We start from the raw sequence: 114,637 nt of genomic DNA, 5'->3' as shown, positions 1-114,637 counted from the left end.
CTCCTCCTGGTCGTGGGTGACGTGCAGGAACGTCAGGCCCACCTCGGTCTGGATGGTCTTGAGCTCGAGCTGCATCTGGCGGCGCAGCTTGAGGTCGAGGGCACCGAGCGGCTCGTCGAGGAGGAGCAGGGCCGGCCGGTTCACGATGGCCCTGGCCAGGGCGACCCGCTGCTGTTGGCCGCCCGAGAGCTGCGCGGGCCGGCGGGAGGCGAGGTGGTCGAGCTCGACGAGCTTCAGCGCCTCGTGCGCCTTGGCCACGGCGTCGCCGATCTTGCGGCGCTTCAGCCCGAAGGCCACGTTCTCGAGGATGGTCATGTGCGGGAACAGGGCGTACGACTGGAACACCGTGTTGACCGGGCGCTGGTACGGCTTGGTGTCAGTCACGTCGCGACCGCCGATCAGGATGCGGCCTTCCGTGGGCTCCTCGAGGCCGGCGACGAGCCGCAGGGTCGTGGTCTTGCCGCAGCCCGAGGGGCCGAGCAGAGCGAAGAACGAGCCCGCCGGGATGGTGAGGTCGAGGTCTTCGATGGCGGTGAAGCCCGGGAAGCGCTTGGTGATGCCCGAGAGCTGCAGGTCGGCGCCGCTCTCGGCGAAGGCGGATGCGTCGGCCATCAGCTGCCCAGCAGCACCTTCTGGAACTGGGCCTGGTAGTCGTTCTCCTCCTGCGGGGTGAGCGTGCGGAAGACGTGCACGGTGCTCAACGTCTCGTCGTCGGGGAAGATCAGCTGGTTCGACGCGAGTTCGGGGTCGATGGCGTCCATCGCCTCCTTGGCGCCCACCACGGGCGTCACGTAGTTCACCCAGGCGGCGAGCTCGGCCGCGACCTCGGGCTCGTAGTAGTAGTTCATCACCGCCTCGGCGTTGGCCTTGTGGGTGGCGCCCATGGGCACGACGAAGGTGTCGTTCCAGAGCGTGCCGCCGGCATCCGGAATCGCGAACTCCCACTTGTCGCCGGCCTGGGCGTTCAGCGAGGTGATGTCGCCCGACCAGCAGATGGCGGCGTAGGTGTCTTCGCTCTGCAAGTCGTTGAGGTAGGCGTTTCCCTTGATGTTGCGGATCTGGCCGTTCTCGACCTGCTCGGTGAAGGCGTCCATCGCGTTCGCGAACTGGTCGTCTCCCCACTCGCCGGTGATGTCGGTGCCCTGGCTGAGCATGATGAGGCCCATGGTGTCGCGCATCTCGGAGAGCACGCCCACGCGGCCCTTGAGGTCGGCGGCCCAGAGGTCGTCGACGCTCTTCAGGCCGCCAGGCACCTTCTCCTTGTTCCAGCAGATGCCGGCGAAGCCGCCCTGCCAGGGCAGCGAGAGGTTGCGGCCCTTGTCGAAGTCGGGGTTGGCGAAGGAGGGGCTGAGGTTGGCGATGTTCGGGATGTTCGCGTGGTCGAGCTCCTGCAGGTAGCCGTTGCGCACGAGGCGGGCCACCATCCAGTCGGTGAGGCAGACGGTGTCGGCACCGATGGCCTGGCCGAGGGCGAGCTGGTCTTTGACCTTCGCGTAGTAGCTGTTGTTGTCGTCGACCGCCACGTTGTAGGTGACGGTGATGCCGGTCTCGTCTTCGAAGCCGACCAGGGTGGGGTAGTTGCCCGCGTCGTCCTCGTCCATGTAGGCGGGCCAGTTGTCCCACGTGAGGGTCTTCTCGGTGGCGCTCTTGTCGTCGGCCGGAGTCAGATCCTTCTTGTCGGCCGGGGCGCAGGCCGCGAGGGCGAGGGCGGTGGCCCCGACACCGGTGGCGCCGAGGAAGCCGCGGCGCGAGAGCTGCAGGGTGCGGGCCCGGCGCAGAGCCTGGGAATGGCGGATGGCCTGCACGAGCTGAGGGTCGTTCGGAATTCTCACGGTGTCGTCCTCCCGGGAATGAGTAGCTCCGATAGTGACACAACCGCCGTTGCGAACGACAGCATCGACGACGAAAAACACACGCGCGAAACATACTCGTTACGAAATCAGTGTCGATTTGGGGAGACGACGTAGGTTTTCGGCGGTCAGTGCACGCGACAGTGCACGTCTCAGTGCACGTCTCGGCGCACGTCTCAGTGCACGTCGAACCATTCGTCGCCCATGCCCACGCGGGTGCCACGCGGCACCGTCGTGCGAACGCCGGGGGCGAGTTCGACAGCGCCGGGTTCGCCCGGGTCGAGCCGGGTTCCGTTGGAGGAGTGGTGATCGGCCACCCAGAGCTCGCCGCCCTCGACGCCGAATGCGAGGTGCGTCTTGGACACGCTGCGCTGCGGGTCGATCAGCTGCACGAGGTAGTCGACGTGCTCACCGGGTGCCGGAGTGGGATTGCGGCCGACGAGGCCGGGGCCCGCCACGCGGATGCTCTCGCCGGTGCTGAAGACGAGGCTGAAGGTGGGGCGGGCGGCCGGCGCGGGCGCCGGTGGCGTGGGGGCGGGGGCCTGCAGGGTCGGGTTCGCGGCGCGGGCCGGGGCGGATGTCGCTGCGGGCGGGGTCGGGGCGACGGTGCGCTCGGGTTCCGGGCGCGAGTGCGGCTGCCCGTGGCGCGACGGGGTAGGGAGGGAGTGGTCGGGGCGTGACGGGGTAGGGAGGGAGTGGTCGGGGCGCGACGGAACGGAGACGGGGCGGTCGCGGCGCGGCTCGACGTGGCGGGAGGGGGCTGGGCGGGAGTCGCCCGCCCCGCGCGCGCCGGCCGCGCGGGCCGACTCCGCCGAGATGGCCTTCCGGAGCGCCGTGCGGTCGTAACGGGCCGTATCGCCGAGGGTGGGCCGCGGTGCGATGGCCGAGGTGCCGCATTCTCCGCAGAGGAGTGCGCCGGAGCTCAGGGTCGTGCCACAGGTTCTGCACTTCACTGCTTCTACCGCCTTCTGGTCTCGCTGCCATGGTACCGGCGGAGCGACCGCAGCGAGACCCGGGCACGGAGCCGCGCGAGCCACCCCAGGCCCGCCAGCAGTTCCCGGCGCTGGGCATCGGATGCCGCCCAGAGTGCGTCGAGCTCGGCGTCCGAGGGCGGCTGCGGCGCGTAGAGAGCGGCATCCACGCGGACTGCCAAGGCGGTCGCGGCGGCCGCGGTGGGGGCGGTGGCCGAAGTGGGTGCGGCGGGGGCGGTGGGTGCGGCGGCGGCGACCGCTGCCGGGGCCGCGACTGCGGCGGGGGCGGCGGCGGCGGCGCTCAGCTCGGTCGCGGCCTCGCGGCGGGTGGCGTTCGGCCGCGGCGGCGAACCGCGGTCGCGGGCGGCGTCGACGACCTCGGCCCAGCTGCCGGCGGCGCGACTGCGCGCACTCCCCCGCTCACGACGACGGGTGCGCCGACGCGATTTCAACGCGATGACCGTGAGGAACGGGGCGAGCACGATCGCGACCGCCGCGAGCGAGATCCCGACGATCGCGGCCACCCGCAGGATGACGGCGAGCGTGTCGTCGCGGGGGGCGGGGTCGTCGTCGTTCTGCTCGAGCGGTGCCGACGCGGCCGGGTCGTCGAGCTCGTCGGAGGCCGGCGGCACCACCTCGGGCGGCTGCACCGCCGACGACGTGTCGTCGAGCTCGCTCTCGGGGATGGGACGCGGCTCGGGCGTGACGTCGATGGCCACCCAGCCCTGCCCGGCCGTGTACACCTCCAGCCACGCGGTGGCGTCGCGGCCACGGACGGCGGTGCCGTCCTGCCCGGCCGCAGCGGCGTCGGTCTCCGCTGCCCCGTCCGCGGGGACGACGAAGCCCACGGCCACGCGGGAGGGGAACCCGGCCGACCGTGCCAGCAGGGCCGCCGCCGCCGCATACTGCTCCGCGTCGCCCACCATGGGGGTGGCGGAGAGGAGCTCCTCGAGGCGGTCGGAGCCGTGACCGGAACGGCTGAACACCTCTCCGGGCAGGGCGCTCGAGACGTAGCCGCCGTCGAGGCCGGCCACGATTCCGGCCAGGCGCTCACCGGGTGGGCGGGAGTCGGGTGCCCACTCCGTGAGGCGTCGGGACGCGGCATCCGGAATCGTCTCGGGTGGCGTGGTGCCGGCCCCCGGCTCGAGGGCGGCGAGGGCACCCGCCTCCGAGACCTCGGCGGGAACCGTGGCCGTGATGTCGTACTCGTCGCCGCGCCTGAGCTCGTGGGTGTCGGCCACGGTGGCGAGCAACGGACTCGCGAAGAGGGAGTTCTGCAGCAGATCGGCGTCGGCTCCGGCGAACTCGACCAGGCTGGGCGGACCGGGCGTGGGAACCCAGACGCCGGAATAGTCGCCGACCACCACGTGCAGGTCGAGTTCGGTGCCGTCGCGGGCCTCCGGACCATCTGAGGGGCCGCCGGTCGCCGCCGAGATCCGTCCGGTGACGCGCTGGAACAGGTCGCTCGACGACTGCTGCACGCCGGCCCCCGAGAGACCGGCGACCCCTCGTGAGGTGACGCCGCCCGCGGTGAAGACCACGCCGTCGTAGTCGTCGAGCCGGGCGACGGCGAGGCGCGTGCCGGGCGTGGCACCGCTCACCGTGAGCTGCGTGGCGTCGGCGTCGGGCTCCTTGAGGTAGGCGCGGAGCGACGACAGCGGGCTCGCGTGGTCGACGGCGTCGAACGGCTGCACCACCGTCGCTCGGGCCACGAACCGGTCGGGAGCCGGGAGCGCCACCGCGCCGGCCAGCGCCAGCCCGAGCGCGGCCGCGACGACCGGTACTGCCAGCGCGGTGCGCCGCCCGGAGCGTCGGGCGGGTGCCACGAGCGCGAGCCAGATGACCAGCAGCCCTGCGAACCCTCCCCCCACCAGCACGGGCGCGAACCCCGACCCGCTGCCGAGGAGCACACCGGCCACGAGAACCGCGGCCGGCGGCAGCACGGCGAGTGCCGGCCGCGCGGTTCGGGTGGCGATCGACGTGGCCAGCACCGAGGCCACGAGGGTGATCACGAAGACGGGCACGAGCAGTGCCTGGTAGTCGCCCACCGGAAGCTCGATGGTGACGAGCTGCCGCCAACCGGTGGCCGTGGTGACCACGAGGTCGGCGAGGCCGCGCGGGGTGGGCAGCACGTGCCCGTAGGTCTCCGACGGGATGGCGAGCGGGACTCCCAGCAGCAGCCAGGCGGCCGCCGTCACGAGCAGCACGACGGGGGCCGGCCAGCGGAACGAGGCGCCGAGGGCCGCGATCACCGTGCCCGCCACGATCGCCCCACCGGCCGCCAGCACGAACGACGGCGAGGCGTACACCGGCCACCAGCTCGCCGCGGCGACGCCGGTGAGCAGCGCCATCGTCACCGCGCCCAGCACGATGCGGCCGCGGTGCCGGTCCCGGCCCTGGTTGTGGCCCCGGCCCTGACCCCGCCCGGCGCGGCGATCGCGGCCGCGCACGCCGCTCGTCGCGCTCACGCGCCCGCCGCCCGCACGAGACCGCGCACGAGATCGTCGAGGTACCCGATGCGCATGATCCGCAGCGCCTCGATGCGCACGAGGGTCGATGGTGCCTCCGGTTCGATCAGCACCGCCACCACCTCCACCCCCGCGGGGAAGTGCGAGGCGGCCGCCCGGAGCTGGCGAGCCGTCACGGTCGACCCGCAGGCGACGAACACAAGCGACGCATCCGGTGCCTGCTCGGCCACCACCCGCGCCACCGCCGCCACGCCTGAGGCACCACGCCGCTCCTGGATGCCACTGAGGTCGTCGAGCAGTTCTCGCCGGCCGCGGGTGCGGAGCCGCCCGGCCTCGCCACGGGTGCGCGGCGCTCCGGCGAACACCGACAGGCTCGTGCCGTCGGCCAGCGCCCGGGCACCGATCGACCCCACCACGCTCACGGCCAGCTCGAACTCCTCGGGCGAGGCGTAGTCGGCCTCGGCGAGCGACTGCAGCACGATGAGATGGCTACGCCGGGTCTGCTCGAACTGGCGCACGAGGAAGTCGCCGGTCTTGGCCGTGCTCTTCCAGTGGATGTGCCGCCGGTCGTCGCCCGCCACGTAGGGCCTCAGCGCGTGGAAGGAGATGTCGCTGTCGGTGAGGTCGTTGGTGGCGATGCCCTCGAGGTCGCGGAGCAGCCCGCTCGTGGCGACCGTGAGCGCCACCGTGGGCGGATGCACGTAGAGCTGGGCCGTGGCCGACTTCGCCGACTCCCACCGGGCGAGGCCCAGCGGGTCGTGCCGCACCAGCGTGACGGGGCCGAGCTGCACCACGCCCCGGCGTTCGGTGGCCACCGTCAGCTGCACCTCGCGGCGGCCCCACGGCGCGAGCGGGGGCAGGCGCACCGCCTCGATACGCTCCCCCACCGGCAGCTCGGCCTCCTGCGCCCGCAGCCGTCGGCCCGAGTCGTTGCGCGCCCGCACGACGACGGTGGCCGTGCTGCCCGCCACCACCTGGCGCTCCAGCACCGCGATCTCGATGCCACCGGATGCGCGCCCGACGAGAGACACCGCCGCGGCCAGAGCGACGAGCGCCGCCGTGCCCCCCACCACCACGAGCTCCGTCCAGCCCAGCATGAGCCCGGCCGGCAGGCCGATCACGGCTGCCGCCAGCACCACCCACCCGCTCGTCGAGACGACGACCGGCCGTCGCCCGCCCGTCATGCGGCCGGAGCGTCACCGGGCGGCGGGACGTCGAGCAGGATGCGGGAGACGACACCGAGCGCGGTGACGCCGTCGAACTCCGCCTCGGGGTCGAGCACGAGACGATGGGCGAGCACCGGGCCGGCCAGCGCCTTCACGTCGTCGGGCACCACGTAATGCCGCGCATCCGACGCCGCGTAGGTCTTGGCCGCCCGGATCAGCGCCAACGCGGCACGCACGCTGGCCCCCAGTCTCGTCTCGTCGGCGTCGCGGGTGGCCTGCACGAGCCGTGACACGTAGTCGTTGATGGTGGCGTCGACATGCACCGTGCGGGCCTCCGAGGCCAGCAGGGTGACACCCTCGGCCGTGATGACCGGTGGCAGTGAATCGCCGTGAGCGCGCTCGGTGGCGCCCTCGAGGATGCGCAGGGTGGTGGCGTGGTCGGGGTAGCCGATCGAGGTCTTGATCAGGAACCGGTCGAGCTGCGCCTCCGGCAGCCGGTAGGTGCCCGCCTGCTCGATCGGGTTCTGGGTGGCGATCACCATGAACGGCTGCCCCACCGGATGCGGGGTGCCGTCGACGGTGACGCGCCCCTCCTCCATCACCTCGAGCAGGGCCGCCTGCGTCTTCGGGCTGGCGCGGTTGATCTCGTCGGCGAGCACGACGTTGGCGAAGACGGGCCCCGCGTGGAAGGAGAACGCCCCCGTGCGCTGGTCGTACACGCTCACCCCGGTGATGTCGCCGGGCAGCAGGTCGGGCGTGAACTGGATGCGGCTCGAGCTTCCGCGCACGCTGTCGGCCATCGCGCGGGCCAGCGAGGTCTTGCCCGTGCCCGGGGCGTCTTCGAGCAGCAGATGCCCCTCGCTGAACAGCGCCACCAGCGCCAGCCGGATGACGTGCGACTTGCCGTGCAGCGTCTGCTCGACGTTCGCCGTCAGCCGGTCGAACACGTCGGCGAACCGGGTCGCCTGCTCGCTCGTCATCGTCATCGCGTGAATGCCTTTCCGTCAGCCAGGGTAAACATAGTGGTGGTCTCCGACCTGCACCGAGAGGCCGGCGGAGCCCGTGGGCACCGGCACCACCGGGGTGCACGATCCGCCGGTGACGACCTGGCCGCCCGGCTCGCCGGCGGGCGTGATCTCGCGGCTGCCGCAGGCGTAGGCCGGCGTCAGGCCGCCGTTCTCCGGCTCGCCCTCCCAGCTCCACGACGTGCCGTCGTAGGTGGGGCCGGAGGCGAACGCGAACGTCAACGAGGCCTCGGGTGCCGACACCGTGTCCGACCACGCACCGCACAGCTCCACCCCCGCGAAAACGTTGCAGGCCCGCAGCTGGAAGCGGTACACCTCGCCTAACCGGCCTGCGGTGAGCGACAGCGGGTAGCCGCCGAGTGTGAACGGCTGGGCGTCGCCCACTGGCGAACCGGAGGCGTCGATCCGGCGCACGCTGTAGCGGCCTCCGGCCTGGACGGGCGACGGCGTGGGCGCCGAGAGCACCTGGGGCTCATACGTCGTCCCTCGCTGCACCATCACCACCTGCACCCCGGAGGCCTGCACCTGGCCGGGAGTCGGATACGCCACCGCGGTCGCCACGGCCGACACCGCGCATCCGGCCGCGTTGTAGCCCCACACCACGAAGCCGTAGGCGGCATCGACATCGGTGAGACCGGTGAAGACGGCCGAGCGCGAATCTCCGCCAAGCGCCTGCTGGGCGATGACGTCTCCCCCGGCCCGAGGAGCGGTCGGGCGACCGGGGGCCGGGCTCGACACGGTGCACGCCTGGGCCCCGGAAGGCACTCCGGCGCCCGGCCGGAGTACCTGGGCGTAGTAGCCCGCCACGGCGTTGCCGTTGCCCTCGAACCCGGGCCAGGAGACGGTCACGGAGCCGGGTCCGGCCTCGGGGGTCGACACCGCGTCGACGGCGGATGCGGCGGGCGGCCCGTAGGGGGTCGCGCCGGCCGAGGCCGACGGCCACACCGCGAGTGGCGGGTAGGCGCCGTTGCGCGCGGTGACCACGATCTGCACGTCGGAGCCGTTCGTGAGCCCGCCGACGGTGACGGAGCATCCCGACCCGTCGCAGCCCGCGGCGTCGACGGTGGCGACCGGTCGGCCGTTCGCCGTGACGTCGTACTGACGCACCGGAGAGCCGCCGGCCGGCACGCTCGCGGGCGACCACCGGGCCTGGAGCGCGCCGTCCAGCGGACTCAGCTGGGGCGTACCCGGGGCGGAGGGCAGCAGGTCGGACCAGACCGGAACGGAGTACGTCGACTCGTCGGAGGAGCCGACCGCATTGCGAGCGGAGACGCTGATGCTCACGGCGTTGCCCTCCCCGTTGCCGGGCGTGGCCACCTGGCAGCTGGTGCTGGAGCACGAGCTGGTGACCTGAGACCCGGAGGTGGTGCGCGCCACCAGGTCGAAGCCCGAGATGGGCGAGTTGTTGGCGGGCCCTGGCGAGAACGAGACGGTGACGCTGCGGTCGCCGAAGCCGGTGACGGCGAGCCCGGTCACCGGAGCGGGCCGGTCGATCACCGCGATGCGCACGGTTCCCCAGGCGGCGCGCTCGAGCTCGCCGGTACCGTCGAGCACCTGGTACTGCACCGAGACGTCGGCCGGCGGCGCATCCGGGGCGACGGCGACCTGCAGCACGGAGCCGTCGGCGCTCGGGGTGATCACGACCCCGGCGGGCAGTGCACCGGCGTCGATGCCGCGCACGGCGATCACCCGCAGCGGTGTCTCGGGGAACGGGTTCGTGGCCGCGTCGTTCGCCAGCACGTCGACCCGGGTGGTCTGACCGCGCGGAGCGATCACGGAGTCGGTGGCGGGAGCCGCCGGCGGACGGGTGGAGGGGACGACCGTCATCGAGATGCGGCCTGCCGTGCCCGGCACGCCGTTCGCCGCGACCTGGATTCCGAGGTCGCCCGTGGTGCCCTTCACGGCCCCGACGCCCGCGGTGACGGTGAGCGTGCTGCCGATCAGCACCGAGTCGAATCCGGCGGGCCGCGGGTCGACGAGCGCGAAGGACAGCTGGCCGGTCGAGCCCGAGGGCGAGGTGGTGAGGCGGGTGAGGTCGATGGTCTTCTGCTGGCCCGGCTCGAACTCCAGCACCGCTCCGGCGAAGGCGGGCGGCTGGTTCTCCCGCGGGGTCACGGTGATGGGCAGCACGAGGGTGGCCGTGCGGGCCGACGGCCCGTCGCCGTCGGCCACCGCGAACGAGATGCTGGCGGGCCCGAAGTAGCGGTCGGCGCTCTGGAACACCAGGGTGTCGTCGTCGATCACGGAGCCGCTGCCATCGGTGTGCGTCGCCCGCACCGAGTTCGGGTCGGCGATGCGCACCGGGCGACCGCCGACGGCCACGACGTAGTCGTTCACGTCGATCTCGAGCCGGCTGCCCGAGACGACGCTCAGCCGTGGCGCGCCGGAACGCAGCTGCGGGAGCGCATCGTCGGTGCCCGGCACCCAGATGAAGCCCGACGACCGCACGTTCGGGTCGTCGGGATGGGCGACGGTGAACGGGATGACCTGCGCCCGCGAGGCGACCTGCACCCGGATGCGCCCGTCGACCACCCGGGCGGCCTCCGACCAGCCGCTCTCCACCGACACCCCGAGTGAACTCGACGAGCCTTCGGCGAAGAACACGTTCTTCAGCACGTCGACGTCGACCGTGGGCCGGTCGAGGATGTCGGTGAGCGTGAGCACCGTGTCGTCGACGACGGGGCGGGCGAGCGGCGCCGCCGGGTCGACGTCGATCGTGGCGAAGCTCGAGCTGGTGCCGCCGCGCTCGTTCTCGACGGTGTAGATGAAGCCGTACCGGCCGGGTGCCTCCGGTGCCTCGATCCGCAGCACGCCGCCCTCCTCGGCCGAAGCCGAGGCCACCTCCTCGGCCTGCGCTCCGTCGGCAGCCCCGGAGAGCGGGGTGACGTCGGCGATGCGCAGCGGACTGCCGTCGGGGTCGGAGTCGTTCTCGAGCACCCGTACCAGCACCGTGCGCCCCGGCCGTACCCGCACCTCGTCGGGGGTGGCCACCGGATTGCGCGCGCCGTCGAGCCTCGGACTGATGCCGACCCGCACCGTGCCGGTGGCCCGGGCACCGAGGCGATCGATCACGGAGTAGGAGAACGAATCGGTGCCCGAGGAGTAGTCGCCCGCCTCGAATTCGATCCAGTCGCTGCCGATCTGCACCACGGTGCCCTTCTCGGGCACCGAGTCGATGCCGAGGAACTGCACCGAGTCGCCGTCGGGGTCGATGCCGGTCACCGGCACCGGGATGCGCACGGTCTCTCCGGCGATCACCCGGGCTGTGAGCTGCGGGGGCACCGGTGCCGCATTGGCGGTGGCGTCGGCCTCGCGCACGCTGATGGTGACCTGGGCGGTGGCCCACTGCCCGTCGGGAGCGTCGACGCGGTACACCGCCGTGACGTCGCCCGGGGTGTCGGGGGCGAGGTAACGCAGACGTGAGCCGGAGGCGAAGAGCATTCCGCCGCCGCCGGCCGGCTGCGACACGAGGACCGGGTCGAGAGTGAGGGCGTCGCCATCCGGATGCACGTCGTTCGCCAGCACAGGGATGTCGACGACGTCACCCACCCGCACCGCCGCCGAATCGGGCACGGCGATCGGCGGCTGCCGAGAGGTCGGCTCCGGGATCTCCACCACGGTCACCGATCCGCTCGCCTCGGCGAGGCCGTTGGTGATGGTGTAGCCGAAGGTCACCCGGCCCGAGTCCAGCGGCCGGGTGAGGGTGACGCGGATGAGCCGCTGCTCGATGGTCTCGACCCGGAGCCCCGTGACTGCCGCGCCCGAGTCGTCGGCCCCGCTCACGATCAGCACCCCGCCCGCCGGATCGAAGTCGCCGGCGAGCACGTCGACCACCACGCTCGTGTTCTGCCGCGCGAAGGCGCTGTGCGGCACGGTCACGGGCCGAGAGTTCGCGTCGGGCGGCACCGTGGCGATCACGCGGATGACCCCGGATGCCGTGCGGCCCCCGTCGCTCACGGCGTAGTCGAGGGTGGAGCTGCCGGCCGCGCGTGCGGTGATGCGCACGGTGCCCCCGGCGTAGTCGGGCGCGATCTCGAGGCCGTCACGGCTCGGCACGTTCGACAGGCGGAGCGCCGGGCTCGCACCGGTCACGTGCGGGAGCGTGTCGACCTCCGCCGTCTGGCCCACCCTGGCCAGCACCACGAAACCCTCGGCCGTCAGCGGCGCCTGGTCGGGCTGGTGCACCTCGACGGTGAACGACCCGGTGGTGCTGCCCACGCCGTCACTCACGGTGACCGCGACCTCCTTCGGCCCCGTGGTCTGGCCCGCATCGGTGACGGTCACCACGCCCTGCGGCGTCCAGGAGACCGTATCGGGGGCGGCCACGGTCGCCGACTGCACGAAGATCGCATCGCCATCCGGATCGAACCAGTCGGCGCGCTGATCGGCCTCGGTGCGGCCCCCGAGCGCGACATCGAGCGCGGCCCGGCGGCTCTGCACGGGGGGCGAGTTCTCTTCCGGCGAGCGCACGGTGACCGTGACCGTCGCCTGGTCGCTGCCGCCCTGCCCGTCGGAGACCGTGTAGCCGAACACCAGCTCGCCCGCGGCCGTGTCGGGCAGGGTGAGCTGCAGCTGCTGATCGTCGGAGATGAGATCGACGGTGAACGGCGCACCGTCGGGCAGGGTGACCGAGTCGATCACGATCACGTCGTCGTTGGGGTCGAAGTCGTTCAGCAGCACCGGCAGCACCGTGGAACGACCGGGGCGGGCTCCGAACTGGTCGTCGGTGGCGACCGGCGGCGACTGCGCCGGATCGGGCGCACGGGTCTGGTCGGCGGAGGCCTCGGTGGACTGCTGATCGGTCGGGGTGTCGGGAAGCAGCTCGTCCCAGTCGTCGATCGGGGTGTTGCCCCGGGTCACGTCCCACGAACGGCCGCTCGCCGCGTCGCTGAGCAGCAACCCGTCGGTTCCGTTCGACCGGAACTCGAGGCGGTCTCCGGATGCGGCGCCGTCGAGCTCGCCCTCCGTCACCCCACCGCCTCCCGCGACACGGTCTCCGGTTGCGTTGGCGCCCACGATCGAGGCGCGCTCGGAAGTGGTGCCGGCGGCGCAGCGGGAGTACGTGCGACCGTCGGTCCACGCCGCGTACCAGCACCCGTCGGCCTCGGCGGGCCGCGTCGAGGTGCCCGAGTGACCGTCGGAGAGCACCTCGATCGCGCCGTCGGCGAGCGCCACCGACAGCAGCTGGGTGGTGGTGGCGACGAGCGCGGTGTCAGACGGCGTGGAGGGCGACTGGAGCCACAGCGCGGCCGGAGCCTGCTGCGCCGGGTTCGCGCCGTCGCCGGTACCATCGCCGCTCCCGCTACCGCTACCGCCTCCGCCGCTGCCGTCGCCGGTGGTCGGGTCGGTGGTCGCTCCGTTCTCCGCGGTGTCGCCGCTGTCCCCGGGCGCGACGGCTGAGCCGGGCGTGTCCGGAGCGATCGGGAACTCCCCCGAGGCGGTGAGCAGCGTGCGGCTGGTGCGATCGAGCACCACCCAGCGTTCGCCCACCGCGGTGATGCTCACGTCGTCTCCGGGAGCGACCGGCACCGATTCGGCGTCGGGCTCGTCGTCGCGCCCCGCGACCGTTCCGGCGTCGACGGTGACGACCGATCCGGTGGCTGCGGAGACGGCGAACACCGTCCCCCCGGTGGAGAGAGCGGTGTCTCCGCCTGCCCCGAGGGTGAGGTCGGGGGTGCTCTCCGGGTCGAAGGCGGCCAAGGAGGAGACCGGCACGATCCAGACGTCGCCCGAGGTGCGCGCGGTGATCACGGCCGCGTCGCCGTCGAGCGCGAGATCGACGTCGCCCGCCGGGAGGGAGAAGGTGTCGGTGACGGCGGCCGTCGCGGTGTCGACGATGCGCCCCTCACCGGCGCCCTGGTCGATCACCACCACGGTCTGGCCCGACTGGCTCACCGAGAGAGCGGCCGAATCGAGTCGGATGGCGGTGTTGAGCTCACCGATGCGGGGGTTGGCCCGGCCGGCCGCCTGATGCAGGTCGCTCGTCACCCACACCGTGGCGTCGTCGAGCTCGACCTTCTGAGCCGTGTACCCCGGCGAGACGACGGCCACGACCGCCACCACGGCGGCGATGACGCCCGCTGCGGCGACGGTGGCCACGAGCGGGCGGCGCGCGTTCAGCCAGCCGAAGACATCCGTTCGCCCCGTCATGGCAGGTCTGCGCACTTCTCGGAGCTCGCGGCGCCCGACCGGCCGGAGCGCACCACCGCCACCGAGATGCACACCGACGACCGGTCGGTCGGCGAGGCCGCGAACTCCGTGCTCTTCTGCACCGAACTGCCCCCGGTCGAGGTGTCGACCCGGTAGCTGTCCTCCGCGCCGAGCCCTGGGTCGTCCCAGGTGAACAGGATGCGCCCTCCGTCGACCTCGGCCCGGATCTCGCCGACCGTGGGGATGGCATCGGCGCGCTGGGTGATGAGCAACCCGGCCGTCAGAGATCCGGCCACCGCGAGAACGGCGGCCGAGGCCAGAACGGCGACGACCCTGCCCGAAAGACGTCGCCCGGGTCGATGCCGCGGATCGGCTGCCCTCGTGCGGGAGGTGCCACGGCCCGAGTGGCCGGCCGTGAGCGCCGAGTGACCGCCGACCGCCGAGCGGCTACCGCTGGCGTCGCCACTGCGCAGGCCCTCGGCCGCTCGACGGCGCCGGCGGGGCGCCTCGGCCGGCGAGTGCAGCACGGTTCGATCGTCGGACTGCTGCGGGTAGTCGAGGGCCCACTCCGCCATCGCGATCTCGACGCCGGTCTGGGCGAGCCCCAGTTCCGTCTCGACGGTCTGGAGCTCGCGGAGGAGTTCGAGTGCCGACGCCGGCCGGTCGGCGGGCTTGCGGGACAGGCCGCGCGCGAGGATGCGCTCGAGCGAAGTCGGCACATCCGTTCGCCCGATGGGGGCCGGTCGCGCCTTCACGATGCGGGCGGCGAGCTCGGCCGACGAGGTCGAGACCGCCCCGGGCTGCTCGAACGGAGATCGCCCGGCGAGCAACGACCAGAGGGTCGCGGAGAGCGACCAGACCTCCGAGGCCACCGTGCCCTGCGTGCTCTCGCTGACCACCTCGGGCGCCGACCAGGGGATGGAGAGACCGACCGCTTCGACGCTCGCCACCCCTCGCGTGGACTGGGCGATACCGAAGTCGGACAGCACCGGGCTGCCGTACGCGGTGACGAGGATGTTGGAGGGCTTGATGTCGCGGTGCAGGATGCCCTGTTCATGGGCGGTGTGCAGGGCACCGGCGATCTTCACCCCGATGCGCAGCACCTCGGCCACCGGGATGGGCTCACGGCGATAACGCTGGCCGAGCGACGACGAGCACAGCTCCATGACGAGGTACGGCCGGCCGTCGGAGGAGACCCCGGCCTCGTAGACGGTGAGGATGGAGGGGTGGGCGCTGAGCCGGGCCATCAGATCGGCTTCGAGCTGGAACATGCGCCGTACCTGCTCGTTCACGACCTCGGGCAGCATGACCTTCACCGCCACCTGGCGGCGGGGCATGTTCTGCTCGAACAGGAACACGTCGGCGAAGCCGCCCGAACCGAGCACGCGCACGGGCGTGAAGCCCGGAAGCGTGGGCGGTGGTGACGGAAGCCGGCGCGGCACGACGCGGCCTACGGGTGCTTCGTGTCGCGACCGCGGTCGTCGTGCTGCGTGCGGGAATCGCCGACGGGCTCGCCGTCGACCTCGTCGTGCTCCACGTCGACCACCACCACCGTGACATTGTCGCGGCCCCCGTTCGCCAGCGAGGCCGCGACGAGCTCGGCGGCGGCGCGCTCGGCCGTCGGCGAGATGGACAGGTAGTGGCGGATGCCGACGTCGGTGAGCTCTTTGGTGAGGCCGTCGGAGCACACCAGGATGCGCTGGCCGGCGACCACGGGGAGGATCGAGTAGTCGGGCACCGGCTTCTCGTGAAAGCCGACGGCGCGCGTGATGACGTTGCTGTCGGGGTGCCGCTCGGCCTGTTCGGGCGTGATCAGCCCCGCGTCGATGAGCTCCTGCACCACGGAATGATCGACCGTCAGCTGCTGCAGCGCGCCGTTCTCGAGCAGGTACACCCGCGAGTCGCCGATGTTGAAGACCATCCAGGCGAGGTCGTCGTCGATCTCGGCGAGAGCCACGCCGGTGACGGTGGTTCCGGTGCCGAGCGCGGACTCGTCGCCCACGCGATCGATGTCGGCGAGAGCCACGGCGAGCGCCGACTCGATGCGCTCGGCGGTGGTGACGGCGTCACCGATCTCGCTGAGCCGGTCGACCACGGCAGCGCTGGCGACGTCGCCCGCGGAGTGGCCTCCCATGCCGTCGGCCACGGCGAAGATCGGGATGTCGGAGATGGAGCTGTCTTCGTTACCGGCGCGCTTGTTGCCCTTGTCGCTGAGCGCAGCCCAGGAGAGGGTGACCTGGCGCGGCACTGCGCCCTCGCGCGTCACGCTGACGCGCGCGCTGGTTCGACCGATCTGGGTCACGGTGACAACTCCTGACAGCTTTCCGGAATCCTATGGGGTGATCCCGGAGTCGCCCTGGTCTCGCAACGAGATGTGGATGACGTTCCGGTCGCCGATTTCGACGATAGCCGACCGGCTGGCGACCACCGAATCCCCTTGCCGGAGGCGGACACGATGGATCCCGTCGACGACCACGGTGGTGCCGTTGCTGGAGTGCAGGTCGGTGACCACCACGGTGCGGCCGCTGGGTGCGATCTCGACATGATCGGCTGACACCTTCTTCTGGGGGGACGGGACTGTGACGAGGGTCTGAGGTGGGGATGCGACGGTGCGGTGGCGAGGGTGGCGCCCGAACACGACGGGGCCGTCGAGGAGCGAGGAGGGTGCATCGTTCAGCCGGAATTCGAACCGTGGGCCCCTGGGCTCACTGCGTTCGGGTTCGGGTTCGGGTTCGGGTTCGGGTTCGGCAGTCTCGTCGGGCGCAACGGGTGCCTGCGGGACGGGTGCCGGGCGGAGGACTGTGGTGTCGTCGGCGCCCGCCCCGCCGGCGGTCGAGGTGTCGGACGAGTCATGGGCCGCGTCGCGGGCCGAGGACACCCAGAGCAGCAGGTCGACCCGATGCTCGTCGTGCGCCCGGGTGAGAGCGACCGCCTCTGCCGGCACGGAGAGCTCCGATTCGGGAACCGGCGGCAGGTCGCCCAGCACCAACCCCGAGACCTCGCCGAACTCGGCCAGCGCCCAGGGCTGCGCTCCCCGCGAACCGAACCGCCTCGAACCGCCCGGCGAGACCAGGTCGACCGCGCCTCGGCCTCGAGCGACCGCCACCACGCTGTCCAGGCCGACGGATGCGTGGTCGCTCGGGGATTCGCCGGCGACTCTGAGTACGACGAAGGAGTCGACGCACGTCGCGCCACGCACGGGGATGCTCGACACCACGCTCTCGAGGGTGGTGCTCCCGGCGGCGAGCGCCGCCCGCACCGCCGACACGACCTCGCCTTCGCCCTCGCCCTCGCCGGAACGCTCGAGCGCCACCAGATACGGCCAGGCCACCAGCACGGTCCATCGCCCTCGACCGGGAATCGCGAACAGTCTCCCCATGCGCACACGGTAGCCCTCGGGCCGACGGTCGCCGCGGCACGACGCGAACCCAGCCCTCGGACGAGGTCGCACGCCGAGCACGCTCGACGACGGTTTCAGTGGTCGTGATGGCTTATCACCTACGGATTCGCTTGCCGCTCCCCCACGATCCTGACAGTATCGATGCATGAGCACGAAGCCCAAGCCCTCTCAGTTGGATGACACGTCGAAGGCGATCATCGAACAGCTGCAAGACGACGGCCGGCGCTCCTACGCCGAGATCGGGAAGGCCGTCGGCCTCTCCGAGGCGGCAGTGCGGCAACGCGTGCAGAAGCTCACCGAGTCGGGGGTGATGCAGATCGTGGCCGTGACCGACCCACTGCAGCTCGGCTTCTACCGTCAGGCCATGATCGGCCTGAAGGTGTCGGGCGACACCCGCGAGGTGGCCGACGCCCTCGCGCAGATGCCCTCCGTCGACTACGTGGTGCTCACCGCGGGAACGTTCGACATCCTGGCCGAAGTCGTCTGCGAGGACGACGACGACCTCATCGCCCTGTTGAACTCCGAGATCCGGAAGCTCGACGGGGTGCTCTCCACCGAAACATTCGTCTATTTGAAGCTGCACAAGCAGCTCTACAACTGGGGTACACGATGACCACCACCGAACAGCCCGTCTCCTCCTCCGCGTCCGACGCCTCTCTCGGCGGGCGGTCCGCGCGCTCCGAGGCCGAACTGCAGCAGATGGCGAAAGACCATCTCTGGCTGCACTTCTCCCGGCAGTCGGTGATGGAGTCCGGTGAGGGAGTGCCGATCATCCAGAAGGGCGAGGGCCACCACATCTGGGACTCCCGTGGCAAGAAGTACATCGACGGCCTGTCGGGGCTGTTCGTGGTGAACGCGGGCCACGGCCGCCGCCGGCTCGCCGAGGTGGCCGCCAAGCAGGCCGAGGAGCTCGCCTTCTTTCCGATCTGGTCGTACGCCCACCCGTCGGCCATCGAGCTCGCCGACCGGTTGGCCGATCTCGCTCCGGGAGATCTGAACCGGGTGTTCTTCTCGACCGGCGGCGGCGAGGCCGTCGAGACCGCCTTCAAGCTCGCGAAGTACTACTGGAAGCTGCAGGGCCGGCCCACCAAGCACAAGGTCATCTCGCGCTCGGTGGCGTATCACGGCACCCCCCAGGGCGCGCTCGCGATCACCGGCATCCCGGCGATGAAGGAGATGTTCGAACCGGTGACGCCGGGTGGCTTCCGGGTGCCGAACACGAACTACTACCGCGCGAAGGAGATGGGGTTCGACGGCACCGAGGAAGCATTCGGCCTGTGGGCCGCGAACCGCATCGAGGAGATGATCCAGTTCGAGGGCCCGGAGACCGTGGCCGCCGTGTTCCTCGAGCCGGTGCAGAACTCGGGCGGCTGCTTCCCGCCCCCTCCGGGCTACTTCCAGCGGGTGCGCGAGATCTGCGACCAGTACGACGTGCTGCTCGTGAGCGACGAGGTGATCTGCGCGTTCGGCCGGATCGGCAACTACTTCGCCTGCGACACCTACGGGTTCGAGCCCGACATGATCACCTGCGCGAAGGCGATGACCAGCGGGTACTCCCCCATCGGCGCCACCATCGTGAACGAGAAGGTCTACGAGCCCTTCAAGCACGGCCAGACGGCGTTCTACCACGGCTACACCTTCGCCGGGCATCCGGTGTCGGCGGCGGTGGCTCTGGAGAACCTCGACATCTTCGAGGAGGAGGGCCTGAACGCGCACGTTCGCGAGAACTCGCCGCTCTTCCGGCAGACGCTGGAGAAGCTCACCGATCTGCCCATCGTGGGTGACGTGCGCGGCGACGGATACTTCTTCGGAATCGAGCTGGTGAAGGACAAGTCCACCCGGGAGACCTTCGACGACGACGAGTCGGAGCGGCTGCTGCGAGGGTTCCTCTCGAAGGCCCTGTTCGACGCGGGACTGTACTGCCGTGCCGACGACCGGGGCGACCCTGTCATCCAGCTGGCTCCGCCGCTCACCATCGGGCGGAACGAGTTCGACGAGATCGAGCAGATCCTGCGCGGCGTGCTCTCCGAGGCGTGGACCAGGCTCTGAGCCCGGCCTGACCCGATGACGGCCGACTACCGAGACCTCTCGTTCTGGTTCGACTCCCTCGCCGCCGACGGCTCGGCCCCTCTCGAGCCCAGGTCGGGCCTTCGCGGCGACGTGACGACCGACGTCTGCATCGTGGGCGGCGGCCTCACCGGCCTGTGGACCGCCTATTACCTCAAGCGCGCTCATCCGGCTCTCTCGATCACCGTGGTGGAGAAGCACGTGGCCGGCTACGGCGCCTCCGGCCGCAACGGCGGCTGGTGCTCGGCGCTGTTCCCGACCTCCACGGCCGGACTCCGACGCGCCTACGGCGACGCCGCGGCCGCGGTCATGCGCCGGGCCATGATCGACACGGTCGACGAGGTGGGCCGCGTGATCGAGGCCGAGGGCATCGACTGCGACTTCGTGAAAGGCGGAACCCTCACCTTCGCGCGGAGCGCGGTTCAGCGCACGGCAGCCGCCGCCGAGGTGGCCGGCGCCCAGAGCTTCGGGATCGACCCGCTGGAATTGGTGACCGACGGCTCGGCCGGGGTCGGCTCCGCTCACGCGCGAGCTCTCGCCGCGACCTCCTCTCTGGCTGCCGCCTTCGACCCGAACTGCGCCCGTCTGCACCCGGCGAAACTCGTTCGCGGGCTCGCGGCCGTGGTCGAGCGCCTCGGCGTCGTGATCGCCGAGCAGACCGAAGCGGTGGAGTGGGCACCGCACCGGGTTCTCTACTCGAGCGTCGACGGGACGGGCGGCGCGGACGGAAAGGGGCTCATCCACTGCGACACCCTGGTTCTCGCTACCGAGGGCTACGGCGCGGCACTCCCCGGAATCGGCCGACGGATCCTGCCCCTGTACTCGCTGATGATCGCCACCGAACCACTGCCGACGAGCTTCTGGGACGAGGTGGGGATCGAGCACGGCACCACGTTCTCGGATTACCGTCACCTGCTCATCTACGGTCAGCGCACCGCCGACGACCGCTTCGCCTTCGGTGGCCGCGGTGCCCGTTACCACTGGGGAAGCAGCATCCGCCCGGAGTACGACCGCGTGCAGCGGGTGTTCGACCACCTCGAGCAGGCTCTGGTGGAACTCTTTCCCGCGGCCGGCGGCGTCGGGGTGACCCATCGCTGGGGCGGGCCGCTCGGAGTCGCCCGGGACTGGCACGCCTCCGCGTCGTACAACCCGCGCACCGGCGTGGCATTCGCGGGCGGTTACGTCGGCGACGGCCTGAGCACGACGAACCTCGCCGGGCGCACCCTGGCCGAGCTGATCGGCGGAGACGGCGGCGACCTGACCGGCCTGCCGTGGGTGAACCACCTCTCGCCGCGATGGGAACCGGAGCCGTTGCGCTTCATCGGCGCCAACCTGGGACTCGTGGGCACGACCCTCGCCGACGCGGAGGAGCGTGTGACCGGCCGGCCCTCGCTTGCCAGCCGGATGCTCGGCCCGCTCACCGGCCACTGACGTCACGCACCGCGCCATCGAGCTCAGTCGAGCCATTCGGGCACCCACCCCTGATCGATCACGTCGCGGACGAGGCGGCCCAGCGTGTAGTCGGGTTCGGCCCGGAGGCACTCGTCGAGATAGGCCGACGCCACCGTGCCGCGGCCCCGACTCCACTCGAGCCAGGCGAGCATGACCAGGGGGGCCGGAGCGAGCGAGGCAGGAGAGCACTCGGCCACGCGCCGGAGCACCTCGACCGCCCGACGGAGTCGCCCCTCGGAGGGTGCCTCCGACCCTGAGCCGAGGAAGCGGGCCAGGACGGAGCGCAACTCCTCGCTCTCGGGATGGGCCGACTCCTCAGCGGCGTCCATCGCCGAACGGGTGCCCCAGGCGCAGAGCAGCAGCACGAGATCACGGAGCTCTGAACGGCGCAACGGCCAGGCGAGCGCGAGCGCCCTGGTGTCGCCGGGCAGGCCGTCGGCGTCCAGCGTCGCCGCCCAGTCGGCGATCGCGCGCAGAGGGTCGTGATCGGAGAGCTCGCCGCGGGCTCCCTCACGACCGCCTCCGGCGGACGCCAGGCCAAGCACGGCGAGCGCAGCCGTACGGCGCTCCTCGGAAATCGGGTGCAGCGGCCGGAACGGGCCGTGGTGCACGTCGCCGTGGTCGGCGAGGTCGTGCGTGGGCGAGGAGGGGTGCGCCGGACGGTGGGCTGGGAACGCGGAGGTCTCGGGAGCGAGCGGGCGCGGTTCTGCGAGCATGCCGGTCGCCCCCACCCGGCACACCGAGCCGTCGGAGACCTGCAGGAGGAGGCCGACGGCGAAGCCGGCGGCGGACAACCGGGCGGCGAGCCCCACCAGCAGGTCGCCGGGGGGCGCGACCGGCTCGAACGCGATCAGGTCGACTCCCGACGCTCCGGTGAGTCGGGACACGAGGCCCGTGAGCTGCGCGGAGAAGCCGGCGATCGACGACTCTCCGTCGGTGGGCGGGAGATCGACCCGCAGCACGGCGAAAGGACGCCGTCGCCGGCGGATGCGCAGCCCAAGACTGCCCTCGGGCCGGAAGCCGAGCGTGGCAACCACGTCGGCGACGGCTTCCGCCTCGAGGCCGCCGGACCGAGGGACGGGGGCCCGGGAGGGCGGAGGCGGGACGGAGACGGGACGGGATGCGGGGCGGGCGGTGAGCGAGGGTGACGATGCGGTTGTCATGCCCACAGTGTCGGTGGGGGGCGGGCGGGCGAGCCGCGGGGAAGCGGATCTGTGGAGAGCTGGGCGCATCCGTCGCCTGTGGAGGAACGGACGGAACGGGACGCGAGCCCGCCCGGAAACACGGATCGCCGGCCCCCGAGGATCTCGGGAGCCGGCGATCGTCCTGCGCCGGCGCGAAGCCGGCCGTCAGGATCAGGCCTGGAGGACGGCCTGCACGTCGAGGGTGATGGTGACCTTGTCGCCGACGAGCACGCCTCCGGTCTCCAGGGCCGCGTTCCAGTTCACACCGAACTCGTTGCGGTCGATCTCGGTCTTCGCCTCGAAGCCGGCCTTGTAGTTGCCGTAGGCGTCGGTGCCGAAGCCGCCGAACTCGAAGTCGAAGGTGACCGGCTTGGTGACGCCCTTGATGGTGAGGTCGCCGTCGATCTTGTAGTCGCCCTTCTCGACGCGGACGCCCGTGGACACGAAGGTCAGTTCGGGGTGCGTGGGAGCGTCGAAGAAGTCGTTGGTGGCCAGGTGGCCGTCGCGGTTCTTGTCGTTGGTGTTGATGGAGGCCACATCTGCGGTGGCGGTGACCTTCGTCTCGAGCGGGTTGTCGGTGGTGACGAAGGTGGCGTCGAACTTCTCGAACGTTCCCTTGACCTTGCTGATCAGCATGTGACGCACGCTGAAGCCGACCTCGGAGTGCGAGGGGTCGATGGTCCAGGTGCCGGCGCGGTAACCCGGGATCTCGATGGTGTCGGTCATGATTTCTCTTTTCGTGAGTGACGGAGCTGAAGCGAGGAAAGTGACATGTCACGCCCCCGGACTATTCAAATGCATGAAATCACGGAAATATTCCGAAAGGCTCGGAGCGGGCGTAAAGTCCGCCGGATACCGACGCCGGTCACGATGCCGGGCACCGACGCCAGACGCGCACGCGCACGCCGTCGCGGACGCGCCCGCGCCGAACCGGGACCCTCACACGTTCGTCGCTTACCCTGGAGCCCATGTGGAAGCCCTCGGTACGTGGCTGGGGCACGCTCGCGGTGGTGACCGCGCTCGTGCTCGGATCCGGTGTGCCCGCCGGCGCAGCCCCTCAGATGTCCCCCGCCACCGCTCCCGGAACCACGGTTCCCGCTGACGACGACTTCCCCACGTGGGACGAGGTGAACGCCGCGAAGGCCAATGAACAGGCCGCGGCGGCGAAGGTCACCGAGATCCAGGCCGACCTCGACAGCCTCGACACCGTGCTCGCCGAGCGAACCGACGCCGCCCTGAAGAGCGGCCAGGAGTACCTCAAGGCCAAGAGCTCGGCCGAAGCGGCGGCCACCTACGCCGCGACGCTGCAGCAGCAGGCCGACGACGCCACCTCGACCGCCGACCGGGCGACCGCCCAGGCGGGACTCATCGCCGCTCAGCTGTACCGCTCGGGCGGCGACCCCACGATGAACCTCGTGCTCAACCAGAACAACTCCTCGTCGCTGCTCTATCAGCTGGGCGCGATGGCGAAGCTCACCGAACAGACCTCGCGCATCAAGGATGCGGCCGAAGCGGCCAAGAACACGGCGTCGGCCCTCGAGGAGCAGGCCCAGATCGCGAAGACCGAGCGCGACACGCTCGAGCAGACCGCCCAGGACGAGCTCCAGGCCGCGAAAGACGCCAAAGCCGAGACCGACGCGGAGATCGCGTCCCAGACGGCGATCAGATCCCAGATGGTCGACCAGCTGGCGTCACTCAAGAACACCACCGCCCAGGTCGAGAAGGCCTACCAGGATGGCCAGGCGCAACTGGCCGCCCAGCGAGCGGCCGAAGCGGCAGCAGCAGCGGCCGCCGCCGGTTCGGGCGACTACGACGACACCCCCGGCAGCGCCTGGGTGCCCGGCAGCGGCGAGGTCGCCTCCCCGGCCGTGGCGCAGGCCTTCGCACAGAGCATCCTCGGCGACTACGGCTGGGGCGGCGACCAGTTCTCGTGCCTGGTGCGGCTCTGGACCGGCGAATCCGGATGGCGCGCGAACGCCTACAACGACTCCAGCGGCGCCTACGGCATCCCCCAGTCGCTGCCCGCGTCGAAGATGGCCTCGGTGGGCTCCGACTACGTCACCAACCACCAGACCCAGATCATCTGGGGCATGAACTACATCTCAGGCCGCTACGGCACCCCGTGCGAGGCGCTCTCGCAGTGGACGGCCCGCAACCCGCACTGGTACTGATCCCGAAGGCCTGAGCGGTTGCCGACGCGCCTCAGTGCCATCGGTGGTCTTGGATAGTCATCCGCGCACCGTGCCGCGGGGGCATGAACCCGCTCGCCAGCACCAACCGCACCACCCGCTGACGCTGCCCCCGCCACGGTTCGAGCACCTCGGCGAGCGCGTCGTCGTCGATCGGCTCGCCGAAGAGAGCCCACCCCATGGTGGCCGCGAGATGGTAGTCGCCGAAGCTCACCGCATCCGGATCGCCGTGGGCCCGCTGGGCGGTCTCCGCCGCCGTCCACGGCCCCACCCCGTTCACCGTGCGCAGCCGTCGCCATACCTCGTCGCCGGCGCCCAGCGCCGCCGTGCGCTCCAGCCCAGGGGCCACCTGGGCGGCGAGCAGCACGGTGCGCGACCGGCTCGGGTCGACCCCCGCCCGGTGCCACTCCCACGACGGGATGCGCCGCCACTGCTCCGCTGTCGGTGCCAGCCGCAGCGGCACCGGTCCGCGCGCCGGGTGCCCCTGAACCGCGGGCCCAGGAGCCACGTCGCCGTGAGCGGAGACGAGCACCCGCCAGGCCCGGAAGGCCTCGGTGGAGGTGATCTTCTGCTCGATCACCGCGGGCGCGAGGGCGTCGAGCACCCGGCCGGTGCGGGTGAGGCGCAGCCCGCGGTTGCGCCGAGCCGAATCGGCCAGCAGGGCGAAGGCCGAGGGGTCGAAGTCGCTCCAGTCGTCGTCGGCGCCGAGCAGCGCCGGCACCGAGGCGAGAGCGACGGATGCGCCACTCCCCCAGGCACTCACCCTCACCTCGCCCGACACGGCCCGGAGATACAGGGTCGCGACCCCGCCGGGCGCATCCTGGTCGTCGACCGGGGTTCGCAGCGCCAGCCAGACCCCACCCACCTCGTCGAACCGCAGGCACGGGTCGAAGGCTCCGCGCCGGAGGGGGCCCAGCGTGGCCCGGAGATCGACCTCGCCGCGTGGGCGATAGACCGTCTCGACGGGCGCATCCGACGCCGCCGGGTCGGCCGCCGTGGAGCGCGGAACGGATCGCGCGGTGGAGGAGCTCATCGTGGCAGGAAGACTACGTCACCCTGCCGACAGCCAGGGCGGACGACACCGGGATCGGGCGACACCGGGATCGGACGAGCCAGCGCGGTCAGTCGAGCTCGTCGAGCAGCCCGAGCAGCCACCCCGGGCCGCGCACGGTCGCCCCGAGCTGCTCCACCCGGCCGGTGAGCTCGCGATCGGCCGTCACCACGACGGTCGCACCCGCCCACGGCCGCCCGACGACCTCGACGATCGCGTCGTCGCCGGAGCCCTCGGCCGACGACACACTCAGCAGCCCTCCCGACCCGGAAGCGCCCGGTTCGACCTCGGCAGAGCCTGCCGCCCGGGCCGCACCCTCGAGCACCACCTCGAACAGCGGCCAGCTGCGCCCCGCCCCGGTCCGGGGGCCGGCCTCCGTGACGAACTCGCTCGACTCCACGCCGCTCTCGCTCAAGCGGCCCAGCCGCTCGATCAGCTTCGCGGCCGCCCCCGCACGATCGCGCCACCATCCGTCGGGGCGTGAGCCCACCACGTTGGCGGCATCCACCACCACCCGGATGCGCTCGTCGAGCCGGTCGCGCAACGCCGGCCACGACGACGCGAACCCCGGATGCAGGGGCAGCGCCTCGACCTCGTGACGGGGAACCCAGCGCAGCTCGAGACTCTCGGCATCGCCGATGCGCGCCTCGAACGGCCGGGCCGTGCGGGTGACGACCGTCACGTACGACCAGTACCCCAGGTCGAGCACCGAGGTGAAGGCGAGCTGGAGGGCGTCGGCCGGTACTCCGGCCTCCTCTCCGGCCTCGCGGATGGCGCCGTCGACCGCGGACTCCCCCTCGTGCAGCGCGCCGCCCGGCAAGCCCCAGGTGCCGCCGAAGTGGCTCCACTCGGCACGGTGCTGCAGCAGGATGCCCGCCCGCTCGTCGTGCACCAGGAGTCCGGCCGCGCCGTAGCGCCCCCAGAACCGGCGGCCGTCGGCCGCTTCCACCCAGGCGTCGCCGCTGTCGCGCGGATGCGAGGGAGGAAGAGCCGTCATGCTTCCACCTTCTCACGACGTCGTCGCCCGCACCTCCGCGAGCGACGATGATGGACACATGATCGCTGTGCCCGTCATCCGTCACCCCCTTCGGCACTTCGCGGGCCGCTCCGGCGAACGGGTGATCGACTTCGATCGGCGCATCGCCGTGATGGCCATCGTGAACCGCACGCCAGACTCGTTCTACGACCGGGGCGCCACGTTCGCGCTCGACCGCGCGGTGCAGGCGGCCGTCGACGCCGCCGAGGCGGGAGCCGACTGGGTCGACATCGGAGGCGCGAAGTTCGCTCCCGGCCCCGAGATCGCGGCCGCCGACGAGCTCGACCGGGTGCTGCCGGTGGTGGCCGCTCTCGCCGAACGCAGCGACGTGGTGATCTCGGTCGACACCTTCCGCGCATCCGTCGCCGCCGCCTGCCTCGAAGCCGGCGCCCACGTGGTGAACGACACCACGGGGCTGAGCGACCCGGAGATGGCCCCGGTGGTGGCCGAGCACGGCGGCTCCCTGGTGATCACGCACTCCCTCGCGGCGCCGCGCACGCCGTATCCCCATCCTCGGTACGACGACGTGGTCGACGAGGTGCGTGCCTTCCTTCTCGACCGGGTCGAGCGCGCCGTGGGCGCCGGAGTGGGTGAGGACCACCTCTACATCGACCCCGGCCACGATCTCAACAAGAACACCCGGCACAGCCTCGAAATCACCCGGCGCTTCGACGAGATCGCGTCGATCGGCCTGCCCGCCCTCGCCGCGGTGTCGAACAAGGACTTCGTGGGCGAATCCCTCGACGCCGAGAAGGCCGACCGGCTCGAAGGCTCGCTCGTGGCCGCCACCGCCTGTGCGATGCTCGGCGCACGACTCGTGCGCATGCACGACGTGCGCGCCTCGGTTGCGGCGATGCGCATGCTCGAGACCATCCTGGGCTTTCGCGAGCCGGCCGTGCTGCGGCACAACGTCTGACCAGCTGAAGGAGAACGGATGCCAGGCCCCACCATCCCCGAGATCGTCGAACTGTTCCCGGTACCGTCGCGGCCCCTCGGCCGGGAGGAGCTCGTCGCCGCGTACTCGCCCGACCGGTCGGAGCCGCGGCTGCGCGTGAACTTCATCCAGAGCGTCGACGGATCGTCGTCGCTCGCGGGCCTCTCCGGAGGGCTGGGCGCTCCGGCCGACAAGACGGTGTTCGACATCCTGCGCGGGGTCGCCGACGTGGTGCTCGTGGGGGCGGGCACCGCCAGGGCCGAGGGGTACGGTGCGCTCACCGTGGGCCCGGATTTCGTGGCGTGGCGGCGGGCTCAGGGCCTCAGCGATCATCCGTCGATGGCGCTCGTGAGCGGTCGGCTGGACCTCGATCCGGCGAGCGATCTGTTCGCGAAAGCACCCACGCGGCCCTTGGTGTTCACCGCGCGATCGGCACCCGACGAGGCGCGGCAGCGGCTCGCATCCGTCGCCGAGGTGATCGACGCGGGAGATCAGCGGGTCGACGCCGCCGCCGTGGTGCACGAGTTGCGCGAGCGCGGACTCGGGCAGACGCTCTGCGAGGGCGGCCCGACCTTCTTCGGCGACCTCATCGCGGCCGACCTGGTCGACGAACTCTGCCTCACCATCAGCCCCGTGCTCGAGGGCGGCGCGGGCGCTCGCATCGCGCACGCGACGGGCGGCCCGACCGTGCCACGCCACCTCGAGCTGGCCCACCTGCTGCGCGCCGGCAGCTTGCTGCTCACCCGCTGGACCCGCGCCGCCGCCTGACCCCGCCGCCGCCTGACCGCGCCGCCGCCCGACCCCGCCACCGCCTGACCCCGCCGGGCCACAGACCTACAGCTGGTCGACCGCCCGGATGCGCACCACCGCGGTGCCCGCCTCGTTCGAGGCCGCCAGGTCGACCTCGGCCGAGATGCCCCAGTCGTGGTCGCCCGCCGGGTCGTCGAAGATCTGGCGGGCCCGCCACACCTCGGCGCCCTCGTCGAGGATGAGCAGGGCGGCGCTGCGCGCATGAGGACCGATGCCCACCGAGTCGTGCACGTCGTAGTAGTTATCCATCGCCGACGCCCAGGCCTCCGCCCCGAAGCCGGATGCCGCGTCGAGCTCGCCGAGCTCCTCCCAGGCCTCACGCGCCGCCAGCGTCACCCGGCGGAACAGCTCGTTGCGCACCAGGATGCGGAACGCCCTCGGGTTCGAGGTGAGCAGCCTCGGCGCCGGCGGCACCACGGCCTCCTCGGAGTCCTCGCGACGTGCGGCGGCCTCCACCGCGGCCGGATCGATCAGCGCCTCCCACTCGTCGAGCACGCTCGAGTCGGTCTGCCGCACCAGCTCGCCGAGCCACTCGATCAGGTCGAGCAGGTCGTCGTTCTTGAGGTCGTCGGGCACCGTGGAACGCAGGGTGCGATACGCGTCGGACAGGTAGCGCAGCACCAGCCCCTCGGAGCGCGCCAACCGGTAGAACGCGATGTACTCGCCGAACGACATCGCCCGCTCGTACATGTCGCGGATGACCGACTTCGGCGAGATGTCGAAGTCGCCGATCCAGGGCTGCGACGCGCGGTACGTGTCGAACGCCTCGGTGAGGAGCCCCAGCAGGGGCTTGGGGTACGTGACCTCCTCGAGCAGGTCCATCCGCTGCTCGTACTCGATGCCCTCAGCCTTCATCGCCTGCACGGCCTCGCCGCGCGCCACGAACTGCTGCGCCGAGAGCACCGGCCGGGGGTCGTCGAGGATGGCCTCGGTCACCGACACCACGTCGAGCGCGAAGGAGGGCGAGTCCTCGTCGAGGAGGTCGTAGACGGCGAGCGCGAACGGCGAGAGGGGCTGGTTCAGCGCGAAGTTCGGCTGCAGGTCGACGGTGGGGCGGATGATCGTGATGCCGGTGTCCGCATCCGTCACCTGCTCCACCACCCCCGCGGTGCGCAGCGTGCGGTAGATGGCGAGGGCCTGGCGGATGAGCTCCCGCTGCCGGGCGCGCGGCTCGTGGTTGTCCTCGAGCAGGGCGCGCATGTTGCCCACCACGTCTCCGCCGCGGGCGATCGTGTTCAGCACGAGCGAGTGCGTGACGGTCATGCGCGAGGTGAGCGTCTCGGGCGAGGCGGCGATCAGCTTCTCGAAGCTCGGCTCGCCCCACGACACGAAGCCCTCCGGCGCCTTCTTGCGGATGAGCTTGCGCCGCTTCTTCGGGTCGTCGCCGATCTTCGCCAGGGCCTTGAGGTTCTCGGTCTCATGCTCGGGCGCCTGCACCACCACGGTGCCGGCGGTGTCGTAGCCGGCACGACCGGCGCGACCCGCGATCTGGTGGAACTCGCGCGCGGTGAGCTGGCGCATCCGGATGCCGTCGTATTTCGTCAGGGCCGACAGCAGCACGGTGCGGATGGGCACGTTGATGCCCACGCCGAGCGTGTCGGTGCCGCAGATCACGCGCAGCAGCCCGCGCTGCGCGAGCCGTTCGACGAGCCGCCGGTACTTCGGCAGCATGCCCGCGTGGTGCACCCCGATGCCCATCCGGATCAGGCGCGACAGGGTCTTGCCGAACGCCGTGGTGAACCGGAAGGGCCCGATCAGTTCGGCGATCTCGTCGCGGAGCTCCCGGCTCGCCACCTTGATGCTCGACAGCGCCTGCGCCCGCTCCACGGCGGCCAGCTGGGAGAAATGCACGATGTAGACGGGAGCGCGTTGCGTCTGCAGAAGCTCCTCCACCGTCTCCTGGATGGGCGTGGTGGCGTAGGTGTAGCTCAGGGGAACCGGCCGCTCGACGCCCGTGACCACCGTGGTCTCGCGCCCGGTGCGCCGCGACAGGTCGGTGGCCAGCCAGTCGACCTCGCCGAGCGTGGCCGACATCAGCACGAACTGCGCGCGCGGCAGCGTGAGGATGGGCACCTGCCAGGCCCAGCCGCGGTCGGGCTCGGCGTAGAAGTGGAACTCGTCCATCACCACCTGGCCCACCTCGGTGTCGGCGCCGTGGCGGAGGGCGAGGTTCGCCAGGATCTCGGCGGTCGCGCAGATGATGGGCGCATCCGGATTCACCGACGAGTCGCCCGTCACCATGCCGACGTTCGAGGCGCCGAAGATCTCGACCAGGTCGAAGAACTTCTCGCTCACCAGAGCCTTGATCGGCGCCGTGTAATAGCTCCGGATGCCCTGCGCCAACGCCGTGGCGTGCGCCCCGACCGCCACCAGCGACTTGCCCGTGCCGGTGGGCGTGGAGAGGATGACGTTCTCGCCCGAGACGATCGCCAGGATCGACTCGTCCTGCGCCGGGTAGAGCGGCGTTCCACGGTCGGCGGCCCACTCGGCGAACGCGTCGTAGGCGGCGTCGGCGTCGAAGGGCTGCGGCATCGCCGGGCGGGAAGGGGTGGGGGTCACCCGTTCAGCCTAGGCTGGGCGGATGAGCGAGGGCGTGCGCATCGACAGCTGGTTGTGGGCTGCGCGCGTCTACAAGACCCGCTCGATGGCCACCACCGCCTGCCGGGCGGGGCACGTCCGGGTGAACGGCGAGCGGGCGAAGGCCGCGCAGAACGTGAAGCCGGGCGACGAGGTTCGGGCACGGATCAGCGGGTTCGACCGCATCCTGAAGGTGGTGGCCCTCTCCACCAAGCGGGGTTCGGCCACCGCCGCCGCGGAGTACTTCCTCGACCTCACTCCCCCGCCGCCGCCCCGCGAGGAGATCGCCTTCGTGCCGATCCGCGACCGGGGAGCGGGCCGGCCCACCAAGCGCGACCGGCGCGAGATCGAACGGCTGCGCGGACTCAGGGACGAACAGTAACCTTGACGCTAGACGAGCCGTACCGACGAGCGGCAGCCTTCACCACCACACCGCGAGGCCAGTAGGAGCATCATGTCCGACGCCACCCCGACCGACACCGACGCCACCCAGAGCCTGAACCCGCTCGAGCCCGCCGCGGAGGGGCAGCCGGGCCAGGCTGGCCAGACCTCGCCGGGGGCTCAGCCCGCACCCGGCTACGAGCTCAAGGGCCGCGACCGCACCGCCCTCAGCTTCGTGGGCGCCTCGCTCAAGATCGGCACGCCGGAGTTCCGCGCGCGGTACGAGGCCATCGTCGACGAGCTGTACCGCCACCACTTCATCGACCCCACGGCCCACCCCGCCTACGAGCCGCCGCCGGTGCCGCCGATCGACGACGTCGAGGGCGAGAACGATCCGCTGGAGATCATCCGTTCGCAGCTCGGCCTCGTGTTCGACGACCGCCGCGTGCGCGACGACGCGCGATCGGATGCGGAACGCCGGCTCGCCGAGACCAGCGCCCGGCTGGCAGACATGACGTCCCGCTACGAAGACACCCAGGCGCGGCTCGACTCGACCTCGGCCGATCTCGCCGAGCGCGAGCAGCAGCTGCTCGCGCTGCAGCAGCGGCTGGCGTCGGAGACCTCGTCGCTGCAGGCGCAGCTGGCCGACGAGACGGCGCGGTTGCAGGCCCAGCTCGCCGACGAGACCGGCCGGCTGCAGGCGGAGCTCGCCTCCACCACCGCCCGTCTCACCGACGAGCACCAGGCGGCCGCCTCGGGCTACGAGACCCAGATCGGCGGCCTGCACGCCGCGCACGCCGCGCAGCTCGAGGAGGTGCGGGGCGGCCACGTGGCGCAGCTCGAGCAGCTGAGCTCGTCGCACGCCGCGCAGATCGAACAGCTCACGGCGGCCCACGCCGCCCAGGTCGACGAGCTGCGCCGCTCCCACGCCGCCGAGACCGAGCAGCTCCGCGCCGGTCACGCCTCCGAGAGCGACCAGCTGCGCGTGCACGACGAGCAGCTCAGGGCCGCCCACGCGGCGGAGCTCGAGCAGATCACCGCGGCCCACGCGGCCGAGCTGGAGCAGCTGCGCACCGCCCACGCGGCGGAGCTCGAGCAGGAGCGTGCCGCCGCGGCCGCCGAGGCCGAGCAGCTGCGGGCCGAGAACACGGCGCTCACCGAGCGCTTCGGCAGCGAGATCGAGCAGCTCCGCACCGACCACGCCACCACGGTCGCCGCGCTGTCCGCCGACGGGGAGGGCTCGGCGGCCGCCGTGGCGCAGACCGCGGCCGAACTCGAGCGCAGCCGGGCCCGCGTGTCGGAGCTCGAGGCCGAGCTCGCCACGGCCCGCGCGGAGAGCGATGCGGCCACGGCTGCGGCGTTCGCCGACGAGACTCCGGAGTCGGATGAGGGGCTCCGTCACGAGGCGGCACTCGCCGAGGCCCGGGCCCGTGTCGCCGAGCTGGAGGGCGAGCTGAAGGAGGCGCGCACTCAGACCCGCATCCTGCCCGTGCAGTCGGCCGCCACGTCGAGCCCGGAGGCCGTCGAGGAACCCGAGGGCTTCGAGGCCCTCGGCCTCGTGGGAGAGGACGATCTCGGCGACGCCCGCGACCGCGTCGCCCGCCTCGAGCACGAGCTCGCCACGGCCCGCACCGAGATCGGCATCCTCGCCGACGAGCGCGATCGGGCGCTCTCCGATGCCGCCATCTCGTTGGAGGACCGCGAGAAGCTCAGCGACGCCCTGATGGCGGCACAGTCGGGCCGGGGGGCCCAGGCGGCCTCGATCGAGATCGAGCTCACCCGGGCCCGCGCTCTGGTGACCGAGATCGAGGAGATCGCCACCGGCCAGCTCTGCGACGAGGACGAGACGAACGAGTACGCCATCGGCGCGAACGACTCCGCCGTGCTCGTGCTCAATGCGATCGCGGGAGCCGACGACGTCGCGTGACCTGCCGTTCCACCGAGCGCCCATCCGTCGCAAACCGCCCCTCATGGCGCCCCGAAGGGCGGTTTGCGACGGGTGGATGCGGAGGTGTCGGGTGAGGACCGCGCGGGTGGGATGTGTACGCTGTCCACAAGGGCGTTCGACGATCATCGCCCGCCCGGAGGCGCAGCGTGAGCGGTGACACCCGGCCGGCCGGCCGCGACACCTATCGGCACGGCGACCTCCGCGACGCTCTCCGCGACGCCGGCATCGAGATGGCCCGCGAGGGCGGCCCAGACGCCGTGGTGCTGCGCGAGGCCACCCGTCGCGCCGGCGTCTCACCGAACGCCGCCTACCGGCACTTCTCCGATCGCGACGCCCTGCTCAAGGCGGTCTCCGACGCGTGCCTGGGGCTCGCGGCCGATCGCATCGAGGCGGAGCTCGACGCGCATCCGCCGACCGGTGCCGACGGGTCGCTCACCGAGGCCGACGCCCGCGCCATGCTCCGGGCCGTTGGCGTGGGCTATCTCGCCTTCGCCCGGGAGGAGCCAGGACTCTTCCGCACCGCCTACTCGGTGGCCGACGACCTGCGCCGCGCGAACGAGCCCGCCAAGGCCGGGCACCGGGGCCGCACCCCGTTCCAGCTCGTGGGTGTCGCGCTCGACGCGCTCGTCGAGACCGGCGCGATGCCGGCCGAGCGGCGCCAGAACGCCGAGTTCCTCGCCTGGGCGGCGGTGCACGGGCTCGGCATGCTCGTGATCGACGGCCCCTTGCGCGGGCTCGACGACCGGATGGTCGACTTCGCCACCGCGCGACTGCTCGACATGGTCGATCGCGGGCTCTGAACCGGGCGGCCCCGCGCGCTCGTCGACGGAATCTCGCGGCGATTTCCCACGGGCCGGACTGGCATGATTGCAGCATGAGCGGCTCCGACGGAACGGGTGACATCACGGATGCCGCCGCCGAACGTCCGAGCCCCGACGGCCGTATCGTCGCGGCCACCCTGCAACTGCTCCGCGACCGGGGGCCGGCCGGAGTCACCGTGGAGGCGGTCGCGGCGAGATCCGGAGTGGCGAAGACCACCATCTACCGCCGCTACGAAGACCGCGAGGCGCTGCTCTCCGCCGCCATCGACGTGGCCACCACCGAGGTGACGCTGCCCACCGGCATGAGCACCTACGACACGCTGCACTGGCTGCTCGGAGCGGCCCGCGTGCGCGTGCAGGACATCGTGGGGCGCGGCACGGTCGCCGCCATCCTGATCGACGACGACGCACCCTTCACCGACGAGCTCCGCGACATGATCCGGATGCGCAGCCACCAGCTGGTGTCGTTCCTCGACGAGGCGGTCGCGCGCGGCGACCTGCGGCCAGGACTCGACGTGAAGCTCGTGGTGAGCGTGCTGCTCGGCTCGGCGGTCGGCCACGTCATCCGCGGCGGCGAGCCCGACGAGGAGTGGGCCGACCGGCTGCTCTCGCTGCTCTGGCCGGCCCTCACCCCGCCCGAATAGCCTCCCGAGAGCCCGCCCGCGCCATCGCATCCGTCGATTTCGGCCCCATAACGCCCTGGGAAGGGCCGAAATCGACGGATCTGGTGTTCAGGTGAGATCTGGTGTTCAGGTGACGGGTTGGGAGGCGCGGGGGGCGTTGGCGACGCGGGCCGCCACCTCCTCCGGGGTGATGGGGGTGGTGAGCACCTTGCCCGGGTTGAACTGCTGGCCCGGGTCGGCCGCGTCGAACAGGCCCTGCATGAGGGCCACGCCGCCGGCCGAGATGTCCTGCTCCATCCACGGGGAGTGCTCGACACCCACACCGTGGTGGTGCGACAGGGTGCCGCCCGCATCGATGAAGGCCTGCTGGATGCTGGACTTCACGACCTCGTACTGCGGGATCGGGTCGTCGCCGTGCACGAACGCGAACGTGAAGTACAGGCACGCGCCCGAGTGGTACGAGTGCGAGAGGTGGCACATGATCCAGCCGTGCACACCGAGCGCGTCGTACGCCTTGTTCGCCGCGGCGATCGTGTCGTCGTAGACCTTCTGCAGCTTCGACCACGGGGCCGCGGTCTCGGAGACGTCGGCCGCGGCACCGCGGTCGAGCAGGAAGTCACGCAGGTAGGGCGTGTCGAACTTCTTCTGGTCGTAGAGGGCGCCGGGGCCCTTGCCCACGCCGAGGCCGCCGTGCTTGCGCACGATCTTCGACACGAGCTTCTTCTCGTACGCCACGTGCGAGGCGCTGCCCTCGTAGCCGATGAACGACAGGCACATGTCCTCCAGCACCCAGCCGCGCTGCTTCAGCACGGCCATCAGGCCCTTGGTGACCGCACCCGAGACCCCCTTGGACTCCTTGCGGGTGGCCAGCGAGAATCCGCTCTCGCGCGCATCCGACACCCGGGTGATCGACGGCGAGGCGTCGGACTCGGCGATGGCCTGCATGGCTGCGAGCCCGGCCTTCCAGTTCGGGAAGAAGTAGGCCTGCACCTCGCGCACCTTCGGCACGCGGTGCACCTGCACGGTCACTTCCGTGATCACGCCGAGGCGCCCCTCGGAGCCGAGGATCATCTCGCGCACCGACGGGCCGGTGGAGGTCGAGGGCAGGGGCCGCAGCTCCACGACCGTGCCGGGCCGCACCATCCGGAGCCCACGGGCGATGTCGGCGATGTCGCCGTACTTGTCGGACTGCATGCCCGAGGAGCGGGTGGCGACCCAGCCGCCCACCGTCGAGTGGGTGAAGCTGTCGGGGAAGTGCCCGATGGTCCAGCCGCGGGCGCCCAGCGCCGCCTCCAGGTCGGGGCCCTGAGCTCCGGCCTGGATGCGGGCGAGTCCCGAGCCCTCGTCGATGTCGATCACCCGGTTCAGGCGCCCGAGGTCGAGCGAGACGATGGTGCGCTTCTCGTCGGCCAGCGGCTCGAGGCTGCCGGCGATGTTGCTGCCGCCGCCGAACGGGATGATGACGGCACCCTCGGAGACCGCCGCGTCGACCACGCGCTGAACCTCGGCCTCGTCGGCCGGGTAGACGACCACGTCGGGCAGGCGGGCGATCTCGTTACGACGGATGCGCAGCAGGTCGCGGATGCTCTTGCCGTACGTGTGCACCACGCGCGGCTCGTCACCCGTGGTGGCGTACTGCTCCCCCACGATCGACACCAGCTCGGCCTCGAAGGCCGGCGTGATGCGCGACGGCTCGATGGTGAGCTGGTCGAACGCCAGCGGTTCGACGGGCGGCAGGCTGAGATCCAGCGCCACCGCCTTCTTCACGAACGGCGCGAAGTCGGGCTTGTCCTCGAAGTGGAACCCGACGCCCTCGAGGCCCCAGCCCCACCACTTCATGTGCTTCACATCGGTCATGCGATTCCTTTCGGGGTGGTGCGCGCGGGAGCCTCGGCCGCCGCGCTGGAGTGCAGTCGGCGCACTTCGGCGGCGATTCGCTTGGAGAACTGGTCGGGAGTCTCGCCGGGTAGACCGATCATAGGCTCACCGAACACCACGGCGACCGGGGGCCGACCGGGAATCGGCCAGTTACGGCCGCGCGGCATCGCGGCGCTGGCACCCACGATGGCGACGGGCACGAGCGGCACGTCGCAGGAGAGCGACAGTGCGGCGGCCCCGGCCTTGAACTCGGCCATCTCGCCGGTCTTCGACCGCGTGCCCTCCGGGAACACCAGCAGTGGCACCCCCCGGTTGAGCAGCTTCTTCGACACGCCCTGCTTCTGGGCGGTGCCGGTGCGGTCGATCGGGAACGCGTTGAAGAACAGGGCGGTCAGGATGCGCCGCCACCAGATGTCGAAGAAGTAGTCCGCAGCGGCTCCCGCGGCGAGATAACGACCCATCCGCCTGGGCAGTGCGCACATGATCAGCGGGGCATCCAGGTGGCTGGAGTGGTTCGCCACGGCGATGAAGGCACCCTGCACGCCCTTCACGGCGTCGTGACCGCGCACGCTCACCCGGGTGATCGACCAGACCACGGGCTTCAGCAGCATCCGCTGGGCCACGAAGCGCATGTTCGCCCACCCGCCGCTGGTGAAGCGGTCTTTCGGGGCCCGGATGAGATGGGGGTGCTTGTCTGTCATCACTGTGCCTTCGTCTCCGCAGGGTCGAGCGGTTTGCTGCGGCTCGACGAGATCCGGCCCGAGATGTACCGGATGACGCTCCGCGGCAGGTGCCGGGTGAACAGCATCAGGAAGCGGAAGCGCTTCGACGGCACCGAGAGCACCTTGCCCCGCGCCACGTCGTGCAGGCATTCCTCGACCAGCGCGTCGGCGTCGAGCCAGAGGAAGTCGGGGATCGACTTCGTGCGGATGCCGGCCCGCTGGTGGAACTCGGTGCGCACCCAGCCCGGCAGCACCGCCGTGACCTGCACCCCGGTGCCCTTGAGCTCCACGGCGAGCGCCTCGGTGTAGGCCGTCGTCCAGGCCTTGACGGCGGAGTAGTTGCCGGTGGCGATGGTGCCGGCCACGCTCGACACGGTGAGGATGGTGCCCCGGTGCCGCGCCTTCATGGCCCGGCCGGCTGCGCCGCCGAGCACGAGCACCGCGAGCGCCATCACGGCGAGGGCGCGCTCGTGCACCGAGACGTCGCGTTCGAGCAGCGAGCCGTGGATGCCGAAGCCGGCGTTGTTGACGAGGAAGTCGATGGGCTCGGTGGTCGACTCGAGCCGTTCGGCCACGCGGTCGACATCGGCCCGCACCGCGAGGTCGGCCTGCAGGATGTCGACCCTCACGCCGCTCTCGCGCGCCAGTTCCTCGGCGCTTCGCCGCAGTCGCTCCTCGTCGCGGGCGACGAGGACGAGGTCGTATCCTCGGAGCGAGAGGGCACGGGCGAATGCTGCACCGATCCCCGACGTTCCACCGGTCACCAGAGCCGTCGCCATGGTGCTTAGGATACGCTACGGAGTGCGTAGCGTTAGACGAGCGCATCCCGTCACCCCCTCCTCGCCGACCTCGCCGGGGAATGCAGTCGCCCTCCGGAGAGTCCATGATGTCCGTCGAAGAACAAGTGCCCCCGCGGTTCGATGTGCGCGATTTCGCACGCACCGCCGTCGGCAGCCACCGCTCGGAGATCGACCTCGAGGCGTTCGCCGCGCATCCGCTCGCCCCCTCGACCGTGCGCCTGCTGGCCTACCTGCGTGAGCTCGAGCGCTCCACCATGACCTACCTGCGCAACGTGCTCGTGACGCCCACCCACAAAGACGCGCGGGTCACCGCCTTCCTCACCACGTGGGCGTTCGAGAAGTACTGGATCGCGGACGCCTTCGAGGTGATCGTGCGCGCCCACGGCGTCGACCCCACCGAGATCGAGAAGCTGCCGCGCCTGAAGGCGCTCGCCCTCGAGATCGCCGAGCGGGCCACACCGATCGTGGAGTCGTTCCGCGCGAACGCGATCGGCCCCGACGTGATCGGCGTGCACCTGTCCACCGTCACCGTCGACGAATGGATGACCGAGGCCGCGTACACGCGCCTGAAAGAGGTCGATCCGCACCCGGTGCTCGTCTCGCTGCTCGACCGGGTGCTCGAGGTGAAGTCGCGGCACCGCGCCTTCGTCGAGCCCGACACGCTCGCCCGACTGGAGTCGTCGGCCCGTGCCAGGGGACTCGCCCGGCGGGCACTCCCCCGCACGCCGTGGCCGATCGGCGCCGCGAGCGTGCAGCAGACCGAGTCGGCCTTCTTCTACGAAGAACTGCTGACGGCCGACCTGGCCGACCGGGTCGACCAGGCTGTGCGGGCACTGCCTGGCCTGGGCGGCCTGCACGTCGTCGCCTCGGCGCGAACCGCGACCATCTCCCCGTCGGGCGGCCTCGGCCGCACCGTCGGACGCGCCCTGGCCGGCGCACGCCATGCTCTCTCGCCCTCGAAAACGACCTCCAGGAAAGGCGGAGCGAACGGATGACCGACTCCACCCCGATCGAATCGACACCCACCGATCCCGGCTCCTCGCACGTGCTGCTCACGGGCGCCACCGGTTTCGTGGGCCAGGCGGTGCTGGAGCGGCTGCTTTCCGCGCACCCCGACACCCGGGTGTCGTTGCTGATCCGCCCCAAGTCGCGCACGACGGGTGAGACCCGGCTGCAGACGCTGCTGAAGAAGCCGGTGTTCCGCACCTGGCGCGCATCCGTCGGCGAGGACGAGGTGGAGCGCACCATCCGGGAGCGGCTGAGCGTCATCCAGGGAGACCTCGCCAACCCGGGCGAACTCCCCGGCGACATCGACGTGGTGCTGCACGGCGCCTCGACGGTGTCGTTCGACCCGCCCATCGACGACGCCTTCCAGACCAACGTCGACGGCGCCACGGGCCTCTACGGCGCCCTGCTCGCCTCGGGCAGTGACCCGCACGTGGTGCACGTGTCGACGGCCTATGTGGGCGGCATGCGCAAGGGCGTCTCGCCCGAGGCGCCGCTGGAGCACGAGATCGACTGGCGCGCCGAGAACGCCGCCGCCAAGTCGGCGCGCCGCCGCGTGGAGATGGCGTCGCGTCAGCCCGAGGTGCTGCGGAAGCTGCTCGCCGCCTCGCGCGCGAAGCTCGGCAAGGTGGGGCCCCAGGCGGTCGCCGCCGACGCCGAGGCCGCCCGCATCGAGTGGGTCACCAAGCGTCTGATCGACCACGGCCGCATCCGTGCCGAATCGCTCGGCTGGACCGACGTGTACACGCTCACCAAGGCCTTCGCCGAGCGCGCCGCCGAAGAGCTCTGGGGCACGGCCGGCCACCGGTTGTCGATCGTGCGCCCGTCGATCATCGAGAGCGCGCTGCGCCATCCGTTCCCCGGCTGGCTCGACGGCTTCAAGGTGGCCGACCCGCTGATCATGGCCTACGGCCGCGGCCAGCTGCCCGAGTTCCCGGGCGTGCCCGACTCGATCCTCGACGTCATCCCGGTCGACTTCGTGGTGAACGCCATCCTCGCCGCCGCCGTCACCCCCGCGCCGGTCGACGAGCCCGCGTACTACCAGGTGGTCTCGGGGGCGCGTAATCCGCTGCCCTTCCACACCATGTACGAGAACGTGAAGGAGTTCTTCACCGAGAACCCGATGCCGAGCGACGACGGCGGCATCGCCGTTCCGTCGTGGCGCTTCCCGGGCGGCCGCTCGGTGGAGCGCACGCTGCGGCTGCAGGAGCGGCTCGCCTCGGCGGCCGACAAGACGGTGGCCAGGCTCCCCTCCAACCCCCGCACGCGGCAGTGGACGGAGACGCTCCGTCAGCGCCAACAGGGCCTGGACCAGCTGCGCTACTTCGCCGAGCTCTACCGCGCCTACGTGCAGACCGAGCTGATCTTCGACGACCGCAACACGCGCGCCCTGCACGAATCCATCCCCGACGAGCTGAAGGCCGACCGCGGCTTCGACGTGGCCGAGATCGACTGGCACGAGTACTTCCAGGCCATCCACTTCCCCTCCATCACGGGGCTCACGAAAGCCTTCGCGAAGCGTCCCGCCGGCCGTGCCAGGGCCAAGCGCGCCCTTCCGGTGCGCAGCGACGTGCTCGCCGTGTTCGACTTCGAGGGCACCGTGGTGGAGTCGAACCTGGTGGAGCAGTACCTCTGGATGCGCCTCGGCACCATTCCGAAGGCCCAGTGGCCGCAGGAGTTCGCGAGCCTGCTGATGTCGGTCCCGTCCTATCTCCGGGCCGAGCGACGCGACCGCGGCGAGTTCATCCGCACGCTGGTGCGGCGCTACAAGGGCATCCGGGTCGACGAGCTGCATGGGCTGGTCGAGGGCAGCTTCGGCGCCGCGATGCTGAGCCGGGCGATTCCGGATGCGCTGGACCGCGTGGCCCAGCACCGCGCGGCGGGTCACCGCACCGTGCTGGTGACGGGCGCGATGAGTTCGGCCGCCGAGCCGTTCGCGGCGTTCTTCGACGAGGTGGTCGCCGGCGAGATGCACGCCTCGAAGGGCGTGCTCACCGGCTACCTCGCGTCGCCCCCGCTCGTCGACGAGGCGCGCGGCGCGTGGCTGCGCGAGTACGCCGCGGCCCACGGCGCCAACCTCACGCAGTCGTACGGCTACGGGGACAGCCTGGCCGACGTGGCGTGGCTGAAACTCCTGGGAAACGCCACCGTGGTCAATCCCGACACCGAACTGTATCGACACGCGCAACGAACCAGATGGACGGTGGAGGACTGGACCAGACGTTCATCCGATCGTCACATCGAACCGGCTACTCTGGCCCTGCGGCCCGACGCACCGGTTGCCGCACCCGAGGAAGGAGACCGGTCGAGCGCCAGCTGACGCTCCGCCGACACGCCATGGCATTCGACATCGACAAATACACCGAGACCTCCACCAAGGTCGCGTGGCAAGACCTCGACTTCTCCGATTTCCGCACGAACCCGCTGCCGGAGGGCACCCTCCGGAGCCTCCGTTACATGTGCGACATCGAGTACCACACGGTCTGCTACCTGCGCGACATGCTGGTCACCCCCTCGCACAAAGACGAGGACGTCACCGCATTCATGACCATGTGGAACCGCGAGGAGTTCTGGCACGGTGAGGCCCTCGCGGCCGTGCTCGCCGAGCACGACGTGATCGTCGACTTCGACGAGCTGAAGGCCACCCGCCTCAAGCTCGGCTGGAAGGACCGCCTCGACCCCGTGAAGCAGTCGCTGCTCGGCAACATCGTCGGTTCGGGCTTCATCGCCGTGCACATGGTGTGGGGCGCCGCCAACGAGTGGTCGGCCGTAGCCGCGTACAACCGCCTCGCCGACATGGAGAAGCACCCCGTGCTCGCCGAGCTGCTGCGCCGGATCGCGAAGCAGGAGGCCCGCCACGTGGCCTTCTACGCCACGCAAGCCCGGGAGCGACTCGGCAAGAGCAAGAAGGCCCAGGTGCTCGCGCGCTTCGCCCTGAAGAACTTCTGGGGCCCCGTGGGCTCGGGCGTGATGAGCGACGACGAGGTGAAGCACGTGATGGGCCACCTCATGGGCGGGCCGGAGGGCCGCCGGGAGGCAGCCAAGATCGACGCCCACATCGCCCGCATGCCGGGGCTGGACGGTCTGACGATCGTGCAGGACGCGCTCGATGCCCGGGGCGTCGCCGCCTGACGCGGACCAACGCCATGAAGTTCACCACCACGATCCTCGCCAGCGGAACGAACAACACCGGCATCCCGGTGCCGGAGAGCGTGGTGGAGGCGCTCGATCACGGCAGGCGCATCCCCGTGGTGGTGACGCTCGGCGGGCACAGCTACCGCAGCAGCATCGTGTTCTACACGGGCCGGTTCCTGATCGCGCTGAGCGCCGAGAACCGGGCCGCGTCGGGCGTGGGGGCGGGTGACACCGTCGAGGTCGAGGTGGAGCTCGACGAGGCTCCGCGCGAGGTCGAGATCCCCGAGGCCCTGGCCGCCGCGCTGGCGACGGAGTCGGATGCCGCGTCGGCGTTCGCGGCGCTGTCGTACTCGAACAAACGTCGCATCGTGCTGTCGATCACGGATGCGAAGACCGACGCCACCCGCGATCGTCGCGTCGCGAAGGCGGTCGACGAGCTGCTGGCCTGAGCCCGGTCGCCGCAGGATCAGCGGGCCGGCGTCAGCGGGCCAGGGTCAGCGGGCCGGCGTCAGCGCGCCCGGGTCAGCGGCGCTGCGTCGAGAGCAGCGAGAAGGCGATGAACAGCGACCCCGACACGCAGAGGATGCCGGCGAAGAAGACCCAGGCGTTGGCGAGGGTGCCGAACAGGAACATGCCCAGGAGGAAGAGCAGAATGGCTCCGATGGCTGCGAGCACGTTCATCCGGGGTGTCCTCCTCTTTCCGTTTGCTCCTCAATACTAGAGGGTGTGATGACGACGGACGGATCGGTGCGGGGCTCCGACGGCCTCGCCCGGCCCGTGTGGGCCTCGGTCGACCCGCTGCTCCAGCAGTACTACGACACCGAGTGGGGCATGCCGGTGCGCGACGAGCGCGGGTTGTTCGAGCGCCTCAGTCTCGAGGCCTTCCAGTCGGGTCTGTCGTGGGCCACGATCCTGCGGAAGCGGCCCGCGTTCCGCCAGGCCTTCGACGACTTCGATCCGGATGCCGTGGCCGGGTTCGGCGACGACGACATCGCGCGCCTGCTTCTGGACGCCGGCATCATCCGCAACCGGGCCAAGATCGTGGCGACCATCGGCAACGCCCGCGCCACCCTGCGACTGCGCGACGACCCGGAGGTGAGCGGCGGCCTCGCGGGCCTGATCTGGTCGTTCCGGCCGGCGGAGACACCGCGTCCGCGCACGATGGCCGAGGTTCCGACGGTGAGCCCGGAGTCGACCGCCCTGGCGACCGCGCTGCGGGCCAAGGGCTTCCGCTTCGTGGGCCCCACCACGATGCACGCGCTGATGGAGGCCGTGGGGATCATCGACACGCACCTGATGGACAGCCACCGGCGGGGGTCGTCCGGGGTGTGGCCGAACTGAGGGTGCGGGAGCGGCGACGCTGTTCTCGACCGGGCCACCCTGGGACCTCGCGCATCCGCCGGTCTTCTGCTTCGCTGGGGTGATGAGCGAGAACGAGACCACCGAGGTCGTCCCCCAGCCCGAGCAGAACCGCTATGCCCTCGTGGTCGACGGCCGGGAGGTGGGTTTCACCGAGTACCTCGACCGCGGCGATCACCGCGTGTTCGTGCACACCGAGGTCGACCCGGCCGAGGAGGGGCACGGCTACGGCAGCACCCTCATCTCGGGCGCGCTCGAGCAGGTGCGCGCCGCGAGCCTGCGGGCGGCGGCCACCTGCCCGTTCGTGGTGCGGTACCTCGAGAAGCACCGGGAGTTCGACGACATCGTCGACCCGGTGTCGATCGAGCTGCGCGCGTCGCTCTAGACGCTCAGCACCGACAGGATGTTGCCCGACGGGTCGCGGAACCAGGCGATGTCGGGCCCGCGCCCGGCCGCCTGGCCCCGCATCACACCGCGGTCGTCCTGCGGCATCCCGTCGTAGCGCTCGATCGCCACGCCGGCGGCCTCGAGCTCGTCGACCGCGGCATCGATGTCGGCGACCTCGAGGTTCAGCACGGTGAACGCCGCCGGCTCGTGATCGGGCTTGGGGTAGGCGATGACGTGGGCGCCGCCCGGCAGCTCCAGATCCAGGATGCCCATGGCGTTGATCGTGGCGACGAGACCCAGGGCGGTGCCGTAGAAGGCCCTCGCCTCCTCGACGTCGCGCACGCTGAATCCGCTGTAGCCGCGGGAGATGGTGAGCATCGGAGCCGCCCTTCGTTCGGTGATTTCCATGATGCTCGCGCGCGGCGCCCTAGGCCAGCACCTCGTCGAGGAACGATCGCAGGGCCTGCCAGCTCCGCGCATCCGCCACCGGCCGGTAGTTCGGGATCTCGGGGAGCGTGAACGCGTGCGGGGCGCCGCTGTAGGTCACCACCTGCCAGTCGAGGTCGGGCGACTGCCGGAGCTCGTTCTCGAACGCCAGCACCGCCTCGTCGGGCACCACCGGGTCGGCGCCGCCCGTGAGCACCAGGATCGGTGCCTGGATGCGGTCGACGTCGGCGGGCTCGTGGGCGATCAGGGCGCCGTGGAAGCTCACCACCCCGGCGATCGGGGCACCGGTGCGCACGAACTCGAGCGCGGCCGAGCCGCCGAAGCAGTAGCCGATCACGACGACACGGCCCGGGTCGACACGCTCGTCGGCGAGCAGCACCTCGTACGCCGCCTGCACGCGGCGCCGCAGCAGGGCCAGGTCGCCGTAGTATTTTCCGGCTTCGACGGGGGCGTCGTCGCCAAGGGGGCGCACGCCCGCGCCGTAGAGGTCGGCGGCGAAGGCCACGAAGCCCAGCCGTGCGAGCATCTCGGCGCGCACGCGGGTGTACTCCTGCTCCCCCGTCCAGTCGTGCAGCACGAGCACGGCCGGGAGGGGCCCCTCCAGTGCCGCGTTCCAGACCAGGTGGCCGTCCATCGGCGCACCCGACTCGTCGTAGGCGACGCGCTGCGACTCGATGCGCGCGTCCTCGGGCAGCGGAACGGAGTCGAGCAGGGCCTGATGCAGGGGGCTGTAGGTCGTCATGCGTCTGGTCTAGCAGACCTGGATGCGGTGGAGCCCGAATCCCCCGGATCGGGCTGTCGCCCCTCAGGTGAGCGCGTGGCGGCCCACCCGCGCGCGGAGGTCTTTGCGCAGGATCTTGCCCGAGGTCGACTTCGGGATCGCCTCGATGAACTCCACCAGCCGCACCTTCTCGTGCGGGGCGACGCGCTCCTGCACCCAGCTCATCACCACCGCCTCGTCGAGCCCGGAGTCGGGCCGGCGCACCACGAACGCCTTCGGAACCTCCTGGCCGTCGTCGTCGGGCACCCCCACCACTGCGGCGTCGACGACGAGCGGATGCGCGAGCAGCACCGCCTCGAGCACCGCCGGCGCCACCTGGTAGCCCTTGTACTTGATCAGCTCCTTCAGGCGGTCGACGATCATGTACACCCCCGCCGAGTCGACCGTGGCGATGTCTCCGGTGTGCAGCCAGCCGTCGGGCTCGATCGTGCGCGCGGTGGCCTCGTCGTCGTGCAGGTAGCCGCGCATCACCTGGGGGCCCCGGATGAGGAGCTCCCCGGGAGCGCTGCGCCCGGCATCCGGAACCGCGATCTCGGCGCCGGTTTCGGGATCGACCAGGCGGCACTCGGTGTTCGGCACCGCGAGGCCGATCGACGACAGATCGATCTCGGGGCCCTCGAGCGGGATCACGTGGGTGACGGGGCTCGTCTCGGTCATGCCGTAGCCCTGCCGCACCTGGCAGCCGATGCGGTCGGCCACCGCCCGGGCGAGCTCGCGATCCAGCGGCGCCGCCCCCGAGAACACCACCTTCACGCCCGACAGGTCGAACTCGTCGACGAGCGGATGCTTGGCCAGCGCCACCGCGATCGGCGGCGCGATGAACACCCAGGTGCAGGCGTGCTGACTGACCGTGCGGAGGAACTCGGCCAGGTCGAACTTGGGCATCGTGACCAGCGACGCGCGCTGCAGCAGTGCATAGTCCAGCAGCACCGACATGCCGTAGATGTGGAAGAACGGCAGAACCGCGAGCGCCCGGTCGTCGCGGTGCAGCGGGATGACCTCCCGGCACTGCAGGATGTTCGCCACGAGATTGCGGTGGGTGAGCATGACGCCCTTGGGGTGACCGGTGGTGCCCGAGGAGTACGGCAGCACCGCGAGGTGGGTGGCGGGGTCGAACGACACCTCGGGCGGGGCGGCGCGCTCGAACAGCAGGTCGCGGAGCGACGGATGGCCGGGGGCGCCGTCGATCACCACGAGGTGCTCGGCGTCGATGCCGACCGCCTCGGCCGCCGTCGAGGCCTGTGCATACAGCGGCGAGACGGTGAACAGCCAGGTCGCGTCGGCGCTCCGCAGCTGGTTCTCGATCTCGGCCGGGGTGTAGAGGGAGTTGATGGTGGTCGCCGTGCCGCCGGCCCGCAGCACCCCGTGGAACACGGTGGCGAAGGCGGGCACATTCGGGCACAGGATGCCGACCCGGTCGCCGACGGCGAGCCCTCGGGCGGCGAGCGCTCCGGCCACGGCGTCGATCTGGGCGATGAGCGCCCGGTAGCTGGTCTCGTCGCCCGACGGGCCGTCGATCAGCGCGACCCGGTCGAGGTCGGCGTCGTCGAGGTCGTGGAACAGGGCGTCGTAGACGCTCAGGTCGGGGATCTCGACGTCGGGGTAGGACGAACGGGTCATCAGCTATCTCCTTCGATAGTCGTTGGCCTATTTGACTACCGGAGGCGAGGTTCTGGCAAGCAGGCGGCGTAGCGTGGTTCGGATGAAGGCTGTACTGATCGACCGTCCGGGCGACGCCTCGGTGCTCTCCCTCTCCACCGTCGATGCTCCTCGGCCCGGGCCGGGCCAGGTGCTGATCGATGTGGTGGCGGCGGGGGTGAACCGCGCCGACGTCGCCCAGCGGCAGGGGTACTACCCGCCGCCGCCCGGGGCGCCGGAGTGGCCGGGGCTCGAGGTGTCGGGCGTGGTGGCGGGGTTCGGCCCCGTCGGCGGGCCGGATGCGCACGACCGGCCGGATGCGCATGGCGGGCCGGATGCGCACGACCGGTTCGGCGGGTTCTCCGTCGGCGACCGGGTGTGCGCGCTGCTCGGGGGCGGCGGCTACGCCGAGCAGGTCGCGGTCGACGTGGGGCACGTGCTGCCGGTGCCCGACTCCGTCGACCTGGTCGACGCCGCCGGCCTGCCCGAGGTCGTGGCGACCGTGTGGTCGAACGTGTTCGAGCTGGCGGGACTGCGTGCGGGCGAGACGCTGCTCGTGCACGGCGGATCGAGCGGCATCGGCACGATGGCCATCCAGTTGGGGCGGGCCTTCGGTGCGCGGGTGGCCGCGACCGCGCGGTCGGCCGAGAAGCTCGAGGCGTGCCGTGAGCTCGGCGCCGACATCCTGATCGACTACACGCGCGAGGACTTCGTCGAGCGCATCCGGGCCGAGACCGGCGGCGCCGACGTGGTGCTCGACGTGGTGGGCGGCGACTACCTCGACCGCAACGTGGCCGCCCTGGCGGTGGGCGGGCGCATCGCCAACATCTCGAGCTCTGGCGGGCCGGCGCAGCTCGACCTCGGCGCGTTGATGGCGAAGCGCGGCACCATCCGTTCCACCAGCCTGCGGGCGCGGCCGAGCACCGAGAAGTCGGCGCTCATCGCGGGCGTGCGCGAACACGTCTGGCCGCTCGTGGCCGACGGCCGGGTGGTGCCCGTGATCGGCGCCCGTTTCGCGCTGGGCGATGCCGGGCAGGCGCACCGGCTGATGGAGTCGTCGGCCCACGTGGGCAAGATCCTGCTGGTCGTCTGAGGCGAGCGGCCGGCCACTCGTGCCGGTGCTCTCGCGGCGCGGCGACCGGCCGCACACCACGGGCTGCTCAGGCCAGACGGATGCCGTTCTGCAGGCGGGTGCGCAGCTCGAACACGCGGTCGATGCTCTGCCGCTCGGCACCGCCCGACCAGCCGCCCCGGCCGCCACCGCCCGGCAGGCCGTTGCGCAGCAGCTGCGGCAGCAGCGACCGGCGCACCACCACCGTCCCGGCGAGCCGGCCGCGCTCGACCGTCTCGACCGGCTCGGCGAGTGCCGCATCCGGAACCACCATCACCAGCGCGGTGAACTTCACGCCGATCGAGCGCCCGAGCGACTTGGCGGCCCGGTACAGCTCGTGCAGCGGCTCGTCGTCGGGGTGCACCGTCTCTCCGACGAGGTCGTCTTTGCGCAGCCGCACCTCGGCACCCCAGTCTTCGGACTGGATGGCGTAGAGGCCGCTGGGCCCGAGCACCACGTGGTCGATGGTCTCGGGCACGCTGCCGGCGGAGCGGCCCGAGAGCACGTTGTTCCAGATGGTGTAGCCGATGCCCAAGGTCGACACGAGGCCGGCCGTCGACTCCTCGGCGATGGCCTTGGCCAGCCAGCCGCGGATCTCGCGCGGGGCGCTGCGCACGAGCGCCGGGTCGTACGGATCGTCGATGGTGACGCCGCGGCCCACCCACTCGCGCAGGAGGCTCAGGTAGCGCTCGCGCTCCTGACCGCCCGGATGTCCGTAGCTGCGGGCCTTGACGCTCGAACCCGCAGAACGGCCGGTCGCCCGGCCACCCGTCGCCGGGCCGAAGCCAGCACCGGGGGTCGACGCCGAACCCGTGGTGCCCGCCGCGTGCGCACTGCTGCCTGAGGCGCCGTGCGAGGAACCCCGGTCGTAGGCGGAGCGGTCGTCGGGCGTGCCCACCAGTTCCCAGGCGCGCTGCACGGCCACGAAGCGGGCGGAGTCGCCGCCGGTGTCGGGATGCGTCTCCCGCAGCAGGCGACGGTAGGCCTTCTTCAGCTCGTCGTGCGCGGCACCGGGGTCGACGCCCAGCACCTCGTAGGGGCTACGAGCGAGAGGACTGTCGGACACCCGTTCACGATACCGGGCGTTCGCAGGGTGTTCGCCGAGTGCCGGCCGAGCGGCGCCCGGATTCAGCCCTTGTCGGTCACGCGCAGCACGAGCACCGGGCAGGGCGCCGAGAGCAGCACGTCGTGGCTCACCGAGCCGAGCAGGAACCGGCCGATGCCGTGCCGGCCGTGGCTGCCCACCACGAGCAGGGCGGCGTCGGCCGCCGCGGTGACGAGCGCGGCCGCGGGCGCGGCGAGCACCACGTCGGTGGCGACGGCGACGGATGCGGCCGGTGCGTCGACGCCGGTCGCATCCGGGCCGGTCGCCCCGGTTCCGGCCACGTCCGCCGCCACCTGGCGCGCGACGTCCTGTGCGCGCTCCTCCAGGGCGTCGTACAGGTCGGAGCCGTCGGTGAAGTCGGGTTGCACGAGGGGCGGCAGCGTCCACGCGGTGAGGATGCGCAGGGGTTCGCCGAGGCGCTCGGCCTCCACCAGCGCGGTGCGGGCCAGGCGCACCGACGAGGGGCCGCCGTCGACGCCCACCACGACGCCATGGCGGCGCCCGGCGGGCAGATCGGGGATGACGGCCACCGGAACCGTGGCCGAGGCCGCGACCCGCAGGCTCACCGCGCTCGTGGTGAGCCGCTCGTAGAGGTCTTTGCGGTAGCTGCCCACCACCAGCAGGCTCGCGCCGATGGCCTCGGCCTCGGCCACGAGCACCGAGACGGGGTTGCCTGACAGCACCTTCGACGACACGGTCACGTGCGGAGCCTTCGAGTCGGCGTGGAACGCCGCCCCCGCCAGCACCACCTCGCCCTTGGCGTGCAGCAGCGGCGCGGCGGTGAACGCCTCGGAGTCCCACGAGGTGTCGGCCACGAAGAGCACCTCCACGTCGCAGCCGGTCGCCTCGGCGCGGCGGAGCGCCCAGTCGAGGGCGGTCTGAGCGGCGGGCGACCCGTCGAATCCGACGAGGATGGATGCGGTCATGAGCGGCTCCTTCGATGCGGGCCCGCCCCGCGGGCCGTGGGCCCAGTCTGGCAGCCCGGTCGTGCGCCCGTCAGCCCGTGATGTCGACGCGCGAGATCAGGTCACCGTCGAGTACGAAAGCCATCGTGCCGCGGCCGTTGTAGCCGCCGCCGGTCACCTGCACCGACACGGCGTGCACGCCGTTGTGCTCGGTGACGCCCTCGACGGTGAACCGGCTGCCCACCCCCATGTTGTCGCTCTCGTTCCAGGCGGCGACACCCTCTCGCCCGGTGAAGGTGTGACCCCAGTCGTCGAGCACGGCATCCGGGGCGAAGGCGGCCAGGAAGCGGTCGCGGTCGTCGGCGTTGCTCGCGTCGAAGAAGGCGGCGATGGCGGGCGGGAGGCGGTCGGCATCGGTCATGCGGCCAGTGTCGCGCGCGAACCCTGGTGTCGGATGAGAGCTGGAGGGGTGTCGCTGCGGAATACCTCCGCCGCGCATCCGGTTGACTAGGTTCATACATTCGCATGCAAAAGGACAGGATGGGCGACCGGATGGCTCAGCTTCAACTCGGACTCGACACCTTCGGAGACGTGACCGCGACCGCTGACGGAACGCTGCTGCCCGCGGCGCAGGTGCTGCGCAACCTCGTGGACCAGGCGGTGCTCGCCGACGAGGTGGGCGTGGACTTCATCGGTTTCGGGGAGCACCACCGCGACGACTTCGCGGTGTCGGCGCCCGAGGTCGCTCTGGCCGCCGTGGCGGCGCGCACCTCGCGCATCCACCTCGGGTCGGCGGTGACGGTGCTCTCGTCGGACGACCCCGTGCGCGTGTTCCAGCGGTTCTCGACCCTCGACGCCCTCTCGAACGGGCGCGCCGAGGTGATCCTCGGGCGCGGCTCGTTCACGGAGTCGTTCCCGCTGTTCGGCTTCGAGCTGGCCGACTACGAGCGGCTGTTCGAGGAGAAGCTCGACCTGTTCGCCGCCGTGCGCTCGGGGCAGCCGGTGACCTGGGAGGGCACGACGCGGGCGCCGCTGAAGGGCCAGCAGGTCTACCCGCAGCTGGAGAGCGGACTGCTGAAGACGTGGGTGGGCGTGGGCGGCAGCCCGGAGTCGGTGGTGCGCGCGGCGCGGTACGGATTCGGGCTGATGCTCGCCGTGATCGGCGGCGACCCGGCCCGGTTCGCGCCCTTCGTCGACCTCTACCACCGGGCGCTCGACCAGTTCGAGCTCGAGCAGCAGCCCGTGGGCGTGCACTCCCCCGGGCACATCGCCGCCACCGACGAGGAAGCCCGCGAACAGCTCTGGCCGCACTACCAGTCGCAGATGAACCGCATCGGCCGCGAGCGCGGCTGGTCGCCGATGGGGCGGGCGCACTTCGAGCAGGAGGCGGGGCCCAACGGGTCGCTCTACGTGGGGTCGCCGGAGACGGTGGCACAGAAGATCGCCGCGGCCGTGCGCGTGATGGGGGTCGACCGCTTCGACCTCAAGTACGGCAACGGGCCGCTATCGCACGAGAACCTCATGACGAGCATCGAGCTCTACGGCACGCAGGTCATCCCGCGCGTGCGCGAGCTGCTCGCCTGAGGCGCTTCCGGCCCTCTCGGCCGTGAGTCGCGCCCTGATGTTGCTCTGCGGGCTGAGTCGCGCCTTGTAGTCGCAGGATGGCGCGACTCAGCCGAGGTCGGCGGGAGTTACGCGAGCTGCTCGCGGGCGAGGAGGGAGCGCTTGACGGGCACGCCCCAGGCGAAGCCACCGAGGCTGCCGTCGCTGCGGAGCACCCGGTGGCACGGCACGAACAGCGCCACGGCATTTCGGGCGCAGGCGCTGGCGGCGGCACGCACGGCGGTGGGCCGGCCGAGGTGGGCGGCGAACTGCTGGTAGCTCAGCGGATGGCCCGGCTCGATCGTGCGCAGCGCCCGCCAGCCGGCGTGGTGGAAGTCTCCCCCCGTCTGCACGACCTCGACGGTGTCGATCGCGGCGAGGTCGCCTTCGTAGTACGCGTGTGCCGCCTCGGCTGCAGCGGTGCGGCCACCGGCGAGGTCGGATGCTGCCGGGCGGATGCGCGGGGCGAGTCGGGCGAGCAGGGCGTCGGGGCTGTCGGTCCAGCCCGAGGCGAGCACGCGGCCGTCGTCGTCGGCGATCAGGCCGAAGGGGCCGTCGGGGGTGTCGATGAACTGGATGACGGCGGTCATGGGGTCTCCTGGTGGGTGTCTGACGGGGCGGGTGAGTCGGGGGCCGGCGTCGGCGCGGCAACGACGGAAGAACCACCCGCATCCGGGGAACGACGGAGTCTGCGCGGCGTGTCGGCCCGGATCTCCGTCGTTCGCGACGCGGACGCGCGGGGACGGCGGCCGGGCGGGGAGGGACGGGAGGGACGGGAGGGACGGGACGGCGGGGCCGCCGCCGACCAGAGGTGGAGGCTGAGGTAGGTGCGCCAGGGGGCGAAGGGGGCCGCCCAGGCCGCCAGGTCGCGCGGGGTGTCGGGTAGGCCGAGGCGGCGGGCACCCGTGCGCAGGGCGACGTCGCCGGTGGGGAGCACGTCGGGGTTCTTGAGCACGCGCATGGCCACGTATGAGGCCGTCCAGTCGCCGATTCCCGGCAGGGCGACCAGCCGGCGGCGTTGCTCGGCCGCGTCGTCGCCGAACGAGAGCTCGAGCTCACCCGACGCCAGCAGGTCGGCGACCCTGACGACGGTGGCGGTCTTCGCCCTCGGGCCGGTGAGCACGCCGTCGGCGTGGGCCGCGATCTGCGCCGGGGTCGGGAACAGCAGCGTGGGCGCCTGGGGCGCGATGGGGCCGCCGGGGTGCTGGGCGGCGCGCCCGGCGGGCGACGCGGGGTCGGCGTCGGCGGGGTCGGCGTCGGCGGGTTCGGCGGCGGCGGGGGCGGCGGGGTCGGCGGCGGCATCCGGGGTCGAGGGGGCCGTGGGGGTGTGGGCGGGCGGGAACGGGGAGCCCGCCGCCAGGGTGAGGCGGTGCAGCAGGGTACGCGCGGCCACCACGGTGATCTGCTGGCCCACGATGGCGCGGAACAGCATCTCCGCAGGGTCGACCGCACCCGGCATCCGGATTCCGGGCGTCGCCCGCACCCTCGACGCGAGCGGCTCCCCCGCGGCGGCCAGGGCCTCGTCGACGGCCACCGGGTCGGCGTCGAGGTCGAACAGACGACGGATGCGCGAGACCAGCGCGGGCAGGTCGCTCAGCACGGCGAGGTGCGCGTCGAGGAGCACCCGCCCGGTGCCGCCGGGCGGGGCGGACGGGGCGCCGGCGGGGCGGCGCACCGTGAACCAGGCCGGGCCGCCCGGCAGTGCGATCGAGCGGGTGTACGAGTCGTGGCGGCCGGCGGCGTCGACGCCGAGGTGCTCCACTCCGGGGATGGCCCGGAGCGCCAGCCACGTGAACACTCCGTCGAGGTCGAGGGGCTCCCGGTACGGCAGCGCCAGCGTGATCGAGCCCGGAGCCGCCGACCCGTGCCGCGACTGGCGGTCTCGGATGGCGGTGGGGGTGAGCTGGAACACCTCCGCCACCGTGTCGTTGAACTGCCGCACGCTCGAGAACCCCGCCGCGAAGGCGATGTCGCTCATCGGCAGATCGGTCGACGTCAGCAGCGTGCGCGCCGTCTGGGCCCGGTGCGCCCGCGACAGCGCGAGCGGACCGGCACCGAGCTCTTCGGTGAGTACCCGGGTGAGGTGCCGCGGTGAGTAGCCGAGGCGGCGGGCGAGCCCCTCGACCCCTTCGCGCTCGACCAGCCCGTCGGCGATCAGGCGCATGGCCCGGCCGGCTAAGTCGTCGCGCAGGTTCCAGGCGGGGGTGCCTGGCACCGCTTCGGGTAGGCATCGTTTGCAGGCCCGGTAGCCGGCCTCGTGCGCCGCCGCGCTGGTCTCGTAGAAGGTGACGTTCGACGGTTTCGGGGTGCGCGCGGGGCAGCTCGGGCGGCAGTAGATGCCGGTGGAACTCACGGCGGTGATGAACTGGCCGTCGAAACGGCGGTCGCGGGACTGGATGATGCGGTACCGCTCGTCGAAGTCCATGGCACTGAGTCTGACACGGGCATCCGGGGTCTTCTAGCGGAAATCGGACACGGGAGTGGCGGCGGCGAACGGATGCGCCGAGCAGTCGCGCCCGGCTTCGCCCGAGCGGCCCCGCTCGCCCTGTGCGGTGTCGGCCGTGCGTCGTAGGGTCGGCTCATGGCGCACTCGATCGTTCCCCCGTACCTGCTCTCGCGCATCGCCCAGACCGAGGCGGAGGGCCTGCAGAACGCGGCACGGGCAGCGCGCCGTTCGCTGCTCGCCGATCCTCCGCTGCGCGCGGAGCGACGCCGCGAAGCCCTGGTGCCGCCGGTGCCTGGCCTGCCCGTGGCGGCCGCCGATGCCGCCCCCGACCGCACAGTCTTCGACGCGAAGGGCACCGAGACCCTGCCGGGTGCGCGCGTGCGCGGCGAGACGGATGCGCCGACCGGCGACGTGGCCGTGAACGAGGCGTTCGACGGGCTCGGCGCCACGCACGCCCTGCTCGCGGACGCCTTCGGGCGCGACTCGATCGACGGGCGCGGGCTGCCCCTCCTGGCCACCGTGCACTACGGCGTCGACTACGACAACGCCTTCTGGGACGGGGAGCGCATGGTGTTCGGCGACGGAGACGGCGAGGTGTTCGGCCGCTTCACGGCGTCGCTGTCGGTGATCGGGCACGAGCTGGCCCACGGGGTGACGCAGTACACCGCCGCGCTGGAGTACGAGGGGCAGTCGGGGGCGTTGAACGAGTCGTTCAGCGACGTGGTCGGCGCGCTCGTGGAGCAGCACCAGCGCGGGCAGACGGCGGGCGAGGCGAGCTGGCTGATCGGCGAGGGGCTATTCACGTCGGCGGTGGAGGGCCGGGCGCTGCGGTCGATGATCGAACCCGGCACCGCGTACGACGACGACGTGCTCGGCACAGACCCGCAGCCGGCGTCGATGGCCGACTACGTCGACACCGCCGACGACAACGGCGGAGTGCACCTGAACTCGGGCATCCCGAACCGGGCGTTCGCGCTGGCGGCGATCGAGCTGGGCGGGTTCGCCTGGGAGCGGGCCGGGCAGGTGTGGTTCGATGCGATCACCGGCGGGCTGTCGCCGCGGGCCGACTTCGCGGCCTTCGCCGACGCGACCGTGGAGGCGGCCCGCTCGCGCTTCGGAGACGACTCGGCGGAGGCCGCCGCGATCGCCTCGGCATGGGTTACCGTGGGCGTGAGGAGTGATGAGCGAGCGGCCTGACGACGACACGATGCCCCCGGCGGACGCCCGGGGAGGCGCCCTCGAGGGTGCACCGGCGGTGGCCGGAGGCGCTCCGGACAACGGCACCGGGGGCGCGCCCACGACGCCGCGGGAGCTGCGCATCACGGTGGCCCGCTCCGGCGGAGTAGGTGGGCTGGCGCCGCGCTGGAGCGTGGAGGCCTCCGAGGCGAGCGACGTCGACTCGTGGTGGTCGCTCGTGGAGTCGTGCCCGTGGGACGCACCCGACGAGGGCGACGAGCCCGCGGCATCCGGAGCGGACCGCTTCGTCTACACGATCCGCGTGCTCGTGGACTCCCCCGCCGACACCCCGCCGCTCGAACGCGACGCCCGCCTTCCCGAGCAGCACCTCACGCCCCCCTGGCGCACCCTCATCGACCGCGTCAAGCACTCCTCCCGCCCTTGACCGCAGCCTCCCGCCCCGCGAGCCGAAGGCAAAGCGGGAGCCGAAGGCGAGGCGCCCTCCCCGAGGCGTGCTGATCGCCGCTCGGCACTGCGAGCCGCAAGGCGGAGGGCAAAGGTCGCACTCCCGTGCGGCCGCCGCCCGACAACGCCGCGGATCGCAGCGCCGAGGGGCGATCAGCGATCAGCCGAAGACGCCGTTGACATAGTCGTAGGTGCGGGGATCGATCGGGCTCGAGAACATGGCGTCGGTGGCGCCGTGCTCGACGATGTGCCCGGGCTGCCCCTGCGAGGCGAGGAAGAACGCGCACTGCGTCGAGACCCGCTGCGCCTGCTGCATGTTGTGCGTGACGATCACGATGGTGACGTCGTTCACGAGCTCCAGCATGGTCTCTTCGATCACGCGGGTGGAGGTGGGGTCCAGGGCCGAGCAGGGCTCGTCCATCAGCAGCACCTTGGGGGTCACCGCGAGGGAACGTGCGATGCACAGGCGCTGCTGCTGGCCGCCGGAGAGTCCGCCGCCGGGAGCACGCAGACGGTCGCGCACCTCTTTCCAGAGCCCGGCCTTCATCAGGCACGACTCCACGAGGTAGTCCTTGCGGTCGCGGTCGGCCTTGGCGCCGGTGAGCTTGAGGCCGGCCAGCACGTTGTCGTAGATCGACATCGCCGGGAACGGGTTGGGCTTCTGGAACACCATGCCGATGCTCTTGCGGGCGTCGACGAGCTTGCGGGCGGGGTCGTAGATGTCTTCGCCGTCGATCAGCACCTCACCGGCGAGACTGGCCGAGGGAATGAGCTCGTGCATCCGGTTCAGGATGCGCAGGAAGGTCGACTTGCCGCATCCCGACGGCCCGATCAGCGAGGTGATCACCCCGGCCGGCATGGTGAGCGACACCCGGTCGAGCACCTGGTGGTCGCCGAACCAGGCGGTGATGTTGCGCGCGTCGAGCTCGGCCAGGGGCGGGCGTTCGTCATGCAGCTGCTGTTCGAAGCTGAGGGCGGAGCCGGCACCCGACACCACGTGCTGCACGGCAGGGGGCGCGTAGCGGGTCGACGGCTGCAGGGCGAGGGGCATGCCGGAGTCGGGGTGCGTGGCCACCGCGGGCGGCGCGACAGCGGCGGCTCCCGCGGCGGGCGGCGACCAGTCGCGGGGGCCGGGGGCCTTGCCCTTCATGATCTGCCGCTGCTCCTTGCGGCTGAGCGGCGGGAGGACCGTGGTGATGTCGTCGGTGGGTGCGGTGGTGTCGTTGTCAGACATGGCGTCTCATTCCAGCGTTCAGAGCAGATTCGGGAGCAGCAGGTCGATCTGGTCGGCGACGACCAGCCCCGCCAGGAACATCACGGGCACGAAGACGACCCACATCTTCTGCGCCCCCACCCGCCGATAGGCCCAGACGGCCGCGATCTCGGCGAGCACGAAGAACTGCAGCGCGAACACCAGCGCCCACACCTGGGTGGTGTCGGTGGCGAGCTCGCGGTCCTGCGGCGGGAGCAGCGTGTAGGTCGACTGGCGCTGGCCGGCGGGCTGGGTGGTGGAGGTGAGCTCGGCGTCGACCCAGACCGTGCCGGTGGGCATGAACGCCGGCCCGCGGGCGGTCACCAGGATGAGCCGGCTTTCCCCCGCCTTCGGGCTCGGCGGGGCCAGGTCGCCGGCGTAACGCACGCCGATGACGGAGAACTCCTGAACGCCCTGCCCGGTGAGCACCGAGAACGTCTGGCCCGGTGCCAGCTCCTGGACGCGGCTGAACGGCCCGCCGTACGACGCCGCCCGGGCCATCACCACGCTGACCCCGGACTGCCCGGGCAGCACGGTGTCGCGGCGGTGGCCGGGCCCGGTCTTCGTGTCGCCCGACGACGTGCCCTCGACCACGACCTCGTTCACCCCGATGGACGGGATCTGGATGATGGCGACCGGAGACCCGTCGGGGAGCAGGGTGTCGTCATACGCACCCTCGCTGACGGGTGCGGTGCCCGCGGCGAGCTGGGCCCGGTAGGTGTCGGTGAGCTGCTGCTGCGACACCGCGTGCTGCAGGTGACTGAGCACCATGAGGTTCACGACGAACGCGAACAGCAACGCGGCCACGAGCATCAGGGCGCTGCGCGCGAGGATCTGCTGCGCGGTCATCGGCGCGAGGGGTTGCATCGAGCGCGGCATCCGCTTGGGCATGCGGGGAGGCTTCGAGGGCCGCGGAGGTCGGGCCGAGGACGGGGGCATCAGCGGTGCGGGCGGGATGCCGACACCGGGCTGCTCGACCGGGGCCGTGGGAGCCTCGGGCGCGGCTTCGACCACGGGCGCGGTCACGCGGTCGACCCCGAGAGCGCCTCGGCGGGCACGGTCTCCCGAGCGGCGGAGCCGGAGCGCACGAGCCGCACCACCGCGTAGGCCAGCCCGCCGAGAGCCCCGAGCGCGAGCAGGAACCACGGCGGCAGCACCACGAACACATCGCGGGTGAGCGGTGTGAGCGCCACCCCGTCGACCGTCTCGGGCGGCGTGAGGGTCATGTGCGCGGTGGCGAAGGTCCACTGCCCCACTCCGCTGATCGTGGCGTCGACCACCCGCGACTCGTCGGGCTTCAGTCCCGCCACGTCGACCGTCTCGCCCGAGCCGATCTCGCCGCCGAACGCGTTCGACACCCAGAACCGCGCCGAGCTGTCCACCGCGGCACTGGAGACGTTGCGCACCGTGAAGTGCACGTGCAGATCACCGCTCAGCGGATCGATCGAGGGCGAGTACCCCGTGCCCAGCCCGCTGATGTACAGGATGCCGCCGAGGCTCTGCTCGTCGTCTCCCACGGGCGGGGTCGACACCGGCCCGGTGACGACCACGTCGCCGTTGATCGACGTGGTGGTGGTGGTCTTCGTGGTCGTCGCGGAGCCGGCGGCCGGCGGCGCGGTGGTCGCGGCCCCGGTGCCGGCGCCCACCTGCACGGTGAGGTTGGTGTCGTCGGACGAGGGTCCGTCGGCGGCGACGGCGGCACCTCCCCCGGCCAGGGCGCCGAGGAACGCGAGCGCAGCGCCGGAGGCGATCATCCGGGACAGGGCCGCCCTCACTGCGCGGCGTCCGAACCCACGGGCACCGACTCGTCGCGGGCCTTCCGGCGCGCCTCGGCCTCGGTGTAGGCGATCCAGTCGCGGGCGGTCTTCTCGTCGCGCGCCCGCCGGATGCGGAGGAACCCGAACACGGCGGCGGCGATCACGACCAGTACGAGGAGCACCCACGGAACAGCGAGCGTGACGGTGTCGCGCTTCACCTCGACGAGCGCACCGGGGTCGAGGGCGTCCGCGCCCACGGTCGGCTGCATGGCGATGGAGGGGTTGAGGTAGCCCCACTGGCCCACCCCGTCGACGGTCATCGTGATGGTGCGGGTGCTGCCGGGCAGCATCTCGCCGAGCTCCTGCCGGCTCTGCTCGCCCGCACCGATGCCGAAGTAGGTGTTCACCCCGGCCACCATGTTCGCGCCCAGAGCCACGTTGCCGCTGTTTTTCACCGTGAAGGTGATGGTGGCGCGGCCGTCGAGCGGGTTGAAGTCGCTGTCGTAGTCGGCGGCGATGCTGGAGATCGTGAGCGCCGGCTGGAGGTCTCCGGGAACGCGCACGTAGAGCCGGGTGGCCACCCGGCGGTCGACGAGGATCTGGCCCTCGGGGGTCGTGACCGAGATGACGAGGCCGGCCGCGTGGTCGCCGGGGGCGGCATCCGCGGGCACCGAGATGCTGAACGGGATGACCTGCGAGGCCCCGGGGTCGAGCGGGATGTCGAGCACGGTCGCGCCCTGGTCGAAGCTGACCCAGCCGCCCGCGCCGGAGGGGGTGGCGCCGGTGTCGAGGAGGCCGTACGACCCGTCGTCGGTGTTGTAGGCATCGGTGGCGAAGACCTTCATCACCTGGGGGGTGCTGCCGGTGTTCTTCACGACGTAGTAATCCTGGAGCTGCTGGCCAGGACCGACCTGGTAACTGAACCGGCTGCGGCCATCCGGACCGGTGTCGCTCGAGGGCGAGCCCGAGATGCCGTCGGTGTCGTCGGCGCGAGCGGGCAGCGCGGCAGAGGCCGCGGCGAGGCCGGCGGCCAGGAGGACCCCCAGCAGCACGGTGGTGACGAGACGGCGCACGGGGTGGGCGGCGCTGTTCGGATTCGGGATGACGAGCACAGTTGATTTATCCAGAGGGAGTTGTCGCCGGTACGGCCTCGCGGTGACCGGGATATGAACGGGGGGCGTCACGCGGGAAGGGGGCCGCGATCGCTCGCGACCCCCACCCCGCATGCGGGGGTGCCGGTGTTACTTCGAAGCCAGCGTGAGCGTGAGCTTCGAGGTGTACGTGCCGGCCGGGTAGTTCGCCGGGGAGACGAACTTCAGGTCGGCGTTGAGCTTCACGGTGCCGGAGGCCGCCGCGTTGCCGGTCTGCGCGAACACCGACGGGTAGGTCGCCGAACCGGCGGTCTGGGCGTTGGCGAGCGTCACCGCGGAGTTCGGCTCCACCAGCTTGGGTGCGACACCCAGCTGCTTGGGGTCGATGATCTTCGAGGCGTCGGCCGCGTTCGTGAAGGGCGTGACCGTGGTGGTCAGCGTCCAGCCCGGGTGGGTCTGGTAGCGCTCGTCGACGATCGAGAAGGCACCGAGGGTACCGGTCGAGGTCGACAGGCCGTCGACCAGGGTCGGGTTCGCGATCACGGCGGTGTTGCTCGCCGGGGCGACCAGGCTGAGCGTTCCGTCGGGAGCCGAGGTGGTGGTGGCCTGGAGGTTCACGTCGAACGAGTTCGCCGTGGCCGGAGGAGGCGTCGTTCCACCGTCGGGCGTCGCGAACTTCCACTTGCCGTTGGGGAGCACCGTGATGTTGGCGTAGTACACGTCACCGGTGGCGATGGTGAGGTTGTTGTTCTTCATGAAGGCGAAGCCGACGCTGAAGTTGCCACCGGCGCGGACCGTCGACTGGTTGCCGAGAACCTGAGCACCGAGCGTCGCCGCCGGGTAGATCATGTCCTTGGTGCCGGCCTTGAAGCCGCTGTCGGCCCAGGCCGTCCACTGCGACGGGGTGCGCTCGGAACCGCGGGGCGAGATGAACGTGCGGACGGTCTCGGCGTCGGAGGAGCCGGGGAACACGGCTTCGATGTCGGCCGGGTCGGCGCTCGGCATGCCGATCAGGGCGTAGTCGAAGTCGAGCTCGGTGCCCGCGGGGATGATGGATCCGTCACCGGCGTCGCCGATGTAGTACGGGCCCTTGGAGCCGGTCGTGGGGACGGGCTCGTCTGCTGCGTGCGCCGCGACGGCGCTGCCCGCGACGAGCGCGGCGGCGATGACGCCGACGGCCGACACGCGGACGATGTTCTTACGGAACATGATTCAGGTTGCCTTTCGAGAGGTTAGAGCGTTGCGTAGGCGCGGATGATGGTGGTGCTGGAGGGCGCGAGGAAGCCGAACTTGCGCTTGGCTGCTCCCGTGGTGCTGGCGAAGGTTCCCGTGTTCGTGAGGCTCTGGGTCTTCGTGGGGTCGAGCAGGTTGAACAGGTTCGCGTCGTACTTGGTCGACGTCGAGTCGATCCGGGCGTACTCGACGACCAGGTAGGTGTCGCGACCGAAGGGCGCGGCGTTGTAGAACGTGCCGTTCGGAACCAGCGAGGTGCCGGTGCCGGTGAACGGCGCGACGCCGTTCGGGTTGCCCAGCTTCACGTTGGCGGCGCTGGCGGCGGCGGTCGTGTTGACGCCGGTGGCGCCGTTGGACTGGGCGACCCAGCTGGCGGCCGAGAACGGGATGATCTCGTCGGCACCGAGGATCGACGCGTCGTTCTCGGGGGTGGTGTTGTTCGTGTCGGGAACGGTCGTGCCGAGGGTGGTGACACCGATCGCGCTGAGGAAGAACGAGCGGGTGCCCGAACCGTTCTGCGGGATGCGGGGCTTGACCACGGTGGTGCCGATCGTGACCGGGGTGCTGGCCTCGTAGATCTGCTTGAGCTGGGCCGTGGTGAGGTTCGCCAGGTCGGAGTTGGTGCCGTTGTACGCGTACGCCACGGCGTCGCGGCCGTAGGGCACGTAGGCCAGCAGTCCGTTGGAGTTGGCGTTGGAGCCCGCACCGCTGGAGGAACGGGCGATGTCGACCTGGCCGGTGATCACGCGGGCCGGCACGGCCGCGTTGCCCGTATAGGCGTTTCCGGTGATCGAGGCGCGGAGCGCGTTGACGCCCGCTCCCGAGCCGGCCGGACGGCCGAAGTACTGGCCGCCGCTCTTGGTCTGGATGGCGGTGGAACCGAAGGCGTCGAACGAGCCCAGGGTGCTGCCGGCCGAGGTGACCCGCACGGGCGCTCCACCGAGGGAGGTTCCGTTGATCAGGGCGTTCGTGGAGTCCTGGAGGGTGTCGGAGCCGACGAGGACGTATCCGTTGGAGACGGGCTCCGCGTTCGCGGGGAGGGCGAGGCCGAGGCCCGCGAGTGCGACGCCGACCGCTGCGCCGAGCGCAACGACTTTCTTCATCTTCACGAGGTGAGGTTCCTTTCGGGATGGGTTTTCGAGCATCCGCGACGCGAAGGCTTCGACTTGGTGTCCGCACGGCCGTCATGGCCGTACGGACGTTCTCCAAGAACTGGGGGCATCACAGACGTCTCCGGATGCGGGTGAGGACCGGCACCGCGAAGGCGGCGAGCAGTCCGGCGAGGAGGGCGATGGGTACGGCCGCGGAGAGCGCGCCGAGCTGCTTGTCGGCGGGCGTGGGCTTGCCGACGAGCGCGGTCGCCACCGTTCCGGTAGCAGCGGGATCGGCGGCCGGAGCCGGGGCGGGGGCCGGCGCCGCAGCGGGGGCCGCCGCCGGAGCGACGGGGGCCGTGGCCGCTGCGGGGGCCGTCGGCTTCGGGGTGGGAGCCGCCGAGGGCTTCGCCGGCCCGGCCGCGATGCGGGCCGCGGCGGCCAGGGCCTGCTCCTGCCAGCCTGCCGGGATGGGCGCGTACCCCTCCGGCAGCATCCCGAGGGCCGTTCCGGGCTCCTGCCCGGCCGTGGCCGCGTAGTTGATGAAGTTCGCGTAGTCGGCCCGCACCGCGGCATCCGACATCGACGGGTTCACTGCCGCGTACACCGGGAGCGTCAGCGGGTAGGCGCTCGGGGCGCCCTTGGCCTGGTCGGAGGTGGGATCGAAGCGGTACACCTGCGCCTGCGCCGGGTCGGCGGTCATCGCCGCGGCGGCGGCCGAGAGCGACTGGGTGTCGGGGGTCACGAACTCCCCGGCCGGGTTCCGCAGGCTGGCCGAGACCACCTGGTACTTCGCCGCAGCGGCGGTGTCGGTGAGGCCGATCACACGCTGGAAACCGGCGAGACTGCGCGAGGTCTTGGTGTACTTCTGCGGCATCGAGTTCGGGTCCCACGGGCCGAGGATCTGGCCGTCGCCGCGGAGCACCAGGTTGGCACTCGTGGCGAGGTCGTTCGTGTAGGGGCGCCAGGTCACCAGGTTCACCGCGGCGTCCCCGGTGCTCTTGGCCGGCTGCTCCGTCGGGTCGGCCTTCGGGAAGTCGTCGCGCGGATACGTGAGCACGCCGGTCGTCGTGCCCGCCACCGAGGCGTAGACGTCGGGGTTCATCGAGCTCCACGGATTCACGAACATGCCGTTGCCGTCGTCGTTGCCCATCAGGAAGTCCACGGCGTCCTGGTCGCTCAGCACGTAGGTCCAGAGCGCCCGGGCGGTGTCCGACCGGCCCTGCGGCACCAGCAGGTCGGCGACGGATGCCGCGGAGATCGACTGGTAGGCCCAGGCGGGGTCGTTGATCTTCAGGAACTCGGGGTCGGTCGTGAGGTTGCGGGCGTTCTTGCCCGGGCTGTCGGGGCTCTTGTAGCCCAGATGCGACTTGTCGGCACCGGTGGGCAGGGAGTCGAGGTAGGAGTAGGTGAGCAGCTTCGCGATCAGGCGCGGCGTGAGCTTCATCGACTCGAACGGCAGCCTGGCCTTCCCGGCGACGTCGTCGGGCACACTGCCCAGCGCGGTGATCTCGCTGTCGATGGCGAAGGCGATCGACACGCCGGTGAGGGCGATGGGCGCGTAGGTCAGGGAGTCCTTCACGTCGGGGGCACTCAGCGCCCGGGAGGTGAGCGCCATCGGGGCGACCGAGGTGCCGTTCGCGGCGACCGTCGCATCCGATTCCGCCCCGGTGATGGTGGTGTAGGCGGCGCCACCCTTGGTGCCGCAGAGGCTCGGCTGCCAGGAGGCGATGGCCTCGGAGGCCAGTTCGCTGCCCGAGAGCTGACGCTCCTTCGAACCGATGGTGCAGCGAACACCGACCGGCAGGAAGTCGAGCTTCACGGCGATGCGGTGCTTCCACGAGTCCCAGAGCAGGCCGGAGTTCTTGATGTTGGTCTCGTTCACGTCGGCCGAGCCGCGCGGAACCACGACCAGCCAGCACGAGCTGCCCACGTAGGCGCCGCCGGTGACGAGGGTGGGCGTGCCGCAGCCGAGGCCGGGCGACTGCGCCGCGGTCTGCACCTCGAACTTCACCGAGCCCTCGCCGTTCGCCCCGGAACCCGCCCAGTTCACCTCGTTCGTGGTGAGGCCGGTGAAGAACTGGTTCGAGTTGAGGTTGATCTTCGCCTCGTTCGGGTAGTCCTTGTCGATCAAGCTCGTGGTCTTGGAGTTCTTGTTGTAAGCCACCTTCTCGACTTTGTCGCCGTTGGCGCCGAAGAACGGGATGCCCGTGTAGGTGGGGTTGGCGAAGCTCGAACCGGGCACCGTGTACACGGCGTCCTCCGGGGCCACCTCGGCGGTGCTGAGGAAGGAGTCGCGCGTCGCCCCCGGGGTGGCGAACCCGCCGTACTGGCATTTGGTGCGGTCGGGGCCGTTGTTGCCGTCGTCGCCCCAGCACTGCATGATCTGGAGGAAGTCGCTGCCGCCGTCCTGCCCGGTCGGGGGCTGCGACTTCTTGCCGCCGGTCCAGCTCACCTCGACGCCCTGGGCCTGCAGGTCACGGGTCTGCGATACCGTCACCTCGAGGTCGGGGAACGGGGCGTTCTGAAGATCGGTGTCCTGCTGGTTCGCCGCCACCGTCACCGCCGAGGAGGTGTCGGCCCGGGCGACCGAGGTCGGGGTGCCGATGCCGGCGACCACCGAGACCCCGCCGGCGAGGAGGCCGACGGCGACCCCCGCGGTCAGCGAGACGAGCCAGGGACGACGCCGGGGGCGACGGTGGCGAGAGGCAGAGGACACTGATTGCTCCAAGAGGGAATCCTGAGGATTCGTGGTGAACGCCGCAAAACTATGGGCGCTCGGTGTCACCGCGATGAACGGTGTGGGAAGGAGGCCACCCCCGGAGCTTTCCGGCGGGGGGCGGTGCGAGGGCACACCCTTCCGGTGGCCCTCGGACGGGTCACATCAGGCGTCGCGACCGGCCCGTTTGAGGCGTCGCGAGACGAGCGGCGGTACGAGCACGGCGCCGAGGAGCAGCACTCCGGCCGCCACCATGAGCCACTGCTGCGGGCCCATCCCCGCGTCGGGAAGCGTGAACGGACTCGACACCGCCGAGCCGACCACGGCGGTACCGCCCGAGATCAGGGCTCCGGTCTCGTCGTAGGTGGCCGCGGCTCCCCCGGTGGCCCCGGTGGCGGCGGCCGCCGCCGCGGCTCCGGTGCCCGCGGCCGGCGCTGCCGCTGCGCCGCCGGCGTCGGCCGAGGTGCCACCGGCGCCGGAGCCGGTGGTGTCGGTGGGCGTCTCGGCCGCGCCGCCGGTGCCGGTGGTGCACTGGTCGGGGCCCTGCTTGTCGCAGGCGGCCGGCTGCGGAGCCGACTCCGCCAGGGCGTTGCTGCCGTCGGCGCCGAAGGTGGGGTTGTTGCAGGTCGACACGTCGACGCCGGTCGCGCCGGCGCCCGGGATCTTCGCGATCTGCTCCGACCCCGCCTGCACGAGGTTCAGCGGCAGCGGCGAGTACCCGAGGGTGTCGGCCTGCTGCTGGCCCTCGCAGAGCATGTATCGAGCGAACGCGCCGAGCGTCTTGCCCTTGGCCTCGGTGAAGGTGGTCGTGGTCTGCGTCGGCACGATCATGTACGAGTAGCTCGACAACGGGTAGGTGCGCGGGTCGGCGCTGTTGTACACGCCGTCGAGCACCTGGGTGAGGTAGTCCTTCGACGAGGGGTCGTTCACGATCGTGGCCGACAGGAGGCCAACGGCCACGGAGGTGGCCTTCGGCTCGATGTAGTAGCCCGACGAGTTCAGCACCTTGGCGACGGGGAACCCGGCGTTCTTGGCGTAGGAGTACTCCACGTAGGTGATGGCGCCCTCGCCGTAGCCCTGCGACACATAGCCGGCCACACCCAGCGAGCCGTTCTGCGCCTTCATCGTGGCGCCCACCGGGTACTGCGAGGTGAACGCTCCCGACGGGGAGTACGCCTTCCACAGGTCGGGGTGCTGCTTCGACATCCACAGGGTGAACTGCGCCGTCGACCCCGAGCCGTCAGACCGCACCACGGGCACGATCGGCTTGTCGGGCATCGCGAGGCCGGGGTTGTCGTTCTTCAGTTGCTGGTCGTTCCAGTTGGTGATGACCCCCGTGAAGATCTTGGTGATCGAGTCGCCACTCAGCCGCAGGTTCGTGACCCGCTTGCCGCCGATCTGCAGGTTGTACATGAACGAGGTTCCACCGGCCACGATCGGCATGTAGGCGTACCCGGTCGTGGGCACCTCGGGAGCCGAGTTGTCTTCGGGCGCGCTCTGGAACGGGATCTCACTCACCGCGAAGTCGACGCTCTGCGCGATGAAGTCGCGCCGGCCGGCGGAGGATCCGGTGCCCGAGTAGTTCACGGTCATGCCGTAGTTGGAGAACACGTTCTTGCGCCACTGGTCGAGTGCGTTCGACGACCAGGTCGAGCCGGTTCCGGTGATCGGCGGATACGTCTCGGCCTGGGCGGGAGCGGCGCCGGCCCCACCCACCGTGACGACGGCGGAGAGCACGAGGCCGGAGAGGGCCAGGGCGAGGAGCGCGCGGAGGCGGCGGGGTTTCGGGGTCACGCGGGGTCGTCCTCTGGGGTGGGAGTGGGTGCGGGTGGGGTGGCGGGGGTGGGCGGGTTCTCGGTTGCCGCATCGGCGGCGGTCGGGATGGCGGGGGCGGCGACGGCGACGTCCGGCGAGGCGCCCTGGGCTTTCGCACGCGGCAGGTAGCGGCCCTCGGCGATGCGGTCCTCGAGCATCGTGATGCGGCGCAGGTCGCGCATCGACTCGGCCGCCGCGGCGCGGCGCTGCCGATCGGAGAGCTGGCCGGGGCCCCGGCCGCCGATGATGCGGGCCACGATGAACAGGATCAGCACCAGCAGGATGAGCACGGCGGCCGTGCCGAAACCGCGGGCCACCATCGTGGGCTCGGGCGACCGAACGAAGTCGAACACCTGCAGCGGCAACGAGATCATCGGCCCCGAGAAGGGATTCACGTTCATCGCGGCGGTGACGCCCGAGGTGAGCAGCACCGGCGAGGTCTCGCCGATGCCGCGGGCGGTGCCCAGGATGACGGCGGTCACGAGACCGGAACGGGCGGTGGGCAGCACGACGTGCCACACCGTGCGCCAGCGGGTGGTGCCGAGCGCGTACGAGGCCTCGCGCAGGTTGCCGGGCACGAGCCGGAGCACGACATCCGACGCCCGGATGACGATGGGCAGCATCATCACCGTGATCGCGAGCGCCGCCGCGAACCCCGAGCGCTGGTGGGTGATCAGCTGGATGATGGCGGCGTACACGAACAGGCCGGCGACGATCGAGGGCAGCGCCGTCATCGCATCCGCGATCGTGCGCACGAAGCGCGCGAACCGCCCGCCGATCTCGTTCAGGAACACCGCCGTGGTGATGCCGAGCGGGATGGTGATGGCGAGGGCGATGGAGATCTGGATCAGCGTGCCCACGATGGCGTGCAGGATGCCGCCCGACGACAGCGGGTCGAGCGGGCCGGTCATCTCCATGGCCTGGGTGAAGAAGTTGAGGAACGGGAGCGCTTCCGACCCGCGGATCAGCGTGTACACCGCGATGAAGACCAGCGAGGCGAACAGCAGCACCCCGGCGCTCACCATCAGCACGGTGGCGATGCGGTCCTTGACCTCCTGGAAGTCGGAACGCAGCGACACGAGCACCGTGTAGAACCCGATGAAGGCCGCGTAGGCCACCACCACCCAGCCGATGATGCCGGTGAGTGGCCCGATCCAGCCGAACAGCAGCGTCGCGACGGAGATGCCCCCGGCCAGCGCGCCCACGATGTTGAATCGCTCGTCGAGCGTGGCGGTGCGCACGCCCCGGCGGGGGCCGATCTCGACGCCGTCGTTCGAGGGGATGCGGGTGAGCGGAGCGGCCTCGGTGACGTCGGCGGATTCGGTGACGTCGGCGCCGTCGCTGCCGGAGTCGCCCTCGCTCTGAAGCACCAGCTCGTCGAGCTGCGCATCCGGTTCGTAGGTGGTGGTCATGCTCAGAGGCTCTCTGCGCCCGAGCGCGAGCGGGCGACGATCGACGACGCGGTGAAGTTCACGACGAGCGTGATCAGGAAGAGCACCAGCCCGGCGGCCATCAGGGCCGACAGGCCGAACTCGCTCGCCTCGCCGTAGCGCAGCGCGATGAGGGCCGAGACCGAGTTGGTACCCGTCTTCAGCACCTGCCAGTTGATGGTGAAGATGGGCGAGATGATCATGTACACCGCGATGGTCTCGCCGAGCGCACGCCCGAGGCCGAGCATGGTGCCGCCGATGATGCCGCCGCGGCCGAAGGGCAGCACGACGGTTCGGATCATGCCCCAGCGGGTGGCCCCGAGTGCGAAGGCGCCCTCGCGTTCGCCGATGGGGGCCTGTGAGAAGGCCTCCCGCATCACCGAGGCCTGAGTGGGCACGACCATGAGGCCCACCACGATGCCCGCGATGAAGGCCGACGAGGTGAACGCGCTCGCCTCCGTGAGAGTCGATCCGTCCTCCCCGGTCACCGCGAACATCGGGATCCAGGCGAAGTAGGTCGAGATCCACTGCGAGACCGGGATGACGGCCTGCTGCAGGAAGAACACGCCCCAGAGCCCGAACACGATGCTGGGCACCGCCGCCATCAGGTCGACCAACGACACCAGGAACGACCGGAGCCCGCCGCGCACGACCTCGGAGAGCAGCAGTGCGGTTCCGAACGCGAGCGGGAACCCCACGCAGAGCGCGATCACCGCGATGGTCACGGTGCCGAACAGCACCGCCGCGATGCCGAACTTCTGCGTCTCGGGCGACCACTCCTGCTCGAACAGGAACGAGATGCCCGACACCTGGAGCGCCGAGCCCGCCCGGATGGACAGGAACAGCCCCACTGCGAGCATGATGCCCACGGTGGTGGCGCCGGCGGTGAAGGCCACCGTCTGGAACACCGTGTCGGAGGTCGAACGGCGCGCCTTCAGCGACCGCCGACGGGGCGCGCCCTCGCGCCCTGAGCCGTCGTGCTCGTCGCCCGGCGCGCCGTCCGATCCTCCCGCGCCACCCGCACCGGCGACGCGATCGCCCACGAACTCGTCGTGGCCGACAGGGGCTATGACGTCGGTGCGTTCGTTCTCGAGGAGGACGTCCTCAATCGTCTGAAAGACGTCCTTATCCGTCACGAGCCACCAGCCATGCGCCCGATGCTCCGGTCGCCGGATGAACGGCCGGAGTCCACGGTGTGAAGGAGGCGTTTCCCCCTCATGGAGAAAAGCCAGGCCACACCCAGGTTCACCCCGCGTTCGGGGGTGGCGTGGGGTCGGTGGTGGGCGACGGCGTGGTGGTGGGCGGTGGTGTGGATGCCGGTGTCGGCGACGGGGTGGCCACCGGGGTCGGCGTCGCGGCCGGTGCGGGGGCGATCACGAGGGCGACCGTGGAGCCGAGGGGCAGCACCGTTCCGGCGGCGGGAGTGATCGCGAGCACGGTTCCGGGGGGTGCCTGACCCGCAGCGGAGGTTGCGCTGGGAGCTGTCGACGTGGTCGCGCTGAAGCCGGAGTCCCGCAGCCGTTGCACGGCCGCTGACTGGTCGCTGCCGGCGAGCTCGGGGACGACGTTGGAACCCGACGCCACCACGAGGTTCACGGCGGTGCCTTCGGCGAGCTGCGAACCCTCCGCCGGGTCGGCCTGCAGCACCGTGCCGGCCGGATGCGCGGACGATTCCTGAGCCACGGCTCCGAGAGCGAGCCCCGCCGCCGAGAGAGCGGCCTGGGCAGCGTCCAGCGTGCCGTTCACCAGGGCGGGCACGGCGCGCAGTGGCACCGACACCGGCTGCACGGGCGGAGCCGCCGTGGTCGGCGCGGGTGCGGCGGAGGGTTGCGCGCTGGCCGTGGGGGCCGCGAAGGGGGCAGGGCCGGCGCCGGTGGCCGTCAGCGACCAGGCCGTCACCAGCAGCACGAGCACCAGGCCGGCGACGAGCCAGAGGGCCAGAGCTCCGTGGCGGGGCAGGGCTGCGGCGGAGGCCGTGCCCGCGGGGCCGGAGGGGCCTGCCGAGCCGGGCGCCGAGCCCGAGCCGAGTCCGGTGGGCGCGGATCCGGCGCCTGCCCCGAATCCGGTGTGGGCGCCGAGTCCCGAACCCTGTCCGGCTCCAGCGCGCCGGCCGGTTGCCGGGCGCTGGCCGGTCGGCGGGCGGGTGCCGGTCGCCGAAGCGCCCGGCGGCATCCCACCCGCCCCCGATGCGCCGCCGGGCGCGGCCCCCCGCCTCGACCGTGCCGTGGGGAGGGCGGTCGTCACGGCGTCGGCGGTCGACACCGGTGCCCCTGAAGACGTCGCCGTTCCTCGGCCGGCCGCGAACGACCCGGTGGCGGAGACGGCCGCGGCGCCGAACACGACGGTCGCGGCATCGCCGCCGGCACCACCGGACCCAGGATGCGCGGGAGCTCCGCCCACCGGCGGCACCCGTCCGCCGTCGGCGGCGGCCGCCCGCGCTGCGGCGGCGCGCACGGCGACCGCCATCTCGGCGGCCGACGAGAACCGCAGGGCGGGGTCTTTCAGGAGCGACTTCACCACGATCCGGTCGACGGCACGCAACACGCCCGGCCGGGCCACCGACGGCACCGGCGGCGGCGCATCCTGATGGGCGGCGAGCGTGGCGACGACGCTGTCGCGCACGAACGGGGGGCGGCCCACGAGGGCGAAGTACAGCGTGGCGCCGAGCTGGTAGACGTCGCCCCGCTCGTCGACCGGGAGGCCTCTGGCCTGCTCGGGCGAGACGTAGTTGGCGTTGCCGAGCACCCCCGCAGGGGCGGTGGCGCCGGGGGTGCGCAGCACATCGGCGCCCACCGCGGCCCGGCCGGCGGCGTCGGCCAGCCCGAAGTCGAGCAGGCGCACGCCGGAGGGCCGCAGCCGTCCGCGGGGGTCCCGCGCGAGCATCACGTTCGCGGGCGAGACGTCGCGGTGAATCAGGCCGGCGTCGTGGGCGTACTCGAGCGCCGTGAGCACGCCGTCGGCCACCGCCAGCGCCTCGGTCACCGGCAGCCGCCCCAGGCGCTCCACCTCCTCGGCGAGCGTGACGCCCGGCGCGAGTTCGAGGGCGATCCAGGCGCGGGGCTCCCCCGCGGAGTCGTCGCCGTCGGCGCCGTCGGCGACCTCGCCGGGCTCGTCGCCGCGGTGGCTGCCGCTGCGGCCGTGGGGGTCGCCGTTTCGCGGGGCGCCGCCATCCGACGGGCCCGCCGGGTGCCCACCGAGGCGGTGCACCCCCACCCCGAGCACGCGCACGATGTTGGGGTGCAGCAGGCGTTCGGCCGCCCGCGCCTCGACGAAGAAGGCCTCCCGCGCCGCGGTGGAGCGCGACAGATGGGGGTGCAGGATCTTCAGCGCGACCCTCTCGCCGGTCGCGACGTCCACCGCCTGGAACACCGATGCCGAGCCACCGCTGCCGAGCAGCTCCCCCAGCCGGTAGCGACCCGAGATGAGGCCGTACCCGCCGTCGGCCCGCGCGCCGGTGGGTTCGGCCGGCGACCCGTCGGGACTGCCGGGCGGCGGAACCGTCATCCGGCGGAGCCCTCGGCGGTGCCTTCGACCGCCCAGGCCGCGTAGGAGTTCGCCGTGGTCGCGACGAGGTCGACGTAGCTCTCCACGTGGTTGTACGCGAACACGGCGGTGCGCCAGGTGCCGGGGTCGGTCAGCGCGCCGTAGTGGCAGAGGTAGCGGGCGGCGGCGAGCGCGGCGTCGTCGATCTGCTGCGGGTCGGCGCGGCCGTCGAGGTCGCCGTCGGCGCCCCACGTCGCCCACGTCTCGGGGATGAACTGCAGGGGGCCGACCGCGCGATCCCAGCGGGCGTCGCCGTCGTAGGCGCCGCCATCCGTGTCGGGGATGCCGTCGTACACGGTGCCGTCGAGGCTGGGACCCTGGATGGCGGGTCGGGTGGTACCCGAGTCGTCGATGGCCGAGCCGCCGTGCGTACCGTGGCCCGACTCGACGTCGCCGAGGGCCGCGAGGGTGTTCCAGCCGAGTCCGCAGGAGGGCTGCTCGACGAGCAGGGTGAGGGCGGCGGCGGCGTAGCCCACGAGCGCACGAGGCGGGATGCCGGTGCGAGCGGCGACGGCGTCGGCCCAGGCCCCGTCGACGAGGGTGACGGCGGGGGCGGCGGCCGGGCGGCCGGCGGGGCTCTCGGCCACGGTTCCGGGCATCGCTGCGGTGACGTCGCTCCCACCGGGCGGGGCGGTCGCTGCGGTGTCGGATCCGCTCGGTGAGCCCGCGGCATCCGGACTCTGAGCATCGGGCACGGTGCCGCCGAGCGGCAGGGCCTGCAGCACCGGGGCCGGTTCCACCGCCGCAGCCGGGCGCTCGGCCCCGGGGGCGGAGAGCGCGCCCACGCCGATCCAGGCGGCGAGCGCCAGCATGCCGGCCACGAGGAGGCCCAGTCCGGCACGCGCAGTCATGTCCGCACGATCCCGGTACCGGATGAAGGCCAGGCGTCGGGAAGCTTAAGGGCACGTGTCCGTGATCCGTCGACTGCGGCGGTCGGCCGCGGCCCGGCGGTGGCGGTAGTTCAGCGGAGGGTGGTCAGGGGTACCGTTTCGCGAGGTTGCCGAGGTAGTGGCGCTGGGGCAGGCGACGGATGCGCGCGGGCAGCGCCCGGTACACCGGCGACACCAGCGCGAACAGCCGGTCGAGCCGGCGCTGCTGCGGCCGGGTCCAGCGGAGGCCGAAGGCGGCTCGCACAGTCGGGGGCAGCAGCCCCACGGTCGCGAGCCGCGCGATCGGCATCGCCATCCGGACGGGCAGGGCGGCCTTCTCGGCCCTCAGCAGATCCCGGGCCACCTGCCGAACGGGAGCGTCGACGGTGAGGCGGGGCAGCATGCCGTTCCAGTACTCACGAAAGGCGGCCCGGCTCTCGGGCCACAACCCAGGCGGCATCTGCAAGGCGGTGCCGAGCACGGCGTACTCGCGGTAGACGGCCTCGGCGCTCTCGTCGTCGAGCGCGCCGAACACCCGCTCGTACACGGTGATCGCGGTGTCGTACAGCGTCGCGGCCACCCACAGCTGCAGCTCGGGATCGCGCGCGTCGAACGCGGGGTCGCCCGCCCGCGGCCCGGCGTCCGCACCCGCCGGCGCGGCACCCGCACCCGCACCCGCACCCGCACCCGCACCCGCACCCGCCGGGGCATCATCCGCGATCCGGCTAGCGCGAAGTGCGTCTTCCGCACCCAGCCCGGTGACATCATCCGCTACCCCGGCGGAGGCGGGCGCCGCGTTCTGCGCGGGGGTCGTCGCCGCATCCCCGGCGGAGGTGGGCTCCACGTCCGAGGCAGACGTCGTGGCCGCGGCGGGCCCGGTGGCCTGCCCGGCCGGGCGCGGCGGATTGCGCACCGGCGCGTGGGCGCGGTTGACCGCCCGGCGCATGCGGCGCACGTCGTCGGCATCGCCGTTCGAGAGGGCGTAGATGTAGCTCAGCGTCGAGTTCAGCCGTGCCATCGGCCGCGCCGCGAAATCGCTGTGCCGCGCCACCCCGTACCCCACCGCAGGCAACGCGATCTGCAGCAGGATGGCCCGCCCCGCGCCCGCCAGCAGAATGCCCTCGGGCGCGATGTCGGCGAGCCGCAGCATGAGCGCGACGCTACCACCGCCTCCTCGGATCATCCCGACCTGGCACAACCAGATCCGTCGATTTCCGCCCCAAAACCTGCCGGGAAGGGCGGAAATCGACGGATCTGGTCTGCGAGGGCGGGGGCGGGGGCCACGTAGGCTCGGGGCATGCCCGAGCACCTGAGTCCGCCGTCCGAGGTGGGGGCCGAGTGGGCTGCCGCCGGTCTGGTGTGGGACGTGGTGGTCGTGGGCGCCGGGCCCGCCGGCTCGAGTGCCGCCCGCGCCGCCGCCGAGGCGGGGGCATCCGTTCTGCTGCTCGACCGGGCTAGCTTTCCCCGCTACAAGACCTGCGGCGGCGGCCTGCTCGGCGAGTCGCTCGAGCTGCTGCCCGAGAGCGCCCGGCGCGCCGTCGAGTCGAGCGTGTGCGAATCGGTGGTGACCGACCGGTTCCGCCGCCGGCTGGTCGTGAAGCGCCCTGCCTCGTACCTGGCCATGGTGCGGCGTTCGGTGCTCGATCAGGCTCTCGCCGAGGCGGCGACGGATGCGGGTGCCCGCTTCGTCGACGGTGTGGCCGTTCGTGAGATCCAGCCGCGCGACGACGGCACGGTGCAGGTGCGCACGGCCCACGGCACGGCTACCGCGCGCATCGTGATCGGCGCCGACGGAACCAGCGGCCGCGTGGCCCGCCACGTGGGTGTGCAGCTCGGCGGCGTCGACCTTGGCCTTGAGGACGAGGTGGCGATGCCGGCCGAGGCCGACGCCTGGCGCGACCGGGTGCAACTGGACTGGGGCGCCGCATCCGGAAGCTACGCCTGGGTGTTCCCCAAGCGCGACTCGCTCACCGTCGGGGTCATCCAGGAGAAGGGCTCGCCCGACGAGACCCGCGCCTACCTCGCGGCGTGGCGGCAGCACCTGGGGCTCGCCGGGGCCGAGACGCTGCACTCGTCGGGGCATCTCACGCAGTGGCGCACGCCCGGGTCGCCGCTCCGGCGCGGTCGGGTGCTGGTGGCCGGAGACGCCGCCGGCCTGCTCGAACCGTGGACCCGCGAGGGCATCTCGTTCGCCCTGCGCTCGGGACTGTGGGCGGGCGAGGCGGCCGCCGCGGCCGCTCGAGACCACGCGATCGACGGCGAACGGATGCCGGCACTCGAGCGCTACGAACGCCGCGTGCAGGCCGTGCTCGAACCCGAGCAGGTCGTGGGCGCCGCCCTCTTGCGCACCTTCGAGTCCCGGCGCGCGCTGGTGCACCTGCTGCTCGGCACCCGTGCCGGAGCCGACTGGTTCGTGCGCTTCTGCCGGGGCCGCACCTCGCTCGCCCGCCTCGCCTCGCACCGCGCATCCCTCGCTCTGGCCCGCGCCATCACCCCACGAGCACGTTGAGTCGCACGAAGACGTCGTGAGCGCGGGCTGAACACGTGTTTGCGCGACGCAACGGCGCGCGAGCGCGCGCGAGCGAGCGCTCAGCGCGCGCTGAGCGTGATGGCGGGCGAGGTGGGTGGCGAGGTGGAGCGCACTTGCGCACCCACGGTGATGGTCTGGCCCGGCGCCACGGAGCGGCCCCAGTCGGCACCCGTGCAGGTGATCACGCCATCGGCGAGCGAGCAGGTCATGCCCCACGCGTTCACCACCGAAGTGGCGCCCGGGTCGGCCCAGGATGCGGTCCACCCGGTCGATCCGCCGGCGTTCGTCACCGTCAGCTCGGCCACGTAGCCCTCGCCCCAAGTGCTCTGCAGCGCCCAGCTCGACGTGAGGTCGCCGCTCCCGCCCGGTGCCGGAACGGCGGGCGACGAAGTGCCAGGAGCGGTCGACGGCCCGGACGTGCCGCCCGGCGTCGACGGAACACCGCCGGGCCCCGGGGCCCCGTCGCGGGCCACGCCGCCGATCCGCGGCCCGGTCGTGGTGGGCGAGACCGACGACGCAGTCGGGGCGGGGATCGACGGCCCGGTCGGCGACGGCGTACCCGTGGCTGCCGGCCCCTCCGCCGGCCCGTGCGGCGTCACGACCGTGCCCGTGCCGATCAGCGGCGCCAGTGCGGCCACCTTCTCCGCCTGCGGTGTCACCCAGTCGTCCTGCACGATGCCACCCGTGTCGCCGCTGTTCGGGTTGAACGACCAGTACGAGAAGCTCATCCCGGTGGTGGCCAGGTACGCCACGATCGACTCGAACCACTGCCGGTCCGACTCCGTCTGCAGCTTCGAGCCGAACTCCCCCACCAGCACCGGCGCGATGTTCTCCTTGGCCAGGTAACCCCAGTTCGCATCCCACACGCCCGGCAGGTTCGCCGGGTAATCGGATGCGTCGAACCAGGTCTGCGCGAAGATCGACGCCGGGTAGTCGTGCGGGGAGTACACCACGCGGTCGGCGACGTCCAGCGACACCGGCGCGGAGCCCGCATCCGCCAGCCCGCCACCCCACCAGGTGGAGTCGCCGCCGCTCTGGCGCTCGACGCCCTCGACGATCACGAGCAGGTCGGGGTTCACGGCGAGCACGGCGTTGCCCGCCCGGGTGGCGGCGGCCTGCCAGTCGACCGACTCGTCGCCGCAGCCCCAGCAGGCCTCGCCGTGGGGCTCGTTGTGCAGGTCGACGCCGATCACGCTCGGTTCGGAACGGTAGCGTTCGGCGAGCATCTGCCAGTCGGCGATCCACGCGGACTCGGGGTACCGGTCGGTGTACCAGAGGTTCGACTGCGCGGCCGAATCGGGCCGGTGCCGGTCGAGGATGACGTTCAGGCCGTACGATTTCGCGGTCTGCACGATCGCGTCCATCAGCTCGAGCGGCGTGAGGTCGACCAGCGTGGGGTTCTCGAAGGCGTTGATCGACGTGGTGACCGACTGCCCGATGCACTCGTTCGAGAACGGCAGCCGGATGGTGTTGAACCCCATCGACGCGATCTGCGCGAGCCCGGCGTCGAGGCTGATCGACCACAGGCCGTGCGGCGCGCAGTTCGACGTCTCCATGCCGAACCACGAGATGCCTTTGATCACGTAGGTGCTGCCGTCGGCGGTCACGATGCGTCCACCGTCGGTGTGCAGGGCGCCCGGCAGGCTCGCCGCGGCCGAGGCCGGGTCGACGGATGCGCCGGTGCCGCCCGGGACGCCGGGTGCGGCGGCGCCCGTCGGCGAGGTGGTCGTGCCGGCACCGGGGTTCGCGCCCGGGGTGGCGGCCGCGGAGCTCCGCGGCGTCACGGTGCTCCCCGACCCGATCGGGCCGGGACCGGCCGTTCCGGTGTGCAGGCGTGCTCCGGCGCTGCCCGACGGCCCCGCCGTCGGCGCGACCGCGCCTCCGGCCACGCCGCCCGCGCCACCGCCCACAGTGGTACCCGCTCCCCCACCGCCCACCAGGTCAGCGCCGGCCACGGCCTGGCCCGCCCCACCCGGCGCAGCGGCCACAACCCCGTCCGCCACGGTCTCGGCATCGGCCGAGGCCGAGTCCGAGGCCGACGCCACGGATGCGGTGCCCACGACGGCAGCCACCAGCAGCATCGCCACCGCACCGGCCCGCCATCCCATCACACCACTCCCGAGTCGTCAGGGGCCGGACTCCGACGCCCGCCCCTCATCTTCGCTCGACCCTACCCGGCCGCCCACGCGCATCCCGCATGAATGACTGCGACCCGTCGCAAACCGCCCTCGACAGCGTCCGAAAGGGCGGTTTGCGACGGGTCGAGGAGAGCCCGAGGGCGAGGGGGTACCCGTGCGGTGGCAGGATGAACGCATGGCGAAAGACCCTCGGCTCGCACTCTCGTTCGGCGCAGCCGCCTCGGCGTACGAGCGCGGCCGACCCGGTTACCCCGACGACGCCGTGGAGTGGCTGCTCTCCCGCGCCGCCACCGACGACGACGCCCTGCCCGACGTGGTCGACGTGGGAGCAGGCACCGGCAAGTTCACGGCCTCGCTGGTGGGCCGGGCCGCATCCGTCACCGCCGTCGAACCCGACCCCGAGATGCGCTCGCGGCTCGCCGCCGCCCTTCCCGGGGTGCTCGCCGTCGAGGGAACCGGCGAGGCGATGCCGCTCGGTGACGCCTCGGCCGACGTGGTGACGTTCGCCCAGTCCTGGCACTGGGTCGATGCCGAGGCCGCCTGCCGCGAGGCCGCCCGCGTACTGCGACCGGGCGGCGTGCTGGCGCTGGTGTGGAACGTGCGCGACGAGTCGGCCGACTGGGTCTCCCGCCTCACCCGCGTGGTCGGCGCCTCGATCGCCGAGGAGTACGACACCGTGCGCCCGGCCGTCACCGAACCGCTGCGGCGCGACGCCCACGCCGAGTTCCGCTGGGTGAAGGAGTTCGACCGCGCCGGGCTGCACGACCTCGTGGCCTCGCGCAGCAGCACCATCGCCCTCGACGACCCCGATCGCGAGGCCCTGTTCCGCGCCCTCGACGACCTGCTCGACACCCACCCCGACCTCGCCGGCCGCGACCGCTACCCGCTCCCCTACCTCACGCGCGTCACCATCGCGCGGGGCATCTGAGGTGGCGACGGGTCTCGAGCGACCGGCCAGGCACACGGTGTTGCGCTCGTTCGCCGGCCATCTCGACGCGACTCCGGATGCGGTCTTCCGCGCCCTCCGAGCCGAGCTCGCCCCGGCCGCGCCCCTCGTCGACGAGCCCGCGCGAACCCTCGTGGTGCAGGGCGAGTGGTGGTACCGCGCCGAGTACCGCGTGCGAACCGCCGCCGAGCACGCCGGCGCCGCCGGGCCCGCCGGCGGGCACGCCGCCACCGACACCCTGATCGAGCACGAGATCGTGAACGTGGCCGCCCGTTGGCACCGCGCCGCCCCCATCGCGGGCCGTGCCGAGCTGCGCGAAGCCCCCTACGCCTTCCAGCGTCTGCTCACCGCGGTGCAGACCCACCTCGACTCCGCCACACCCCTGGCATGACCCCGCGCACCAAGCCCAAGCCCAAGCCCCCCGGCATCGGTCTCCGCGGCGAGCGCGGCCCGGTGCTCGCCGCCCTCATGGTCACCACGGGCCTCGTGGCGATCGAGGGCACCATCCTCGCCACAGCCGTGCCCTCCATCGTCGACGACCTCGGCGGCTTCGCCCAGTTCCCGTGGCTGTTCTCCATCTTCCTGCTGGCGCAGGCGGTCTCGGTGCCCATCTACGCGAAGCTCTCCGACATGATCGGGCGGAAGCTGGTCATCCTGGTGGGCATCGGCCTGTTCCTGGTGGGGTCGATCCTCTGCGGCTTCGCCTGGAGCATGCCGGCGCTCATCGCCTTCCGCGCCCTGCAGGGTCTCGGTGCGGGCGCCGTGCAGCCGATGGCCATCACCATCGCCGGCGACATCTACTCCGTCACCGAGCGCGCCAAGGTGCAGGGCTACATCGCGAGCGTCTGGGCGGTCTCGTCGGTGGTGGGCCCCACGCTGGGCGGGCTGTTCTCGGAGTTCACCTCGTGGCGCTGGATCTTCTTCGTCAACATCCCGCTCTGCCTCGTGGCCGGCTGGATGCTCGTGCGCCACTTCCACGAGCGCATCGAGCGCCGCCCGCACCGCATCGACTACGCGGGGGCCGCTCTGCTCACCGTGGGCATGACCGCACTCATCCTGGGGCTGCTCGAGGGCGACCAGGCCTGGGGCTGGATCTCGCCGCCGAGCCTCGGCGCCTTCGCGCTGGCGTTCCTCACCATCGTGGGCTTCGTTCTCGTGGAGTGTCGTGCCGCCGAGCCGGTTCTGCCGCTCTGGGTGGTCTCCCGCCGACTGTTGCTCACCACCACGCTGGTGAGCCTCGGCATCGGCGCGATGCTCATCGGGCTCACCTCCTACGTGCCCACCTATCTCGAAGGCTCCATCGGCGTCTCGCCACTGCTGTCGGGTCTGGCACTGGCCACCCTCACACTCGGCTGGCCCGTGTCGGCGTCTCAGGCCGGACGGCTCTACACCCGCATCGGTTTCCGCTCGACGATGCTGATCGGCATCGGCATCTCGGTGGTCGGCACGGTCGCCCTGGCCCTGCTGGCCGCGACCCCGTCGGTGGCCGGCGTGGCCATCCCCTGCTTCGTGATCGGCCTCGGCTTCGGTCTGGCCGCCACCCCCGGGGTGATCGTGGCCCAGTCGAGCGTGGCCTGGAACGAGCGCGGCGTGGTGACCGGCAGCAACCTCTTCGCCCGGTCGATCGGCAGCGCCGTGGGGGTGGCCGTGTTCGGCGCCATCGCGAACGGCATCCTCGCGCAGGCCGCCATGAGCGGGGCGACGGATGCCGGCGGCACCGCGAGCGGCGCCCCCGGTGCGGCGGCCGGAGCGGGCGACCCGGTGGCCATCGTGGCCGCATCCGGGGCGGTGTTCACGGCGGTGGCGGTGGTGGCGGTGGCGACCGCCGTGGTCACCCTCCTGATGCCGCGCACCCGCGTGGAGGACCTGCGGCCGGCCGGCGACGGCGGGGCCTGACCCCGGGCGCGGCGCACCGCTATCGTGGGGGGCATGCCCGAGACGATCGACGGCGATCCGCCGGCCGGAGCACCCGGCGCGACCCGTGCGGCCGGAGCACCCGGCGCGACCGGCGCGGCCGAGCGCGTGCCCGGGCACGGCCCGCGCACCCGGCACCGTCGCGTGTCGCTGAGCGCCGTTCTCGACAACCTCTTCTTCGTGGTGGCCGGCGTGGCCGCCGTGTGGCTGGCCTACCTGGTGCTCACCGAGGGCTTCGAGTCGGGCTGGGCCCAGGTGTGGTTCTACCTCGTGTTCTGGGTTCTGGTGGCCTACATCGCCCTGCCGCGTCTGCACCGCATCCTCACCAACATCTACGTTCCGAACTACTTCATCGGTCGCACCCGCACGAGCGACGGACTGCTCGGCGACCCGGTGAACCTCGGGCTGCTCGGCTCGGAGCAGCAGCTGCACACGGCCATGCAGGCCGCAGGGTGGACCAGGGCCGACGACCTCTCGCTGGTGAGCGGACTGCGGATCGTGTCGTCGACCGTGCTGCGGCAGAGCTACCACGAGGCTCCGGTGAGCCCGCTGATGCTGTTCGGCCGCAACCAGGACTTCGCCTACCAGCAGGAGGTGAAGGGCAATCCCGCCAAGCGCCACCACGTTCGGTTCTGGCGGTGCCCGGAGGGCTGGCTGCTGCCGGGAGGGCACGCCACCGACTGGCTCGCGGCCGGCACCTACGACCGGGCCGTCGGCTTCTCGCTGTTCACCCTGCAGATCACCCACAAGATCGACGAGAACACCGACGTCGAGCGCGACCACATCGTGACGACCGTGCGGGAGGCCGATCCGGCCGTGGCCGTCGAGGTGCTGCGTGACTTCGCCACGGGGTACCACTCGCGGAACGGCGGGGGCGACGCGATCGTCACCGACGGCGATCTGCCGGTCATCGACCTGCGGGCCGTCACCCCGTCGGCCGCCGCCGTCGCCGCGGCGGAGGCGCCGGTGCCGACACCGCACGTGGGTTCCAATCCCTCCCCGGTGCCCGACAAGACCGTGCGGCGTCCGGCTCCGATCGTGTTCGGGGCCGCCGTGGTGGTGCTGCGCGCCTTCACTCCGCTGCTGCTCATCGCCACCGTGCTGTTCGACTGGAACGGGGCCCGCGACCTCGTCTCGATCGACACGGGCGATCCGATGCCGAGCGACATCGACCCGAGCGATCTGGTGCTGTGGGTGCTGGTGGGGGTGTCGGCCGCGTTCGGGCTCGCCCAGGTGCTGTTCGGGGTGGTGATGTTCTTCGGCAGCAACGTGGCGCGCGTGATGGTGATGACGTTCAGCACCATCAACCTGCTGATCGCGCTGGTCGACCACCTGGGCGGAGCGAGGATCACCCTCGGCACCAACCTCATCGGGGTGTCGCTGGACATCCTGATCCTGGTGGCGCTGTCCAGCGGCCGCGCCCGGGACTACGCCCGTCGCCCCCGAACCAAGAAGGCGGAACGCGGCGCGCTGTGACCGGTCAGGCGGCGATGACCGTCAGGCCCATGCCCACCATCGACAGCGCGACGACGGCCGACACGATCGCCACGTTCGAGAGCACCCCGACGGGCAGACGGCCGGGCAGGGCCCCGCGATCGACGGACTCCATCGCCTGGGTGAGGTTGCTGAAGGCGCCCAGATCGAAGCCGGTGGCCCCGGTGGCCATGAAGTGGCCCTCGGTGTACTCGATCATGCCGGCGTACTCGCCCCGGCGGGCCGCGATCCAGAGCTTCGACTCCGGGGTCGACCAGTTCAGCGGCGCGGCGATGGAGGCGCTGGGCGCGCCCTCCTCGATGCGGGGTGCCCTGGCTGCCGTGATGTTCGTGAGAAGTGCCATGGCGAGTCCTTCCGACCGAGCCGTCTGATAATTAGACAGACTAGCAATAAGGCCGTCAGGCTACTCAGGGATTGATTCTCTAGTTCGCTTGGTGTATGGGTCAGCCCACGTGGGCCGGCATCCGCACCAGCAGTGCGCCCGGGTCGATCCAGGTCTTCATGGCGATGGCGGTGCCGAACCCGTCGCCGTCGAGCTCGATCTCCTCGGGGCGCTGCAGCCGCAGCACGAGTTCCTTGCCCCGCAGGTAGTTGAGCGCCCGCACCTCGCGCGCCGAGCCCATCAGGCGGCGGCCCACGGAGGTGCGGCGCAGCACGCCGTTCTCCCAGAAGATCTTGCCCATGATCTGCAGCCACCCGAAGAACCCCTCCGGCCTCAGCAGCACGATGTCGAACAGGCCGTCGTCGACGGCCGCATCCGGGAGCAGCAGGATGTTCGCCGGCAACGACCCGCAATTGCCAACCATGATCGTGTGCGCGCGAACGCTCCGCGCCGGCTTGCCGTCGAGGCTGTACCGCAGACGCAGCTGGTTCTTGTCGCGCAGCACCGTCACGATGGCCTTGGCGTAGGCGAGCCAGCCCACCTTGGCCTTGAGCTCGTCGTCGGTGGCTGCGAGCATCTTCGCGTCGAGTCCGAGCCCCACCATCACGAGGTAGGCGTGCTTGGTCACCGTGTCGTCTTCGTGCCGGATGCGCACGAGCCCGAGATCGATCGGCCGGTCGTGGCCGGTGAAGGCGGTCTGCAGGGCGTTCTCGACGTCGTCGAGCGTGAAGTCGAGGTTGCGGGCGAGAAGGTTGCCGGTGCCCGAGGGCAGCAGGGCCACGGGTACCCCGGAGCCGTGCAGGACCTCGGCGACGGCGCGAACCGTTCCATCTCCCCCGGCGGCGATCACGAGGTCGACACCCTCCTCGAGGGCCTTCTTCGCCGGCCCCTGACCCGGGTCGTCGACCGAGGTCTCCAGCCAGAGGGTCTCGCCCCAGCCCGATGCCGACTCCTGGGCCGAGACCGCGGTCTTCAGAGCATCGAGGTCGACTTTGATGGGGTTGTACACGAGAGCGGCGCGGGGCGTGGTCATGCGGGCGACGGTACCACCGAGGCGCCGCGACGACCGCCCCCTTGCCGCCGAGGCCCGGGCACCCCGTCGCCCGGCACCGTCAGAGCTCGGGCCACCCGTCGCCCGGCACCGTCAGAGCTCGGGCGCGGGGAATGCCGCCCCGAACACCGCGGTCAGATACCGCCGGGCCGTGCCGGAATCGCCGTCGAGATAGGCGTTCACCGCACCCCGGGCGCTGGAGGCCGCGCGCTCGACGGGGAACTGGGCCTCCAGCGATCGCCCGAGCGACGCCGTGGCCCGCACGAGCTGCACCCCCGACGGGCTGGTGAGGTCGGGAAGCGGGCGCAACCCGTCGGAGGAGAGCCGCTCCCACACCCAGCACACATCCCAGAGCAGACTGAACGACCGCTGCTGCAACGACTGCCGGAGAGCTACGGTCTCGAGGTAGTACGACGAGACGGCGACCCCGTGAGTGTGCTTCCACGCCAACAGCAATCGGATGAGGTCACGCAACGCTCCCCCGTCGTCTACCCGCGAGAGCAGCAGTTCGCGCGCCTCCGGAAGGTGCTGAACCCACCGATGTGCCGCATCCGCCACCCACAGCGCTGCGCCATCCACGTCCTGACCGCCGGCGGAGCCGGCCACCTCGTAGGCCGGCCGGAGCTGAAGACCCGCCGTACCCGGACGCTCGACGACCACCGAATCGGCGTTCTCGACCCTCGGGGCGAAGGAGGCGAGGGCGCGGGCCGGCTCTCCGCCCGCCCCGACGCCTTCGACGAGCGCGGCCTGGAGGGCGTCCAGCGAACGGGCCGGGGTGCGCGGTCTCGCGCCCCGCAGCACCACCAGCACATCCCACCGGCTGGCACCCGCGACCGCCGTACCGTGCGCGAACGACCCCGTGTCGGCCAGGCGGCGCACGCGATCGCTCCGGAGCAGGGCGGCCCCGGCATCGCCCCGGAGGAAGCGCGTCTCGTCGACCTCGACCGCATCCGGGCGGAGGGCAGCGGCGAGCGTCGTGAAAGCGTCGGCGATCTCATCGGGCACGGTGCGTCCTCCCGGTCACGAATGTACTCGCACCCGAGGTTCGCCGCCGCTCCCCGACCGGTTGCCCGCGGCGGGTCAGCGCCGCGGTCGCTTGTACCGGCTGTCGGCCAGCTCCCAGAGGTCGAACTCGCGTACGCGGCGCATCCGTTCGGCGCGGTGCCGGCGGTAGTCGTCGTCGACCACCACGTCGGCGGCCACGCGCACCCGGTCGAGTCTCGACTCGATCTCGCGCGAGATCTCCTCCCAGGCCCGGGTGCGAGCGTCGTCGACGAGCAGGGCGACCGCCACGTCGTCGGCCGAGTCGCGACGGATGCGCTGGGCCACCTCCTCGTACACCCGGCGTCGGGCGCCGAGCATGTCGACGTCGCGCGCCTTGTAGTCGTGCTGGTGGCGGGCCACGCCGCGGTCGCTCTGGGCCTCTTCGATCACCTCGCTGGCGTGCTCGGAGTTGTGCTCCTGCTCGAGCGCGAGCTCCTCCAGCACCTCCCGGGCGTAGGCGGCGGCCGTGCTCGCCTCGAACGACCGGTCGTCACGGAGGGCGGCCACGATGAGGCGGTTCTTCAGCGCCAGAACAGCCGAGAACCGGGCGATCAGCACGCCGTCGGCGATGGCGGCGTCGATCTCGTCGGCCGAGAGGGGCTCGGGGGGTGCGATCGGCTCGCCGCTGGCCAACCAGCGAGGTCGCTTCACGCGCCGCCGCACCATCTTCGTCTCCTCGTCGCTTCGCTCCGCATCCAGCCTACGGCGTGACCGAGCCCGCCGGGCCGGCTGCGCACATACGCCGGGCGAGCCAGTCGGCCGCCTCCGATCGCGTCAGTTCACCCGAGCTGAGCAACCGCGCGAACTGCACCGCCGCATCCGTCAACCGCCCGTCGGCGGAGTCGGGATGATCGCGGCCGAGCACGATGCTCGCCCGCCGGGCGATGCCCGGGCCCAGGCGCGCCGCCACCGCCACGATGCCCGCGAAGTGGCGCGCCTGACCCCGGGTGGCGTCGTCGAACGGCGGGGCGAAACCCGTGCCGCGGATCACGTTGCGGCCTCCCGTGGCGGCGTCGATCAGCCAGAACGGACCGCGGCGCACCCCCGCCGCCTGCACGCCGATCTCCACCATCAGACGACGGGCCGACCACGCATCGGGCGCGTTCTCGACGATCTCGCCGACGAGCGAGCAGAGTCGGGCACAGGCATCCATCTCGTCGACTCTAGGACGGTACGGCGACGGCCGCCGTGAGCGCCTTCGCTTCGCATTGCGAAAAGTTTTACCGTGTGCAATTATTTCTCCGTGACCACGACTTCCGCCGCCCCGACAGCCGCGTCCGGCGACGCCGAGCAGCCGGGCCTCCGCGAGCGCAAGAAGCGCGAGACGGCCAGGGCCATCGAGGTGGCCGCCGTCGAGCTCGCGGCCGAGCAACCGCTCGCCGACGTCACCGTGGAGGCCATCAGCGCCCGCGCCGACATCACCAGCCGCACGTTCTTCAACTACTACGCCGGCAAGGAGGACGCGGTGCTCGGCAACTCCCGCGCCTTCCCCCGCCTCGGGTTCGGCCACATCTCGTGGCGCGCCGGGGTCGGCGTCGTCGAGACGCTGGTCGAGGCCGTGATCGAGGAGCTGAGCGCCTTCGACCTCGGCTCGGCCGAGTACCAGATGAAGAAACGGCGGGTGATGCTCGAGAATCCGCACCTGCTCGCGCGCGACTTCCAGACCCTGGGCGACATTGAGGCCGAACTCGCCGAGGCGGCCCGACGGCTGCTCGACGCCGAGGGCGTGGTGCCCGAGCCCGAGCGCGAGGAGCGCGCCTGGGCCGTCGTGGTGCTCGTGGGCGGCGTCATCCGGCTCGCCATGCAGCGGTGGAGCCGCGGATCGGGCTCTCGCTCCCCGGTGGGCACCTACGTCACCGAGGCTCTCGAGTCGCTTCGCACCGCCGCCGCGGCGCACCCCGTTCCGCCGGCCGACCCCACAGACTCCCCCTCATCTCCATCCGCCCGACGCACGCCCGACTCCTCGAGGAACGCATGACCACCGAACCCGACATCAGCAAGGCGGCCCCCGCGGCCGTCGACGACCCCGCCACCGGCCTCACCAAGCGCCGTGTCAACCTCATCTTCGCCGCCCTGATGGTGGCGATGCTGCTCTCCGCCCTCGACCAGACCATCCTCGGCACCGCACTGCCCACCATCGTGGGCGAGCTCGACGGCGTGAACCACATGCTCTGGGTGGCGACCGCGTACATCCTCGCCTCCACCATCGTGATGCCGGTCTACGGCAAGGTGGGCGACCTCATCGGCCGCAAGTCGCTGTTCGTCATCGCCCTCAGCATCTTCGTGTTCGGGTCGGCCATCGGCGGATTCGCCATGTCGATGGAGTGGCTGATCGCGGGCCGGTTCATCCAGGGCCTCGGTGGCGGCGGGCTGATGATCCTGTCGCAGGCCATCATCGCCGACGTTATCCCGGCCCGTGATCGCGGCAAGTACATGGGCTTCATCGGCGCCGTGTTCGGCCTGTCCTCCGTGGCCGGCCCGCTGCTCGGCGGCCTCTTCACCGACACCCTGAGCTGGCGGTACGCGTTCTGGATCAACGTGCCCCTGGGCCTCGCCGCAATCGTGGCCGCCGTCGCCCTGATCAAGCTGCCCGCGCGCGACCGCTCGGCGAAACCGAAGATCGACCTCGCCGGCATGATCACGCTCGCCATCGCGGCGTCTGCCCTCGTGCTCACCGCATCCTGGGGCGGCACGGAGTACGAGTGGAACTCCCCCGAGATCATCGGGCTGATCATCGCCACGGTCGTCGCGGGTGTCGCCTTCGTGCTGATCGAGCGCCGGAGCTCCGAGCCCGTCATCCCGATGTCGCTGTTCGCCAACCGCAACTTCACGCTCACCACCCTGGGCGGTCTGGCCATCGGCATCTCGATGTTCGGCGCCATCGGCTACATGCCCACGTTCCTGCAGATCGTCAACAACGTGAACGCCACCACCTCGGGCTTCATGCTGCTGCCCATGCTCGCGGGTCTTCTCGTCACCGGCATCGGCGGCGGCTTCCTGATCTCGAAGACGGGCCGGTACAAGTGGATGCCCATCGTGGGCTCGCTCGTGGTGGCCGGCGCCCTCGTGCTGTTCTCCACGATGCGCGCCGACACGCCACTCGGCCTGGTGCTCGTCTACCTCGCGGTGCTCGGCCTCGGAATCGGCCTGGCGCTGCAGGTGCTCGTGCTCATCGTGCAGAACTCCGTGCCGCACTCGATGGTGGGAACGGCCACCGCGGGCAACAACTTCTTCCGCGAGATCGGTGCGTCGCTCGGTTCTGCGGTGGTGGGGTCGCTCTTCGTGGCCCGGCTCACCGAGCAATTGGCGGCATCCGCGACTCAGCTGGGAGGCGGGGGCGGCGCGCTGCCCACCGACACCAACGCGCTCACCCCGGCGGCCATCAACGCGCTGCCGCCCGAGGTGCACACCATCATCGTGGAGGCGTACTCGAACGCGCTGAGCCCCGTGTACCTCTACCTGGTGCCGCTGATGCTGGTGGCGGCACTGCTGCTGTGCTTCGTGAAGGAGATCCCGCTCGAGACCACCGTGGTGCGCCCCGAGTAGCAGCCCCACCCCCGCGACTCGTCCCGAATCGGGCCGCGACACGGCGTGTCGCGCTGATTCGGGACGAGTCGCGGGGGCGCCGGCGGGTCAGCGGGGCGGGGGTGCCCAGAACGGGTCGCGGCCGATGAAGCCGAGCAGGCGGGTCGGCGCGTCGGAGCCCTCGGGCACCTCCACCTCCGGCCCGTACTGGGCGGAGCTGCGCATCACCTGCTCGATCGGCCGCATGCCGGCGAGCAGCCGTTCGGCGAACTCGGCATCGAGCTCGATCGGCTGGCCGGTCGCCACGGCGAGATCCCACGAGTGCATGAACACGTCGGCCGTGTAGAACATGTCGACGGCCACTGCCAGCGGATGCGCGCCCGTGTGCGGGTTCGAGAAGCGGCGATCCGCGGTGGCCGGGTCGTCGAGCAGCGCCTGCACCTGCGCCGCGTGCTCACGCCACGCCCCCACCGGGTCGACCGCGACGTCGGGACCGCTCCGCAGCACGAGACCCGTGCCCGACTCGAGGAACCCGGGGAACCAGCCCACGAGGTGGCCCACCACGTCGCGCGCGGTCCACCCCTCCACAGGGGCGGGCGCATCCCACTCCCCCTGCAGCACGCCGCGCGTGAGCTCGGCGAACCTCCCGGCCACGACCTCGTGGCGACGCGCGGCATCCTCGGGCAGCATCCGCTCACGCTACCGCCCCACTCCACCGACGCCTCCCCCGCAGGTCGGCGCGGCGGCTAGGCCGAGACGCCCTCGGTGCGCGGGAAGCGCTCGAAGAGCTTGTCGAACACCGTGTGGCGGTCGAACTGCAGCGCGTAGGCCCGCGCCTCGTCGGCCCACTGCCGACGCTGCTCGGGCGTGGTGTGCAGCACGGCCCGGTCGATCGCCGCGGCCACCGCCTCCGGGTCGTTCACGGGAACCACGATCGCGTGATCGCCGATGGCCTCGCCGATGCCGCCCGTGAGCGTCGTGATCACGGGCCCGCCACCCGCCAGCATCTTCTCGGCGAGAGCGATGCCGAAGGTCTCCACGAACTCCGGCCGCGGCTTCGACGGCAGCACGAACGCCGCGCAGCCCGCCATCAGGTACGGCTTCTCGGCATCGCCCACATCGTCGAGAAAACGGATGCGGTGGGCCAGCGGCGAAGCGGCCGCCAGCTCCCGCAGCACCCCGGCCTGGGGCCCGCGCCCGGCGATCACGAGGGGCAGCTCCGTGGTGCGCCCCACCTCGCTGCGCTCGAAGCCGCCGATCAGGTCGTCGACACCCTTCGCATCCGTCAACCGGGAGAGGAAGAGCAGGTACCCGTCGTCGACGAGCCCGCGCGACTCGAGCTCGGCGAACTTGGTTTCTTCGTCGAGGTCGAGGTAGGCCGCCGCATCGATGGCCGGGTACGACACCACGATGCGGTCACGGCACTGCTCGGCGAACCGGGTGCCGTGCTGCTCGTCGACCCGCTCGGCCTCGCTGATGATGAGGTCGCGGGTGTACTCCGACACGGCCACGCAGTGGTCCTGGCTGAGGTACGACGAGAGGATGTGCGCGGCGGCCCCCAGCCGCCCCTCCTCCACCGCGGTGCGCACCACGTTGGTGACGTCGCTGCCCACGGCCTCGGCGATGGTGGTGACGTTCACCGGAAGGCCGGTGCCCCAGGCGGCGCGTACGGCGTCGGAGACCGCGATGGTGTGCGGGCTGAGGTAGAGCGAGAGGGCCACGGTGGGCACCCCGTCGGTGAACAGCTCCACCAGGCGGCCGGTGATGCCGGCCAGGTAGCGCCCGTCGGGAACCTTGTAGTCGCCGACCGGCGCGGGTCGCTCCACGATGATGCCCGGGCTGTAGGGCAGCACCGAGTCGAGCGGCTTGAGCGGCAGGCCGGCCGCCTCGAGACGCTCGATCGGCCAGGTGACGATGCGCACCTCGTCGAAGCCGCGGGTGAGAGCCGTCTCGGCGAGGTTGCGGCCCTCCACCGAATGGCCGCAGATGACCGGATCGGCGCGCACCACGATGACCAGGCGATTACGGATGGCGTTCATGGGGTGTCTCCTGTCGTGCCGGGCTCACGGCCCTCGTGGTCGGTGTTCGGGTGGTCGGTGTTCGGGTGACCGGTCTCGGCGTGCTCGCCGGCGGGGCGCTCTGAATCCGGGTGTCGTGCCGCAGCGGGCGCATCCGTCACCTCGGTCGCCGCCCCCAACTCCTCCTCCACCTGTTCGGCGGTGAGCGACTCGGCCACGAGCGACGCCACCTGCTGCGCCGAAGCGAAGGCTGCTGCGGCACCCGCCTCGGCCGAGCTCACCGCGGTGGCCGAGTGGTCGGCCGGATGCGACGGCGGCAGCACCCGGGTGCCCCACTCACCGGGTTCCGGCCCGAGCTCCACCATGAGCTGGCCGCCGCGGTGCAGCTCGTCGCCCGAGATCCAGGTGCGTTCGAGCGGATGCCCGTTCAGCCACATGCGCTGCACGTACTGAACAGGGCCACCGGCCACCGGTTCGACGAAGCCCTCGGTGCGGATGACGAAATCGCCCCCGCGCACCGCCATCGTCGCCTCACGGAACGAGGGTGCGTTGACGAGGAAGATGTTCTGCCCCGCCACCGGGAAGATGCCGAGCGACGCCCACACGTACCAGCTGCTGAGCCCGCCGGAGTCGTCGTTGCCGGGCAGCCCCCCGCGGCCGGTGCCGAACTGCTGGTGCACGATGTTGTGCACGATCTCGGCGGTGCGGTCGGGGCGGCCGGCGTAGTGGTAGGTCCACGGCGACTCCATGTCGGGCTCGTTGTTGAGCCCCTCGAAGCGCCCGAGCACGTACCCGGCGAGCAGTTCCTGCGCATCCGGACGGTTGCCCGGCTGAGTCACGGGCTCGGCACCGTAGCCGAAGAACGCGTCGAGCTGTTCGACGAAGCGCTCGGTGCCCCCGCTCACCTCGATGCGGCCGGCCATGTCGTGCTGCAGGCGGAACGAGTAGTTGTACCGGCTGCCCTCGTAGTAGGTGGAGTCCTTCAGCAGGCCCGAGTCGGGGTCGTAGGCGTTGATCCAGCGCGCCGCGAGCGCCTCGAACTGGGTGGCCAGCGCCTTGTCGCCCACCTGGCGGGCGACCTTGGCGGTGCACCAGTAGCCGAAGGCGAGGTCGAGGGTGTGACTGATCGGATGCGCCTCCCCCCGCAGCAGGAACTCCTCGCCGTAGGTGCGCCGCAGGTCGTCGGACATGTGCACCAGCGCCCACTCCCAGTCGACGCCCGGGATGCCCGCCTGGCACAGGTCGGCCAGGAAGGTGTGCGCGAGCGCGCTGCCCTGCCGCGAGAACCGGTCACCGCCCCTGGCCAGCCGGTAGCCGATGGGGAAGTTGCCCTCCTCCTCGCAGATGGTCAGCAGTGCGTTGGCGAGCTCGACGGCCTTCTCGGGGAAGAGGGTGATGAGCAGCGGCAGCTGCGTGCGATAGATGTCCCACATGGTCGAGAGGTCGAACGCGAACGGTCCGTCGCTCGGCCAGAACGGGCTCTCCGAGGGCGCGAAGCACGGCTTGATCAGCGAGTGGTAGAGCGCGGTGGAGAACACCGTCTTGCGCTGGGTGTTCGGGGTGTCGACCGCGATGGTCTTGAGATGCTTGCGCCAGGTCTTCTGGGTGCGCTCGCGGCGCGCGTCGAACCGGGCCGGGCCCGGGCCGCAGTCGGCGCGCAGGTTGCGCTCGGCCTGCTCGACGTTGCGCAGCGAGAAGCCGATGCGCAGCTCGATGGTCTGCCCGGGCTCGCTCGGCCCGGCCCACATCAGTCCGAACGGCCGCAGGGTGGTGGGGCGGATGTGGTCGAGCGCGAGCTTGGTGCCCCCGGGCATGAGCCGCCGGTCGTACCAGAGCATCTGCCGCCACTGCGGGTTGTCGCACTCCACGTGAACGGCGATCGAGGCGCCCTCGGCCACGATCTCACCCCGCGCCACACCCGGTTCCATCGACTCGAGGTTGGCCCGCAGCGGAATGGTGGCACCGTAGGGAATGCCGAGCCCGCCGAGCGAGAAGTCGATCACCACCCGCGCGTTGGAGTGCCGCGGGAACGTGTACCGGTGCACCGCGCTCTTGGGCCCGACGGTGATCTCGGCCGTGACACCCGAGTCGAGGGTGGCCGAGTAGTACCCCGGGCTCGCGCTCTCCTCCGTGATCTCCCAGGTGCGGCCCAGAACGTCGAGCGGCTCCACCATCGGCGTCACGCGGAAGTAGTTGTAGTACTTGCGGATGGCGCCGGTGCCCGACTGCTGGAAGTGCGTGAAGCCGCTGGCCAGCTGGGTGTCGTGGATGGTGCTCGGCACCCCCTCGAGACTGAGGTCGTAGCGCCCGTACCCCGTCGGGTAGGCGCCGGAGTAGGCGCAGGCCGACACCATGCCGAGCGGGAAGGTGGCACCCGGGTGCGTGTTGCCGATCTGGGGCTTCGGCCACCACCAGGTGGCGGCGAGCCCCGTCTGCGGCGGCAGCGCCGTCACCTCGGTGCCGATGAACGGGTCGACGCGGTCGATCATGCGCACGCGCTCCTCTCGATCGGCGTGGTGGTTGTGGGAGCGTAGGTTTCGGCTGCGACCGAACGGTGAACGCCGGGTGTCCGAACGGCGAACGGATGCGACGCGGGGGTACGCGGCTGGTTCATGGGGCTCCTCGGGGTCGCGGGGTGGGTCGGGGCGAGTCGGTGGGTGGTCGGGGCGAGTCGGCGGGTGTTCGCGTGTTCGCTGGGCGGGTCAGGGCGGTGGTGCCGTGAGCAGCCCGGCACGTTCGGCGAGATAGGGCTCCAGGGGCGTGAACCCACCCGCGCCGGGCCGCGCGTTCCAGCGCACCTCCACGGTGTCGCCGCGCAGCGCGAGCAGCGGCTCCGGATCCCCCGCCGCCACCGCCGACGCGGCGGCACGCAGGGCAGGCGCATCCAGGGCCAGGGCGCGCGTGTCGAAGTTCACGGTGTCACCCTCGGCGAAACGGCCGAACGCGGCGCGGCGGTAGTCGCGGCGCTCCTCGGCGCGCGGGTTCTGGTTGGTGACCCGGCCTGGTTCCACCGCCCGGGTCACCTGGCCGACGCCGTGCAGGCCACCGGCGCCGTCCAGCAGCAGCACGCCCAGGCGCCACACGCGCCCCAGCGGGGTCATCACGGGGCCGCGCCGAAATCCGAGAATGGCCCGCCGCTCGTCGAACCGGGCCAGGGCCTCGGTCCGGGCATCCGTTCTCTGCAGCTCGGCCACCGTGTCGGCCAGCACGCGGGCGAGCCGGGCGGCGACCGCCTCGTCGCCCTGCTCGGTGCCCCCGCTGGTGCCGCTCATACGACGACGCTACCGGTCGCCCCGTTTCGGCCGTGTTACCGGATGCCGTGGTCTCACTCGCGACGACTCAGGGACGCGTCGACCGCGGCGATGGCAGAGACGCACCCGACCGCAGCAACTCCCGCCAAGCTGACAAGGGCAATCTGCTCCACGCGCGGGCCGACAACGAGGATGCCACCGACCGCGACGCACGAGGTCGCTGAAGCACAGGCCGCTGCGGCCTGCAGCCACCGCGAGAAGCGGACGGCCCGACCGGCCACCAACGCGAGGAAGGCGACCACCCCGACCGGAAACCCCAGGGCCGCACCGATAATAGCGCCGTAGGTGGATTCGGCGAAGACGTGCATCCAGTAGACCGGAGCAACCGAACCCGCAGCGTCGACCAGGGCCGCCGGCGTGGTGGCACCGACTGCAAACACGATCCCCACCCAGGAGCCGGCCAGGATGCCAACCGGGAGCATCCAGACCGATCGTGCCGCGCTGATCGAACCGGGCGGCTCGGTGAAGCGTGCGCTCACGATCGTCCCTCGTCGGAACACGATCGCCCGATTCCGTCGATCACAGCCAAGCCGACGATCGCATACAGCAGCGCGACTACGGCGAACGTTAGCAATCGAGCATCGAAGGGAATCACGAGCACGTAGACGGAGAGCGCGATAGTCACGCCCGCGGCACCCAACAGGACAGCCCAGATAGGCCGCACTCTGAGTGCCCAGGCGATCAACAGCCCCGGAACCGCGGCGGCTCCCATCAGACCGCCTGAGAACGCACCGATACCAGCGCCGACGACCATAGTCACGACGGTCAGGCCGGGCGAGCCCGTCCCGCCCTCGGCTGAAGGGTCGAACAGCTGAATCGGTACGAAGATCGACAATGTATAGATGATGCCGATGCCAACTCCTTGGACCACGCCGCCGGCAACCGCTATCAAGGCGAACTCCGCCGATGGCCGGAAGGGCGCCCGGGTGCCTTCCACGAAGGCACCCGGGCGACGGTGACCGCCTGCGGTCATACTCCGCCGCTCGATCCGGTGGCGTTGTTGGCTACTCCCTGCCAGAAGGTCAGCCAGTTGAACCCGGCAATCTTCGAGTTGGCCACGTTACGGGCGGGCCCGAGGTCACGTTTCACCATGGCGTGAACGTACAGGTGCAGGTAGCCGCTCGGGTCGTTGTACCACGAGAACGTGATCAGCGATCCGGCTCCGTCGAAGTGACCCGGCATGGCCAGGAACTGCAGTGCCCCTCCGTTGGCCGTCTGCGCCTTCACCGGTGCGGCGGTCCACTCGAGCGAGAACGGGCTCGCGTTCAGCGGGAGGACCTGACCGTCGACGGGATAGGCGCGGGGTGCTCCGTTGATCGGGAACTGGCAGTTGAAGCAGCTGTGGAGCAACCGGTTCGCGGCGAGGTCGGACGCCTTGGGGTACCGCGCCGAGTAGAGCGGCAGGGCCGCCGAGAAGTCGTACGCGTAGTACCAGTTCGGGTCCAGGAGCACGGGGTAGGCCGTCTGCGCGTCGAGGTCGACGTGCTGGGTGAGCGTGTCGCCCGCCCACTCGTAGCGGGTCGGCAGGTCGCGGCCGGCGGAGTCGCGGGCCCACGGGGCCCCGAGGGTGCCGATGTAGTGGCCCTCGGCGTCGTGAATCAGGGTGTCGCCGACCGGCAGCTCCGTGCGGCCGGCGCCCTCGGGGAGGTCGAAGGTGTAGGAGAACGCGTCTCCGGCCCCGGGACCGGCGAGGGCCGTGAGCAGGCGCACGCCGTTCATGAGCGGCTGCACGTAGGCGGCGGCATCCGCGGGCGCACCCGGCTCGCGTGCGGTGCCGTCGACAGCGAACGACGTGATGCCGTCGGCGCTGGTCACTGCCTGCCCGCGGGCGTCGTCGACGGTGATGGTGACCGGCAGGCCGGCGCCCTCCGTCTCGGCCGGCGAGAGCTCGACCACGGGAGCTCCTCCCCCCGTCGACACCTGCAGCTCGAAGGGCCGGGCGCCCTGTTCGGCGGCGATGGCGTCCGCCTCGGCGGGTGCCGCCGGCCGGCTGGTCTCGGCCAGGAGGTCGGGGGCGATCCGGCCGAGGACGGCAGCCGAATCGGCTACCGACAACGGACCGGAGCGGGACGGTGGATCGTTCTGGGCGGCGTTCGCCGGAAGTGCGCCGAGGGTGGCCGCCGCAGCGGTCGCGACCACGGCCAGCGCTGCGGAGGCACGCCGCAGCATGGGTCGGTGGAGTCGTGACATCGAGTTTCCTTTGATCGAATTCGACCGTTCCCCGGGCCTGTTCGCAGGCACAGCATATACACATATGGCGTTCGTGCCGCATGCTTTGCGAGTATTTCTCGAAACTCGTCCGACACGGCTCGTTCCAACCCGCGGATGTCGGCGGGCGAGGGCAGAGTCGTCCCATGAGCGACATCGACAAAGAGACCCTCCACGGCTACCTCCGCGTGCGCCGCGACGACCTTCGCGGCAAGCTCGACGGCCTGGGCGAGTACGACCTGCGCCGCCCGATGACCCCCACGGGCACCAACCTGCTCGGGCTCGCCAAGCACGTGGCGAGCGTCCAGCTCGGCTACTTCGGCGACGTGTTCGGCCGACCGGGCCGCGCCCTCCCCTGGCTGGCCGACGACGCCGGCCACGACGACGACCTCTGGGTGCCGGCCGAGCAGTCCTCGGGCGACATCTTGGAGCTGTGGGAGTACTCGAACGCCCACAGCGACGACACCATCCGGTCGTTGCCGCTGGATGCGCGCGGCGAGGTGCCGTGGTGGCCCCTCGAGCGGCGCTCCGTCACCCTGCTGCAGATCCTCGCGCACATGGCGGTCGAGACGGCCCGGCATGCCGGTCACGCCGACATCCTGCGCGAGCTCATCGACGGCAGCATCGGCAACGGCCCGGCCGACCCGAACGTGCCCCCGCGCAGCCCCTCCGAGTGGGCGGCCCACCGCGCCCGGGTCGAGTCGGCCGCCCGCGTCGCGGCGGGCGATGAAGCCTGATGTCAGCGCACCACCCCGCGAACACGCCGACCACTAGATGTCGACGGCGGGCGCACCTCGATCCGGGTCGACCCCGAGCGCCTGCAGCATCGCGCGCGCCTTCAGCAGCACCTCGTCGTGCTCCTCCTCCGGTACCGAGAGCGCCGTGATGCCGCCGCCGACCCCGATGGTGGCGCCCTCGTCGTCGAGCACGATCGACCGAATGACCATGGCGAGGTCGGCGCTCCCGTCGCGCCCCACCCACCCGAACGCCCCCGAGTACAGCCCGCGAGCCCGGTGCTCGAGCCGATCGAGGATGCGGACCGCGCTCAGCTTCGGCGCCCCCGTCATCGACCCGGCCGGAAACGCCGCCGCCAGCACCTCGGCCGTCCCGAACCCCGGGCGCAGCCGGGCGCTCACGGCGCTCACGAGCTGATGCACCTGCGGATGCGTCTCCACCTCGAGCAACGACACCACCTCCACGCCACCGGGCTCGCTCACCCGTGCCAGGTCGTTGCGCATCAGGTCGACGATCATCACGTTCTCGGCCCGTTCCTTCACACTCCGCACCAGGTCGTCGCGCAGCGCGGCGTCGGCCGCGGCGTCGGCCGACCGCCGCCTGGTGCCCTTCACGGGGTAGGTCGTCACCACTCCGTCGGCCACCCGCACGAACCGCTCGGGCGACGAACTCAGCAGGGTCACGCCGTCGATGCGCACCACCCCGCCGTGCGGTGCCGGCGAGACGGACCGAAGCCGCTCGTACACGTCGAGGGCGTCGAAGGGCGACCCGCCCGGCGCCGGCCGCACCTCGATCTCCGTCGACAGGTTCAGCACGTACGCGTCACCCCGCTCGATGGCCCGCTGGCAGGCGCGCACCGACTCGAGATACTGCGCCCGCTCCGCGCGCCACCGCACCTCCGGCAGCGGCGCGGCCATCGAGCCCGCCACGGCGCCGTCGTCGGCGCGCTCCGAGCTCGTGCCCGTGCCCGTGCCCGCGCCCACCAGCGCACCGAGCCGGGCCGCCGTGCGGTCGCGCCATTCTGCGAGCCCGGCGTCATCCCACCCGCCCGCCACCGCGATCAGCTCGATGCGCCGCAGCCCACCCACCGCCGGGCCGATCGCGATGGCCCGGTCGACGCGCAGCAACGCGGCATCCGGATGCACCGACCCCACCTCACCGGCCACCCCCATCGTCTCCCGCGTGAGCCCGTAGCCGAACCACCCCACGAGGCCGGGCACGAACGGCGGGGCGTCTGTGTCTGTGTCAGTGTCTGTGTCTGTGTCTGTGTCAGCGTCGGCGTCTGCGTCTGCGACCGGCAGCGGATCGGCCCGCCACGCCGCCTCGAGCCCACCCAGCGCGCGGATGACCCCGTCCCGCGCATCCCATCGCACGCCGGTGCCGATGATGCTCCACCCGTGGGCGTCGTCGAGCCAGAACGCATCGCCGGCGTCATGCCCGAAGAACTCGCGGAACACCGCCGCCGGCGACACCGCCGCCGCTGCCGACCGGTGACGCAGCAACCGCGATGACATCCCTCGATTGTAGGACTCGGGGGGCGTTCGCTGAGCGGCCATTCCGGCAGCGCAGGGCGAACAGTAGCACCACCTTCCCAGCGAGGGCCACTACCATTGTCGGCACTACCTACCGGTACCCGCTCACGCCCGCCCCGCTCCCCGAAACGAGGAAAATTGGACGTCCCCGGATACATCTGGACACTGACCATCGTCGGCATCCTCGGCCTACTGGCCTTCGACTTCATCTTCCATGTGCGTAAAGCGCATGAACCCACGTTGAAAGAGGCGGCCATCTGGTCGTCGATCTATGTGGGCATCGCCATCCTGTTCGGTATCGGCATCCTCGTGTTCGGTGGCGCCACCGCCGGTTCGGAGTACTTCGCCGGCTACATCACCGAGAAGGCCCTGTCGGTCGACAACCTGTTCGTCTTCCTCATCATCATGGCGAGCTTCGCCGTGCCGCGGGCCGACCAGCAGAAGGTGCTGCTGTTCGGCATCGTGTTCGCGCTGATCGCCCGCACCGGCTTCATCCTCATCGGTGCCGCGGCCATCTCGGCGTTCTCGTGGGTGTTCTACCTGTTCGGCGCCATCCTCATATTCACCGCGGTGAACCTGCTGCGCCCGCACGACGAGAGCGGCAAAGACCCGCTGATGGTCAGGGTCGCCAAGCGGCTCATCAAGACCAGCGACAACTACGACGGCGACAAGTTCTTCACGGTCGAGAACGGCAAGCGCGTGCTCACGCCGATGCTGCTCGTGATCGTGGCGATCGGACTCACCGACATCCTGTTCGCGCTCGACAGCGTGCCCGCCATCTACGGGCTCACCGAGAACGTGTTCATCGTGTTCACGGCCACGGCGTTCTCGCTGCTGGGCCTTCGTCAGCTGTACTTCCTCATCGACGGACTGCTCGACCGGCTGGTGTACCTCTCGATCGGTCTGGCGGCCATCCTCGCCTTCATCGGTGTGAAGCTCGTACTGCACGCCCTGCACGAGAACACGTTGCCGTTCATCAACGGCGGCGAGCACGTCGAGGTGTTCGAGATCAGCACCGGGCTGTCGCTGTCGGTCATCGTCGGAATCCTGGTGGTGACGGTGATCGCGTCGCTGCTCAGCCCGAAGGGGCGGGCGCGGAACTTCGCGTCGGCCATCCGGCGGCACGCGACGGATGCGGTCGACTCCTCGAAACCCCACGACGAGCGGGCCGAGTCGTTCGAGCGCATGCGCGCCACGCAGCAGAAGGCCGAGGCCCTGCCCGAGAAGCATCGCACGGCGGTCGTCGCCGACGAGTCGCTGCAGGCGGCGGTCGCCCGCGCCCACGAGGAGCACACCCCGCGCTGAGCCGTGGGTACCCCTGCCCGGCCCGTGGGCGCGCCGCCCCGGGGTCACCGCGCCCCGGGCCTGCCGCACCCCTGCAAACCAGATCCGTCACTTTTCGCCCCAAAAGTCGCCTTTTCGGGCGGAAAGTGACGGATCTGGGGTGTGGGTGTGGGTGCGGGGTCGGGTTCGGGGGCGGGGTTCGCCGCGGGGTTCTGCACAGGGAGCCGACCGTCGCGTCCTTCCACAGCCGCGCGACACCAGCTGGTGCCGCGCCACTGTCGCGTCTAGGGTGGTGACGCCTGATGGGAACGGGCAGCGGCTCTCCGGAGGTGCCCTGTGCCCACTCCCGCATCCCTCGCTCCACCCGACCCCTCGCAGGGGCCTCAGCGGTCGCGCGATCGCCCACGGACGGCCGATCGATGACCGCCGATCACACCCTCGCGTGGGCCGCGCTGCTGTCGTCGCTGGCCATCCTGATCTGCGGCGGGCTCACCCTGCTGGCGGTTCGCGTACGAGGCGTCCGCCGCGTCAGGCCGCGAACCGCGACGCCCACCGCCACGCCGCCCTGGCCACCGGCCGCGTTCGCGAACGCGCCGGCACCGCCCTCCGTATTCGCCGACGCTCCTGGTCTGCCGACCGCGTCGGTCGGTGCGCCGTCCTGGCAGGCGGCCGCCTTCGCCGACCGGCTGCCACCGCCGGCCGGGCCGCTCGGTGACACCCGGCCTCGCCAGGGTTTCGCCGCCCGCACCCCGAGTGGCTCCGCATCCGCGACGCTGCCGGATGACGACCGCATCGTCACCATCCGCTTCGGGGGCTCCGACGGCGGTGTCTACGTCACCGACCACGGCGACATTCCCCACCTGCCGAACCCGTCGGCCACCTCGAGCCTCGCGCACGCCGCCGACCCGCCACCGCCGATCACCGTCGAACTGATGCCGGTCGATCCACCACGCCCGTGGATCATCCCCGACGTTACCGATCCCGACTTCGGCCGCACCCGTCTCGGCCCCACCGGTCTCGGCCCCACCGGTGTCGGCCCCACCGGTTTCGGCGACCGAGCCGAAGAGCTGCCCGATGAAGCATCCTGACTCGGTCGGGCCTCGCCGGCGGCATCAGCGCGCGGCGACCACCCCGAACATCGCGAGCTCGGGCGAGCCGAAGCCGCCGAGCTCGCTCCCCCGGGCATCCGTCGCAACGAAGGCTTCGCCTGCCTGCTCGATCGAGCCCACCTGCTCCCCCGTCTCCGAGATCACGACGTGCCAGCTCGACGCCGACACCTGCACCATGGTCACGTTCTCGCCCGAACCGTCGTTCGAAAATCCATCGGTCACGCGGATGCCGCCTCAGTCCTTCTCGGGTTCGGGCTCGGTCGTCGGCACACCGTCGGGCCCGAGATCCGATTCGATGTCGTACGGGTCGGGCGCATCGACGGGCTTCCCGCCGGGCGAGGCGGGCTCGTGATCCGGCTCGGTCATCTGCTCGCCGTCGGGCTCGCCGGCCTCCACGCCCGCCCCGTCATCCTGAGAACCACTGTTCAGCACACCCACGAGAACTCCTCCAACGCTGCGGCGACGGTCGCGCGGTACGCACGACCGCTCCCCAGCCTGCACCCCTCCCGCGAATTCGGCTCCGACCACCGACCACCGCCGATCCTGCGGCCGCCGTTCGCGCGGCCTCCGCCGATCGCACGGCAGCCGTTCACACCGCAGCGGTTCACACTGCCACCGGTCACACCACCACCGATCGCGCGGCCGCCGTTCGCGCCGCCGCCGTTCGCGCCGCCGCCCGCCCTACTGCAGGAACGCCTCCTGTCGGAACCCTCCCCGTTCCACCACGGCCACCGTCGACTCCGGCACCTCCGTGAACACCCCCGGCAGATCGCTGAGCGGCTCCGACACCACCACCCGCGACCCGCTCGCATACGCGCGCAGCCGATCGAGGTCGGGGTACATCTCCTGCAGCGTGCCGAGGTCGGCCGAGTGGAAGAGCGTGCGCGAACGCCCCTCGGTCGAGTAGCGGAAGGCCCAGATCGTGCTGCCGTCGGACACCGCGAACGTGCCCTGAACCGGGTTCGCCACTCCGAGGCCCGCGCCGATCTCCTCCACCTCGCGGATGGCACGCCCCAGACCCGCGACGGGATCGTTGCGCAACCCGCGGCTGAGGGCCAGAGCGAACAGCGCCTCCGAGTCGGTGGTGCCCCGGATGTGCGGGAACAGCTCCGGATCGACGGCCAGCAGAATGTCCCGCCGCATCGCCGAGAACCCGCGGAGAACCCCGTTGTGCATGAACATCCAGTTCTCGTGCCGGAAGGGATGGCAGTTGGTCTGCTGGATGGGGGGCCCGCTCGCCGCCCGCACGTGGGCGAAGAACAGCGGCGTCTCGACCGCGTGCGCGAGCTCGCTGAGGTTCTCGTCGAACCAGGCCGGCTCCGTGCTGCGGAACAGGGCGGGCGCCTTCCCGGGGGTCTGGCCGGCCGGATACCAGCCCAGACCGAACCCGTCGCCGTTCACGGTCTCCTTGCCGAGCGGCGAATGCAGCGACTGCGCCACGAGCGAGTGCGGTGTCTCGAGAATCAGACTCGACGGATGCAGCGGCTCCCCCGAGTACGCCACCCACCGGCACATCCGCGGCCCTCCGATCGCCCGCTCGTGCCCCGACCCTACGCCCGCCTGCCGCCCACCTCCACCCCTGATGAGTTCCGGCGGCCTGACCGCCCCACGTCGACGCACACCTGGGGCACACTGGAAGGCTGCCGAAAGGAGAACCATGAGCACCCCACCCCTCACCGCCGCTGAGGTCGCTCCCGGCCTCGAACCGGTCGCCCATGTCTTCACGACCCTTCTCGAAAGCGGCCGAGAGCTCGGCGCCGCCCTCTCCGTGCACCGCGGCGGCCGCGAACTCCTCAGCGTCTCCGGCGGCTGGAGCGACACCGCCCGCACGAGCCCCTTCACACCCGCGACCCTCGTCCAGGTCTTCTCGGCCGGTAAACCGATCGCCGCAGCAGCAGCCCTCACGGCCGTCGCCGACGGCATCCTCACCCTCGACGACCCGATCGGCCGCTGGTGGCCCGAGTACGCGGCCGCCGGCAAGCAGTCCACCACCCTGCGCCACCTCCTCAGCCACCGTGCCGGGCTCCCGGGGTTCAGCACCGCAGCGGCCACGATCGACGCCCTCGACCGCGACGCCCTCATCGCCGACCTCGTCGCCGCGGCCCCTGTCGCACCTCCCGGCGAGGTCATCGCCGAGCACGCGCTCACCTACGGGCACCTCATCGAGGGCCTCCTCGCCGCGGCCGGGGCTCCGGATGCCCGTTCCGCCGCAGCCCGCCTCGGCGAACTCACCGGCTCCGAACTGCGTTTCGGGGTACCGCCCGCCGAGCAGCACCGGGTCGCCGATCTCGAGATCCTCGACGCGACCTGGGTCGACCGCTACCTCGCCCGCGACGACACGAGGCATCTGCTCGAGACCCCCACCGGGCACCTCGACCCCGCGCGGCTGAACACGGCGGTCTGGCGAGCGGCCTCACTTCCGGCCTCAGGCCTCTTCACCACCGCCACGAGCCTGGCCCGCTTCTACGACGACCTCCACCGGCCCGACGGAGCCATCGCCGGCCGCCTCGGGAGCCGCCTGCACGCCGAATACCTGTCCCCGCAGGCCGTGGGCCACGACCTGTTCATCGACGGTCCGGTCGAATGGTCGCTCGGCCTCCGGGTCGACGACGGCGAGATCGGCATGGGCGGAATCGGCGGCTCCTGCGCGTGGTACTCCCCGGCGCACGACTACTCCTTCGCCTTCGTCACGCGCTCATTGGCGCACTTCGATCGGGTCGACGCCCTGGCCGATGCCCTCGAATCCGCCCTGGCCGCCTGACCGCACCCGCAACCCCCAGCCGCCGGCCGCCCGTCGCCTGCGGCCGCAACCCCCCGCCGCCCACCGCCCGGCAGCCGCCCGCCGCCCGGCAGCCGCCCGGCAGCCTCCCACGGCGCCCGCCGTTCAGCCGCGTGCAAGCCCCACGAGCCGCCACAGCTCCTCCTCCGGCAGCTGAAGCGCCCCGAAGGTCCAGGCCCGCGGAAACCCGAGCGCCAACCGCGGAAAGCCCTCCACCGCCACCATCACCACCGGCGGCCCCGACAGGCGCTCCACGCTCAGCCCGGCGTACGCCGAATCGAACGAGACCACCTCGCGCCCGTCCGCCGAGAGCAGAGTCAGCATCCGCCCGCCGAATGCGGCGTACCGCACCTCGGCCAGGTCGAGCCGCACCCCGCCGAACGGCCGGTCGTCGGCCGAGTACCGTGCCGCGAACGCCTGCCACCCTGGCCTCACCTGAGCACGCTCGATCGTCGATTCCGGATGCGCCTGCCGCAGCCGGGCGAGCCGCACCTGCCCCACGACCCCCACCGCCGCCGCGACGACCGCGGCGATCAGAAGCGCTCCACCGCCGATCACGAGCAGCACCTGCGATCCCGCTTCACCACCGCGGGAGAACGACACCATCACCGAGCCGTAGTAGAAGACGAACACCAGCGTGCTGAGCCCAGAGACCGCCCAGAGGGCGATCAGCAGTCGACGGTCCACCCGCCGACCCTACCGCGGCAGGTGACAACCGGCCCACCATCGACCACCATGGCAGGAGCAGCAAATCAGCCTCCACCCCTGACACGAACAGCAGGCCCCATGCCCTCCACCACCGGCTCCCCCGACTACCGCGACACCGGTCTCGCCTTCCCCGAGGGCTTCCTCTTCGGTTCCGCCACGGCCTCGTACCAGATCGAGGGCGCCGTGCACGAAGACGGCCGCGGCCCGTCCATCTGGGACACGTTCAGCCACACCCCCGGCAAGGTCTGGAACGGCGACACCGGTGACGTGGCCGACGACCACTACCACCGCTGGGAAGCCGACCTCGACCTCATGGTCGAGCTCGGGCTCGAGTCGTATCGGTTCTCCATCGCCTGGCCGCGCATCCAGCCCACCGGCCGAGGCCCCGCGGTGCAGGCCGGTCTCGACTTCTACAGCCGCCTCGTCGACGGCTTGATCGCCCGGGGCATCGTGCCCATCGCCACCCTCTACCACTGGGACCTGCCGCAGGCCCTCGAAGACGAGGGCGGCTGGACGGTGCGCTCCACCGCCGAGGCCTTCGCCGACTACGCGCGCCTGATGGGCGAAGCCCTCGGCGACCGCATCGCCATCTGGACCACCCTCAACGAGCCCTGGTGCTCCGCCTACCTCGGGTACGGCTCGGGCGCCCACGCACCCGGGCTCACCTCGCCCCTCGCGGCGCTGCAGGCCGTGCACCATCTGAACCTGGCGCACGGGCTCGCCATCCGCTCTCTGCGCGAGGTCGTCACGAACGATCCGCAGTACTCCATCACCCTCAATCTGCACGTGCTGCGCGGCGAGGGCGACGGTGGAGCCGAGGCGGTGCGGCGCATCGACGCGCTGGCGAACCGTGCGTTCACCGGCCCGCTGCTGCACGGTGCTTACCCGGCAGACCTTCTCTCCGACACCGCCGCCATCACCGACTGGTCGTTCGTCGAGAGCGGCGACCTCGAGCTCATCGCCCAGCCCATCGACGTGCTCGGGGTGAACTACTACTCCACCACGCGGGTGGCGCTGTGGGACGGCTCGTCGCCGCGCTCGATGGCGGATGGCCACAAGGACATGGGTGGCTCGCCCTGGCCAGGCGCCGACGACGTCGAGTTCCTCCCCCAGCCGGGCCCGTACACGGCGATGGGCTGGAACATCGACCCCTCCGGCCTGGAAGACCTGCTGCGGGCGCTGCGCGAGGAGTTCCCGAAACAGCCGCTGATGATCACCGAGAACGGGGCCGCCTTCGACGACGAGGTCACGGTCGTCGACGGGGTCGCGCGCGTGCACGACACCGATCGCATCGACTACCTGCAGCGGCACTTCACCGCAGCGCACCGGGCGCTCGAGGCGGGGGTCGATCTCCGCGGCTACCAGGTGTGGAGCCTGCTCGACAACTTCGAGTGGGGGTACGGGTACTCGAAGCGGTTCGGCATCATCCGGGTCGACTACGACACCCAGCAGCGCACGATGAAAGACAGCGCGCTCTGGTATGCGCGCCTCATCGCGGGGCGCGCCATCCCGTCACCGTGAGGCGCACCCCTCACACGTCGTCCAGCCGGCGCGACTAGCGTCTTCGAAGGGCTCCGGATGCTCGTCACCCGGCCGCCCCCGAACACACCATCGCGCCACCCCAGGAGACCCGCATGACAGACACCGCCGCCCGCACCCCGCGTCCCGCGCGGATCCCGCAGCCCCAGCGCGTGCTCGCCGTGCGCCGCACCGAGCAGCTCACCCCTCATCTCGTGCGGGTCGTCGCCGAGGGCGAGGCGATCGCCACCATCCCCCGCACCGACCACACCGACCGGTACGCGAAGATGCTGTTCGCTCCGGCGGGCTCGTCCCTGCGCCCGCCGTACGACCTCGCCGAGCTGCGGGCATCCGTCGAACCGGCCGAACTGCCCACCCAGCGCACGTACACCGTGCGCCGGGTCGACACGGAGCGAGGCGAGCTCTGGATCGATTTCGTCGTGCACGGCGACACCGGGGTCGCAGGCCCCTGGGCGGCATCGGCCAAGCCCGGCGACCCCGTCGTCATCTCGGGCATCGGCAGCGGCTACGCGCCAGACCCGGCGGCCGAGCAGCACCTGCTGGCCGGGGACGAGTCGGCCATCCCCGCCATCGCCGCAGCCCTGGAGTCGATGCAGCCCGAAGCGCGCGGCCTCGCCCTGATCGAGGTCGACGGCCCCGCCGACCATCTCGATCTCGCGGCCCCGCCCGGGATCGGCATCGAGTGGCTGCACCGCGACGGGGCCACGGCCGGCACCTCCACCGTGCTCGTCGACGCCCTGCGCGCCCTGCCGAGCCCGGTCGGCGACGTGCAGGCGTTCGTGCACGGCGAGCGCGGCGCGATGAAGTCGCTGCGTCCGCTGCTGCTGGACACCTGGGGCATTCCGCGGGGCCGCCTCTCGCTCTCGGCCTACTGGGCGTTCGGCCGCGCCGAAGACGCGTTCCAGGCCGAGAAGCGCGAACCGATCGGCCAGATCTTCCCCGCCTGACCTCGCGAACGGGCGGCCTCCTCCGCGGGCGGGCCGCCTGGCACGCGCCGTCGAGCCCCCTTTCGGGGCGTTACCCACCAAGGTCGACACCTGTAGGGTCAGGCCGGGGCCACCCGATGCGCCCTCCCTACAGCGAAGGCGTGCGATGACGACGACCCCTCCCGGCTGGTACGCCGACCCCAAGAACCCCGCCGCCCAGCGCTGGTGGGACGGCGCCCGGTGGACCGGATTCACCTCCGCCTGGGGAACATCGACCGGCCCCACCGCGCCGGGCCCCACCGAGCCCGTCTCCTCGGGTTCCCCCACAGCGCCGGGCCCCACCGAGCCCGTCTCCTCGGGCGCCCCCGCCGCGCCTGCCTCTGCCGCGGCATCCACCCCGCCGCCGTACGTCCCGCCGACGCCCGGGCTTCCGTCCCTCGACCAGATCCCGGATGCACGCCCGGCTGCGCTGGCAACACGACGTCCCGCGTCCCCCACTCCTGGCAGCCTCCGCGCCTGGCGTCCCACCCTCTCGACCTACATCGTGGCGGCCCTGGCTCTGCTGGTCGCCCTGATCGGGGCCGGCACCAACGGATTCGGCGGATTCCTCGTCGCCCTCGCCCTCTTCGGCATCGGCGCCGGCATCTACACGCTCGTCAAGCGCCGTCCGAGCTTCCTCAACCTCGCCCCCACCCGCCGCGCGGGCGGAGCCGCCCTCGGCATCTCGGCCGCCGTGCTCCTCGTCGGCGCCCTCCTCTCCCCCACCCACGCCTCCGCTCCGCAGGCCGACCCGGCCGACGCCGACGCCGCCGTGGCGGCCGCCTCGACCCCTACCCCGACCGCCACCCCCACGAAGACCCCCACCCCCGCGAAGACCGCGACCCCGACGCCCACCCCCACTCCCGTCGTGCTCGCCTCCTACGGGGGCCGGGCTCCCACCGATGCCGTGGCGGAATTGAAAGCCTCGGGACTCTCGGTGACGATGTCGGCGTCCGACGGTTCCACGCAAAGCGATTGGACCGGCTGGTCGATCGTCGGGCAGGAACCATCCGCCGGCACCCCGGTCGCCCCGGGCTCCGAGGTCCGCCTCGTTCTGAGTCCACCGGCACCCGTCGTCGAACCCGAGCCGGCCCCGGTTCCTGAAGTTGCGCCGGCGGAGCCGGAGCCTGCCCCCGAAGTAGAACCCGAGCAGGCCACGGAGGCACCGGCCGAGGCTCCCGCATCCGACGTCACGCCCGGCGCATTCTGCCCAGACGCGCTGGTCGGCACTGCCGGTGTCGCGGCCAACGGTCGAACCTACATCTGCGGCGGCAAGGGCCCGGATGCGAATGGGCACTACCACTGGAACGTGCCCTGACCTCACTCGATCGCTCGAAGCTGTCCCTGAGCAGAAATTGCTCACGCTACTGAACGCTCCCCGCCTGCAAGACTCGACATTCGACGTCCTTCGCGCGAAAGACCGGTTCCATGTCGACTTACTTCGAGCCGAGTTTTTCGGTTCTCTCACTGGGAGCCCAGGATCACTCGCCCAGTCACCACATCGTCACCGACGCCCGGGGCGTCGTTGCGCTGATCGAATCGAACCTCCGATCCGGAGACGGGCTGGGAATCAGCTCACGAAGCCAGTCCGACCGAGAGCATCACAGAGTGGCCTGGTCGCGCTCAAGCACGATCATGCCCGCCGCCCTGGAGTCATCCGATCTGTCAGCCCTGTGCGCAGCGGTCACGACCTGGGAGCAGGATTGCGACGAAGTGAGGCGAGCGCTCATGGACGACTTTCGGATTGCCTCTGAACGCGCCGAACTCGCGTCGTCCGAGCTCCATCGTTATGAAGACGAAGGTTCCGACGGTGAACGCGGAGACTCCGAGTTGTCGGTCGCTCGTCGACAAGATGCACGACGTCGAGCCAACGCCGCGTTGGCCGAGCGAAAGCGGCTCGGCGACATCCTTCGATCAGAAGCGGAAGCACTCTCCGCCCGCTTGAACCTAGCCAGACCCCGCACGTCCACTCGCGCCGGCACAGCTACGCGCGGGAGCGGAGACGACATCTGTCAGGCGGATGTCGTCCGTCAGGCGATCGACGAGCTCTCCAAGTCAGGCGTCGTCGTCACTGTGGGGTCGGAGTTGGTCGACGCTGTGGCCGTCCGACTCGGATTCCCACGGTTCGAGATAGAGGCGCTGTGGTCCGACTCGGTACAGATGCGAGGCGACATTCTGCTCGCGCTCGCCCAGGACGGTCTGGCCGCCAAAGCAACGGATATTGCTCTGATTGCGACCTGGAACTATCTGACGTCACACGTCGCGTTGCTGACCAGTGCGGAGGGGCGGCGATCTCTGCTCGGGCAACTGATCGCCTTGGTTGCACAACACGAGGTGGAATGCGGCACGGCAACCATGAGCTGGCGCAATCACATCGTGTGCTCCGTCGGTGTCGCAGAGACACCGCGGTTGAGCGAGAGCCTGTCGGCGCGACTTCAGGCCTCGGAGGAGGAGCATCTGCGTCGGATGAGCGGCTTCTACGAGAACCTGCTCGGCCAAATCGGCTTTCGGTTGGTCGGGCGGTTACGTCAGAACCACTTCGGCTTCGCAGCCGCGATGGCGTCGGTGATCGAGGGCATCGGTATCGTTCGTCGAACCATGCCGGCTGCAACCGCAGCGCGTTACGGCGCCGGTGAGGATCCGGACCTCACCCTCGCATCGCTCTTACTGACAACGGTCCTCGACGGTCTGCTCGAAGAAGACCCTGATTACGACGTCGATAAGGCGATTCATCGACTCACCGAGGGCCTGGAATTCGACACTCTGGCTTTCTGACGGAGCAGGTCCGACCGAAGAACCCACCGCAGGCCTCATACCTCCGTGACGACCCCGCCCTCGACCCGCCACTGCCGATCCAGCTGCACCGTCGACAGCATCCGCCGGTCGTGCGTCACGAGCAGCAGCGTGCCCTCGTACGAGGTGAGCGCCTGCTCCAGCTGCTCGATCGCCACGAGGTCGAGGTGGTTCGTCGGTTCGTCCAAGACGAGCACGTTCACCCCGCGCGCCTGAAGCAGCGCGAGTCCGGCGCGCGTGCGCTCCCCCGGTGAGAGCTCGTCGACCGGCCGCTCCACGTGGTCGGCCTTCAGCCCGAACTTCGCCAGCAGGGTGCGCACCTCGGCCGGCGTCATCGAGGGCACGGCGTCTTCGAACCGGCTCGCCAGCGGGGTCGTGCCGGCGAGCACCGCCCGCGCCTGATCGATCTCGCCGATCGCCACCGACGACCCGAGCGAGGCCGTGCCCGACGTCGGTTCCAACCGCCCGAGCAGCAGCCGCAGCAGCGTCGACTTTCCGGCCCCGTTCGGCCCGGTGATGCCGATGCGGTCACCCGCGGACACCTGCACCGACACCGGTCCGAGCGTGAATCCGTCCGCACCGCCCAGCGTGACCGTGGCCTCCGACAGCGTCGACACCACCGACGACGACCGCGGCGCCGACCCGATGGTGAACTGCAGCTGCCACTCCTTGCGCGGCTCATCCACCTCGTCGAGCCGCGCGATGCGGCTCTCCATCTGGCGCACCTTCTGAGCCTGCTTCTCGCTCGACTCCGCCGAGGCCTTGCGCCGGATCTTGTCGTTGTCGGGCGACTTCTTCATCGCGTTGCGCACACCCTGGCTCGACCACTCCCGCTGCGTGCGCGCCCGCGACACCAGGTCGTCCTTCTTCGCAGCGAACTCGTCGTACTCCTCGCGTGCGTGCCGCTTGGCCACCTCGCGCTCCTCGAGAAAAGCGTCGTAGCCACCGCCGTAGACCCGGTTCGTGCCCTGCGCGAGATCGAGCTCCAGCACCCGCGTCACACTCTGCGCCAGAAACTCGCGGTCGTGACTGACGAGCACCACTCCACCCCGCAGCCCCCGGATGAACGTCTCCAGTCGCGCGAGCCCGTCCAGGTCGAGGTCGTTGGTGGGTTCGTCGAGCAGCACCACGTCGAACCGCGAGAGCAGCAGCGCTGCGAGGCCGACGCGCGCCGCCTGGCCGCCTGACAGCGACGTCATCAGCGCATCCGCCGACAGTTCGAGGCCGAGTTCGGCGAGCACCACCGGCAGCCGTTCGTCGAGGTCGGCGGCTCCGCTCGCGAGCCAGCGTTCGAGGGCCGTGGAGTAGACGTCGGCGGGGTCGGGGGCTCCGGATGCGCGTTCCGTCGTGTCGCCGAGCGCCGACGCCGCCGCGTCCATCTCGGCCGTCGCGTCGGCGGTGCCGGTGCGACGGCCCACGTACTCAGACACCGTCTCGCCCGGAACCCGCTCGTGCTCCTGCGGCAACCACCCCACGAACGCGTCGGCGGGCGCCAGCGACACCGTGCCCTCGAGGGGCGCGTCGATGCCGGCCAGGATGCGCAGCAGCGTCGATTTGCCCGCTCCGTTCGCACCCACCACGCCCACCACGTCTCCCGGGGCGACCACGAGATCGAGCGAACTGAACAGGGTGCGGTGGTCGTGGCCCCCGGCGAGCCCCTTGGCGACGAGCGTTGCGGTCATCCCCCCATGCTCTCGCATCCCCGCCGCTCCGCCCAACCGACGGTGAGCGGGCCGACGCGCGAGCGGGCCGATGATCGAGCGGGTCAGCCCTCGATGAGTTCGGCGGGGCTCGCGGTGCAGCTCGCCGTGGCGTAGGCACCGGTGGCCGTCTGCTCGGTGAGCACGATGCCGTCGATGACGATGCGGCAGATCACGTCGCCGCCCTCGGCCCCGTTGACGGCGGTGATCGTGTAGCTGTTGTAGGTGTCAGCGCCCGTGAAACCGACCTCGAGCTCCTCCTCGAAGGGCAACGACTGGCCGGTGAGCTGCTTGGTGGTGGAGATGCCGCCGGCGGAACTGGAGTACGTGATGTCGACGTCGGACCCCTTGCCGTCGACCTGGTACACCAACGATTTGTCGCCGCGCACCTGGTCGGCGGTCGCGCCGATCAGCTGCCCGAAGAACACCAGCGTGTACACGATCGCCAGTACCACCGACAGGATGAGTGCGACGAAGCTGATGATCGCGCCCGCGAGAGCTGCCCGCTTCGGCCGCCGCGCCAGCACGAGCCCGATGATTCCCACCACGATGCCCGCCAGAGCCGCGAACACCGCCACGTAGTTGAAGATCGGGATGAAGGCGCCCACGAACGCGACGATGCCCAGGATGAGCGACGCCGTGCCGAACCGGTTGCGAGGCGCACCCGCGGCCGGCGCGGTCGGGGATGCGGGAGGTTTCTGCGGCGGAGACGTCATGCCCCGACTATGACAGAGGCCCGCGACACCCGCCACGCAGCACCCGCCCTGCAGCGACCGCGGCGTCAGGCGGCCGGGCGGGCAGGCGCTCGGCCGTCAGGTGGCCGGCAGCCGACAGGCGGCGGTGCCACCCGGCATCGCGTGCCGGTTGCGCGCGATCACTCGGTACACGGGTGCCGCCACCCAGCGCACCGGAGGGGCCAGGATGACGGCTCCGAGGCCGGCCCGCCATCCGCCGCCCGCGATGAGAGCCCGGGCGATGGCCGACGCGCCGGCATCCGTCGCCCGGCCCTCGCGAAGCCAGTAGGCCGCGGTGAGCACCTTGTCGATGTCGAGGCCGACCTCGGCCAGGTCGGGCAGGCTCTGCCACGACGTCGTGGGCACCGAGCCCGACCTGCTGAGGTACTCGGCGGCCCGCGTGCAGAAGCCGCAGTCGGCGTCGTAGACGAGGCCGGTGGTGAATTCCGTCCGAATCGGGGTCATCGGGCGGAAACCTTTGCTCGGGAGCGCTTCGCAGCGCCCTTCGAAGAGCGCTTCGTCGAAGCCGCGGCGGGCTTGGTCGCGGCACGCACCGTGGAGGGCACAGCCGTCGCCGGTCCGGCCTTCTTCGCCACCGGCTGCGCCTTCGTCGAAGGCGGGGCGGCGGGCACCACCGAGGCGACCGCGACCGGAGCCGCCTGACGGGCCGTACCACCCGCGGTGGCGGGCGCATCCGTCATCGGCTGCCCCTCTCGCAGACCCTCCGCCACGCGCCGACGTGCCAGCGAGATGAGCCGGCCGAGCCGCTCCCACGACGAGTCCCGGATGAGCAGCAGGTCGACGGCGATCATGGCGAGCGAGAACGGCCAGAGTCCGAGGAGCACGGCGATGCCGAGGTGCGTGAACGTGATGAGCACGACGGCCACATAGCGACTCGGCTTCCACAGCAGCGCGAGCGGGAAGAGCAACTGCACACCGAACGCCATCCAGGTGCCGAGGTGGATGACCCAGCTCCACTGCGTCACCAGATCGCTGAGGCCCGGCAGCACGCGGAACTCGTCGAGCACGAGGGCGTAGTAGAAGGCGGTGCCGTCGAGCCACTCCTGCCCCTGCAGCTTGAGGATCGACGACACGAGGTACACGAGCAGAATCTGGTAGCAGCACAGGATGAGCGCGGTGTTGTGCAGCCAGGTGCCCGTCCACGCCGGCACCCACCGTGGGCGGAACGAGCGCGGCGTGCGACCGCGGGCGATGGCCCGGCGCCGCAGCCAGGCGTCGACCGAGAAGTGCTCGCTGAGGCTGGCGAACAGGGCGAACACGAGCACGATGCGCATGAGCGTGTCGCCGCCGTTCGTGAGCAGCGTGCTGTTGGTCGACAGCCCCACCCAGAACACCAGCAGCACCGGCGTGACCCAGCGGGTCTTGAACCCCAGGATGAATACCACCACCAGAGCGATCAACGTGAAGTACGCTGCGTCGAACAGGGCGGGATCGTCTTTGGGGAAGATGACGCGGAACAGCTCCCACCAACCGCGGCGCCGCGCCTCGGGCTCGACCCACCAGGAGCCTTCGCCCCAGAGGTAGTGCCGGTCGGCGAAGCTCGGGAGCAGCACGATCAGCATCGCCAGTCCGAAGATGATGCGCAGCATCGAGAACCCGACGGTGGCGTGCTTGGCCGACGACAGCCAGCCGGTGAGGCCGTTCCATGCCTTCAGCGGCATGGGCCGTGCATCCGTGGTGGTTGTGGTGGTCTTCATCGGTCGTACCGTCCGATCACGTCGGCGAACACAGCGACCTTCTCGGGATCGGGGGCCTCGGCCGGCTGCCGCCAGCCGAACTCGAGCTCGGACTGCGGGGTCTGGCGCTCGTCGTCGGTGCGGTGCTCGAAGTCGTTCGGCCGGTCGAACTGCACGCGCCACCGCACCCGCTCGACGTCGTGGCCGAAGTAGGCCTGGCCGAACGTCGAGGCGAAGCGGGTGAGCATGTAGTCGTAGCGGATGAACGGCACCACGTCGCCGTCGTCGGTGCCGTCGTCACCGAGCGCCTCGATCTCGTCGACCAGCTGCTCGTCGGGAATGGGCTGGAAGCCGCCGTCGTCCGACCGCTCGATGAACGTGTCCTCCACGCGTTCCTGCTGCGCGTCGTTCAGTTCGTCGTAGCGGGTGAGATAGGTGACGGCGGCGTTGACGGAGTTCTTCGAGATGCGCGAGGGCATCGGGTCGTAGTCGATGGCGTTCAGTTCCATGCCGGTGACGTCGACCCAGTCGCTCTTCACGAGCTCGTCGTTTTCGTCGCGCCACTGCACCTGGATCTGCAGAGCGCTGTTCGTGCGCAGCATCTTGGGGGCGAACACGTCCCACCGTTGCGAGAAGTACGGAGCGAACCCGTCGGCCACCGCGGAGTTCGTCGGCAGGCTCGGCAGCGTGAACGAACTGCTCACGACGACGTAGCCGGCGACGAGCGCGAGCGTCACGCCGGTGGCGATGCCGGCGAGCCGGCCCTTCTGCGTGGTGCGCACGTGTCCTCCTCGGGGGTACTGGGTGCTCTGTCGGTTATCTCGGTGGGCGGATGGGGTGGGGGCACGTCGCGCCCCCACCCGCACCCGGTGTTCTCAGGTGCTACTCGTCAGCCGGTTCATGCCGGGCGTCGCCGCTGGACGAGGCCTGGTTGCGCGTGGTGCGCGCATCCGTTGGGCTCGTACCGCCGGGACGGCTCGATCTGCTGCTCCGGCTGGCCGGGGTCACCGCAGTGGATGCGCTCCGGCTGCCTGCGGACTCGGCTGGTGCAGCGGCTCGCGCTGCGTGGCGGTCGGCTGGGGTGCCGGCCGTGGGTCGGACTGGTGAGGTCGGTCCGGCGGTGGCGGTCGCGGTTGCGGTCGCCGTCGCCAGCGCGGCGTTACGGCGTCGTGCGACGACCCAGAGCAGGGCTCCGGCGCCGAGCATCAGCAGGGCGAGCAGGCCGACGTTCGCCGAGCCCTCGGTGTCGGCGCCGGTCGAGGCGAGCACGGTGCTCGACTCGGTGCTCGCCGACTGGGCGACGGACGACTTCGGGGTCACCGAGGCGTCAGTGGAGTCGGTTGCGTCGGTTGCGTCGGTGGCGTCGGTGGCGTCGGTGGCGTCGTGGGAATCGGTCGCGTCGTGCGAGTCGGTCGAGTCCTTGGAGTCGGTCGAGTCCTTCACGTCCGTGGCGTCGTGCGAGTCCGTGGAGTCCTTCGAGTCAGTCGAGTCCTTCACATCGGTGGCGTCGTGGGAGTCCGTCGAATCCTTCGAATCGGTCGAGTCCTTCACATCGGTCGCGTCGTGCGAATCGGTCGAATCCTTCGAATCGGTCGAGTCCTTCACATCCGTCGCGTCATGCGAATCCGTCGAGTCCTTCGAATCGGTCGAGTCCTTGGAGTCAGTGGAGTCCTTCACGTCAGTCGCGTCGTGCGAATCGGTCGAATCCTTGGAATCGGTCGAGTCCTTCACGTCCGTGGCGTCGTGCGAGTCCGTGGAGTCAGTCGAGTCCTTCACGTCCGTCGCATCGTGCGAATCGGTGGAGTCCTTGGAATCGGTCGAGTCCTTCACGTCCGTGGCGTCGTACGAGTCCGTGGAGTCCTTCGAGTCAGTGGAGTCCTTCACATCGGTGGCGTCGTGGGAGTCCGTCGAATCCTTCGAATCGGTCGAGTCCTTCACATCCGTCGCGTCGTGGGAGTCCGTCGAATCCTTCGAATCGGTCGAGTCCTTCACGTCTGTCGCATCGTGCGAATCGGTGGAGTCCTTGGAATCGGTCGAGTCCTTCACATCCGTGGCGTCGTGCGAGTCCGTCGAGTCCTTGGAATCGGTCGAGTCCTTCACATCCGTCGCGTCATGCGAATCCGTCGAATCCTTCGAATCGATCGAGTCAGTGGAGTCCTTCACGTCAGTCGCGTCGTGCGAGTCCGTGGAGTCCTTCGAGTCAGTCGAGTCCTTCGAGTCAGTCGCGTCATGCGAATCCGTCGAATCCTTCACGTCTGTCGCATCGTGCGAATCCGTGGAGTCCTTCACGTCAGTCGCGTCATGCGAATCGGTCGAGTCCTTGGAATCGGTCGAGTCCTTCACATCCGTCGCGTCGTGCGAATCCGTGGAGTCCTTCGAGTCAGTCGAGTCCTTCACATCAGTCGCGTCATGCGAATCGGTCGAGTCCTTGACGTCCGTGGCGTCGTGCGAGTCCGTGGAGTCCTTCGAATCAGTCGAGTCCTTCACGTCAGTCGCGTCGTGCGAGTCCGTCGAGTCCTTCACGTCAGTCGCGTCGTGCGAGTCCGTCGAGTCCTTCACGTCAGTCGCGTCGTGCGAGTCCGTCGAGTCCTTGGAGTCTGTGGAGTCCTTCACGTCGGTCGCGTCGTGCGAATCCG

Annotated in this window: 98 protein-coding genes and 1 pseudogene (1 of these 99 cut by a window edge); 35 read left to right on the top strand and 64 right to left on the bottom strand. The window is 71.3% G+C overall.

Annotation, left to right across the window (positions count from 1 at the left end):
• The 10 genes from ACEXOR_RS11170 to ACEXOR_RS11125 all read right to left on the bottom strand — a co-directional run.
• Positions 1-612: the 5' portion of an ABC transporter ATP-binding protein gene (locus ACEXOR_RS11170; protein ID WP_374849714.1), read on the bottom strand. 591 nt of this gene lie to the left of the window's left edge; 612 of the gene's 1,203 nt are visible here — the first part of the coding sequence; its start codon is at positions 610-612; its stop codon lies beyond the left edge, outside the window.
• A complete protein-coding gene (locus tag ACEXOR_RS11165; RefSeq protein WP_374849713.1) occupies positions 612-1,832 on the bottom strand; it encodes an ABC transporter substrate-binding protein in 1,221 nt (406 codons plus the stop codon). Before ACEXOR_RS11165 ends, ACEXOR_RS11170 begins: the two co-directional genes overlap by 1 nt.
• A 194-nt stretch (positions 1,833-2,026) precedes the next feature.
• The gene (locus ACEXOR_RS11160; RefSeq protein WP_374849712.1) at positions 2,027-2,803 is read right to left on the bottom strand and encodes an FHA domain-containing protein; all 777 of its coding nucleotides are present in this window, start codon (positions 2,801-2,803) and stop codon (positions 2,027-2,029) included.
• 5 nt (positions 2,804-2,808) lie between these two features.
• Positions 2,809-5,289, bottom strand: a complete 2,481-nt coding sequence (locus ACEXOR_RS11155) for a transglutaminase TgpA family protein (protein WP_374849711.1) — start codon at positions 5,287-5,289, stop codon at positions 2,809-2,811.
• On the bottom strand, positions 5,286-6,473 hold the full coding sequence (locus ACEXOR_RS11150; protein WP_374849710.1) for a DUF58 domain-containing protein: 1,188 nt from the start codon (positions 6,471-6,473) through the stop codon (positions 5,286-5,288). Before ACEXOR_RS11150 ends, ACEXOR_RS11155 begins: the two co-directional genes overlap by 4 nt.
• Positions 6,470-7,441, bottom strand: a complete 972-nt coding sequence (locus ACEXOR_RS11145; RefSeq protein WP_374849709.1) for an AAA family ATPase — start codon at positions 7,439-7,441, stop codon at positions 6,470-6,472. Before ACEXOR_RS11145 ends, ACEXOR_RS11150 begins: the two co-directional genes overlap by 4 nt.
• 18 nt (positions 7,442-7,459) lie before the next feature.
• Positions 7,460-13,630, bottom strand: coding sequence for an Ig-like domain-containing protein (locus ACEXOR_RS11140; RefSeq protein WP_374849708.1), 6,171 nt, complete (start codon positions 13,628-13,630; stop codon positions 7,460-7,462).
• Complete coding sequence (locus ACEXOR_RS11135; RefSeq protein ID WP_374849707.1) at positions 13,627-15,072, bottom strand: serine/threonine-protein kinase; 1,446 nt, start codon at positions 15,070-15,072, stop codon at positions 13,627-13,629. The genes ACEXOR_RS11140 and ACEXOR_RS11135 overlap by 4 nt, the downstream gene beginning before the upstream one ends.
• Before the next feature lie 8 nt (positions 15,073-15,080).
• Positions 15,081-15,932 carry a PP2C family protein-serine/threonine phosphatase gene (locus ACEXOR_RS11130; RefSeq protein WP_374849706.1) on the bottom strand — a complete coding sequence of 284 codons (852 nt, stop codon included), beginning with the start codon at positions 15,930-15,932 and terminating at the stop codon, positions 15,081-15,083.
• 30 nt (positions 15,933-15,962) lie between these two features.
• Positions 15,963-17,009, bottom strand: a complete 1,047-nt coding sequence (locus ACEXOR_RS11125) for an FHA domain-containing protein (RefSeq protein WP_374849705.1) — start codon at positions 17,007-17,009, stop codon at positions 15,963-15,965.
• A gap of 166 nt (positions 17,010-17,175) precedes the next feature.
• Between ACEXOR_RS11125 and ACEXOR_RS11120 the strand changes: the two genes are divergently transcribed.
• The 3 genes from ACEXOR_RS11120 to ACEXOR_RS11110 are packed head-to-tail and all read left to right on the top strand — an operon-like array spanning position 17,176 to position 20,528.
• Entirely contained in the window at positions 17,176-17,643 is a 468-nt protein-coding gene (locus ACEXOR_RS11120) for an Lrp/AsnC family transcriptional regulator (protein ID WP_374849704.1), read from the top strand.
• Complete coding sequence (locus tag ACEXOR_RS11115) at positions 17,640-19,079, top strand: aspartate aminotransferase family protein (protein WP_374849703.1); 1,440 nt, start codon at positions 17,640-17,642, stop codon at positions 19,077-19,079. Before ACEXOR_RS11120 ends, ACEXOR_RS11115 begins: the two co-directional genes overlap by 4 nt.
• A 15-nt stretch (positions 19,080-19,094) precedes the next feature.
• A complete protein-coding gene (locus tag ACEXOR_RS11110) occupies positions 19,095-20,528 on the top strand; it encodes an NAD(P)/FAD-dependent oxidoreductase (RefSeq protein ID WP_374849702.1) in 1,434 nt (477 codons plus the stop codon).
• Positions 20,529-20,551: 23 nt separating this feature from the next.
• Here ACEXOR_RS11110 and ACEXOR_RS11105 read toward each other — a convergent pair whose 3' ends face one another.
• Positions 20,552-21,712, bottom strand: coding sequence for a DUF4192 family protein (locus ACEXOR_RS11105; protein WP_374849701.1), 1,161 nt, complete (start codon positions 21,710-21,712; stop codon positions 20,552-20,554).
• 192 nt (positions 21,713-21,904) lie between these two features.
• On the bottom strand, positions 21,905-22,459 hold the full coding sequence (locus ACEXOR_RS11100) for a YceI family protein (protein ID WP_374849700.1): 555 nt from the start codon (positions 22,457-22,459) through the stop codon (positions 21,905-21,907).
• A gap of 242 nt (positions 22,460-22,701) precedes the next feature.
• Between ACEXOR_RS11100 and ACEXOR_RS11095 the strand changes: the two genes are divergently transcribed.
• Positions 22,702-23,904, top strand: a complete 1,203-nt coding sequence (locus ACEXOR_RS11095; RefSeq protein ID WP_374849699.1) for a coiled-coil domain-containing protein — start codon at positions 22,702-22,704, stop codon at positions 23,902-23,904.
• Between the two features lie 31 nt (positions 23,905-23,935).
• Here the strand turns inward: ACEXOR_RS11095 and ACEXOR_RS11090 are convergent, their stop codons facing one another.
• Together ACEXOR_RS11090 and ACEXOR_RS11085 are read right to left on the bottom strand one after the other, a co-directional pair.
• Positions 23,936-24,955, bottom strand: coding sequence for a DNA-3-methyladenine glycosylase family protein (locus ACEXOR_RS11090; protein ID WP_374849698.1), 1,020 nt, complete (start codon positions 24,953-24,955; stop codon positions 23,936-23,938).
• 88 nt (positions 24,956-25,043) lie between these two features.
• Positions 25,044-25,970, bottom strand: a complete 927-nt coding sequence (locus ACEXOR_RS11085; RefSeq protein ID WP_374849697.1) for an NUDIX domain-containing protein — start codon at positions 25,968-25,970, stop codon at positions 25,044-25,046.
• A gap of 58 nt (positions 25,971-26,028) precedes the next feature.
• Between ACEXOR_RS11085 and folP the strand changes: the two genes are divergently transcribed.
• Positions 26,029-26,925, top strand: a complete 897-nt coding sequence (gene folP, locus ACEXOR_RS11080; protein ID WP_374849696.1) for a dihydropteroate synthase — start codon at positions 26,029-26,031, stop codon at positions 26,923-26,925.
• A gap of 18 nt (positions 26,926-26,943) precedes the next feature.
• Positions 26,944-27,711, top strand: a complete 768-nt coding sequence (locus ACEXOR_RS11075) for a pyrimidine reductase family protein (RefSeq protein WP_374849695.1) — start codon at positions 26,944-26,946, stop codon at positions 27,709-27,711.
• A gap of 66 nt (positions 27,712-27,777) precedes the next feature.
• Here ACEXOR_RS11075 and ACEXOR_RS11070 read toward each other — a convergent pair whose 3' ends face one another.
• Positions 27,778-30,285 carry a DEAD/DEAH box helicase gene (locus tag ACEXOR_RS11070; RefSeq protein ID WP_374849895.1) on the bottom strand — a complete coding sequence of 836 codons (2,508 nt, stop codon included), beginning with the start codon at positions 30,283-30,285 and terminating at the stop codon, positions 27,778-27,780.
• A 49-nt stretch (positions 30,286-30,334) separates the two neighbouring features.
• Between ACEXOR_RS11070 and ACEXOR_RS11065 the strand changes: the two genes are divergently transcribed.
• From ACEXOR_RS11065 to ACEXOR_RS11050, 4 genes are all read left to right on the top strand, one after another.
• Entirely contained in the window at positions 30,335-30,712 is a 378-nt protein-coding gene (locus tag ACEXOR_RS11065) for an Hsp15 family ribosome-associated heat shock protein (protein WP_374849694.1), read from the top strand.
• A gap of 72 nt (positions 30,713-30,784) precedes the next feature.
• Positions 30,785-32,638 (top strand): coiled-coil domain-containing protein, encoded by a 1,854-nt coding sequence (locus tag ACEXOR_RS11060; protein WP_374849693.1) that lies wholly within the window; start codon positions 30,785-30,787, stop codon positions 32,636-32,638.
• A 167-nt stretch (positions 32,639-32,805) separates the two neighbouring features.
• Complete coding sequence (locus tag ACEXOR_RS11055) at positions 32,806-33,459, top strand: TetR/AcrR family transcriptional regulator (RefSeq protein WP_374849692.1); 654 nt, start codon at positions 32,806-32,808, stop codon at positions 33,457-33,459.
• 74 nt (positions 33,460-33,533) lie between these two features.
• Positions 33,534-34,124 (top strand): TetR/AcrR family transcriptional regulator, encoded by a 591-nt coding sequence (locus tag ACEXOR_RS11050; RefSeq protein ID WP_374849691.1) that lies wholly within the window; start codon positions 33,534-33,536, stop codon positions 34,122-34,124.
• Between the two features lie 105 nt (positions 34,125-34,229).
• Here the strand turns inward: ACEXOR_RS11050 and ACEXOR_RS11045 are convergent, their stop codons facing one another.
• The 3 genes from ACEXOR_RS11045 to ACEXOR_RS11035 are packed head-to-tail and all read right to left on the bottom strand — an operon-like array spanning position 34,230 to position 37,482.
• The gene (locus ACEXOR_RS11045) at positions 34,230-35,960 is read right to left on the bottom strand and encodes an FAD-binding oxidoreductase (RefSeq protein WP_374849690.1); all 1,731 of its coding nucleotides are present in this window, start codon (positions 35,958-35,960) and stop codon (positions 34,230-34,232) included.
• A complete protein-coding gene (locus ACEXOR_RS11040) occupies positions 35,957-36,682 on the bottom strand; it encodes a lysophospholipid acyltransferase family protein (protein WP_374849689.1) in 726 nt (241 codons plus the stop codon). Before ACEXOR_RS11040 ends, ACEXOR_RS11045 begins: the two co-directional genes overlap by 4 nt.
• The gene (locus ACEXOR_RS11035) at positions 36,682-37,482 is read right to left on the bottom strand and encodes an SDR family NAD(P)-dependent oxidoreductase (protein ID WP_374849688.1); all 801 of its coding nucleotides are present in this window, start codon (positions 37,480-37,482) and stop codon (positions 36,682-36,684) included. The genes ACEXOR_RS11040 and ACEXOR_RS11035 overlap by 1 nt, the downstream gene beginning before the upstream one ends.
• 143 nt (positions 37,483-37,625) lie before the next feature.
• Between ACEXOR_RS11035 and ACEXOR_RS11030 the strand changes: the two genes are divergently transcribed.
• Genes ACEXOR_RS11030 through ACEXOR_RS11015 form a run of 4 tightly spaced genes read left to right on the top strand, consistent with a single transcriptional unit; the run spans position 37,626 to position 42,092 of the window.
• Positions 37,626-38,498 (top strand): hypothetical protein, encoded by an 873-nt coding sequence (locus ACEXOR_RS11030; protein WP_374849687.1) that lies wholly within the window; start codon positions 37,626-37,628, stop codon positions 38,496-38,498.
• Positions 38,495-40,828, top strand: a complete 2,334-nt coding sequence (locus ACEXOR_RS11025) for an SDR family oxidoreductase (RefSeq protein ID WP_374849686.1) — start codon at positions 38,495-38,497, stop codon at positions 40,826-40,828. The genes ACEXOR_RS11030 and ACEXOR_RS11025 overlap by 4 nt, the downstream gene beginning before the upstream one ends.
• Before the next feature lie 17 nt (positions 40,829-40,845).
• Positions 40,846-41,640 carry a ferritin-like domain-containing protein gene (locus ACEXOR_RS11020; protein ID WP_374849685.1) on the top strand — a complete coding sequence of 265 codons (795 nt, stop codon included), beginning with the start codon at positions 40,846-40,848 and terminating at the stop codon, positions 41,638-41,640.
• Between the two features lie 14 nt (positions 41,641-41,654).
• Entirely contained in the window at positions 41,655-42,092 is a 438-nt protein-coding gene (locus ACEXOR_RS11015) for a YdeI/OmpD-associated family protein (protein WP_374849684.1), read from the top strand.
• A gap of 73 nt (positions 42,093-42,165) precedes the next feature.
• Here the strand turns inward: ACEXOR_RS11015 and ACEXOR_RS11010 are convergent, their stop codons facing one another.
• Complete coding sequence (locus ACEXOR_RS11010; RefSeq protein ID WP_374849683.1) at positions 42,166-42,324, bottom strand: hypothetical protein; 159 nt, start codon at positions 42,322-42,324, stop codon at positions 42,166-42,168.
• 48 nt (positions 42,325-42,372) lie between these two features.
• Here ACEXOR_RS11010 and ACEXOR_RS11005 point away from each other — a divergent pair, with 48 nt between their 5' ends.
• Both ACEXOR_RS11005 and ACEXOR_RS11000 read left to right on the top strand, forming a co-directional pair.
• Complete coding sequence (locus ACEXOR_RS11005) at positions 42,373-42,984, top strand: DNA-3-methyladenine glycosylase I (protein WP_374849682.1); 612 nt, start codon at positions 42,373-42,375, stop codon at positions 42,982-42,984.
• Positions 42,985-43,066: 82 nt separating this feature from the next.
• Positions 43,067-43,387, top strand: a complete 321-nt coding sequence (locus ACEXOR_RS11000) for a GNAT family N-acetyltransferase (protein ID WP_374849681.1) — start codon at positions 43,067-43,069, stop codon at positions 43,385-43,387.
• Here ACEXOR_RS11000 and ACEXOR_RS10995 read toward each other — a convergent pair.
• From ACEXOR_RS10995 to ACEXOR_RS10985, 3 genes are all read right to left on the bottom strand, one after another.
• The gene (locus ACEXOR_RS10995) at positions 43,384-43,767 is read right to left on the bottom strand and encodes a VOC family protein (protein WP_374849680.1); all 384 of its coding nucleotides are present in this window, start codon (positions 43,765-43,767) and stop codon (positions 43,384-43,386) included. The genes ACEXOR_RS11000 and ACEXOR_RS10995 overlap by 4 nt on opposite strands.
• 49 nt (positions 43,768-43,816) lie before the next feature.
• Complete coding sequence (locus ACEXOR_RS10990; RefSeq protein ID WP_374849679.1) at positions 43,817-44,578, bottom strand: dienelactone hydrolase family protein; 762 nt, start codon at positions 44,576-44,578, stop codon at positions 43,817-43,819.
• Between the two features lie 63 nt (positions 44,579-44,641).
• Positions 44,642-46,237 carry an AMP-binding protein gene (locus ACEXOR_RS10985; protein ID WP_374849678.1) on the bottom strand — a complete coding sequence of 532 codons (1,596 nt, stop codon included), beginning with the start codon at positions 46,235-46,237 and terminating at the stop codon, positions 44,642-44,644.
• An 82-nt stretch (positions 46,238-46,319) separates the two neighbouring features.
• Between ACEXOR_RS10985 and ACEXOR_RS10980 the strand changes: the two genes are divergently transcribed.
• Positions 46,320-47,348: an NAD(P)H-quinone oxidoreductase gene (locus tag ACEXOR_RS10980; RefSeq protein ID WP_374849677.1), complete on the top strand. Its 1,029-nt coding sequence runs from the start codon at positions 46,320-46,322 to the stop codon at positions 47,346-47,348.
• Positions 47,349-47,415: 67 nt separating this feature from the next.
• On the opposite strand, the gene ACEXOR_RS10975 is transcribed toward ACEXOR_RS10980, so the two are convergent.
• From ACEXOR_RS10975 to ACEXOR_RS10965, 3 genes are all read right to left on the bottom strand, one after another.
• Positions 47,416-48,432, bottom strand: a complete 1,017-nt coding sequence (locus ACEXOR_RS10975; protein ID WP_374849676.1) for a DnaJ domain-containing protein — start codon at positions 48,430-48,432, stop codon at positions 47,416-47,418.
• A 62-nt stretch (positions 48,433-48,494) separates the two neighbouring features.
• Positions 48,495-49,397, bottom strand: a complete 903-nt coding sequence (locus ACEXOR_RS10970) for a universal stress protein (RefSeq protein ID WP_374849675.1) — start codon at positions 49,395-49,397, stop codon at positions 48,495-48,497.
• A 70-nt stretch (positions 49,398-49,467) separates the two neighbouring features.
• Positions 49,468-49,797, bottom strand: coding sequence for a nuclear transport factor 2 family protein (locus ACEXOR_RS10965; RefSeq protein WP_374849674.1), 330 nt, complete (start codon positions 49,795-49,797; stop codon positions 49,468-49,470).
• 131 nt (positions 49,798-49,928) lie between these two features.
• Between ACEXOR_RS10965 and ACEXOR_RS10960 the strand changes: the two genes are divergently transcribed.
• Positions 49,929-50,960, top strand: coding sequence for an LLM class flavin-dependent oxidoreductase (locus ACEXOR_RS10960; protein WP_374849673.1), 1,032 nt, complete (start codon positions 49,929-49,931; stop codon positions 50,958-50,960).
• Positions 50,961-51,067: 107 nt separating this feature from the next.
• Here ACEXOR_RS10960 and ACEXOR_RS10955 read toward each other — a convergent pair whose 3' ends face one another.
• Together ACEXOR_RS10955 and ACEXOR_RS10950 are read right to left on the bottom strand one after the other, a co-directional pair.
• Positions 51,068-51,568 (bottom strand): methylated-DNA--[protein]-cysteine S-methyltransferase, encoded by a 501-nt coding sequence (locus ACEXOR_RS10955; protein WP_374849672.1) that lies wholly within the window; start codon positions 51,566-51,568, stop codon positions 51,068-51,070.
• Entirely contained in the window at positions 51,565-53,403 is a 1,839-nt protein-coding gene (locus ACEXOR_RS10950) for a DNA-3-methyladenine glycosylase 2 family protein (RefSeq protein ID WP_374849671.1), read from the bottom strand. The genes ACEXOR_RS10955 and ACEXOR_RS10950 overlap by 4 nt, the downstream gene beginning before the upstream one ends.
• Before the next feature lie 156 nt (positions 53,404-53,559).
• Between ACEXOR_RS10950 and ACEXOR_RS10945 the strand changes: the two genes are divergently transcribed.
• The gene (locus ACEXOR_RS10945; protein ID WP_374849670.1) at positions 53,560-54,621 is read left to right on the top strand and encodes a M4 family metallopeptidase; all 1,062 of its coding nucleotides are present in this window, start codon (positions 53,560-53,562) and stop codon (positions 54,619-54,621) included.
• Positions 54,605-55,045, top strand: a complete 441-nt coding sequence (locus ACEXOR_RS10940) for a protealysin inhibitor emfourin (protein WP_374849669.1) — start codon at positions 54,605-54,607, stop codon at positions 55,043-55,045. The genes ACEXOR_RS10945 and ACEXOR_RS10940 overlap by 17 nt, the downstream gene beginning before the upstream one ends.
• A gap of 180 nt (positions 55,046-55,225) precedes the next feature.
• Here ACEXOR_RS10940 and ACEXOR_RS10935 read toward each other — a convergent pair whose 3' ends face one another.
• The 13 genes from ACEXOR_RS10935 to ACEXOR_RS10875 all read right to left on the bottom strand — a co-directional run bounded on the left by ACEXOR_RS10935 (position 55,226) and on the right by ACEXOR_RS10875 (position 73,015).
• Positions 55,226-55,999, bottom strand: coding sequence for a phosphate ABC transporter ATP-binding protein (locus ACEXOR_RS10935; RefSeq protein ID WP_374849894.1), 774 nt, complete (start codon positions 55,997-55,999; stop codon positions 55,226-55,228).
• 318 nt (positions 56,000-56,317) lie between these two features.
• Positions 56,318-57,343, bottom strand: a complete 1,026-nt coding sequence (locus tag ACEXOR_RS10930) for a sortase (RefSeq protein WP_374849668.1) — start codon at positions 57,341-57,343, stop codon at positions 56,318-56,320.
• Positions 57,340-58,092, bottom strand: coding sequence for a hypothetical protein (locus tag ACEXOR_RS10925; protein WP_374849667.1), 753 nt, complete (start codon positions 58,090-58,092; stop codon positions 57,340-57,342). Before ACEXOR_RS10925 ends, ACEXOR_RS10930 begins: the two co-directional genes overlap by 4 nt.
• Positions 58,089-59,186: a hypothetical protein gene (locus ACEXOR_RS10920; protein ID WP_374849666.1), complete on the bottom strand. Its 1,098-nt coding sequence runs from the start codon at positions 59,184-59,186 to the stop codon at positions 58,089-58,091. Before ACEXOR_RS10920 ends, ACEXOR_RS10925 begins: the two co-directional genes overlap by 4 nt.
• 129 nt (positions 59,187-59,315) lie before the next feature.
• Positions 59,316-60,374: a hypothetical protein gene (locus ACEXOR_RS10915; RefSeq protein WP_374849665.1), complete on the bottom strand. Its 1,059-nt coding sequence runs from the start codon at positions 60,372-60,374 to the stop codon at positions 59,316-59,318.
• Positions 60,375-60,397: 23 nt separating this feature from the next.
• On the bottom strand, positions 60,398-61,501 hold the full coding sequence (locus ACEXOR_RS10910; protein WP_374849664.1) for a hypothetical protein: 1,104 nt from the start codon (positions 61,499-61,501) through the stop codon (positions 60,398-60,400).
• A 118-nt stretch (positions 61,502-61,619) separates the two neighbouring features.
• Positions 61,620-64,208, bottom strand: a complete 2,589-nt coding sequence (locus tag ACEXOR_RS10905; protein WP_374849663.1) for a hypothetical protein — start codon at positions 64,206-64,208, stop codon at positions 61,620-61,622.
• Between the two features lie 165 nt (positions 64,209-64,373).
• A complete protein-coding gene (pstS, locus tag ACEXOR_RS10900; RefSeq protein ID WP_374849662.1) occupies positions 64,374-66,002 on the bottom strand; it encodes a phosphate ABC transporter substrate-binding protein PstS in 1,629 nt (542 codons plus the stop codon).
• Positions 65,999-67,435: a phosphate ABC transporter permease PstA gene (pstA, locus tag ACEXOR_RS10895; protein ID WP_374849661.1), complete on the bottom strand. Its 1,437-nt coding sequence runs from the start codon at positions 67,433-67,435 to the stop codon at positions 65,999-66,001. The genes pstS and pstA overlap by 4 nt, the downstream gene beginning before the upstream one ends.
• Before the next feature lie 2 nt (positions 67,436-67,437).
• Positions 67,438-68,589: a phosphate ABC transporter permease subunit PstC gene (gene pstC, locus ACEXOR_RS10890; RefSeq protein ID WP_374849660.1), complete on the bottom strand. Its 1,152-nt coding sequence runs from the start codon at positions 68,587-68,589 to the stop codon at positions 67,438-67,440.
• A 109-nt stretch (positions 68,590-68,698) separates the two neighbouring features.
• On the bottom strand, positions 68,699-70,957 hold the full coding sequence (locus ACEXOR_RS10885; protein WP_374849659.1) for a serine/threonine-protein kinase: 2,259 nt from the start codon (positions 70,955-70,957) through the stop codon (positions 68,699-68,701).
• Entirely contained in the window at positions 70,954-71,847 is an 894-nt protein-coding gene (locus ACEXOR_RS10880) for a lytic transglycosylase domain-containing protein (protein WP_374849658.1), read from the bottom strand. The genes ACEXOR_RS10885 and ACEXOR_RS10880 overlap by 4 nt, the downstream gene beginning before the upstream one ends.
• A 124-nt stretch (positions 71,848-71,971) precedes the next feature.
• Positions 71,972-73,015, bottom strand: coding sequence for an oxygenase MpaB family protein (locus ACEXOR_RS10875; protein WP_374849657.1), 1,044 nt, complete (start codon positions 73,013-73,015; stop codon positions 71,972-71,974).
• A 147-nt stretch (positions 73,016-73,162) separates the two neighbouring features.
• Between ACEXOR_RS10875 and ACEXOR_RS10870 the strand changes: the two genes are divergently transcribed.
• Positions 73,163-74,374, top strand: coding sequence for a geranylgeranyl reductase family protein (locus ACEXOR_RS10870; protein WP_374849656.1), 1,212 nt, complete (start codon positions 73,163-73,165; stop codon positions 74,372-74,374).
• Positions 74,375-74,454: 80 nt separating this feature from the next.
• Here ACEXOR_RS10870 and ACEXOR_RS10865 read toward each other — a convergent pair whose 3' ends face one another.
• Entirely contained in the window at positions 74,455-76,503 is a 2,049-nt protein-coding gene (locus ACEXOR_RS10865) for a cellulase family glycosylhydrolase (RefSeq protein ID WP_374849655.1), read from the bottom strand.
• Positions 76,504-76,708: 205 nt separating this feature from the next.
• Between ACEXOR_RS10865 and ACEXOR_RS10860 the strand changes: the two genes are divergently transcribed.
• From ACEXOR_RS10860 to ACEXOR_RS10845, 4 genes are read left to right on the top strand one after another with little or no spacing between them, the layout of a single operon-like run.
• A complete protein-coding gene (locus tag ACEXOR_RS10860; RefSeq protein ID WP_374849654.1) occupies positions 76,709-77,461 on the top strand; it encodes a class I SAM-dependent methyltransferase in 753 nt (250 codons plus the stop codon).
• Position 77,462: 1 nt separating this feature from the next.
• The gene (locus tag ACEXOR_RS10855) at positions 77,463-77,870 is read left to right on the top strand and encodes a hypothetical protein (RefSeq protein WP_374849653.1); all 408 of its coding nucleotides are present in this window, start codon (positions 77,463-77,465) and stop codon (positions 77,868-77,870) included.
• Positions 77,867-79,375, top strand: coding sequence for an MFS transporter (locus tag ACEXOR_RS10850; protein ID WP_374849652.1), 1,509 nt, complete (start codon positions 77,867-77,869; stop codon positions 79,373-79,375). Before ACEXOR_RS10855 ends, ACEXOR_RS10850 begins: the two co-directional genes overlap by 4 nt.
• A 33-nt stretch (positions 79,376-79,408) precedes the next feature.
• Positions 79,409-80,869 carry an LssY C-terminal domain-containing protein gene (locus tag ACEXOR_RS10845; protein WP_374849651.1) on the top strand — a complete coding sequence of 487 codons (1,461 nt, stop codon included), beginning with the start codon at positions 79,409-79,411 and terminating at the stop codon, positions 80,867-80,869.
• Positions 80,870-80,873: 4 nt separating this feature from the next.
• Here ACEXOR_RS10845 and ACEXOR_RS10840 read toward each other — a convergent pair whose 3' ends face one another.
• From ACEXOR_RS10840 to ACEXOR_RS10820, 5 genes are all read right to left on the bottom strand, one after another.
• Positions 80,874-81,230 carry a hypothetical protein gene (locus ACEXOR_RS10840; protein ID WP_374849650.1) on the bottom strand — a complete coding sequence of 119 codons (357 nt, stop codon included), beginning with the start codon at positions 81,228-81,230 and terminating at the stop codon, positions 80,874-80,876.
• 100 nt (positions 81,231-81,330) lie between these two features.
• Positions 81,331-82,302 (bottom strand): diacylglycerol/lipid kinase family protein, encoded by a 972-nt coding sequence (locus ACEXOR_RS10835; RefSeq protein WP_374849649.1) that lies wholly within the window; start codon positions 82,300-82,302, stop codon positions 81,331-81,333.
• Positions 82,303-82,413: 111 nt separating this feature from the next.
• Positions 82,414-83,325 (bottom strand): hypothetical protein, encoded by a 912-nt coding sequence (locus ACEXOR_RS10830; RefSeq protein ID WP_374849648.1) that lies wholly within the window; start codon positions 83,323-83,325, stop codon positions 82,414-82,416.
• Positions 83,326-83,400: 75 nt separating this feature from the next.
• On the bottom strand, positions 83,401-84,030 hold the full coding sequence (locus ACEXOR_RS10825; RefSeq protein ID WP_374849647.1) for a hypothetical protein: 630 nt from the start codon (positions 84,028-84,030) through the stop codon (positions 83,401-83,403).
• Between the two features lie 34 nt (positions 84,031-84,064).
• Entirely contained in the window at positions 84,065-84,517 is a 453-nt protein-coding gene (locus ACEXOR_RS10820) for a hypothetical protein (RefSeq protein WP_374849646.1), read from the bottom strand.
• Between the two features lie 90 nt (positions 84,518-84,607).
• Here ACEXOR_RS10820 and ACEXOR_RS10815 point away from each other — a divergent pair, with 90 nt between their 5' ends.
• Both ACEXOR_RS10815 and ACEXOR_RS10810 read left to right on the top strand, forming a co-directional pair.
• Entirely contained in the window at positions 84,608-85,342 is a 735-nt protein-coding gene (locus ACEXOR_RS10815) for a TetR/AcrR family transcriptional regulator (protein WP_374849645.1), read from the top strand.
• Positions 85,339-86,910 (top strand): MDR family MFS transporter, encoded by a 1,572-nt coding sequence (locus tag ACEXOR_RS10810; RefSeq protein WP_374849644.1) that lies wholly within the window; start codon positions 85,339-85,341, stop codon positions 86,908-86,910. Before ACEXOR_RS10815 ends, ACEXOR_RS10810 begins: the two co-directional genes overlap by 4 nt.
• A gap of 87 nt (positions 86,911-86,997) precedes the next feature.
• On the opposite strand, the gene ACEXOR_RS10805 is transcribed toward ACEXOR_RS10810, so the two are convergent.
• The 7 genes from ACEXOR_RS10805 to ACEXOR_RS10775 form a co-directional block, all read right to left on the bottom strand.
• Positions 86,998-87,579 carry a TIGR03086 family metal-binding protein gene (locus ACEXOR_RS10805; protein WP_374849643.1) on the bottom strand — a complete coding sequence of 194 codons (582 nt, stop codon included), beginning with the start codon at positions 87,577-87,579 and terminating at the stop codon, positions 86,998-87,000.
• A gap of 56 nt (positions 87,580-87,635) precedes the next feature.
• Positions 87,636-88,928 carry a glycosyltransferase family 4 protein gene (locus ACEXOR_RS10800; RefSeq protein ID WP_374849642.1) on the bottom strand — a complete coding sequence of 431 codons (1,293 nt, stop codon included), beginning with the start codon at positions 88,926-88,928 and terminating at the stop codon, positions 87,636-87,638.
• Positions 88,925-91,396 carry a glycoside hydrolase domain-containing protein gene (locus ACEXOR_RS10795; protein ID WP_374849641.1) on the bottom strand — a complete coding sequence of 824 codons (2,472 nt, stop codon included), beginning with the start codon at positions 91,394-91,396 and terminating at the stop codon, positions 88,925-88,927. Before ACEXOR_RS10795 ends, ACEXOR_RS10800 begins: the two co-directional genes overlap by 4 nt.
• Before the next feature lie 213 nt (positions 91,397-91,609).
• On the bottom strand, positions 91,610-92,179 hold the full coding sequence (locus ACEXOR_RS10790) for a hypothetical protein (RefSeq protein ID WP_374849640.1): 570 nt from the start codon (positions 92,177-92,179) through the stop codon (positions 91,610-91,612).
• 53 nt (positions 92,180-92,232) lie between these two features.
• Positions 92,233-92,697: a hypothetical protein gene (locus ACEXOR_RS10785; protein WP_374849639.1), complete on the bottom strand. Its 465-nt coding sequence runs from the start codon at positions 92,695-92,697 to the stop codon at positions 92,233-92,235.
• Positions 92,694-93,155 (bottom strand): hypothetical protein, encoded by a 462-nt coding sequence (locus ACEXOR_RS10780; RefSeq protein ID WP_374849638.1) that lies wholly within the window; start codon positions 93,153-93,155, stop codon positions 92,694-92,696. Before ACEXOR_RS10780 ends, ACEXOR_RS10785 begins: the two co-directional genes overlap by 4 nt.
• Before the next feature lie 32 nt (positions 93,156-93,187).
• On the bottom strand, positions 93,188-94,408 hold the full coding sequence (locus tag ACEXOR_RS10775) for a hypothetical protein (protein ID WP_374849637.1): 1,221 nt from the start codon (positions 94,406-94,408) through the stop codon (positions 93,188-93,190).
• A gap of 164 nt (positions 94,409-94,572) precedes the next feature.
• Between ACEXOR_RS10775 and ACEXOR_RS10770 the strand changes: the two genes are divergently transcribed.
• Positions 94,573-95,163 (top strand): DinB family protein, encoded by a 591-nt coding sequence (locus ACEXOR_RS10770; protein ID WP_374849636.1) that lies wholly within the window; start codon positions 94,573-94,575, stop codon positions 95,161-95,163.
• Between the two features lie 33 nt (positions 95,164-95,196).
• Here the strand turns inward: ACEXOR_RS10770 and ACEXOR_RS10765 are convergent, their stop codons facing one another.
• The gene (locus ACEXOR_RS10765; RefSeq protein ID WP_374849635.1) at positions 95,197-96,675 is read right to left on the bottom strand and encodes an anthranilate synthase component I family protein; all 1,479 of its coding nucleotides are present in this window, start codon (positions 96,673-96,675) and stop codon (positions 95,197-95,199) included.
• A gap of 156 nt (positions 96,676-96,831) precedes the next feature.
• On the opposite strand from ACEXOR_RS10765, the gene ACEXOR_RS10760 reads away from it, so the two are divergent.
• On the top strand, positions 96,832-97,998 hold the full coding sequence (locus ACEXOR_RS10760; RefSeq protein WP_374849634.1) for a TerC family protein: 1,167 nt from the start codon (positions 96,832-96,834) through the stop codon (positions 97,996-97,998).
• A 398-nt stretch (positions 97,999-98,396) separates the two neighbouring features.
• Positions 98,397-99,065, top strand: a complete 669-nt coding sequence (locus ACEXOR_RS10755) for a hypothetical protein (protein WP_374849633.1) — start codon at positions 98,397-98,399, stop codon at positions 99,063-99,065.
• 24 nt (positions 99,066-99,089) lie between these two features.
• Here the strand turns inward: ACEXOR_RS10755 and ACEXOR_RS10750 are convergent, their stop codons facing one another.
• The 3 genes from ACEXOR_RS10750 to ACEXOR_RS10740 all read right to left on the bottom strand — a co-directional run bounded on the left by ACEXOR_RS10750 (position 99,090) and on the right by ACEXOR_RS10740 (position 100,601).
• Complete coding sequence (locus ACEXOR_RS10750) at positions 99,090-99,308, bottom strand: hypothetical protein (protein WP_374849632.1); 219 nt, start codon at positions 99,306-99,308, stop codon at positions 99,090-99,092.
• Between the two features lie 12 nt (positions 99,309-99,320).
• Complete coding sequence (locus tag ACEXOR_RS10745; protein ID WP_374849631.1) at positions 99,321-99,524, bottom strand: hypothetical protein; 204 nt, start codon at positions 99,522-99,524, stop codon at positions 99,321-99,323.
• 243 nt (positions 99,525-99,767) lie between these two features.
• On the bottom strand, positions 99,768-100,601 hold the full coding sequence (locus ACEXOR_RS10740; RefSeq protein ID WP_374849630.1) for a class II glutamine amidotransferase: 834 nt from the start codon (positions 100,599-100,601) through the stop codon (positions 99,768-99,770).
• Between the two features lie 142 nt (positions 100,602-100,743).
• On the opposite strand from ACEXOR_RS10740, the gene ACEXOR_RS10735 reads away from it, so the two are divergent.
• On the top strand, positions 100,744-101,847 hold the full coding sequence (locus tag ACEXOR_RS10735; RefSeq protein WP_374849629.1) for a serine hydrolase domain-containing protein: 1,104 nt from the start codon (positions 100,744-100,746) through the stop codon (positions 101,845-101,847).
• A gap of 123 nt (positions 101,848-101,970) precedes the next feature.
• Here the strand turns inward: ACEXOR_RS10735 and ACEXOR_RS10730 are convergent, their stop codons facing one another.
• Entirely contained in the window at positions 101,971-102,552 is a 582-nt protein-coding gene (locus ACEXOR_RS10730; protein WP_374849628.1) for a hypothetical protein, read from the bottom strand.
• Between the two features lie 99 nt (positions 102,553-102,651).
• Here ACEXOR_RS10730 and ACEXOR_RS10725 point away from each other — a divergent pair, with 99 nt between their 5' ends.
• The 4 genes from ACEXOR_RS10725 to ACEXOR_RS10710 all read left to right on the top strand — a co-directional run bounded on the left by ACEXOR_RS10725 (position 102,652) and on the right by ACEXOR_RS10710 (position 107,852).
• On the top strand, positions 102,652-104,094 hold the full coding sequence (locus ACEXOR_RS10725; protein WP_374849627.1) for a GH1 family beta-glucosidase: 1,443 nt from the start codon (positions 102,652-102,654) through the stop codon (positions 104,092-104,094).
• Between the two features lie 113 nt (positions 104,095-104,207).
• Positions 104,208-105,059 (top strand): siderophore-interacting protein, encoded by an 852-nt coding sequence (locus ACEXOR_RS10720; protein ID WP_374849626.1) that lies wholly within the window; start codon positions 104,208-104,210, stop codon positions 105,057-105,059.
• Between the two features lie 145 nt (positions 105,060-105,204).
• Positions 105,205-106,395 carry a DUF2510 domain-containing protein gene (locus ACEXOR_RS10715; protein WP_374849625.1) on the top strand — a complete coding sequence of 397 codons (1,191 nt, stop codon included), beginning with the start codon at positions 105,205-105,207 and terminating at the stop codon, positions 106,393-106,395.
• Positions 106,396-106,505: 110 nt separating this feature from the next.
• The gene (locus tag ACEXOR_RS10710; protein WP_374849624.1) at positions 106,506-107,852 is read left to right on the top strand and encodes a hypothetical protein; all 1,347 of its coding nucleotides are present in this window, start codon (positions 106,506-106,508) and stop codon (positions 107,850-107,852) included.
• Positions 107,853-107,887: 35 nt separating this feature from the next.
• Here the strand turns inward: ACEXOR_RS10710 and ACEXOR_RS10705 are convergent, their stop codons facing one another.
• The 6 genes and pseudogenes from ACEXOR_RS10705 to ACEXOR_RS10680 form a co-directional block, all read right to left on the bottom strand.
• The gene (locus ACEXOR_RS10705) at positions 107,888-109,552 is read right to left on the bottom strand and encodes an ABC-F family ATP-binding cassette domain-containing protein (RefSeq protein ID WP_374849623.1); all 1,665 of its coding nucleotides are present in this window, start codon (positions 109,550-109,552) and stop codon (positions 107,888-107,890) included.
• Positions 109,553-109,635: 83 nt separating this feature from the next.
• Positions 109,636-110,286, bottom strand: a complete 651-nt coding sequence (locus tag ACEXOR_RS10700; protein ID WP_374849622.1) for an MmpS family transport accessory protein — start codon at positions 110,284-110,286, stop codon at positions 109,636-109,638.
• Positions 110,287-110,382: 96 nt separating this feature from the next.
• The gene (locus tag ACEXOR_RS10695; RefSeq protein ID WP_374849621.1) at positions 110,383-110,769 is read right to left on the bottom strand and encodes a thiol-disulfide oxidoreductase DCC family protein; all 387 of its coding nucleotides are present in this window, start codon (positions 110,767-110,769) and stop codon (positions 110,383-110,385) included.
• Positions 110,766-112,022, bottom strand: a complete 1,257-nt coding sequence (locus tag ACEXOR_RS10690) for an HTTM domain-containing protein (RefSeq protein WP_374849620.1) — start codon at positions 112,020-112,022, stop codon at positions 110,766-110,768. The genes ACEXOR_RS10695 and ACEXOR_RS10690 overlap by 4 nt, the downstream gene beginning before the upstream one ends.
• On the bottom strand, positions 112,019-112,783 hold the full coding sequence (locus tag ACEXOR_RS10685) for a DUF5819 family protein (protein WP_374849619.1): 765 nt from the start codon (positions 112,781-112,783) through the stop codon (positions 112,019-112,021). Before ACEXOR_RS10685 ends, ACEXOR_RS10690 begins: the two co-directional genes overlap by 4 nt.
• Before the next feature lie 100 nt (positions 112,784-112,883).
• A pseudogene (locus ACEXOR_RS10680) lies at positions 112,884-114,637 on the bottom strand (hypothetical protein); the annotation flags it as partial.

It is taken from the genome of Herbiconiux liangxiaofengii (assembly GCF_041927335.1).
GTDB classification, from domain to species: domain Bacteria; phylum Actinomycetota; class Actinomycetes; order Actinomycetales; family Microbacteriaceae; genus Herbiconiux; species Herbiconiux liangxiaofengii.
The sequence above is the reverse complement of the archived record's forward strand: the minus strand, read 5'-3'. Positions and strand labels throughout refer to the sequence as shown.

Coding starts and splice junctions, on each gene's coding strand:
- ACEXOR_RS11150 (WP_374849710.1), bottom strand. CDS start 6,473: ATGACGGGCGGGCGACGGCCGGTCGTCGTCTCGACGAGCGGGTGGGTG.
- ACEXOR_RS11145 (WP_374849709.1), bottom strand. CDS start 7,441: ATGACGATGACGAGCGAGCAGGCGACCCGGTTCGCCGACGTGTTCGAC.
- ACEXOR_RS11140 (WP_374849708.1), bottom strand. CDS start 13,630: ATGACGGGGCGAACGGATGTCTTCGGCTGGCTGAACGCGCGCCGCCCG.
- ACEXOR_RS11125 (WP_374849705.1), bottom strand. CDS start 17,009: ATGGGGAGACTGTTCGCGATTCCCGGTCGAGGGCGATGGACCGTGCTG.
- ACEXOR_RS11120 (WP_374849704.1), top strand. CDS start 17,176: ATGAGCACGAAGCCCAAGCCCTCTCAGTTGGATGACACGTCGAAGGCG.
- ACEXOR_RS11115 (WP_374849703.1), top strand. CDS start 17,640: ATGACCACCACCGAACAGCCCGTCTCCTCCTCCGCGTCCGACGCCTCT.
- ACEXOR_RS11110 (WP_374849702.1), top strand. CDS start 19,095: ATGACGGCCGACTACCGAGACCTCTCGTTCTGGTTCGACTCCCTCGCC.
- ACEXOR_RS11105 (WP_374849701.1), bottom strand. CDS start 21,712: ATGACAACCGCATCGTCACCCTCGCTCACCGCCCGCCCCGCATCCCGT.
- ACEXOR_RS11100 (WP_374849700.1), bottom strand. CDS start 22,459: ATGACCGACACCATCGAGATCCCGGGTTACCGCGCCGGCACCTGGACC.
- ACEXOR_RS11095 (WP_374849699.1), top strand. CDS start 22,702: ATGTGGAAGCCCTCGGTACGTGGCTGGGGCACGCTCGCGGTGGTGACC.
- ACEXOR_RS11090 (WP_374849698.1), bottom strand. CDS start 24,955: ATGAGCTCCTCCACCGCGCGATCCGTTCCGCGCTCCACGGCGGCCGAC.
- ACEXOR_RS11085 (WP_374849697.1), bottom strand. CDS start 25,970: ATGACGGCTCTTCCTCCCTCGCATCCGCGCGACAGCGGCGACGCCTGG.
- folP (WP_374849696.1), top strand. CDS start 26,029: ATGATCGCTGTGCCCGTCATCCGTCACCCCCTTCGGCACTTCGCGGGC.
- ACEXOR_RS11075 (WP_374849695.1), top strand. CDS start 26,944: ATGCCAGGCCCCACCATCCCCGAGATCGTCGAACTGTTCCCGGTACCG.
- ACEXOR_RS11070 (WP_374849895.1), bottom strand. CDS start 30,285: ATGCCGCAGCCCTTCGACGCCGACGCCGCCTACGACGCGTTCGCCGAG.
- ACEXOR_RS11065 (WP_374849694.1), top strand. CDS start 30,335: ATGAGCGAGGGCGTGCGCATCGACAGCTGGTTGTGGGCTGCGCGCGTC.
- ACEXOR_RS11060 (WP_374849693.1), top strand. CDS start 30,785: ATGTCCGACGCCACCCCGACCGACACCGACGCCACCCAGAGCCTGAAC.
- ACEXOR_RS11050 (WP_374849691.1), top strand. CDS start 33,534: ATGAGCGGCTCCGACGGAACGGGTGACATCACGGATGCCGCCGCCGAA.
- ACEXOR_RS11045 (WP_374849690.1), bottom strand. CDS start 35,960: ATGACCGATGTGAAGCACATGAAGTGGTGGGGCTGGGGCCTCGAGGGC.
- ACEXOR_RS11040 (WP_374849689.1), bottom strand. CDS start 36,682: ATGACAGACAAGCACCCCCATCTCATCCGGGCCCCGAAAGACCGCTTC.
- ACEXOR_RS11035 (WP_374849688.1), bottom strand. CDS start 37,482: ATGGCGACGGCTCTGGTGACCGGTGGAACGTCGGGGATCGGTGCAGCA.
- ACEXOR_RS11025 (WP_374849686.1), top strand. CDS start 38,495: ATGACCGACTCCACCCCGATCGAATCGACACCCACCGATCCCGGCTCC.
- ACEXOR_RS11020 (WP_374849685.1), top strand. CDS start 40,846: ATGGCATTCGACATCGACAAATACACCGAGACCTCCACCAAGGTCGCG.
- ACEXOR_RS11015 (WP_374849684.1), top strand. CDS start 41,655: ATGAAGTTCACCACCACGATCCTCGCCAGCGGAACGAACAACACCGGC.
- ACEXOR_RS11010 (WP_374849683.1), bottom strand. CDS start 42,324: ATGAACGTGCTCGCAGCCATCGGAGCCATTCTGCTCTTCCTCCTGGGC.
- ACEXOR_RS11005 (WP_374849682.1), top strand. CDS start 42,373: ATGACGACGGACGGATCGGTGCGGGGCTCCGACGGCCTCGCCCGGCCC.
- ACEXOR_RS11000 (WP_374849681.1), top strand. CDS start 43,067: ATGAGCGAGAACGAGACCACCGAGGTCGTCCCCCAGCCCGAGCAGAAC.
- ACEXOR_RS10995 (WP_374849680.1), bottom strand. CDS start 43,767: ATGCTCACCATCTCCCGCGGCTACAGCGGATTCAGCGTGCGCGACGTC.
- ACEXOR_RS10990 (WP_374849679.1), bottom strand. CDS start 44,578: ATGACGACCTACAGCCCCCTGCATCAGGCCCTGCTCGACTCCGTTCCG.
- ACEXOR_RS10985 (WP_374849678.1), bottom strand. CDS start 46,237: ATGACCCGTTCGTCCTACCCCGACGTCGAGATCCCCGACCTGAGCGTC.
- ACEXOR_RS10980 (WP_374849677.1), top strand. CDS start 46,320: ATGAAGGCTGTACTGATCGACCGTCCGGGCGACGCCTCGGTGCTCTCC.
- ACEXOR_RS10970 (WP_374849675.1), bottom strand. CDS start 49,397: ATGACCGCATCCATCCTCGTCGGATTCGACGGGTCGCCCGCCGCTCAG.
- ACEXOR_RS10965 (WP_374849674.1), bottom strand. CDS start 49,797: ATGACCGATGCCGACCGCCTCCCGCCCGCCATCGCCGCCTTCTTCGAC.
- ACEXOR_RS10960 (WP_374849673.1), top strand. CDS start 49,929: ATGGCTCAGCTTCAACTCGGACTCGACACCTTCGGAGACGTGACCGCG.
- ACEXOR_RS10955 (WP_374849672.1), bottom strand. CDS start 51,568: ATGACCGCCGTCATCCAGTTCATCGACACCCCCGACGGCCCCTTCGGC.
- ACEXOR_RS10950 (WP_374849671.1), bottom strand. CDS start 53,403: ATGGACTTCGACGAGCGGTACCGCATCATCCAGTCCCGCGACCGCCGT.
- ACEXOR_RS10945 (WP_374849670.1), top strand. CDS start 53,560: ATGGCGCACTCGATCGTTCCCCCGTACCTGCTCTCGCGCATCGCCCAG.
- ACEXOR_RS10940 (WP_374849669.1), top strand. CDS start 54,605: ATGAGCGAGCGGCCTGACGACGACACGATGCCCCCGGCGGACGCCCGG.
- ACEXOR_RS10915 (WP_374849665.1), bottom strand. CDS start 60,374: ATGTTCCGTAAGAACATCGTCCGCGTGTCGGCCGTCGGCGTCATCGCC.
- ACEXOR_RS10910 (WP_374849664.1), bottom strand. CDS start 61,501: ATGAAGAAAGTCGTTGCGCTCGGCGCAGCGGTCGGCGTCGCACTCGCG.
- pstA (WP_374849661.1), bottom strand. CDS start 67,435: ATGACCACCACCTACGAACCGGATGCGCAGCTCGACGAGCTGGTGCTT.
- ACEXOR_RS10885 (WP_374849659.1), bottom strand. CDS start 70,957: ATGACGGTTCCGCCGCCCGGCAGTCCCGACGGGTCGCCGGCCGAACCC.
- ACEXOR_RS10880 (WP_374849658.1), bottom strand. CDS start 71,847: ATGACTGCGCGTGCCGGACTGGGCCTCCTCGTGGCCGGCATGCTGGCG.
- ACEXOR_RS10875 (WP_374849657.1), bottom strand. CDS start 73,015: ATGCTGCGGCTCGCCGACATCGCGCCCGAGGGCATTCTGCTGGCGGGC.
- ACEXOR_RS10870 (WP_374849656.1), top strand. CDS start 73,163: ATGCCCGAGCACCTGAGTCCGCCGTCCGAGGTGGGGGCCGAGTGGGCT.
- ACEXOR_RS10865 (WP_374849655.1), bottom strand. CDS start 76,503: ATGGGATGGCGGGCCGGTGCGGTGGCGATGCTGCTGGTGGCTGCCGTC.
- ACEXOR_RS10860 (WP_374849654.1), top strand. CDS start 76,709: ATGGCGAAAGACCCTCGGCTCGCACTCTCGTTCGGCGCAGCCGCCTCG.
- ACEXOR_RS10850 (WP_374849652.1), top strand. CDS start 77,867: ATGACCCCGCGCACCAAGCCCAAGCCCAAGCCCCCCGGCATCGGTCTC.
- ACEXOR_RS10845 (WP_374849651.1), top strand. CDS start 79,409: ATGCCCGAGACGATCGACGGCGATCCGCCGGCCGGAGCACCCGGCGCG.
- ACEXOR_RS10840 (WP_374849650.1), bottom strand. CDS start 81,230: ATGGCACTTCTCACGAACATCACGGCAGCCAGGGCACCCCGCATCGAG.
- ACEXOR_RS10835 (WP_374849649.1), bottom strand. CDS start 82,302: ATGACCACGCCCCGCGCCGCTCTCGTGTACAACCCCATCAAAGTCGAC.
- ACEXOR_RS10825 (WP_374849647.1), bottom strand. CDS start 84,030: ATGGTGCGGCGGCGCGTGAAGCGACCTCGCTGGTTGGCCAGCGGCGAG.
- ACEXOR_RS10820 (WP_374849646.1), bottom strand. CDS start 84,517: ATGGATGCCTGTGCCCGACTCTGCTCGCTCGTCGGCGAGATCGTCGAG.
- ACEXOR_RS10810 (WP_374849644.1), top strand. CDS start 85,339: ATGACCACCGAACCCGACATCAGCAAGGCGGCCCCCGCGGCCGTCGAC.
- ACEXOR_RS10805 (WP_374849643.1), bottom strand. CDS start 87,579: ATGCTGCCCGAGGATGCCGCGCGTCGCCACGAGGTCGTGGCCGGGAGG.
- ACEXOR_RS10800 (WP_374849642.1), bottom strand. CDS start 88,928: ATGAACGCCATCCGTAATCGCCTGGTCATCGTGGTGCGCGCCGATCCG.
- ACEXOR_RS10795 (WP_374849641.1), bottom strand. CDS start 91,396: ATGATCGACCGCGTCGACCCGTTCATCGGCACCGAGGTGACGGCGCTG.
- ACEXOR_RS10790 (WP_374849640.1), bottom strand. CDS start 92,179: ATGAGCGGCACCAGCGGGGGCACCGAGCAGGGCGACGAGGCGGTCGCC.
- ACEXOR_RS10775 (WP_374849637.1), bottom strand. CDS start 94,408: ATGTCACGACTCCACCGACCCATGCTGCGGCGTGCCTCCGCAGCGCTG.
- ACEXOR_RS10770 (WP_374849636.1), top strand. CDS start 94,573: ATGAGCGACATCGACAAAGAGACCCTCCACGGCTACCTCCGCGTGCGC.
- ACEXOR_RS10765 (WP_374849635.1), bottom strand. CDS start 96,675: ATGTCATCGCGGTTGCTGCGTCACCGGTCGGCAGCGGCGGCGGTGTCG.
- ACEXOR_RS10755 (WP_374849633.1), top strand. CDS start 98,397: ATGACCGCCGATCACACCCTCGCGTGGGCCGCGCTGCTGTCGTCGCTG.
- ACEXOR_RS10740 (WP_374849630.1), bottom strand. CDS start 100,601: ATGTGCCGGTGGGTGGCGTACTCGGGGGAGCCGCTGCATCCGTCGAGT.
- ACEXOR_RS10735 (WP_374849629.1), top strand. CDS start 100,744: ATGAGCACCCCACCCCTCACCGCCGCTGAGGTCGCTCCCGGCCTCGAA.
- ACEXOR_RS10725 (WP_374849627.1), top strand. CDS start 102,652: ATGCCCTCCACCACCGGCTCCCCCGACTACCGCGACACCGGTCTCGCC.
- ACEXOR_RS10720 (WP_374849626.1), top strand. CDS start 104,208: ATGACAGACACCGCCGCCCGCACCCCGCGTCCCGCGCGGATCCCGCAG.
- ACEXOR_RS10715 (WP_374849625.1), top strand. CDS start 105,205: ATGACGACGACCCCTCCCGGCTGGTACGCCGACCCCAAGAACCCCGCC.
- ACEXOR_RS10710 (WP_374849624.1), top strand. CDS start 106,506: ATGTCGACTTACTTCGAGCCGAGTTTTTCGGTTCTCTCACTGGGAGCC.
- ACEXOR_RS10705 (WP_374849623.1), bottom strand. CDS start 109,552: ATGACCGCAACGCTCGTCGCCAAGGGGCTCGCCGGGGGCCACGACCAC.
- ACEXOR_RS10700 (WP_374849622.1), bottom strand. CDS start 110,286: ATGACGTCTCCGCCGCAGAAACCTCCCGCATCCCCGACCGCGCCGGCC.
- ACEXOR_RS10695 (WP_374849621.1), bottom strand. CDS start 110,769: ATGACCCCGATTCGGACGGAATTCACCACCGGCCTCGTCTACGACGCC.
- ACEXOR_RS10690 (WP_374849620.1), bottom strand. CDS start 112,022: ATGAAGACCACCACAACCACCACGGATGCACGGCCCATGCCGCTGAAG.